This is a genomic window from Salinivibrio sp. ML290 (genome assembly GCF_001995695.1).
Classification (GTDB): Bacteria; Pseudomonadota; Gammaproteobacteria; order Enterobacterales; family Vibrionaceae; genus Salinivibrio; species Salinivibrio siamensis.
In genome coordinates this window covers 1-115,343 of sequence record NZ_MUEY01000011.1, presented here as the reverse complement: position 1 = coordinate 115,343, position 115,343 = coordinate 1, and the positions used below count along the sequence as shown (strand labels likewise).

The 115,343-nt window shown below is 47.9% G+C and carries 101 protein-coding genes, 1 tRNA gene, 1 pseudogene and 1 other annotated feature (1 of these 104 running past the window's edge); of the genes and pseudogenes, 27 read left to right on the top strand and 76 right to left on the bottom strand.

The genetic code is table 11. The features are described 5' to 3' along the window. Positions 1-2,389, top strand: the 3' portion of a protein-coding gene (locus BZG23_RS11435; protein ID WP_077607009.1) for a J domain-containing protein. 377 nt of this gene lie to the left of the window's left edge; the window shows 2,389 of its 2,766 coding nt (coding positions 378-2,766); its start codon lies off the left edge, out of view; its stop codon occupies positions 2,387-2,389. Between the two features lies 1 nt (position 2,390). On the opposite strand, the gene BZG23_RS11430 is transcribed toward BZG23_RS11435, so the two are convergent. Beyond that, positions 2,391-4,067, bottom strand: coding sequence for an Hsp70 family protein (locus BZG23_RS11430; protein WP_077607008.1), 1,677 nt, complete (start codon positions 4,065-4,067; stop codon positions 2,391-2,393). Positions 4,068-4,339: 272 nt separating this feature from the next. Here BZG23_RS11430 and BZG23_RS11425 point away from each other — a divergent pair, with 272 nt between their 5' ends. After that, a complete protein-coding gene (locus BZG23_RS11425; protein WP_158011379.1) occupies positions 4,340-4,894 on the top strand; it encodes an outer membrane beta-barrel protein in 555 nt (184 codons plus the stop codon). Between the two features lie 79 nt (positions 4,895-4,973). Here the strand turns inward: BZG23_RS11425 and BZG23_RS11420 are convergent, their stop codons facing one another. The 51 genes from BZG23_RS11420 to BZG23_RS11165 form a co-directional block, all read right to left on the bottom strand. Continuing rightward, positions 4,974-6,635: a methyl-accepting chemotaxis protein gene (locus BZG23_RS11420; RefSeq protein WP_198532150.1), complete on the bottom strand. Its 1,662-nt coding sequence runs from the start codon at positions 6,633-6,635 to the stop codon at positions 4,974-4,976. Positions 6,636-7,046: 411 nt separating this feature from the next. Further along, the gene (locus BZG23_RS11415) at positions 7,047-9,644 is read right to left on the bottom strand and encodes a hypothetical protein (RefSeq protein WP_077607005.1); all 2,598 of its coding nucleotides are present in this window, start codon (positions 9,642-9,644) and stop codon (positions 7,047-7,049) included. A gap of 213 nt (positions 9,645-9,857) precedes the next feature. Next, the gene (locus BZG23_RS11410) at positions 9,858-10,640 is read right to left on the bottom strand and encodes a glycosyltransferase family 2 protein (protein WP_077607004.1); all 783 of its coding nucleotides are present in this window, start codon (positions 10,638-10,640) and stop codon (positions 9,858-9,860) included. Beyond that, entirely contained in the window at positions 10,640-11,647 is a 1,008-nt protein-coding gene (locus tag BZG23_RS11405; RefSeq protein ID WP_077607003.1) for a glycosyltransferase, read from the bottom strand. Before BZG23_RS11405 ends, BZG23_RS11410 begins: the two co-directional genes overlap by 1 nt. Beyond that, positions 11,644-12,765, bottom strand: coding sequence for an FAD-dependent oxidoreductase (locus tag BZG23_RS11400; protein WP_077607002.1), 1,122 nt, complete (start codon positions 12,763-12,765; stop codon positions 11,644-11,646). The genes BZG23_RS11405 and BZG23_RS11400 overlap by 4 nt, the downstream gene beginning before the upstream one ends. Position 12,766: 1 nt before the next feature. Further along, entirely contained in the window at positions 12,767-13,117 is a 351-nt protein-coding gene (locus tag BZG23_RS11395) for a DMT family transporter (protein WP_074212355.1), read from the bottom strand. Positions 13,118-13,120: 3 nt separating this feature from the next. Continuing rightward, positions 13,121-13,939: a sugar phosphate isomerase/epimerase family protein gene (locus BZG23_RS11390; protein ID WP_074212354.1), complete on the bottom strand. Its 819-nt coding sequence runs from the start codon at positions 13,937-13,939 to the stop codon at positions 13,121-13,123. After that, positions 13,936-14,718 (bottom strand): NAD-dependent epimerase/dehydratase family protein, encoded by a 783-nt coding sequence (locus BZG23_RS11385; RefSeq protein WP_077607001.1) that lies wholly within the window; start codon positions 14,716-14,718, stop codon positions 13,936-13,938. Before BZG23_RS11385 ends, BZG23_RS11390 begins: the two co-directional genes overlap by 4 nt. Before the next feature lie 642 nt (positions 14,719-15,360). Further along, complete coding sequence (locus BZG23_RS11380) at positions 15,361-18,522, bottom strand: glycosyltransferase (RefSeq protein ID WP_077607000.1); 3,162 nt, start codon at positions 18,520-18,522, stop codon at positions 15,361-15,363. 18 nt (positions 18,523-18,540) lie between these two features. After that, on the bottom strand, positions 18,541-19,287 hold the full coding sequence (locus tag BZG23_RS11375; protein WP_077606999.1) for a sulfotransferase family protein: 747 nt from the start codon (positions 19,285-19,287) through the stop codon (positions 18,541-18,543). Beyond that, complete coding sequence (locus BZG23_RS11370; protein WP_241837212.1) at positions 19,277-20,602, bottom strand: ABC transporter ATP-binding protein; 1,326 nt, start codon at positions 20,600-20,602, stop codon at positions 19,277-19,279. Before BZG23_RS11370 ends, BZG23_RS11375 begins: the two co-directional genes overlap by 11 nt. 189 nt (positions 20,603-20,791) lie before the next feature. After that, positions 20,792-22,327 carry a VapA family S-layer protein gene (locus BZG23_RS11365; RefSeq protein WP_131825379.1) on the bottom strand — a complete coding sequence of 512 codons (1,536 nt, stop codon included), beginning with the start codon at positions 22,325-22,327 and terminating at the stop codon, positions 20,792-20,794. Further along, the gene (locus tag BZG23_RS11360; protein WP_077606996.1) at positions 22,248-22,670 is read right to left on the bottom strand and encodes a hypothetical protein; all 423 of its coding nucleotides are present in this window, start codon (positions 22,668-22,670) and stop codon (positions 22,248-22,250) included. The genes BZG23_RS11365 and BZG23_RS11360 overlap by 80 nt, the downstream gene beginning before the upstream one ends. Before the next feature lie 603 nt (positions 22,671-23,273). Next, on the bottom strand, positions 23,274-25,397 hold the full coding sequence (locus tag BZG23_RS11355; protein WP_077606995.1) for a secretin N-terminal domain-containing protein: 2,124 nt from the start codon (positions 25,395-25,397) through the stop codon (positions 23,274-23,276). After that, positions 25,394-25,903 carry a hypothetical protein gene (locus BZG23_RS11350; RefSeq protein ID WP_077606994.1) on the bottom strand — a complete coding sequence of 170 codons (510 nt, stop codon included), beginning with the start codon at positions 25,901-25,903 and terminating at the stop codon, positions 25,394-25,396. The genes BZG23_RS11355 and BZG23_RS11350 overlap by 4 nt, the downstream gene beginning before the upstream one ends. Beyond that, positions 25,900-26,526, bottom strand: a complete 627-nt coding sequence (locus BZG23_RS11345; protein ID WP_077606993.1) for a hypothetical protein — start codon at positions 26,524-26,526, stop codon at positions 25,900-25,902. The genes BZG23_RS11350 and BZG23_RS11345 overlap by 4 nt, the downstream gene beginning before the upstream one ends. Further along, the gene (locus tag BZG23_RS11340) at positions 26,526-27,653 is read right to left on the bottom strand and encodes a hypothetical protein (RefSeq protein ID WP_077606992.1); all 1,128 of its coding nucleotides are present in this window, start codon (positions 27,651-27,653) and stop codon (positions 26,526-26,528) included. The genes BZG23_RS11345 and BZG23_RS11340 overlap by 1 nt, the downstream gene beginning before the upstream one ends. Positions 27,654-27,663: 10 nt before the next feature. Further along, positions 27,664-28,563 carry a hypothetical protein gene (locus BZG23_RS11335; RefSeq protein WP_241837211.1) on the bottom strand — a complete coding sequence of 300 codons (900 nt, stop codon included), beginning with the start codon at positions 28,561-28,563 and terminating at the stop codon, positions 27,664-27,666. 29 nt (positions 28,564-28,592) lie between these two features. Then, on the bottom strand, positions 28,593-29,300 hold the full coding sequence (locus BZG23_RS11330) for a PulJ/GspJ family protein (RefSeq protein WP_077606990.1): 708 nt from the start codon (positions 29,298-29,300) through the stop codon (positions 28,593-28,595). A 16-nt stretch (positions 29,301-29,316) separates the two neighbouring features. Next, positions 29,317-29,739 (bottom strand): type II secretion system protein, encoded by a 423-nt coding sequence (locus BZG23_RS11325; RefSeq protein WP_077606989.1) that lies wholly within the window; start codon positions 29,737-29,739, stop codon positions 29,317-29,319. Then, positions 29,708-30,139, bottom strand: a complete 432-nt coding sequence (locus BZG23_RS11320) for a pilus assembly FimT family protein (RefSeq protein WP_077606988.1) — start codon at positions 30,137-30,139, stop codon at positions 29,708-29,710. Before BZG23_RS11320 ends, BZG23_RS11325 begins: the two co-directional genes overlap by 32 nt. Continuing rightward, positions 30,139-30,549 (bottom strand): type II secretion system major pseudopilin GspG, encoded by a 411-nt coding sequence (gspG, locus tag BZG23_RS11315; RefSeq protein WP_077606987.1) that lies wholly within the window; start codon positions 30,547-30,549, stop codon positions 30,139-30,141. Before gspG ends, BZG23_RS11320 begins: the two co-directional genes overlap by 1 nt. Before the next feature lie 75 nt (positions 30,550-30,624). After that, positions 30,625-31,806 (bottom strand): type II secretion system F family protein, encoded by a 1,182-nt coding sequence (locus tag BZG23_RS11310; RefSeq protein WP_077606986.1) that lies wholly within the window; start codon positions 31,804-31,806, stop codon positions 30,625-30,627. 29 nt (positions 31,807-31,835) lie between these two features. Next, positions 31,836-33,506, bottom strand: coding sequence for a GspE/PulE family protein (locus BZG23_RS11305; RefSeq protein WP_077606985.1), 1,671 nt, complete (start codon positions 33,504-33,506; stop codon positions 31,836-31,838). A 181-nt stretch (positions 33,507-33,687) separates the two neighbouring features. After that, complete coding sequence (locus BZG23_RS11300; protein WP_241837210.1) at positions 33,688-34,488, bottom strand: ABC transporter permease; 801 nt, start codon at positions 34,486-34,488, stop codon at positions 33,688-33,690. A 173-nt stretch (positions 34,489-34,661) separates the two neighbouring features. After that, positions 34,662-35,216, bottom strand: a complete 555-nt coding sequence (gene rfbC, locus BZG23_RS11295; RefSeq protein WP_077606983.1) for a dTDP-4-dehydrorhamnose 3,5-epimerase — start codon at positions 35,214-35,216, stop codon at positions 34,662-34,664. Between the two features lie 27 nt (positions 35,217-35,243). After that, positions 35,244-36,131 carry a glucose-1-phosphate thymidylyltransferase RfbA gene (gene rfbA, locus BZG23_RS11290; protein WP_077606982.1) on the bottom strand — a complete coding sequence of 296 codons (888 nt, stop codon included), beginning with the start codon at positions 36,129-36,131 and terminating at the stop codon, positions 35,244-35,246. A 4-nt stretch (positions 36,132-36,135) separates the two neighbouring features. Further along, complete coding sequence (rfbD, locus tag BZG23_RS11285; protein WP_077606981.1) at positions 36,136-37,041, bottom strand: dTDP-4-dehydrorhamnose reductase; 906 nt, start codon at positions 37,039-37,041, stop codon at positions 36,136-36,138. A 3-nt stretch (positions 37,042-37,044) separates the two neighbouring features. Further along, positions 37,045-38,124, bottom strand: a complete 1,080-nt coding sequence (gene rfbB / locus BZG23_RS11280; RefSeq protein WP_077606980.1) for a dTDP-glucose 4,6-dehydratase — start codon at positions 38,122-38,124, stop codon at positions 37,045-37,047. A 344-nt stretch (positions 38,125-38,468) separates the two neighbouring features. Further along, a complete protein-coding gene (locus BZG23_RS11270) occupies positions 38,469-40,055 on the bottom strand; it encodes a hypothetical protein (RefSeq protein WP_077606978.1) in 1,587 nt (528 codons plus the stop codon). Between the two features lie 48 nt (positions 40,056-40,103). After that, complete coding sequence (locus BZG23_RS11265; protein ID WP_158011378.1) at positions 40,104-41,078, bottom strand: glycosyltransferase family 2 protein; 975 nt, start codon at positions 41,076-41,078, stop codon at positions 40,104-40,106. Positions 41,079-41,155: 77 nt separating this feature from the next. Then, positions 41,156-41,920 carry a glycosyltransferase gene (locus BZG23_RS11260; protein WP_274532376.1) on the bottom strand — a complete coding sequence of 255 codons (765 nt, stop codon included), beginning with the start codon at positions 41,918-41,920 and terminating at the stop codon, positions 41,156-41,158. Positions 41,921-42,005: 85 nt separating this feature from the next. Further along, positions 42,006-42,791, bottom strand: coding sequence for a glycosyltransferase family 2 protein (locus tag BZG23_RS11255; RefSeq protein ID WP_074212329.1), 786 nt, complete (start codon positions 42,789-42,791; stop codon positions 42,006-42,008). An 82-nt stretch (positions 42,792-42,873) separates the two neighbouring features. Continuing rightward, entirely contained in the window at positions 42,874-44,001 is a 1,128-nt protein-coding gene (locus BZG23_RS11250) for a glycosyltransferase (protein WP_198532148.1), read from the bottom strand. Further along, positions 43,991-44,917, bottom strand: a complete 927-nt coding sequence (locus tag BZG23_RS11245; protein WP_131825378.1) for a hypothetical protein — start codon at positions 44,915-44,917, stop codon at positions 43,991-43,993. The genes BZG23_RS11250 and BZG23_RS11245 overlap by 11 nt, the downstream gene beginning before the upstream one ends. Positions 44,918-45,358: 441 nt before the next feature. Further along, positions 45,359-46,738, bottom strand: coding sequence for a polysaccharide deacetylase family protein (locus BZG23_RS11240; protein WP_077606973.1), 1,380 nt, complete (start codon positions 46,736-46,738; stop codon positions 45,359-45,361). Further along, the gene (locus BZG23_RS11235; RefSeq protein ID WP_077606972.1) at positions 46,735-47,580 is read right to left on the bottom strand and encodes a hypothetical protein; all 846 of its coding nucleotides are present in this window, start codon (positions 47,578-47,580) and stop codon (positions 46,735-46,737) included. Before BZG23_RS11235 ends, BZG23_RS11240 begins: the two co-directional genes overlap by 4 nt. Next, entirely contained in the window at positions 47,573-48,226 is a 654-nt protein-coding gene (locus BZG23_RS16865; RefSeq protein ID WP_077606971.1) for a CatB-related O-acetyltransferase, read from the bottom strand. The genes BZG23_RS11235 and BZG23_RS16865 overlap by 8 nt, the downstream gene beginning before the upstream one ends. Next, complete coding sequence (locus tag BZG23_RS11225) at positions 48,223-49,665, bottom strand: oligosaccharide flippase family protein (protein WP_077606970.1); 1,443 nt, start codon at positions 49,663-49,665, stop codon at positions 48,223-48,225. The genes BZG23_RS16865 and BZG23_RS11225 overlap by 4 nt, the downstream gene beginning before the upstream one ends. Continuing rightward, complete coding sequence (locus BZG23_RS11220; protein ID WP_077606969.1) at positions 49,662-50,741, bottom strand: DegT/DnrJ/EryC1/StrS family aminotransferase; 1,080 nt, start codon at positions 50,739-50,741, stop codon at positions 49,662-49,664. The genes BZG23_RS11225 and BZG23_RS11220 overlap by 4 nt, the downstream gene beginning before the upstream one ends. 2 nt (positions 50,742-50,743) lie before the next feature. Beyond that, positions 50,744-51,319, bottom strand: a complete 576-nt coding sequence (locus tag BZG23_RS11215) for an acyltransferase (RefSeq protein WP_077606968.1) — start codon at positions 51,317-51,319, stop codon at positions 50,744-50,746. A gap of 39 nt (positions 51,320-51,358) precedes the next feature. Continuing rightward, positions 51,359-52,633, bottom strand: coding sequence for a Vi polysaccharide biosynthesis UDP-N-acetylglucosamine C-6 dehydrogenase TviB (gene tviB, locus BZG23_RS11210; RefSeq protein WP_077606967.1), 1,275 nt, complete (start codon positions 52,631-52,633; stop codon positions 51,359-51,361). Positions 52,634-52,652: 19 nt separating this feature from the next. Continuing rightward, positions 52,653-53,702, bottom strand: coding sequence for a Gfo/Idh/MocA family protein (locus tag BZG23_RS11205; protein ID WP_077606966.1), 1,050 nt, complete (start codon positions 53,700-53,702; stop codon positions 52,653-52,655). Between the two features lie 43 nt (positions 53,703-53,745). Continuing rightward, positions 53,746-55,158, bottom strand: a complete 1,413-nt coding sequence (gene cysN, locus BZG23_RS11200) for a sulfate adenylyltransferase subunit CysN (protein WP_077606965.1) — start codon at positions 55,156-55,158, stop codon at positions 53,746-53,748. A 3-nt stretch (positions 55,159-55,161) separates the two neighbouring features. Then, positions 55,162-56,148 carry an acetyltransferase gene (locus tag BZG23_RS11195; protein WP_077606964.1) on the bottom strand — a complete coding sequence of 329 codons (987 nt, stop codon included), beginning with the start codon at positions 56,146-56,148 and terminating at the stop codon, positions 55,162-55,164. A gap of 3 nt (positions 56,149-56,151) precedes the next feature. Next, the gene (gene cysC, locus BZG23_RS11190; protein WP_077606963.1) at positions 56,152-56,784 is read right to left on the bottom strand and encodes an adenylyl-sulfate kinase; all 633 of its coding nucleotides are present in this window, start codon (positions 56,782-56,784) and stop codon (positions 56,152-56,154) included. 5 nt (positions 56,785-56,789) lie between these two features. Next, positions 56,790-58,511, bottom strand: coding sequence for an SLC13 family permease (locus BZG23_RS11185; RefSeq protein ID WP_077606962.1), 1,722 nt, complete (start codon positions 58,509-58,511; stop codon positions 56,790-56,792). 12 nt (positions 58,512-58,523) lie between these two features. Beyond that, on the bottom strand, positions 58,524-59,438 hold the full coding sequence (gene cysD / locus BZG23_RS11180; RefSeq protein ID WP_077606961.1) for a sulfate adenylyltransferase subunit CysD: 915 nt from the start codon (positions 59,436-59,438) through the stop codon (positions 58,524-58,526). A gap of 241 nt (positions 59,439-59,679) precedes the next feature. After that, on the bottom strand, positions 59,680-61,038 hold the full coding sequence (locus BZG23_RS11175) for an MBL fold metallo-hydrolase RNA specificity domain-containing protein (RefSeq protein WP_077606960.1): 1,359 nt from the start codon (positions 61,036-61,038) through the stop codon (positions 59,680-59,682). 52 nt (positions 61,039-61,090) lie between these two features. Further along, the gene (locus BZG23_RS11170) at positions 61,091-62,023 is read right to left on the bottom strand and encodes an alpha/beta hydrolase (RefSeq protein ID WP_077606959.1); all 933 of its coding nucleotides are present in this window, start codon (positions 62,021-62,023) and stop codon (positions 61,091-61,093) included. Positions 62,024-62,168: 145 nt separating this feature from the next. After that, positions 62,169-63,335, bottom strand: coding sequence for a nucleotide sugar dehydrogenase (locus tag BZG23_RS11165; RefSeq protein ID WP_077606958.1), 1,167 nt, complete (start codon positions 63,333-63,335; stop codon positions 62,169-62,171). 158 nt (positions 63,336-63,493) lie between these two features. Between BZG23_RS11165 and wecA the strand changes: the two genes are divergently transcribed. Continuing rightward, the gene (wecA, locus tag BZG23_RS11160) at positions 63,494-64,534 is read left to right on the top strand and encodes a UDP-N-acetylglucosamine--undecaprenyl-phosphate N-acetylglucosaminephosphotransferase (protein ID WP_077606957.1); all 1,041 of its coding nucleotides are present in this window, start codon (positions 63,494-63,496) and stop codon (positions 64,532-64,534) included. Positions 64,535-64,630: 96 nt separating this feature from the next. Here the strand turns inward: wecA and BZG23_RS11155 are convergent, their stop codons facing one another. The 3 genes from BZG23_RS11155 to BZG23_RS11145 form a co-directional block, all read right to left on the bottom strand. Continuing rightward, positions 64,631-65,134: a hypothetical protein gene (locus BZG23_RS11155; RefSeq protein WP_077606956.1), complete on the bottom strand. Its 504-nt coding sequence runs from the start codon at positions 65,132-65,134 to the stop codon at positions 64,631-64,633. 44 nt (positions 65,135-65,178) lie between these two features. Continuing rightward, entirely contained in the window at positions 65,179-67,539 is a 2,361-nt protein-coding gene (locus BZG23_RS11150) for a S8 family peptidase (RefSeq protein ID WP_077606955.1), read from the bottom strand. 583 nt (positions 67,540-68,122) lie between these two features. Beyond that, a tRNA-Ser gene (locus BZG23_RS11145) sits at positions 68,123-68,210 on the bottom strand. Positions 68,211-68,496: 286 nt separating this feature from the next. On the opposite strand from BZG23_RS11145, the gene BZG23_RS11140 reads away from it, so the two are divergent. Then, positions 68,497-69,075, top strand: coding sequence for a UPF0149 family protein (locus tag BZG23_RS11140; RefSeq protein WP_077606954.1), 579 nt, complete (start codon positions 68,497-68,499; stop codon positions 69,073-69,075). Positions 69,076-69,111: 36 nt separating this feature from the next. On the opposite strand, the gene nadA is transcribed toward BZG23_RS11140, so the two are convergent. The 19 genes from nadA to aspS form a co-directional block, all read right to left on the bottom strand. Further along, positions 69,112-70,155: a quinolinate synthase NadA gene (nadA, locus tag BZG23_RS11135; RefSeq protein ID WP_077606953.1), complete on the bottom strand. Its 1,044-nt coding sequence runs from the start codon at positions 70,153-70,155 to the stop codon at positions 69,112-69,114. Positions 70,156-70,546: 391 nt separating this feature from the next. Further along, positions 70,547-71,278, bottom strand: a complete 732-nt coding sequence (gene ybgF, locus BZG23_RS11130) for a tol-pal system protein YbgF (RefSeq protein ID WP_077578113.1) — start codon at positions 71,276-71,278, stop codon at positions 70,547-70,549. Positions 71,279-71,312: 34 nt separating this feature from the next. After that, positions 71,313-71,831, bottom strand: a complete 519-nt coding sequence (pal, locus tag BZG23_RS11125) for a peptidoglycan-associated lipoprotein Pal (RefSeq protein ID WP_069361240.1) — start codon at positions 71,829-71,831, stop codon at positions 71,313-71,315. Positions 71,832-71,881: 50 nt separating this feature from the next. Further along, on the bottom strand, positions 71,882-73,213 hold the full coding sequence (tolB, locus tag BZG23_RS11120) for a Tol-Pal system beta propeller repeat protein TolB (RefSeq protein WP_077578154.1): 1,332 nt from the start codon (positions 73,211-73,213) through the stop codon (positions 71,882-71,884). A gap of 107 nt (positions 73,214-73,320) precedes the next feature. Next, on the bottom strand, positions 73,321-74,376 hold the full coding sequence (gene tolA / locus BZG23_RS11115) for a cell envelope integrity protein TolA (protein ID WP_443216287.1): 1,056 nt from the start codon (positions 74,374-74,376) through the stop codon (positions 73,321-73,323). Positions 74,377-74,385: 9 nt separating this feature from the next. Continuing rightward, positions 74,386-74,832: a protein TolR gene (gene tolR / locus BZG23_RS11110; protein ID WP_077606952.1), complete on the bottom strand. Its 447-nt coding sequence runs from the start codon at positions 74,830-74,832 to the stop codon at positions 74,386-74,388. Positions 74,833-74,835: 3 nt separating this feature from the next. Continuing rightward, on the bottom strand, positions 74,836-75,522 hold the full coding sequence (tolQ, locus tag BZG23_RS11105; protein WP_077606951.1) for a protein TolQ: 687 nt from the start codon (positions 75,520-75,522) through the stop codon (positions 74,836-74,838). Beyond that, positions 75,519-75,926, bottom strand: a complete 408-nt coding sequence (ybgC, locus tag BZG23_RS11100) for a tol-pal system-associated acyl-CoA thioesterase (RefSeq protein ID WP_077607014.1) — start codon at positions 75,924-75,926, stop codon at positions 75,519-75,521. Before ybgC ends, tolQ begins: the two co-directional genes overlap by 4 nt. A 230-nt stretch (positions 75,927-76,156) precedes the next feature. After that, the gene (locus BZG23_RS11095; RefSeq protein ID WP_046075365.1) at positions 76,157-76,453 is read right to left on the bottom strand and encodes a cyd operon YbgE family protein; all 297 of its coding nucleotides are present in this window, start codon (positions 76,451-76,453) and stop codon (positions 76,157-76,159) included. Continuing rightward, positions 76,446-76,553 carry a cytochrome bd-I oxidase subunit CydX gene (cydX, locus tag BZG23_RS11090; protein ID WP_021024361.1) on the bottom strand — a complete coding sequence of 36 codons (108 nt, stop codon included), beginning with the start codon at positions 76,551-76,553 and terminating at the stop codon, positions 76,446-76,448. Before cydX ends, BZG23_RS11095 begins: the two co-directional genes overlap by 8 nt. A 15-nt stretch (positions 76,554-76,568) precedes the next feature. After that, positions 76,569-77,705 (bottom strand): cytochrome d ubiquinol oxidase subunit II, encoded by a 1,137-nt coding sequence (gene cydB / locus BZG23_RS11085; protein ID WP_046075364.1) that lies wholly within the window; start codon positions 77,703-77,705, stop codon positions 76,569-76,571. Positions 77,706-77,716: 11 nt separating this feature from the next. Then, positions 77,717-79,300, bottom strand: a complete 1,584-nt coding sequence (gene cydA / locus BZG23_RS11080; RefSeq protein ID WP_176719629.1) for a cytochrome ubiquinol oxidase subunit I — start codon at positions 79,298-79,300, stop codon at positions 77,717-77,719. 525 nt (positions 79,301-79,825) lie between these two features. Next, entirely contained in the window at positions 79,826-80,839 is a 1,014-nt protein-coding gene (gene ruvB / locus BZG23_RS11075; RefSeq protein WP_077606950.1) for a Holliday junction branch migration DNA helicase RuvB, read from the bottom strand. 3 nt (positions 80,840-80,842) lie between these two features. Then, a complete protein-coding gene (ruvA, locus tag BZG23_RS11070) occupies positions 80,843-81,472 on the bottom strand; it encodes a Holliday junction branch migration protein RuvA (RefSeq protein WP_077606949.1) in 630 nt (209 codons plus the stop codon). Positions 81,473-82,218: 746 nt separating this feature from the next. After that, positions 82,219-82,839 (bottom strand): hypothetical protein, encoded by a 621-nt coding sequence (locus BZG23_RS11065; RefSeq protein ID WP_077606948.1) that lies wholly within the window; start codon positions 82,837-82,839, stop codon positions 82,219-82,221. Further along, on the bottom strand, positions 82,832-85,729 hold the full coding sequence (locus BZG23_RS11060; protein WP_241837209.1) for a phospholipase effector Tle1 domain-containing protein: 2,898 nt from the start codon (positions 85,727-85,729) through the stop codon (positions 82,832-82,834). The genes BZG23_RS11065 and BZG23_RS11060 overlap by 8 nt, the downstream gene beginning before the upstream one ends. A 532-nt stretch (positions 85,730-86,261) precedes the next feature. After that, on the bottom strand, positions 86,262-86,783 hold the full coding sequence (gene ruvC / locus BZG23_RS11055) for a crossover junction endodeoxyribonuclease RuvC (protein ID WP_077606946.1): 522 nt from the start codon (positions 86,781-86,783) through the stop codon (positions 86,262-86,264). Beyond that, positions 86,784-87,530 (bottom strand): YebC/PmpR family DNA-binding transcriptional regulator, encoded by a 747-nt coding sequence (locus BZG23_RS11050; protein WP_046075359.1) that lies wholly within the window; start codon positions 87,528-87,530, stop codon positions 86,784-86,786. Between the two features lie 184 nt (positions 87,531-87,714). Next, on the bottom strand, positions 87,715-89,499 hold the full coding sequence (aspS, locus tag BZG23_RS11045; protein ID WP_077606945.1) for an aspartate--tRNA ligase: 1,785 nt from the start codon (positions 89,497-89,499) through the stop codon (positions 87,715-87,717). Between the two features lie 256 nt (positions 89,500-89,755). Between aspS and BZG23_RS11040 the strand changes: the two genes are divergently transcribed. From BZG23_RS11040 to BZG23_RS11005, 8 genes and pseudogenes are all read left to right on the top strand, one after another. Next, complete coding sequence (locus BZG23_RS11040) at positions 89,756-90,634, top strand: DUF72 domain-containing protein (protein WP_077606944.1); 879 nt, start codon at positions 89,756-89,758, stop codon at positions 90,632-90,634. Between the two features lie 133 nt (positions 90,635-90,767). Continuing rightward, complete coding sequence (cmoA, locus tag BZG23_RS11035) at positions 90,768-91,496, top strand: carboxy-S-adenosyl-L-methionine synthase CmoA (RefSeq protein WP_077578106.1); 729 nt, start codon at positions 90,768-90,770, stop codon at positions 91,494-91,496. 27 nt (positions 91,497-91,523) lie between these two features. After that, a complete protein-coding gene (gene cmoB, locus BZG23_RS11030) occupies positions 91,524-92,495 on the top strand; it encodes a tRNA 5-methoxyuridine(34)/uridine 5-oxyacetic acid(34) synthase CmoB (protein ID WP_077606943.1) in 972 nt (323 codons plus the stop codon). Positions 92,496-92,862: 367 nt separating this feature from the next. Continuing rightward, on the top strand, positions 92,863-93,651 hold the full coding sequence (locus tag BZG23_RS11025; protein ID WP_077578104.1) for an ATP-dependent zinc protease family protein: 789 nt from the start codon (positions 92,863-92,865) through the stop codon (positions 93,649-93,651). 9 nt (positions 93,652-93,660) lie between these two features. Then, a pseudogene (locus BZG23_RS11020) lies at positions 93,661-95,163 on the top strand (inactive transglutaminase family protein); the annotation flags it as partial. A 46-nt stretch (positions 95,164-95,209) separates the two neighbouring features. Beyond that, positions 95,210-96,217, top strand: coding sequence for an alpha-L-glutamate ligase-like protein (locus tag BZG23_RS11015; RefSeq protein ID WP_167369759.1), 1,008 nt, complete (start codon positions 95,210-95,212; stop codon positions 96,215-96,217). Between the two features lie 150 nt (positions 96,218-96,367). Then, positions 96,368-96,880 carry a VC2046/SO_2500 family protein gene (locus BZG23_RS11010; protein WP_077606941.1) on the top strand — a complete coding sequence of 171 codons (513 nt, stop codon included), beginning with the start codon at positions 96,368-96,370 and terminating at the stop codon, positions 96,878-96,880. 258 nt (positions 96,881-97,138) lie between these two features. Then, positions 97,139-97,786: an SDR family NAD(P)-dependent oxidoreductase gene (locus tag BZG23_RS11005; RefSeq protein WP_077606940.1), complete on the top strand. Its 648-nt coding sequence runs from the start codon at positions 97,139-97,141 to the stop codon at positions 97,784-97,786. Between the two features lie 72 nt (positions 97,787-97,858). Here the strand turns inward: BZG23_RS11005 and adhE are convergent, their stop codons facing one another. After that, entirely contained in the window at positions 97,859-100,588 is a 2,730-nt protein-coding gene (gene adhE / locus BZG23_RS11000) for a bifunctional acetaldehyde-CoA/alcohol dehydrogenase (RefSeq protein ID WP_274532375.1), read from the bottom strand. 562 nt (positions 100,589-101,150) lie between these two features. Between adhE and BZG23_RS10995 the strand changes: the two genes are divergently transcribed. Then, positions 101,151-101,789, top strand: coding sequence for a YchE family NAAT transporter (locus tag BZG23_RS10995; protein WP_046075349.1), 639 nt, complete (start codon positions 101,151-101,153; stop codon positions 101,787-101,789). A gap of 109 nt (positions 101,790-101,898) precedes the next feature. Further along, on the top strand, positions 101,899-102,747 hold the full coding sequence (locus BZG23_RS10990) for an ion transporter (RefSeq protein WP_046075348.1): 849 nt from the start codon (positions 101,899-101,901) through the stop codon (positions 102,745-102,747). 119 nt (positions 102,748-102,866) lie between these two features. On the opposite strand, the gene cysS is transcribed toward BZG23_RS10990, so the two are convergent. Beyond that, the gene (cysS, locus tag BZG23_RS10985; protein ID WP_077606938.1) at positions 102,867-104,267 is read right to left on the bottom strand and encodes a cysteine--tRNA ligase; all 1,401 of its coding nucleotides are present in this window, start codon (positions 104,265-104,267) and stop codon (positions 102,867-102,869) included. Between the two features lie 286 nt (positions 104,268-104,553). On the opposite strand from cysS, the gene BZG23_RS10980 reads away from it, so the two are divergent. The 13 genes from BZG23_RS10980 to hisIE all read left to right on the top strand — a co-directional run bounded on the left by BZG23_RS10980 (position 104,554) and on the right by hisIE (position 114,737). After that, positions 104,554-105,078, top strand: a complete 525-nt coding sequence (locus BZG23_RS10980) for a MarR family winged helix-turn-helix transcriptional regulator (RefSeq protein WP_077606937.1) — start codon at positions 104,554-104,556, stop codon at positions 105,076-105,078. 143 nt (positions 105,079-105,221) lie between these two features. Next, the gene (locus BZG23_RS10975; protein ID WP_046075345.1) at positions 105,222-105,719 is read left to right on the top strand and encodes a peptidylprolyl isomerase; all 498 of its coding nucleotides are present in this window, start codon (positions 105,222-105,224) and stop codon (positions 105,717-105,719) included. Positions 105,720-105,802: 83 nt separating this feature from the next. Beyond that, entirely contained in the window at positions 105,803-106,537 is a 735-nt protein-coding gene (lpxH, locus tag BZG23_RS10970) for a UDP-2,3-diacylglucosamine diphosphatase (protein ID WP_077606936.1), read from the top strand. A 29-nt stretch (positions 106,538-106,566) separates the two neighbouring features. Further along, entirely contained in the window at positions 106,567-107,043 is a 477-nt protein-coding gene (locus tag BZG23_RS10965; protein ID WP_046075343.1) for a YchJ family protein, read from the top strand. A 99-nt stretch (positions 107,044-107,142) separates the two neighbouring features. Next, positions 107,143-107,349 carry a hypothetical protein gene (locus BZG23_RS10960; protein WP_046075342.1) on the top strand — a complete coding sequence of 69 codons (207 nt, stop codon included), beginning with the start codon at positions 107,143-107,145 and terminating at the stop codon, positions 107,347-107,349. A 143-nt stretch (positions 107,350-107,492) separates the two neighbouring features. Continuing rightward, positions 107,493-107,631, top strand: a sequence feature (His leader region). A 34-nt stretch (positions 107,632-107,665) separates the two neighbouring features. After that, positions 107,666-108,562, top strand: a complete 897-nt coding sequence (gene hisG, locus BZG23_RS10955) for an ATP phosphoribosyltransferase (protein ID WP_077606935.1) — start codon at positions 107,666-107,668, stop codon at positions 108,560-108,562. Positions 108,563-108,568: 6 nt separating this feature from the next. Then, positions 108,569-109,885, top strand: coding sequence for a histidinol dehydrogenase (hisD, locus tag BZG23_RS10950; protein WP_077606934.1), 1,317 nt, complete (start codon positions 108,569-108,571; stop codon positions 109,883-109,885). A 2-nt stretch (positions 109,886-109,887) separates the two neighbouring features. Further along, positions 109,888-110,940, top strand: a complete 1,053-nt coding sequence (gene hisC, locus BZG23_RS10945; RefSeq protein ID WP_108743729.1) for a histidinol-phosphate transaminase — start codon at positions 109,888-109,890, stop codon at positions 110,938-110,940. Positions 110,941-110,951: 11 nt separating this feature from the next. Next, the gene (gene hisB / locus BZG23_RS10940) at positions 110,952-112,019 is read left to right on the top strand and encodes a bifunctional histidinol-phosphatase/imidazoleglycerol-phosphate dehydratase HisB (protein ID WP_077606932.1); all 1,068 of its coding nucleotides are present in this window, start codon (positions 110,952-110,954) and stop codon (positions 112,017-112,019) included. Continuing rightward, complete coding sequence (hisH, locus tag BZG23_RS10935; RefSeq protein WP_077480805.1) at positions 112,019-112,618, top strand: imidazole glycerol phosphate synthase subunit HisH; 600 nt, start codon at positions 112,019-112,021, stop codon at positions 112,616-112,618. Before hisB ends, hisH begins: the two co-directional genes overlap by 1 nt. Before the next feature lie 6 nt (positions 112,619-112,624). Continuing rightward, the gene (gene hisA, locus BZG23_RS10930; protein ID WP_077606931.1) at positions 112,625-113,362 is read left to right on the top strand and encodes a 1-(5-phosphoribosyl)-5-[(5-phosphoribosylamino)methylideneamino]imidazole-4-carboxamide isomerase; all 738 of its coding nucleotides are present in this window, start codon (positions 112,625-112,627) and stop codon (positions 113,360-113,362) included. Beyond that, positions 113,344-114,117, top strand: a complete 774-nt coding sequence (gene hisF, locus BZG23_RS10925; RefSeq protein WP_077606930.1) for an imidazole glycerol phosphate synthase subunit HisF — start codon at positions 113,344-113,346, stop codon at positions 114,115-114,117. The genes hisA and hisF overlap by 19 nt, the downstream gene beginning before the upstream one ends. Continuing rightward, on the top strand, positions 114,114-114,737 hold the full coding sequence (gene hisIE, locus BZG23_RS10920; RefSeq protein WP_077460403.1) for a bifunctional phosphoribosyl-AMP cyclohydrolase/phosphoribosyl-ATP diphosphatase HisIE: 624 nt from the start codon (positions 114,114-114,116) through the stop codon (positions 114,735-114,737). The genes hisF and hisIE overlap by 4 nt, the downstream gene beginning before the upstream one ends. The last annotated feature ends 606 nt before the right edge of the window (positions 114,738-115,343 follow it).

Below are 115,343 nucleotides of genomic sequence, written 5' to 3'. Positions count from 1 at the left end.
TGATAGATTATGGATCCCCTCTTTCGTAATTAGTGAATTATGGGATCTATTGAACTGGAGTGCACTTTATAACGGTGATCGTCATGATTACCAACTTGCATCACTTCTTGATAACTGGCGCTCTATCGATCACTTGCTAGACATTAGTACGATTTATAGCCTACCAAGTATTACCCAAAAAGCCATGCTGAGTTACTACCAGTCATTAGCTCTTGCATTGCATAACACCGACATCAACGCTCTCAACTATATTATTCATAAAGACACAGTGACTCAATTTGATAATTTCAATATTGTTTACTGGCTACTCAGAAGTATCAAAGCATTAAACTATAACCATGTCGCCTTCTCTATTGATACCCATGTGTGGTTGATCTCTAAAGCCTTACAAGAAAAGTCACTAAATACTGATCGACTTATGCTTCTTGCAGAGCATTGTATTTATTTGAAAAATGAAAAATACTTTTTAATCACGATAGAAAAACTGGCCTCATTAAAAGACAACAAAAAGTTAGTTATTAACCTTTTACAGCTCTTTTATCATAACACTGATCCTACCTTTACGTTATGGGCTATAGCGATTCAAAGGAAAAACGGTTGGATTAATCAGCAATACGCGTTGTCTCTAGCTTATCCAATTTATAATCTCATCCCGACCAATCCTACGATAGATATGTTATGGGACCAAATAGCAGATGAAGGGTTTGTGCCTAAAGTCGATATTATATTTGATCGGGTTACGGAGCAGGACCATCTAGCTTCTCTATGGTGGCATATCAACTACGGTGCTTGGCACGGCCTTGAAAAGGTTGTCACTAGCTTGCGCTCTAGAGAAATAGAGAGCTATCGTTGGAGTTTTCTTTCAACACTTCTTTTAGACCTAGCTGAAAAAGAGCTTGAATGTATTCCCACCCATAATATTTTCTCATTACTAAGAACCCACTACTACTCAGCCGAGTGGCTCACTTATAGTGAAATAAGTCAAGAGGATATATCAGCTCCCACAAGCAGTGAATGGGAAGGAGCACTTACTAGACATCCTGTTCTACCTAAAAAGTTGCTTGATTTGTTATTAGATAGAGAAGATACGAAGCTTTTTCTTTCAGATAAAAGTGACTATTTCGACGCGATCGCTCAACAAGAAATTTTTGAAGAAAAGCTTTCTGGGAAAATACAGACAACAGATAATAAGGATAAAACCAAGTGGGCAGAATTTTATCTTTTTTATCAATCATTCCCTAAGCGCTATTTTAAAAACATTCGAGAGGTCATGTCTAAATTCGCTTCACCGATAAGACAATCACCTCTAGGTATGATTTATGACATAGCGTTCAGCAACGATATGGATTTAGCCGAACGAGTATTGCGTGATTCTTCAGCGGACGTACTTTGCCAACGAGAAATTTACCACCAGTATACACGCTCGTACAATACCAGCTTTCTTGAGAATGACTTTAAATACATCTCTGACGAAAGATCGACTAGGCAGCTAATTCAAGCTTGTCACCACAATATCATATCTCGAAATATATTTGAAGCAGCCATCATATATAAGATGGTTGATATCATAACGAGAGACAATAAAAATTATATCGAGATTAATCGTATCCTCAAACAAGAATTGGCTAATATGCCAAAGTTCGATGAAGCCTCATCGTTATTAGGTGTTTTACATGTTTTAATTTACGGAAGCAAACCAGAGATTATTCAAGTTTGCGATGATATTCAACTGCATAGAACATCCAAAAAGTCTGTCGAACAGGACAACCAATACTTAGACTATGCATATGGTATGAGTTATCTACTCTGTTTTATGGAGACAAGCGCTGATGAAATCGGGTTTAATACTACACAGTTGGAAAAGATAAACAAAAACACCCATAAAAATAACAAGTTTATATTCTCACTTTTTTCACACTACGCAGAGAAAAAACTAAATCAGGAGTTACAAAAAAATAGAGATGTAAAGCCCCGAAAATTCAAATGGCCGGGTAACAAAACACTACGTTTTCAAGCCCTTATGGTGATTGTTTTTTCTTTCTTTGCATCATCAGGCGATGTTGGAATTTATGATAGTATAATTAAACCATTCATGAGTGCTAATACTATTGTGGTAAGTCCTATATTTGGCTTCTGTATGTTGCTAAACTTGCTGCTTATTCGGTTAATCGTTGGTACGAGTGTTGTCAATAAAAACAGAAAGATGCTTGGTAAATGGATCGGTTTTTGGTTTATCGTTTTCATCGCAACAGGCGCCTACTGGGTATGTACTCCGCTTTGGTTAACTTATCTGCTAGCTTCAGTCAAAGAAGGACCATCCATAACAGCTAAGGGCTGGCCCTATTCACTTAAAAAGAGTGGYTCAATAAGCTTTTCAGACTATATATAATCTATTCATATTGCTCCGCCAACATTTCACTAATATGTTGGCGAGCTTTATCGATATGTCTAGAATCTTGTGTACTCAATGCCTCTTCAAAGGAGATAATCAACATCTCAATAGACTTTCTTGCTTGACCAAGCGTTTCTTCATAAAGTTTATGTAACCTATTTAATAAAACAATATTGGGTATTTTTTCTCTCGGGTGAATTTTAAGTGCTTTTAACTTTTCTCGACTTTCTTTGATTTCTTCTTCACCGATCCCTGTGGGACTCGTATCTATTGTTTTCTCCACTTGTTGAGGTTTGTCTACAACATCTATATTAACATCAAGTAAACCATTAACATCATAACTAAAGCGTACATCAATCGGATGATTGGCGGCACAGGTGGAGACATCAATTGAAATATCTTCGATGTGAATATTATCTTTAGCCCAGAAAGATTCCCCCTGAAAAATAGAGATTACGATTTCGCTATCAGTGTCGTATTTTGTGCAATATCGCTGAACACGGGAGGCGGGAACTATAGTATTCCGCTCTAAAACGGGACTGAAAACTCCCGACTGGCCATTCACTTCAGCCGCAACACCTAAGCTGTATGGACAAACATCAGTGATAACAAGATCTTCAATCGCTTTGTGCCGAAGTCGATAAGCTGCTTGTATTGTTGCGCCTATACATACCACCGTCTCGGGATCTAAATCATGACGGCCAAATCTACTTAACAAGCGTGTTGCCATTTTTTGCACATGTGAAAGCCGACTAGCACCGCCAACAAAAATTACATCATCAATATCTCTCACATTCACATTAGCATCGCTGAGAGATTGTTCGAGTGGCTGTTTTAGCTTCTTCAGGCTATTGCGCCAAATAGTATCTAGCTCTACTTCAGAGAAGAATATTCCCTCTTCATATTGCCCATGCTGAYTCGTAAAGCCATATTCAATAAACATCGATTTACGATAATTTTTTTTTGCTTCTTCACAAGCGCTGTAAATTGCTTGCATCTCTCTGAGTGTTGTTGTTTCCCGCTCACCTCCTGTCCGCTCTAAAACAATGTCAACTAAATCCTCAGTAAAGTCTTCTCCCCCCAGGCGATTGTTGCCAGAAGAGGCATGAACTTCAATAATACCAGCCGTATACTCTACGATACTGACATCAAAAGTGCCGCCTCCCAGATCAAAAACAAGGTACTGACCATCTTTTTTCTGCTCAACATTATACGCCAACGCAGCAGCCGTAGGCTCATTTATTAAACGCACAGCGTTCAACCCTACCATGGTAGCTGCCAAGCCGACTTCTTTCCTCTGCTGATCATTAAAGTAGGCAGGTACTGACACGACCACTTCTGTTATTTCTTCGTCTAAATAGTTCTCTGCATCTTTTTTTAGCGAAGATAAAACGATAGAACACAACTCTCTCGCGTTAAAATTCTTATCCGCTAGTCTGTACTCTTTGCCACTGCCAATCGCTCTTTTGAATACACTTACTGTGTTTCTAGGGTGAGTGTATTTTCGGTAGTAAGCCGCTTTACCCACTAAGATATGCCCATCATCATAGCTGACAACGGAAGGCGTTAAATACTCACCTAAAGCATTAGGAATTAGTATAGGTTTCTCCCCTTGCCACACCGCAATACTACTATGCGTCGTTCCTAAATCGATACCAATTGCATACTTCTTCATTTAAGCTTTTTCATTGAAATGATAGATATCGACATACTACCCTTTCCAAGTCCAAAATTAAAAGATGAAATCACTGTACAATGCCCAGATTATCTCAATGAGTAATTTCATTTATAGTTAATTTTATCAATTAATGTTCGTCGCCGTTCAAACTCACAGATACTTAAAACTATTATTGATTTTTTCTCTCAGCCATATAGCATTTCCTGATAATCGAAGGAGAAGTTGATATGCGTTCATTTTTTACATTATCTTTTGTAGCATATTGCGTAATGACCCCCTACGCTTTAGCTAATACAGAAGACCATCCCAGACCGAAGCCAGTAGAAGATGTTTATATTGGCATTCAAGCCGGGCAATCGTCAGTCGATTGGGATGTCCTTAATCAATACCAATCACAAGGCGCCAATATTGATGAGACCGCCTTTGCCTACAAACTTTATACGGGCTATCGTTACAAGAATGCAGCGATTGAGTTTGGTTATTCGGATCTTGGCACAATTGATGGCAAGGTACCAGGCATTAACGCCGAAGCGGAAACCGATACCTATAGCTTATCCGCCATTGGCTTTATGCCCATCAATAACGAGCTGTCTTTTCATGCAAAGTTCGGCTTTCATGCCTGGGACTATACAGAACGTGCGCATTGGTCTAATACTTTTGCTGAAGGAAGTGCCCGCTATTCTGACAGTGGCAAAGATCCTGTCTATGGTATCGGTGCCATGTATGAGCTTGGGAAGTACCGGTTTCGTTTAGAGGCCGAGCGCTATGACATCGATAAAGCGGACATCGACTTTATCTCCGCAGGTTTTGCTTACAAATTCTAAGTCGTCAGTTCTTTGCGAAAACATAGACACACCAAATAGGGCGCATACAAATAGCGCCCTATTGACTAGTCAGGAGCCACTAGACCTTGAACTGTCCGACCAAATCATCAAGATCTCGTCCCAGAGTACTGAGTTCTGCAGCCACCTGTGATGAAGCCTCACTCGAGCTTAACAGGCTAGCCACAATATCGCGTATCGAAATCAAGTTGCGATGAATGTCTTCCGTCACTGTTGTCTGCTCCGATGCAGCACTAGCGATTTGCGATGTCATATCGTTCACTTGCGAAAATGCCGCACTTACCGAGGTAATACGCTCACCGATATCTGCCGACGTTTTTGCCATGGTTTGACATTCTTGATCACTTGCTGCAATGGTTTCCACCGCACTATCGACATGCACATGCAGGCCATCTAGCATCTCACGGATCTCATGCGTACTGGTTTGGGTGCGGCTGGCAAGCGTTCGTACCTCATCGGCCACCACCGCAAAGCCTCTGCCCTGCTCACCCGCGCGCGCCGCCTCAATGGCCGCATTTAATGCCAGCAAATTGGTTTGCTCCGCGATGCCACCAATCACCGACAACACCGATGTGATTTTGTCCGACTGCTCCTTGAGTTGGTCAACTTCTTTACTCGACTGACCCATTCGTTCAACAAGACGCTCAACCGCGGTGATAGAGTCATGCACTTGTGCTTGAGCATCTTTGGCATCTTGTGTGGCCGAAGTGGACGCATCCGCGACCTGGGTGGTATTTTGTGCGACTTCCTGGGCGGCGGAGCTCATTTCGGTCACCGCTGTCACCACTTGCTCGGTCTCGTTATCATGGATTTGTAACTTTTCCGCCACTTCAGAAGTTTGTTGTGCCATATCACTGGCCGTGCTCGTTACTTGCGTGGTAACTTGCGCGACCCGCTGAATCGTGTGCTGGAGTTTTTCAACAAACCGATTAAAAGCATGACCAAGTTGAGCTATTTCATCATGCCCGTGAATGCTCAAACGCTGAGTCAGATCGCCCTCACCACTGGCAATATCATTAAGTTTTTCCAGCATATTATTCACCGGCTGCCCCATGCGCTGCGCAAACCAGCCCACGATCAACCCTGTGACGATTACCGTCCCTAATCCGAGCAGCGTCAAGCGCCAAACTTGCTCCTCAAGCGCTGTTTCCGCTTCCAAGCGGTAGGTAGCGACTTCGCGCTCAATATCATCAATATAAGCGCCCGTCCCTAGCATCCACTGATTGTTATTCACCATGACGGCGTAGCCAATTTTATCAATGAGTTCATTGGTGCCAGGCTTTTCAAACATAAAGTTAAAATAGCCATCGCCACGCTGCGCCGTTTCTAATAGCCCTTTAATCACCTTGTTCCCTTTAGGATCGGTCAGGTCAATCAGATTTTTACCCTCTAAGCTCGGCTTCATCGGGTGAAAAACATTCACTCCTCTTTTGTCGTACATAAAAAAGTAACCTGAATCGCCAAACTGCACATCTCGGAGTGCGGTTTTCACCTCCGCTAAACGTGCCTGACTGTTACCAGGATTAATACGCTCAACCATATTTTCCGCGACTTGCGTTACTTCTTTCAGTTGATTTTTACGCTCATTGACTAGTTTAGCCCGAAATGTGGCGATGTTTTTCTCAATAAGTGCTTGCTCGTTATATGCAGTGACAATACTCGTCACCAAAATCGATACCACCAGTGGCACAATAGCCAGCAGCAACAACTTTGTTTTAAACATTAGCTTCATTATTTACAGCCTTACCGTTCATATTTGTAAACAAAGATTACTACTTTTTAAGGCATGAAAGAATGCGTTTGGACGTTTTGAACATAGAAAAAGTAAGAGTAATGTTGGAAGATGTGACCAAGGTGGAAATCGTATATTTATTGGCAATGTGATATCTGCTGTTTCTAACAGTCAGATCGTTCGGCTTTGCTTAACCATGGTGTCGTGTGTCCTGTTCTGGTGCTTTTATACGTATCAGAGCTAACTGCCTATAATATCTATCTTAGTGATGTAGAGTAGACAGTAAGGAATCTATTAACCACTTAAATCGAAACTGGACTTATGAACATCTAGCATTGATACAACCCAATGCTAAACATTCATTGTCATAATCACTCGTGTGCAGGCACCTGAGAACGCCATTTAGCGATATTTATAAAAATCAAAACTGTCAACAACAATCGATTTATTATCACACGAATCAAAATCCAATCTCAAAAATCTTGTTTTACTCGACGTCCATGCGCTATTCATGTGGATAGGGATAAGGTTTTTCCCTTTAGAAAAAGTAAATCTAACACTTCTGGCTTCAGAAAAGTCTTTATCGTTGGACCAAAAAATCTGTGCTCTGCATAAATTGTCAAACTTGCCAGATAGATTTACATTTAACAGATCAACTTCTTGTCCAGAAATCAACTCATTTAGCTTAAAGATGGCATAAGGGTCGTTGCCTAACCTTTTACCTGATTGGATAGAGTAGTTATTAACACCATACAAACCATAGGAAACCTTAAGTGCGTCTAGTAGATCTTTCTCATTTGAAAGGGCTCTGCCCCATTTGTATGGTAGCGAAGAAAACTCGCTAACAGACAAGGTTTCACGTAAATCACCCACTGGCTTCAAATTCAATGAGCTCGGTAAGCGTTCAGCATAGTCTTCACTGATTAAGTATACTCTCTCATTATATGTAAACGCAGAAAACCCTTCTAATGACAATAGATATTTATGGAATAAATGATAGCGTAACAGACCATCACTCAATCTCACTAGCTTAAGGTTTCGAGAAGACACTTGCTCTAGTTCTATCTTTTGGGCTCGAATACTGGGTATATTTAATATCGAATGTGATTTTGTAGGTATACGAAGATCATACAATGAATAGCGAGCGCTTTGCACCGTATAAGAATCTACAATCAGAAAACTTTCATCTTCATGTAGGTATTTGACCAACTCGAATTCTGACGTTAAGTCATCTAGACGCTCTTTCCCTATAAAGCCCTTACCAAGTTTTGGGATTAGGTTATCATCAGACAAGGTCATGCTGGATGGAATTACCTTAGTTGCAAAGCCTCGGAGATCATTGTGAATATTATACGTATTGTGACGGTCTAGCATACATATGCTAAGGAATAGCACCGTTGCTACAAAAAATCGTTTCTTTCCTTTTAGATAGAGAAGCACAAAGGCAAGTGCAACTATCAAATAAAAAACACTGAATTTATACGCACGGGGGAAGTTCCCGTCAGCTCTTGCAACAAGATAGCTCACCATTAACACTGGAGAGATTAACAAGTAGGATAGCCATAGTAGCTTCTCTTTAGTAAAAGCTTTTCTGTTAAATAAGAATATTGAGAATATAACGGAAAATGCAATAATCCAGAAGTTAGCCTTAACTAGATTAGAAAGTGAACCAGAATTCCCCCAGTAAAGCATATTAGTCGACGCATTGGTCAATATATATTTAATTGACTCATATATGTATGAGTAGTTTGCGATACAAACAATCACTAATAGTAATATAGAAAGCAAACTTAAAAGATTGGTTCTATCTCGAACACTTCCTATTTCAAGGTATTTAAGTGAATAAATTAAAGCGGGAATTACAGATACCGCAAAGACAACAGCAAATGCATTATAATAAAGAAAATAAAGGAAAAAAATCCAACTACACGCCAACATCGTAGGAATTAAGTAGCCACTTTTGATAACTCTCGAAATAATTAGTAAAGACGGAATGATAAGGGCATTATAGCCAATAAGCGGCAGACCAGCCAACAAGATAATTAATACACTAACATTACTATAAAACGCTTTTAGTAAAGAGATAATTAACACTGCTAACAAGAAAGTAGATATAAAAATAGAGGGATACAAGGTTATATAGGACCCATTAAAGATAACCTGGTTAATGTACCCTATCATTATATGCATAAACCCCTTAGTAGGTATATACTCAGAATAAGCTTTTGACCCTATATCATATAATTGATGAAAAGCAGTAAACAATTCTCCATTATGATATTCATCATTTAAATATATATAGTTTAGATGCCCTGACAACAACACTGAAACAAAAATCAAAGAAGATACATAAACATATGTTGACTTGTTTTTCCTATACTCAATCACTGAAAAAACAATTGAAAGCGCAGCGATGAAATACAATATAGCTTGAAAAAAAGACGGCAACACAAAGGAAACCAGTTCAGAGTTATATTCATATTCCGTATTAATGTAAAGTAACGGTGCAAAACCAAGCAAAACTTGTGAGAATAGCACTCGAAACCTGCCAGAGAATATGACAAACACTAGGAAAACGAGATAAAAAATCCTTTTATATTGGCTGTATGGCTCAATGAACGATATTAATCTAAACAGCAAATCAACGGAAAAATAAACACCCAGCAATATAAAAAACAGACTAAAAAGAGAGTTGCAAAGCTTATTGTTTCCCACGCAGTAAGTAGTATAAAGTGATGAACCAAAATTTTTTGTTTTTTCTAACGTAATGCTGGACTTATAAAATAGGACTTGAAAAAAAACAAATGCCACAACGAAAAGATAGATAAAATTAAGGTCGGATTTTTTGTTGAAATTAGAGCCGATAAGATCGCCATATACGAAATAATCATAATCAAATGAAGTGTTATCAGATGCTAAAACATGATAAAAAATGGCGAGACCAAGCGCTAGAACAAAAGCTATTATGCTAAACGAAACATTGTCTTTATTAGTCTTCATTTACTAACCTTCAAGATAATTACTACTTATTGCCTTTGTGCTACAGGCAATAAATCAATACATGCAGTCAAGTGGCTAATCAGCGCCAGGGTTTGTGAAACAGACAAACGACTGTTTGCGCCGCAATCACGGGATTGAGCTTCTGAACCACGATATAATCATCAAAGTTAGTACCTTGATGCGATTACATACTCGCGCATGACGTTAAATAGCTTATACATCGAACTTCCCCATACACGTATCTACAAGGGTTTTAATCACCGATAAATTCCCTTTTAAGGGAGATATTTTAGTGGGTACTTTTCCTTTCGGATAAGCTCTCATAACCGGGATTTCAACGCATTTATACCCATTTTTAGCCGCGTTAATTGCTAAATAATAATGATACTCATAGCTCTTAAAAACATCTCTAAACACAGCCATATTGTCTGCAAGAAGTAATTTTCGACTATACGCTCTAAATCCATTCGTCGTATCTGTATAGTTAAAGCCAGACGTCCACCTTATCAAAGGTGCATGCAAGAGCTTTAACCCGGCGAGCCTAGATATTGGCGTATTGATTGCCTTTCCACCCGGGATAAATCGCGATCCTTGAACATGATCATATCCTTTTTCCAAACAATCGATAAAGTCGTCAATATTCTCAACACTGTCTTTATTGTTACCATCAATAACAACAACCCCTTTATAACCACGCTCCATCGCCCAAGAGAATGCAATTCGCATCTGTGTGCCGAGTTTACCTGCTTCTTGTTTAACGAGTAACGTATTGACACCTTTTGCTTTCAAAGCTTGCTCTGCAGTAGAACCGTCTGTACTACCACCATCAGATATAACAATGTCCGCATTAAGACTCAGTTTACTCATTCTATCAAGTTGTTTATGAAGCTTCTCACCTTCATTAATAACAAACACTGCAACACAGTAATCGTGAAGTTTCTCTGTACTAAATAGAACTTCATAATTTGGCACTTCATAATACTTAGGCTTAATCATTATTTATCTCTTCCCGTTTGAGATAAGTTAGTGTTTGTTTGAATAGAGTCATCAATGACATTCTGTCTATTTTCATTAATCATCACTGAGCTATTCTTCTCAAATACGATGTTGTACTCCTTGTGATCACTTCTATCGTCTAGCAAACGAGCCAAATATTCACCAAAGAAAGATAACATGGTAAATAAAAGCATAAATAAAAGCGACATAAATACAACAATTGTCGTCCAACCTTCAGCCACTTGGTCATTAAACAAATTCACAAGTAATGAATAGAGTGAGAACACTAATGCTAATGCACTTCCCATAATACCTAATGAGCTCATCCATCTAAGAGGTTTCGTCGAGTTAAAAACCATATGATGGAATGTCTCAGCGATACCTTGTGTCACCGTTCTTTTTGTTACTTTCTCTTTAGGAATATCGTAATTTAGTGCACCAATAGAGTATCCGGTATTCGCCATTCTCATATGGAGCTTACAATAAAATCGCCCTGATTCAGTAATGGCATTTACTGCGCGGCGACTTAAACAAAAAGACCCCGTCGAATTACTTGGCAACGTATAACCGATAGATTTAATCAGACGGTTACTTAAAAACCTTAGATAACGGTAAGATGCAGATGTTATTTTTTTTGAAGTCCCGATTACGATATCGGTCCCCATCCTTCCTCTTTCTACAAATTCAGTAATTATCTCTTTGCTGTCCGTATCGACATTGAGCACGACGACAAAATCACCAATCGCGTTCTCGATGCCAGCGGCCAAGGCTACGTCACTTGCAACTTTTTGAGCAAGTCTTATGTATCGAATAGATTGATAGACAGACAGGAGTCTTTCCATTTCCTGTTCCGTCGTATCGCTAGACTTTTGGTCTATTACTACAATTTCATAGTCCGAATAGCTTTTATTCAAATATGGAGAAACGTCTTCTACCAATTTTCTTAATTTTTCTACGCAGTTATCTGCTACAAGAACAACAGATACAAATAATTCACTTTTGGTCATTTGTCTAATCCAAGTTCTATTATTTTTTGAATCGCATCATATACATTGTCTATTTTTCCGCCCAGAACACAATGTAAGCCGGGCATCAAGTAATTTTCTTTAAATAAAATCGGCCTAGAATCATCAGTATCGCTCCTTGGAAGAATGGTTTTTACCTCCCAAAGAGATTCTTTGTATTTTAGCTCGCTGAGTATCGGGATGTATCTTTGCGCATCTAACTGCATTTTACGCCAAGCCGTTTCTTTTTTCACTCTAGCAAAATGATCATAAGCATTAATATACGAATCGTCTTTATCATTCCATTCATAATGAGGCGTATAACGGACATGACTAAAGGAATAGGCGTTTTTAGAGGGGAACGGCATAGTAGAAAAGAAAGGGCCACACATTACCGTAATAGCAATATCTTTAATTTCATCGGGCACATCAACAATACACATTTCCGTCATTTCGTGTCGAAGTGGGATAACGGAAAGCTCAGAGTTGCGCAGCACAGAATTTAACATCGCGTATGTGCAGTTGAACACTTGCTTTGCTGACAAGTGAGATTGTTCGCCATCGCTCTCTAATGTGAGATTAATTCTAGATTCATCGTTGCAATATTTAATAGACTTAGCTTCATGATTTAATAATATATCAACACTTTTATCTTTTAACCTATATTGCATTTTCTCTTTTAGTGTTTGCGAGTTAAATACAAACTCTTTCGTTTTAAAGACGCCTTGAATAAGGTTTGGGTTAGTTAACGCTCTAATATGATTTGGGGCGGGATCACAAGGTGCGCCAATTCTTTCACAAAATTTTTGAAACTGATGTGGCGTTACTTTTCCTAGTTGATTAGAAATCATATAGTACTTATCAAAGTCACTATCTATACAATCTTCGAATTCGTCTACAAACCGGGGGAAAGATATACGTGATCTCAGTGCCGTTAGAATACTCCTAGGATAGTGGTAACCATTATGAACGCGCGCTTGGTTCACGTAAGACGCTCTTTGCATCAAGTCACTGTCTTTTTCAATAACAGCCACTGACTTCCCTAACTTGGCAAAAAACTCTGAGATGTATAAACCGAAGAAGCCTCCGCCAATGATTGCAATATCTACGTTTCTTTCCATCTTACTTCATTGTCAGAACGACAACGCCTATTAGTATAAGTCCGATCCCCAGCATACTGGATAAAGCTAGTTTTTCTCCGAATGCCACTACAGATATCAATGAAACTAAAGCAATGGACCCACTCGTTAATATTGGATGTGCAATATTTAAAGGAAGATAATGTAGGGCCACTGCGTATAAAACAAACGCTAAGCCATATAAAGCAACCCCGGCGAGTAAAGGTAAATTGGTCAGTATCGACAAAGGATCATTGAGACTTAACTTGCGCAACGGGGGTGATACGGCTAGTTTAATCAACGCACTCGCCGAGGCATTTGAAGTGACCCCCAGAATTAAAATCAACCATTTCATAGTTTAACCTTGATAGAGTTCGGTAACGTAACGGATGCTTTCCTCTATATCATCTAGCACCAAATCGCTCTTTTTGGTTAACATTTCAATCGTGATAGGCATATTGGGAAAATGCTTTTTAATCAAGGGGGCAAGGCGCTCTTGATAGTCATTATTTTGACAAACCGGGACTAAGTCAGGTTCGCTTATGTGTATATGGCCGATATAATCCTTTACTCTTTCTAACGTTGACGCCTGATCTTCACTATTGATACACATAGCACCCGTGTCTAATTGCATCTTAATATTCTCGTGATTGACCGCCTGGACAACATTGGCGGTTTCAGTGCTCGTTGTCATAAAATTTGCATTGTAACGCGTGGGATTAGGCTCTAAGCATACAGTCACATCGTGCTTTCTCGCTATATCTCCTAGCCGTCTAAAGAAACTGACTGCAGTGTCGTGAATGTCTTTTTTCTCTAAACCAGAGCAATCTCTGTTTCTGGGAGAGCCAAAGACGAGTAAACGAGCACCTAGCGCATCGCCAATAGCACAAATACGATCCAAATGTGAAAGCATCCGATCTTGCGTCGCGGTATCACCGAACACGTTTAAGCCTTCGGTTCCAAACAATAGCGACTGCATCCCTAGCGGACATATACCGCTCGATAACCAAAAGTCTTTTACTCGCTGTACGTCTGACATATTGAGAGGACGCTTAGTATCAACATATTTTGAGGGCGCAAGATCGACATATGACACATCATACTTGGACAGCAAGTCTCTCACTTGGGCATCATGCTGAACTTGCCACGCGATGTTTGATATTGATATTTTGGTCATGATTTAGTTACCTTCTCAGATTGCGCGTAAGCTCGGATAGCCAGCAACACTTCTTTCTTAGTGTATTGATAATTCCCTTTCGATAGATAAATATCGCCATAACGGGTCTGAAAATCATATTTAGCAGGTTGAGATAAGACTTCATTATCAAATGTCAGATTAAACGCTTCTTGGGCGACTTCTTTGACTGAGATAGGTTCAGAAGTGAGATGAACGAGACGCAAGTTGGCGTTGAGGGCGGCTTTAATATCACTCCAAAGGTTAACCATTGGATAAAACTGGAAAACACCGCGGCTGTCAATCGCATCAAGGTTGTTGTTATTTAAGAAGTCGTAAACAACATTCTTTTTTAAGTCCGGTCCAACTAAGCCTGGTAGCCTTATTATCAAGTAGTCATCAAAGTTGTCTCTTACATAGTTTTCTAGCCGATAACGATTTAAACCATATGGATGTAGATCTTGGGTTTCAACCTGGGTATTTTCATCGACGCCATTCGCATCGCCAAAAACATCTACGGTACTGATCAGCACGAACTTTTTACACCTGACGTCTTTCAAGCAATCGATGAGCAAATCAATGGATTGGCTGTCTTTCTCTGGTTCTTTATTTGCTAGCCATTTTACTGCAGGTGCGCCGGAGCAAACGATAGTATCAAAACGTCTACCCTTGATGTCACTGATATTTGTCGAACGGTAAAAGTCTGTGAATGCTGTTTGTTTGATGAGTGTCTGTCCAACAAACCCTGTGTAGCCAATTAAAGCGCGCGTTTCGTTTGCCATAATGAATCCTTTGCTCGTAAATAAAATTGTCATGTCGCCATGCCAAATCTACGTTCTATATGGAATCAGCGTTAAGTCGAACGGTCTCAGTCAACAAGGCGCCGCACAAGTCGTTATTAAAGACAAAGTCAAGGATGGAAGACCCGCTTAAAACGGTTGAAAAATACGACGAGGCCCGCTTGAATAAGATATGACCAGTATAAATGCCAAGTACACACAGAAAAATGATGCTGACGTTAGAAAAGCTCATGGTGACTCAATGATAATCCCCCGAAAACATCGTGATTGTACGCGATATAGGGCGGCAAAATCGAGTGGATTCTGGCATAGGTGGATGAAAGCGGGTTATCCTCCAAAAATCAACCACAACGAGACGATCAACATCGCGGTTAGAACCGTCGCCTCGAACCTGTAACGTTTTAATATTTTTTCCATTGCCATCCCTCCAGGTTTGAAGGGTGAAGTGTATCAATAATAAGGCTGGCTGACTTGTTATATACACAAAATAAGTGGGAGTAATATAACAAAATTAGGCAGGAGCCAGCGTCATCGCCGCCCATAGTATCCTGGGGGATATCCCCCCTAAGGCCGATCGACTGAGCACCTCTGTCGCCAGGCGCTCAGTCGATGCAGTGCTATACGCTATACCCTTGGTTCTTCGGCGAGAGAAAAATCCTCTCGGGCCATGGTTAAATTGGGGTTATAACAAGGGTCATTGAGCAAAATATCCTGCCATTTGGCCTGCATATACGTCACTTCTTTATTGAAACGCGCTTGTTTTTCCGGAGTGTCTTCAAAGCCACGGGTTTTTGACTCGTAGTGATAGAGCTCGGCAAAGGGCGTCCACACGTTGTCATAGCCAGCATGCTTTAGCTTTAGGCAAAAGTCGATGTCGTTAAACGCGACGGTTAAATCATCCTCGTTTAAGCCCCCTACTTGCTCAAATAGGGATTTACGTACCACAAGGCATGCCGCGGTTACCGCCGAATAGTTTTGCGCGACAATAGCACGGCAGGCATAGCCTGGCTGACCTTTCGGCAAGTGTTTATGGGCATGACCTGCAACACCACCCACCATGATCACCCCGCCATGTTGCAAAGTGTTATCGGGGTACCATAAGCGCGCGCCAACGGCACCGACGTTCGGCTGAATCGCATGGCTCACCAGCTCGGTGAGCCACTCTGGCGTGATCACTTCCACATCGTTGTTCACTAGGGCAACCAGCTCGCCCTTGGCTTCGGCCACCGCTTTATTATTGAGCGCCGAGTAGTTAAACGGGCTATCGTCACGCAACACGCGTACATTGCTGTGCTGGGCTTGTAAGTCTGCGAGATAGCTTAACGTGTGCTGACAATCCGATCCGTTATCAACAATAATAATGTCGTAGTTCGGGTAGGTGGTTTTTTCTAAAATAGAATCAATACACACCTTCAGTACCTCTAACCCATTCCGGGTTGGGATCACCAGGCTGACCAAAGGACAGGGTGTTGGCAGATGGTAACGTACCCGTGCGTAATCACGTTCAGGGTGTTGCTCAACCGTCGCTTCAACGCTTTGACGCGCAAGGTGCTCCTCAACGGCTTTGATGCCTGCGAGCAAGGCATAAGGTTTTTCATCGCCACCAGTGGCTGTGCTGCCCTCAATAGCACGCCAGTGATAGAGAATACGTGGAATATGAATGATTTGATCGCGATTGACCTGCTCAGAAAATCGCAAGACAAAGTCCCAGTCTTGGGCGCCTTCAAAGCCCTCGCGAAAACCGCCGATCTCGTCTGCGATCGCTTTACGATACACGCCCAAGTGCGACACACAATTCATGGAACGAATAAGCTCAGGATTCCATTGCGGCTTAAAGTTAGGGTCATAGCGCGTATTTCCATCAGCGGTTAGCTTGTCTTCATCGCTATAGATTAATGCCACATCTGGGTTAGCGAGAATCGTTTCAGCGACCCAGTACAACGCATCAATCGCGAGTGTATCGTCTTGATCCATCAGCGCGACAAAGTCCCCACTTGCGATAGCCAGTGCACTGTTGCTCGCCGCCGAAATATGGCCATTTTGCTGACGATGTACCACTTTGATACGCGCATCTTGTTGCGCATAGGCTTGCAGCACCTCGCTTACCTCTGGATTGGTCGAGCAGTCATCGGCAATGCAAAGCTCCCAATGCGGATACAGTTGCGCTTGTACCGAGGCAATGGCTTGCTCTAAATGGCTCACATCTGGGTTATACACCGGCATTAACACAGAAATGTGTGGACGGTATTCAAAACTGTCCACCCGTGCCGTGATCGCTTGCTGAGCCTCGGCGCTCGGGGTGCCATAATGGGCTAACCAGTGACCGTATTCGTGGGTGGCTAATTGGTATTTTGTGCCAGCAATTAATTGATCAATGCCCTGAGTACGATACAAGGTCCAGGCCCGTTTAAGTAGATTCGTTGTGCCACCGTGTTGTTGGCGCAATTGGTTGACTAAACGGGCTTTCGCGGTCAGCCAGCTAAGCCACTGCTTAGGCTGACGTATCGCGCTCCCCACGCCGCGTATCGGTGCCGTTAAACGCCATGAGGTTGAGTGACGGATCTCCGCCATGGCTTGCTCTATGGCCTGGCTGTGTTGTTGGGCCAGGGCCAGCTCTGCTTGCACCGCGTGAATCGTTTGTTCCGCGTCACGTTGCTGACGCTGAGCTTGGCTAAGCTGTTGCTGTATGGCACTTAAATCGGCATCACGTTCAGCCACGGCGGCCGTTTGCTCATCTAATGCGGCGCGCAGTTCATGAATGCCGTTTTGCAGTTCTGCTTGACGGTTGCGGGCATCGTCTTGATGCTGCGTGACACTGAGTTTTAGATGGTGGATTTGCGCCAGTTGCTCGTAATAAGCTCGGCTGACGGTGTCAAACAGTTGGTTTTGGCTGTGCTGGCATGCCGCGGGGTAGCTGGCGGCTAAGGATTGAAACTCAGGATCTTGGGTAAGCATGCTGGGGTTTTCCTGCGACGCGCTTAACCGTTGCACACATTTAAACAATGCTATTACCCAAGGGGCGGCGTGCTCTGCGCGATAAAGATCAGTGAGGGTCGAGGCGCTATGGCACAGCGTGGGGTCAATATAGTCTTGGCAAAACGCCTCAAGCGCTTTCTCGGGGGCCGGCGGCAAGGCAATAAATTTGGTTAATTCGGCCATGACCTTACGTGGAGACTGCAATAAGGCTTCAAACGGCACCCAGTAAACCGGCTGATCACTTAACAGGGTAAGGTTATCAAAGGTGTGATGTGCCCAGAGTAAATAGCCATGTAACTCAGCAAATTGGTCGCGTTTTTGGAGCGATTTAACAATGTCAAGTGGATTCCGCAGTGCATACACATATTTGGGACTGACGGCTGCGCGCGCAAACACGGCTTGCCAAAAGGCCAATAAACGCGAGGTACGCGGATCTTTAAAGCCGTAGTAGCCCAAGGTTTCAATCCGGGTCAGCAATAAGGCCACCGCTTCGTCAATCAGCGCATCAACAAAAGGATCATCTAAGTCAAGTTCAGGCTGATAGGGGCTAAACCACACACAACCATAATAGGCTAGCAGTTTGTCGTTAATGGCGACAATGTCTAAATCTTCCCAGTGGCCTTTGGGGTTAAACTCCCCTTCTGGCATCAGGTTTTCACTGAGCGACACACCTAAAACCTCTAACGCTTTGGTTAAGGCACTGGTGCCGCTACGGTGCATGCCCAATACCACAACAACTTGGGGATTGGTGTGATGTGATGTGTTGGTTTCGTTTGTACTTGAAGATTGAACCGCGGGGTTAATGGTCATGATAAATGCTCGTGAGTGTTATTGTTCGCGGTGTTTAAACTGCGCAATTAAATCGGATTCTAAGGTTAGGCGCGCTTTGGCGTACCAACGTGCCAGGGTTTGGTTCCAACAAGGCGGTGGATAATGGCCTGAAAACACCGGCTCTTTGGCGATAGGATGATCAGGCAAATCTAAAAAACCAAAAATACGCGCGAGCGTCGCTTGGTGATGCTGGCGCAAGTCATCGTTGTGCACCACAATGTATTGGTACGACCCAAACGCTTGATCAATCGCTTGCAATTGGGTTAAAAAGCGCCCCCGGTCAAGGTAAGAGTGGCAACGCCTTGGGGCATTAAACGCCAAGTTATCGGCGTGGCGACGCAACCGAAATGGCTCGGCCAAAAACGCGCCTAACATACTACGGTGCTCGTTACCGCGCCCCTTTTCCATGTGGTATTGCGAGATCGCCCGATCAACGGGCTCCCGTACCATCATGATCACCCGCGCCCCCGGTGAGTAACTGGCAATGCGAGGTAACAGCTCAGTAAAATAGCTATAAATGGGCGTGGCATCGCAGTAATACCGCGTCGGGGCAGTGACATGTTCAAACGCCTGTTGATACGCCCTATCCCATTGAGTGGCACCTTGATGATACATTTCTGGTTCATCAAATACATGGGCTTCTTTATTGTGCGCCAGGGAAATGTCCGGGTGTTGGGCCAGAAAGTGCGCCAAGGCCGACGTACCGCATTTTTGCCCGCCAATGATATACAGATTAGGACGCACCGCGTTTGTCCTCCGGTGAAGCCGTTACCTCACTCTCGTCTAACAGTGTGGGCACAATACGCGATACCAAATCCACCGCGCCGGTGACGTGCTGGCTTTGTTCTACCACAGTAAACATGGCCGCATCGACGCCTCGGTGTAAAAAGCGGCGCTCTCCGTCAACCAGCGCCGAACAGCCACAGTTAAGAAAGTAGCTGCCATTAGGTAGGTTGCACTGAAATCGAAAACGCATTTCTAACGTTTGTCCGGCGGCCACATAAGGAATACGCAAGGTGTGATCGCGGGTCGAGGTCGCCCCTGCCAGCTCAAAGCCCGACACGGTTTTAATCATCATGCCACCGCCCACCTCAAAGGCTTCGCGCTCAAAGGCCACCTGATAGACATAATCATAGCTCTCACCGCCATTGAGCATATTCACGGTCTCACCGTGTTGATTCTCAATGTGCGGATGATGAATATGGGCACCGTCGCTAGCGTACCACATGGTGGAGGCCGGCTTCACACCGGGATCATAATCGCCCGTACTCGGGGCCTCTGTTTTGGTCTTTGCCGGTTTGGTATCCGTCTCGCGCAGGCCGTCGATAATGGCTTGACGGTAAGTTTGTCGCTCCTCACCCTCCATGTGCAGCAGTTTGTGGTATTGCTGTACCACTTGCTTGGGTTTGCCTTCCATTAACAGCTCACCTTGATCGAGCAACACGGCGCGGTCGCACAGCTCAATCACTTGCCCCGCAGAATGAGACACAAACAACAAGGTCACGCCCTTCGCTTGCAGCTGTTTTAGTTTGGCATGGCATTTGCGGCGAAAGGCATCATCGCCTACCGCCAAGGCTTCATCAATGATGAGCACATCTGGGTCAATGTGCATCACCACCGCAAACACCAAACGCAGCATCATGCCACTGGAGTAGTTTTTGACCGGTTGATCGATAAACCGGCCGATATTGGCAAAGTCGGTGATTGCCTCGAACCGCGCTTCGACCTCTTGGCGCGTCAGGCCCAATAGCTGGGCATTAAAATAGACATTTTGGCGGCCGGTGAACTCGGGGTTAAACCCAGAGCCTAACTCCAATAGCGCCGCAACACGGCCTTGTAAATGGATGCTACCTTGATCGGGCTGCATCACGCCACAAATCAACTGCAGTAAGGTGGATTTACCACTGCCGTTATGGCCAACAATGCCGACGGTTTCGCCTTTCTCTGCATGAAAGTCAATGTTGCGCAAGGCATAAAAGCGCTCGTCGTTTGGACGTGGCCACAATGCTTGGCGTAGACGTTGCCAAGGGCCACGGGCTAAGGCAAAACTTTTAGTCACCTTTGAGACAGAAACAACCATGATGCTTATTAGTTAGCGGCTAAGGGCGGTTATTATGGGGAAAAGCGAGGCGGTTTGCAAAGAGGTGTTAGCGGTTAACCGCGCACGTAAAGACACCAATAAAAAAAGCGCCCCGTGAGGGGCGCTTTGTTTGATTTTCAGTCTCTTTATTACCTAATGGGTAATCACTTACAGAGTGAAATCTACGATGTCACGTTCTTCAGCTTGTGAACCAGTTTGGATATCAGTGCCGCTAGCGTCTTTCTTCTTAACAGCGACTTCACCTACGTTGGTTTCAACTTCGAACAGCATACGTGCTTGACGGTTTTGCGCCACTTCGATGCCTAGCTGGTCTGCGATAGTTGCAGGGTCAACCGTTACAGCACCGTTAGATGGTAGACGTACAGTCAGCTCTTCGCGGTCAGCCAGTACGTTACGCTCGCCAGATTCGCCACGTGCGTGTGCGTCGTATTCCCAAACGGTCACGTAAATCTTACCGCCTTCTTCTGGAAGGATGCCAGATACGTCACGGATGTGAACAGAGTTAGAAGACGTGGTACCCGTTAGGATAGTGTCGAACTTCAGACCGTCACGCGTGATTAGGAACAGCTCAGACAGTGTGTCTTCAAAATCATTGTAAGTATCTTGATCCACACCTTCAATTTTAGCTGTAACTGAGATGCTCTGTGCTTCAACCGGTGTTGTGTTGTCGGCTTCTACGTACAAGTTTTGCAGATTGCTCCAAGTACCAACAACTGAAGAAGCTTTCGCGTCTTCATCGATATTACCTTGTAGAACTGCATCACCTGCGTCTGTCGTTGCAGACATGCCATCGCTTGACAGTTTCCAACCAGAGGCTGTGCCGTCTTTCAGTAATAGGTTACCTGCATCATCTGCGCGGAATGCGTTCAAGTCACCATTTAGCGTTAATTCAACTTTGTTCAGCTGAATGTTTTGGTTAGAGGTACGGTTGTACAATTCAAAACCAGTTGCCGTGATGTCTTCGTCGTTCGCGATACCATCACTTGGGTTGTCTGTATCAACACCTAAGAATCCTGTTGAAACCAACGCTGTACCCTTGCCTACGGTATCTACTTCTAACTCGAACAAATCGCCAAGCTCGAACAAAGTACCTGACTGCTCTGGGTCTGCAGAGTAAGAGGCGTTTTTCAGCGCACCAATCTTAACCGATACGTCGTTGTTTTGGCCAGACTCCAGGTTGAAGATTTGGTTTGCATTGGCGAAGTCAAAGTTGATCGCCGTACCAGCACCAACCAGCTGTTGATCAAATCCAGCTAGGCCTTCTAGATAAAGCTCACCTGAGTCGTTCAGGCTACGAATATAGGCAACTTTTTCTTCGTCAGTGGTAGCGTCTGTTCCGTCGTTTTCATAACCAGGCGTACCCGAGGTATCACCTGCGACCGCAGTGCCGTCACCGGTGTTAATCGCTTCAAGTGCAGCGTTCAAAGCTGTAGTGTCCGCCGCGAGACCAGCTGCAATTGCTGCTTCATCAACGGCACTGTCACTGTCCAATTCAATCATGTCATCGAAAGAGCCTTCTGTTTGAGCTAAAGCCAAACGAAGACGCTTGCCGTTGAGGTCGATTGCATAATCAATTTGCTTATCGCCAGCAACATCAATGAACTTAAAAACTTTGCTCAGATCTGAGTCTAAAACTGGAGATCCTGCTGTGCCAAGGGCTGCCAGTACCGGTTGTATCCGCATTCACAGTGGCCAGTTTCATATCGATGTTGATATCATTAGAAGTCGCTGTTTCGCCTGTTAGCCACTGGCGTACTTCGTTCTCGTTAAACGTTGCATTACCTACTAACTCAATGGTAATGAAACCATTTTGTTTTAGGTCGCCGTTGACTTCAAATTTCGCTGCAACCTGTTCTTCTGCGGTTGAAAAACTTAAAACCGGCTGTTTTGTAACTGCAGCGAGTACGGTTGTATTCACATCTTCAGATGGTGAACTAAAGCCATTATAGTCAAGGTCAATGTCCGCCATTGCTGGGCCAGCAAACACTGATGCTACTGCTGCTGCTAGAAAGGTTTTCTTTAACATGTTAGTTATATCCTTTAGTTGGATCCATTTTATAAATCTGACTCTCTACCGAGAGCCATTTGATCAACTCCGGTGCACTTTCCGTCGCACCTACCGCTTGCTAGTTCAAGCCTTGCACACAGTTAAGCATACTGCGCGACTTTTTCAAGCCTTGGTTAGCGTTACGTTACGTTTTAGTCCGCGCTCCGAAGTGCGCGACTTAATTCTTATTAATAATCGCTGTTAAGTCAATGACAAATAGCGGTGCACAAACCGAAAGCTTAGACATCTGTCACACTCAAAATGAGACACTGCTCACAATTAAAGAGTAAACACTGTGGTCTTCGTTTTAAATTGCACTCTGCCATAACACCTACAAGCCACTGATTTAAAAGCAATTTATTTTATTATTAAGCCTTTTTAAGGTATTTTCTCGTGATAAACATCGCGTTTTGAAACGAAATTGAGCCCAAAAGTTTAAGTGACGTGATTTTGTACACTTTTACTTATTAAACATCAGGGAATTGTTATCAAAAAACGATAAGTGTCACACAATTGTCAGATTTAATTGGATAAAAAAACGCCACCTAAGGGTATTAGGTGGCGCGATATGCAGAGAAGTGCTTATTGCGGTAAGCTTTGCGCTAATTCCCAGCCCGTGAGTGATTTAAACTCTTTGGTATAAAATTGCGCTTCATCACGATTACTGATGACATAAGGGGTAATTAACAATACTAACTCCGTCGAGTTTTGTGATTCTTCGGTATAGCTAAATAAGCCACCTAGCAATGGAATGTCACCTAATAACGGGACTTTCTTTTTAGAGCTGTTGTTGTCTTTGGAGATCAACCCGCCCATGTAGACAGTGTCACCACTGTCTGCGAGTAAACGCGTTTGCAGCGAACGTCGGTTAATGGGAATACTGTCACCCGATTTGACCCCCTGAGAGCTGACCTCTTGGCTGAGTATCAGCTCTACAAGGCCATTCTGATTGATGGTTGGAGTAATATCTAAGGTGATCCCCACGTCAACATACTGATAGGTAATGGTGGCGGTGGAGTCATCTCCCCCCCCTGACACTTCACCGGTTTTAACTTGAATTTGCTCACCGATATTGATTCGCGCGGGCTCTTGGTCCATCGCGATAATACGTGGGCTTGATAATACTTGTGCCTTACCGGAGTCTAATGCCGCAGAAAACTTAGCGGTAAAGTCACCAAACACGCCGTTCAGGGTAAGGTTACCCGCGGTTTGGATCAGGCCATTGGTACCGCCGGTGACATCACCTTGATCGGTGTTGAATTCGGTGCCGAATGAATAACCGTCTTCTACTTTTACTTCCGCAACGGTTGCCTGTAGCAACACTTGGCGAGGGCGCTGATCCACAAACTTGAGTCGCTCAATCAGGCGCTGATAGTCCGCATACTGTCCTTGAAAAATAATCGCATTGCGCTTGTTGTCGATCACGACTCGGAAGTTTTTATCCACCACGCTCATGGCGCCAGCGGTATTGCTCCCTAAACGCTGAAACCCGACATTGCCTGGTGTCACGCCGTTGCCCTTGGCTGATTCCACAATGTTTTGTTGTGCCGCTTTTTGGGTATTCCCGTTTTTCGCCTCTTTTCCGCCAAATATAGTAGAAACGACATTCCACGCATCTGACGCCTTGGTGTTTTTCATGTAATAGGCATAGACACCGTTTTTGCCCTCTATTTTTTCTGGAATATCCAGCCGCTTGAGCCATTCTTGAGTCGTGCGTAACCACGCTTTTGTGCTTGACGAAATGAGCAGCTGTTCACTGTTTACTGGCGTCAAGATCACGCCGTGCGTTCCTCGTCCTATCGACGTCGGGATCGAGGCTGCGTCTAGCGCCGCTTTCAGAGATTTCGACAGCTCCGAGGCGGTTTTGTATCTGGGCGTTGCTAATGCCATATGACTGGCTGACTTGCTTGGCACATCAAGTTTAGCGAGTAAATCCTCTACGCGTTTGATCTCTTTTTGTTGCGCCACCACCATCAAGGAGTTGAGGTGCGTTTGCACCAACACAGTACCACCGCTGCCCTCTCTGAGGAGTTTTGATACCATTGATGAGGCTTGGTTGATGGATAGGTAGTAAACAGGAATGATTTGCGCGACTTTGCCGTATCGCAGCATTGGCTTAACCGATTGGCTCAACAACTCTGGGGTTTGGTTGTTGGTTTTCGACGCGGGAATCACTTTAATCAGATCATCTTCACGCACCAATGCAATGCCGTTAACTTGGAGCACCTCCTCGACAAGCCCTAACATTCTCGACGCACTCACCGCTTTATTCACGCGGAGTGTAATCGGGGATGTTTGCTCTGACAGATCATTATCGACGATATAGTTAACACCCAGCACATCTCCTAATGCCAAATTAATAAAGTGGTTAACCGGCAGTGCGTCGGCATTGAGTTTTACCGGTTGCTCGGGCAAGCCCAGCGCTTTATCGATGCCACTGCTTTTTTTTCCCGCGTGCAACAGGGGGGCGCTACGAATGCTGTCGTCAAATTGTACATATTGACCGGGCTTGAGCGATTCACCATTTTCATCTACACCGTTTTCGCCAACAATCGTTTCGGTGTCCCCTTGCGTGCTGCTTGGAGGGGTTGGGTAGTTATTAGGTGGCAATGGTTTAAAGTTTGCACACCCCGCCAGCATAGATGTGAGCATTAACACTGCGGCTAATGAACGGTATTTATTTATTGTCTGTTTTACACCACTCATGATGATGGGGTTTCCTCTTTACTAGATTTGCCTGGGTTGGTAACCGGAAATAGCTGCCATTGTTTGGTGTTGCCATCAGGCAGACGCGTTGTCGCTTGGTTTCCATCCACTTGAGTTAGTTGGCCGATAATAGGGTCTTGTTGCCCCGGTGACAAACTGATGCGCTTGTCATCGGCAACGAATACAGCAAAAACCGTGCTGCCTTGTTCTATGATGCCAGCTAATACAAAGTCATTCACGCCTGACTTTTCCGGGGGAGGCGTATTGGTTTCACCCTCTTGTTGATCGCGCGATACAATTTGCCGCCCTTCGGTAAATAGGTTTCCGGGCGGCGGTGCCACCTCAATAAACGTATATTCTTTCGGTAGGCTAAGAGCCACTTTGTTTGCTTCCAGCGCTGATGAAGGCTGTGTCTGCCAATAAGTCAATACCAGCCCTAACATCGCGGCGCCCCCTATTACTGCAAGCAGCTTATACTCACTACGCCATGCTTTACCCAGTATCATTGCGACCTCGCTTTTAGCTGGGGCAAGCTTAGTTTTCTGTAGCCGCGTAAATTAATCGCAATCTCGTAGGTCTCCTCTTTATTACGACGCGAGGCATTCACTTGTTTAATCTCGACAAATGCTGGTTCCATGATCTTTTGTTGATTCGCTAATCGTGTTAGAAGATAGAGGATGTCATCGCTGCTTCCTTGAAGCCGCCAGTTTGACTGCACATTTTCGCCTAACCAAGGGGTCATGACCGGTTCAGCGAAACGCCGCCCAGTGAACTTTAGCCCCAAAGGCCGATAAACATCCTCGAACGCATTCACTTGATTAGATATCGCGCGCCCATTGGTACGTTCATCAATCAGTCCTTGCTGTGCCTGAGTAAATGCTGTGTCCACTTTTTTAATCCATTGTTGGATCGCACTTTCATTGCCTTTGAGTGCTTGCAACTTACCAAGTTGAAGCTGCTTTTGCTCAAGACGTTGTTCAACGTCTGAACGCCACTGCAAATAAGGGTCTACGATAGCAAGGCCTATAATAACAAGCACACAAAGCAAGCTTACCCATTGCACCAGCGGACTTGAAAGTTCGTCTTTTAGCGATGATCCCCGCCATGTTTGTCGAATGGTTTCAATCATCAACCCGCCTCCTTCACTTGCAGTTCCGCCTGAAACTCCTGACGACCGGATTCCGTTTGGGTTACTTCACCCAATAACCGCGCATTGGTCACTTCTTCGATATTTGATATCGAGTCTAACAAGCCAAGCGTGTCCTCAATCGAGCCTCGTAATACTATCTTTTGGTTTTGGTATGTGAAGCGCTCAATAATCACATCTTTACTCAGGTTACGCGCAAGTTTGTTCATAATACGTGCGACAATTTGCTGCTTTTCACGAGCCTGCTGATACTTCTGCAGCACTTTTTCTTGCTCCAACGCCTTTGCACGTCGACTTTGAAGTTGCGCCGTATCGCGCGCTAACTGACTCACTGAGTGACCCGCTTGATCGAGTCGATAGTTAATAAGCGCCCCATCAGCAACTAGATAGGTTACGAGTAAGGCAAAGAGCATAACCATTGTTTTCCAGTAACGCCATGGATTATCAATATCGAACTGGTTACTGCATTTCCCTTGGGACAATACCGTCGATCGCGGCGTTTGACTAAATGGCTCGAGCGACTTGTTTTTTATGAGCGTGCAGCTCTCTGGATCTGCGTTACTAAACACCGGCTCGTGGTGCATCGCCAATTGCGCTTCAATTTTCTTGTAATGAAGCGGTGAGCTAAGTGGGTTGAGTTGCTCAATACATTGCAGCGCTTGCCATGTAACCGCCCAAGAAACCAGGCCATTTGAATTCTTATTATCGATGGCACGCTCTTGGTATATTAAGGTGCCTTTGTCGGCCGGCGAGCACGCCAAGTAGTACGTAAGCGCAGGAACAATGTGTGTTACACTCTCCCTGAAGACAACGTCCTCGGGATCCCAGAACCATACCGACACTAACCACTGTTCATCCCGCTTGGTTGTCCAAAAGTGTAGTGAGACCTGTTTCCAGTCAACGAGTTGCTCTATTTCATTTTTCACACAATCTTTTAACTCGTTGTGAGCAACAAGATCGCATTGATAGTAGAATGTTTTGAAGAGACAAAGTTGCTGGGGAACGAGCCCAATCACTTTGTCGAATCGCCCAGCCTTTTTTAAACTTGGATTGTCTTCACGATAACATGCTGGCCATACTAGCCACTGCTTTTGTAGTTGCTTAATCACTTGTTACTGCCTATTCATCTCGAGAGTCAAAATAGCGATACTGATCGGGAAAGTACCACGTCATGCGCTTGGGCGGAAACTGATAAGGCAGAATTTCATAACGACCTCTCGCCCGGATATCGCCAGACTGATATCTAACAATGTATTCTTTACCTGGATACTGGCTGTCAGAAGTAAACGGCACACCCATATTGTTTAATGATGAGGCCACTCCTCGCCAGTTTGCATCACGTTTTAGGCGCGATAACCGCTCAAGCGAAGCATCATTAAGACCATACAAAATCTTTAGTAACGCATGTGGCATCGCGATTAAGTTCGGGCTAGTGCGAGCACGAATTGACACCAGATCTCTCAGGCCAAATTGACAGCAGTTGGTTAGTTGGTTCTCACCTTTCATTGTCCATGAACCATTGAAGTCTTCTGGTTTAATGCCGGGTATTAACATCAGCTCGTCAAGGCTTCGAAACAGGTCATAACGGGGTTGTGGCCCCTCGGTCGCTGGTCGTGTTGTCCCAGAAGTGCTTTGCCAAGTAATGATCCGTCTAACGATATTGCTCGCCTGTGGCTCTGAATAAAAATGTCTAATGACTTTCGATAGCCGCTCTTTGTTTAAGAAAGTAAGACCGACTAACCCATCGGCATCTTGCAATGAGACCCAAACGTTGTTTGACAACCTCGTTGGTTCACTATCCGTGCGTAAAAGTGTCTCACCTAGCTGGAAACCACCAGAGTGACTTTCTCCACCATACATAGCAAAGAACAGTCGCTGCTCCGCGTTGTGAATTTCGAGGCGAGCACGCCACTTATCCCGAACATAGGTGACTTTTTCAATACTACGATCACTGCGCAAGATAACGACACTCGCCATGGCAGTGAGGACGGCAAGAATAATCAGTGTCAGGGGTAACACTACGCCTTTCTGTTTATTGCACGTAATCCTCATTTTACCTCTAGGCTATCACCCTGGTTGTATGCTTCTGACTTCATTGGCAAATAAAACTGCCATTGATAGGCGCGACCCTGCCTACGAAAGCTCAAACGAACCATAGGCGGTATAACTTGTTCATAATCAGCATCATACGGTTTATCACTCCAAAACCCTTCTGGCCGAGCCCTAAAACCACCAAATCGAATTTCCATCGATGTTGGTTCGGTACGGGCTGGAAGATAATATTGCCACTGAACATCACTGATATTATCTAAAAGGACCAGTGTTTCAGATGTTTGTGTTTGCGCTGTTTGCGTGAGATACGGATCAGTGTAAGACCATTGCTGAAACAATAATGCCTGTTGGTTATCGCGATCCTGAACCGTTAGTTCTACCGTCGCATAAGAGCCTGGACCATCAATAATGGGAGCATTGCTTAGAAACTTGAGCTTTTTTTGATCGCCATAAAAGAATGCTGTTTCACTGCCATAGCCTTGCTTAAACATACTCCCGTTTGCTTGATTAAATAGCTGGCTCAGCCATTGCTTTCGTAATTGCAATTCTTGGTAGGTGTTAGCGCGCTCCGTCGATTTTGACCATTGTAATCGACCTTGATCCAGCCCAAACATCACAAGGGAAATCACCGATGAAAAAACAGCCAGCGCGACAAGTACTTCAATCAGGGTAAATCCGAGGGCCGCATTGTTATTTGTTTTCATCGAGTTACTACTCTCATTATTCACTCCAACCAAGTTGCTCAAAAGAAAACGAGCTCGTTTGGTTGTTAAGTTGATACTCTACCGTGACTTTATACAACTGCACATAGTAAGGGCTTGTACCGTCACTGCTTCTTGTTTGTAGTAATGGTGAGATAGGGTTTGCTTGCCATTGATAGCTGACATCGCCCGCTTGATCGCGCCCACTGCTAGTTTCGGCCGGGTTGATGGCTTTAAGTGCACTGAATACCGATTGCTCTGCATTGACTTGCTGCTGGGTAGCGACCACTCGGGTGGCAGTGATCCCCGACTGCTGAAACAGCTTAAATATCACACTGAATCCGGCAGTGAGAATGGCGAGCGCTACCACCACTTCAATTAATGTAAACCCGCGGGATTGATGCGTTTTGTTAGCGGCGAGGTACAATGTTAACGTCTCCATCGGGGGTACTGACACCTAGTGTCCATTTATCTTTTTGGTCGTTTTGAATGGTTAGGTTTAGCTCACCACCTTTTATAAAACCATCACTACGGATAATGATGCGATCACTGGGAGCAAAAGCCAGTTGATGATCAGCGGCTAACGCTTGCCATTGCAATTGTTCGGCATCAATAATGAGTGTTTTACCCTGCTTTCTTACTTCGCTAGCGCGCTGGTTAATAGCCTGCCAAAAGCGCTCGATTTGCTCGGTTTGCTGAAAGCGCTGATATTGTCCCCACATATTCGGCACCACCATGGTCGATACTGCCGCCATCAAGGCAATGACGACCAACATTTCTATCATGGTAAAACCGCGCGATAATCGCGCGGTATGTCGAGGGCGAATCACGCGGAGGGACATTACTTCACGCCTACGTCTTGGTCTTCGCCCTCGCCGCCTTCTTGGTTGTCTCGGCCAAGCGTGTACAGCGCAAACTCATAGTTAGGCTTAAGCTTGTAATGATAAGGTTGGTTCCACGGGTCAAGTGGTAAGTCTTTGGCTAAGTAAGGGCCATTCCACATGGCGCTGTCGCCTGGATTTTCCATTAACGCGTTTAGACCTTGCTCGGTAGAAGGGTACTGCCCCATGTCAAGGCGATAGGTTTTCAATGCCGACGACAATAGTTCAATCTGCGCCCCTGCTACTTTGGTTTTGGATGAACCGACTTGATTAAACAATTTGGGGCCCACAAGCCCGGCCAGCAAGGAAATCAGTACGAGCACGACAAGTAACTCGATAAGGGTAAAGCCCTGTTGTTTGCGTTTGTTCATGGTGTCCTCTTACTCTTTTATAACCATTTATTCTTGCCCATGTGTCGCATCGTCGGTCTGTCAGTGCGCGCAAGGCTATAAACTAATGTTGTTGACTGAAATAATCCCCGAGATCAGCACAATCATGATGCTGCCGACAATGCCGCCCATGATCACAATCACTAAGGGCTCGAGTATGGTTAGAATTTGTTTTAAGCCTTTGGAGAGGCGGCGCTCGTAGAGGGCGTTAATTTCTTTAAAGCAAGGCACAAGCGATGCCCCTGCCTCACCGGTTTGTATCAGCCGGATCACCATGGGGGAAAAGAGCCCGTATTCGGCCAACGATTCTGCGAGGCCACGCCCTTCTCGCACTCGCAGGACCACATGCTGTAGCCGTTTGCGAAGACGTACATCAGAGAGGCTATTTAAGGTGATCTCAACTGACTCCACTAACTCAACACCTGCTTGCAAAAGCTTTTGCATGCTACTGGAAAACTGGACGATGTTCCATGCGTCTACGAGGTTACCAAATAACGGAATCGTCGATAACGCTTGCAAGGCGGTGTCTTTTAAATTGCCATACACGGCGCCGTAATAGAGCCCTCCCACCGCTGCTGCCACACCGGCACTAATCAGCATGAGGTTATCGTTAAAAAAGGCCGAAATATTGAGCAAGGTGCCAAGTGCACCAGCATCACCATTGCCTTGCACCATGGTCTCAAAGTTGGGGATCACGTAGAGAAACATGAAGAAAATCACCACCACACACACCACCAGCAAAAAAGCCGGGTAAGTGAGCGCTGACTTTATTTCGCTGACCAGTTGTTCTTCGCGCTCGATACGCTCTGAGACACTGAATAGCGCTTCACCCAATTGGCCACTGGCTTCGCCTAGGCGCAACATGGAGGCAACATAAAAGGGAAAGACATCAGGCTGAGCTGCAATGGCTTCTGACAGACTGGCGCCTGATTCAATGTCGTAATACAGGCGCTTTAGCGCCGCGCCCATGTGTTTATCACTGACGTTTTCTTGTAACGATTGCATGCATTGGTCAAGCGGCATCCCACTTTGGCGTAACGTCGCCAGTTCGCGCAGCGTCGTGATCAGCGTTTCTCGACTAATACGCTTGCTTTTCACATCGCGCTGCTCGTTCAGCATGACAACTTGTCGTTGCTGTTGTTGCAACTGACGCTTAGCTTGCACATCGTTTTCTGCGCGGATCCATCCGTCTATCAGCGTGCCATCTTTACGCCGAGCCACATATTTAAACTGCTTCATTCTTGTTCTCGCGTTTTCGCCTTAACAATTTAGCCAACTACACGCAGGACTTCTTCAAGCGTGGTTTCACCTCGCGCGGCTCGCATCAGGGCGTCTTGGCGTAATGAGCGCATATTTTGCTCGCGTGCTACCGCTTGTAACTGCGCCATTTCAAGCTCCGCGGTTTCGGCATCCGACCAACCTAATAGTTCAAAAATCGCTAATCGACCATGATAGCCGGTGCCATTGCAGTGATCACACCCTTCTGAGTTGGCTTTGTACCACTGAATATCAGTCGGGAGTAGTGCTCCCCAATTGCGTTCAACCTCAGAAAATCCCACCTGGTTCGCTGCATGACTGCCGTTTGGATCGGGCCGTTTGCAATGCGGGCAAAGTTTACGCACCAGGCGCTGTGCCATCACCCCTACAATCGTGGATTTAATCAGGTAGTCTGGAATGCCAATGTCTTTTAGACGAATGAAGCTGCTGGGTGCGTCATTCGTGTGCAACGTAGAGAGCACAAAGTGACCTGTCAGTGCCGATTGCACCGCAATTTGGGCGGTTTCTTTGTCTCGCATTTCACCAATCAGCATAATGTCGGGGTCTTGACGCAGCGCCGAGCGCAACACACTGGCAAAGGTTAAGCCAATATCGGCATTGACTTGAATCTGGGTCAAGCCTTTCATTTGGTATTCGACAGGGTCTTCAACGGTGATGATTTTGGTTTTGTCATCATTCACACACCCTAGCAAGGTATAGAGCGAGGTGGTTTTACCGCTACCCGTTGGGCCAGTGACCAAGAATATCCCGGTCTTTTTATGCAAGATCTCTTCGATAATGGCCTTTTGGTCAGGCAACATGTCGAGGTCTTTTTGTTGCTCTTCAGGCTTGTGGGTGTTCTCGTTGGCAAGCAAACGCAGTACGGCGTTTTCGCCATAAACCGTGGGGGTTGTAGCGACACGAATGTCTACTTGCTGGCCTGATAACCTGACGCGAATACGGCCATCCTGCGGGAGGCGTTTTTCTGAAATATCGAGCCCTGCCATCAGCTTAATGCGCGAGAGAATCGCCGCATGTTGAGCCATGCCAGGTTGGTCAACGGTGCGTAGTACGCCATCGACGCGGTAGCGCACAAAAAACTGCTGTTTGTTCACTTCAAAGTGAATATCTGAGGCGTTTTCTTTGATCGCGCGCTGGATACATTCGTTAACAAATTTAACCACGGGGGCGGCGCTACTTTCTTGTTCAACCAAGGCGTTACCCGCTTGGTGATCAGCATCAAATCCGGAAATAAGCTGACGCAACTCGTAGTTTGAGCACAGTACGGGGGTGGCGTGCAGTTGGTGTTGGTGCAGCAGTGCTTCAAAGACAAAGTCGTCCCAAATATCGGCTTGGGCAACCAGAATTTGGTCGCCGTCTCGGTGGAGGGGGAACGCTTGCCGTTGCTGCCACCATTGGGCAGGGAACAGTGATAATGCCAATTCGTTGCCGGGTAAATCATCACCAAAGTACTGGCTGAGTACGTCTGCCATCATGGGTAAGTCAAGTTGTTCGTGCAAGGCGATCAGTACGTCTTGCTCTGAGCAAAGACCGTGAGAAATACACAATTCCCCAAACCGTTGACGCTGACCCATGGATGACTGTTGTTGAATGGCGAGGATTTGCTCTATGTCGTCATCCGTGATGAGTTGTTTTTGTTTTAATCGCTCACCTAAAAACATGGTGTCCCCGTATTGATCTTGGTGTTAATGCAGCGTCGCAGCTTACACTATGTGGCTGCGTTTCTGTACTGCTTTGATTGATAAAATGCGTCCGTCTACCGCTTGTGTTGAACGATGAACATGAGCTCTAATTCACTCACCGTTGCCAAGGTCCGCCAAAGATAATGTCGCTATTTCGTTGCTATAATACATCGGCAAAGTTGGGCCGTAGGCGGCGAAATAAGCCGTAACTTGCCACAAACACACCACAGCTGATCGCCAATAAGATGGCGAGCTGGCCAAATTGCGGTGGCTTACCGTACACGATATCACGGATGGCATCAGCAATTGGACTAATAGGATTGAGATACAATATCTTGGCAAGCATGTCGGGTGCCGATTGAGCCGAAAAGAAGACGGTACTGGTAAACAACAACGCGGTGATCAATACCGGCATCATTTGGACAATATCGCGAATGTATAACCCCAATGAGGCCACTAAGTAGGCAATTGCTGTCAACGTCGTTAAATAAACCATCAAAACGATCGGAAGGTAGAGGATCATCAGAGGGTTTTGCAGATAGTGGTTGACCCCCGCATAGGCAAACGCAAGCAGTAAGCCAAAGAGATAATTAACGCCGGCACTACACACGGAAATCACCGGTAGCATGGCAACAGGAAAACGCACTTTCTTTACTAAGTTGCTGTTGTTACGAATAATACCGCTGGAAGCGGTCAGCACCTCAGCCATAAAGCCGTGCGTTAAAATACCAATGAACAGCATGAGGCCGTAGTCAGCGGTTTGGGCACCTTCTAAGTGCCATTTAGCTTCAAATACGACCAAAAAAACCGTCGAGTAGATGGCGAGCATCAATAGCGGCGTCACTAGGTTCCAAAAAAAACCGAGTAAGGTGCCTTGATAACGCGATTTTACTTCGCGTCTTACCATGGTTTTGAATAGCTGTATGTTTTCTCGTGACGGTAGCATGATAATAACTGCCATGATGCTCGACGGACGTCGATAATGAGATTAAACGGTGGGCTGGTTTTACCCTATTGTTGCGCGGCTGGCAACCCGTTAGCGCACGCCTTCCTGCCTATTGGTGCTTTTTTATGCGCCGCACCCACCGCGCCCATGCGACGACGGTGGGTGTATATTCACGTGATAAGACGTGATTAGCCTCGCCCGATCTGCGCTTTGAACTCGGCAAAGCTGATGGCTTGTTGGTCTTTGGCGGACAGCTTTGCCTCACCTTGTAGACGCCAGTCAATGTTGAGCTCGGGGTCATCCCAACGGATAGCGGCTTCGTATTGCGGTGCGTAGTAGTCGGTGGTTTTGTATAAAAACTCTGCCACGTCGGAGAGTACACTAAAGCCGTGCGCCAACCCGGCAGGCACCCAGAGTTGGCGCTTGTTGTCGGCACTGAGCTCGACGGTCACCACTTCACCAAATGTCGGTGAGTCGGGGCGAATGTCTACCGCAACATCCAACACCCTGCCAAGCGCACACCGAACCAGCTTACCTTGGGCTTGTTGGGTTTGAAAATGCAGGCCACGTACGACATTTTGGGTCGATCGAGAATGGTTGTCTTGCACAAAGTTGACCGACTGACCAATCGCTTGCTCGAATTGTTGCTGGTTAAAGCTTTCGAAAAAAAAGCCGCGTTCGTCGCCAAATACCTTAGGCTCGATGATATAGACGTCTGCGATCTGTGTGGGTAATACGTTCATGATGGCTCCAAGTTGTACACAACGACGTTATTCGCCTTCCAGCAATTTGAGTAAATATTGACCATAGCCATTTTTTGCCAACGGCTTCGCACACTGTTCGAGCTGCTCGGCATTGATAAAGCCTTTGCGATAGGCAATTTCTTCTGGGCATGCGACTTTTAAACCTTGGCGGTGCTCAATGGTCTCAATAAAGTTAGACGCTTCAATCAAGCTTTCGTGAGTACCTGTGTCTAGCCAAGCGTAACCACGCCCCATGCGCGCCACTGAGAGCTCATCACTCTCAAGATAAATGCGGTTTAGGTCGGTAATTTCGAGCTCGCCGCGGTGTGACGGTGTCAGCTGTTTGGCACGCTCTACCGCTTTCTCGTCATAGAAGTACAAGCCAGTCACCGCATAATTACTTTGCGGTGTTGCTGGTTTTTCTTCTAGTGAGCGGGCGGTACCGGCTTGATCAAACGCGACCACGCCATAACGCTCGGGATCGTGCACGTGGTAAGCAAAGACCGTTGCGCCGTCGGTTTTCTGGTTGGCCGCGTCTAGCAAGGTTTGTAGCGAGTGACCATAGAAAATGTTATCACCTAAGATCAGCGCACTGGGCGCGCCGTCGAGAAAATCTTCGGCTATAATCAACGCTTGCGCTAAGCCGTCGGGAGATTCTTGTACCGCGTATTCAAGCTTAATACCCCACTGGCTACCATCGCCAAGTAGCTGTTCAAATCGTGGCGTGTCTTGTGGGGTGCTAATCACTAATATTTCATCAATCCCCGCCAGCATTAAGGTGCTTAACGGATAATAAATCATCGGCTTGTCGTAAATGGGAAGCAGTTGCTTGCTGACGGCTAAAGTCACTGGATAAAGGCGAGTGCCTGACCCACCCGCAAGGATAATACCTCGACGTTTTTTTTGTGCATTCATACGCTTATTCAGTCAGTTCTTTTATCATTCGCTCAACCCCGCACTGCCATGTGGGCAAGGTTAAGCCAAAACTTTTTTCAAATTTCGACACATCCAGTCGAGAATTACGAGGACGCGCAGCTGGCGTCGGGTAATGGGTGCTCGGCACGGGCTCGACGGTTTCAACCGCCAGATCAATACCTTGTTTGCGCGCAACGTCAAAGACGAAGTTGGCGTAGTGGTACCAACTGGTAAACGCTTTCGCTACCAGGTGATAGATCCCCACTATCCATTGTTCACTGCCCGATTGCGATAAGCTGTACGCTTTTTTGATAGCATGGGCGGTGCAATCGGCGAGCAGTTCTGCACTGGTTGGCGCGCCAATTTGGTCATCGACGATGCTCAATTCTCGGCGCGATTTGGCTAACGTTAGCATGGTTTTAGCAAAGTTGTTACCGCGGTTGGCATACACCCAGCTGGTACGGAAAATAAGATATCGTGAGCAGTAGCGTTGGATCACCTGCTCTGACATTTGTTTACTTTCACCATAAACATTGATCGGCGATGTGGGCGTGGTTTCGTCACGCGCTGTGTCACCGGCGCCGTCATAGACATAGTCGGTGGAGTAGTGAATCAACCATGCTCGGTGCCGCTCGGCCGCTTTGGCTAAAGCCAGCACGCTGTGGGTGTTAATTTGAAACGCAGTTTCTAGATCGGTTTCGGCTTTATCCACCGCGGTATAAGCGGCTGCGTTAACAATCACATCCGGCTTAATCGCTTCAACAGTGCGCACGAGGCCGTTCGGATCAAGAAAATCCCCTTCATATTCAGGGTGGTCACGCCCTACGCAGAATAGATCGCCTAAGTAGCTGAGTGAACGCTGTAACTCCCACCCGACTTGTCCATCGGTTCCAAAGAGCAATATCCGCATGGTTTACTGCTCTCCGTAATGCTTTTCAACCCATTGACGATACTCACCCGATTGAATCGCTTCAACCCAATCTTGGTTGTTAAGATACCAGCGCACTGTTTTTTCGATGCCGGATTGGAAGGTTTCTTGCGGGCGCCAGCCGAGCTCTTTTTCTATTTTGCTGGCATCAATCGCGTAGCGGCGATCGTGGCCTGGCCGATCTTTAACAAAGGTAATTTGCTCGCGATATGGCGTGTTGTGGGGGCGCAAGCTGTCAAGCAAGTCACAAATGGTTTCAACGACTTCAAGATTGGTTTTTTCGTTGTGCCCACCAATGTTGTAGGTTTCTCCGGGTTCACCGCTTTCAACGACATTGAGCAGGGCTCTGGCGTGATCTTTAACGTAAAGCCAATCGCGAATTTGATCACCCAAGCCGTAAACGGGGATTGGCTTGCCGTTGATGGCGTTGAGTATCACCAGTGGGATCAGTTTTTCTGGGAAATGATACGGCCCGTAATTGTTCGAGCAGTTGGTAATCAGTGTCGGCAAACCATAGGTTCTTGCCCACGCGGTAACCAGGTGATCGCTGGATGCCTTAGACGCAGAGTAAGGGCTGCTTGGCTTGTAGGCTGTTTTTTCAGTGAACATGGGTAGCTTACCCTGACGATGCTCGCTCGGATGCGGCAAATCGCCATATACTTCATCAGTAGAAATATGGTGAAACCTAAATGCCTGTTGACGCTCCGCTGGCAGACCTTGCCAATAGTCTTTTACCACATCTAGGAGGGTGTAGGTGCCAATGATGTTGGTTTCGATAAAAGCCGAGGGGCCGTCGATTGAGCGATCAACATGGCTTTCAGCCGCGAGATGCATCACCGCGTCGGGCTGATGTTCGTTAAATACGCGTTTTAACTCTGCACGATCACAAATATCGACTTTTTCAAAGCGGTAACGTGACGAGGAGGCAACCTCTTCAACCGAGGCCAAGTTACCCGCATAGGTTAATTTATCAAGGTTCACAACCTCATGATTTGTTTCCGCGATAATGTGGCGGATCAGTGCTGAGCCGATAAAGCCCGCCCCACCGGTAATCAATATTTTCACAGTGTTTCCTTGCTTATTTTCACGTTCGCAGTCTGGCTGTCGATGTCATCAGGCGCTGAGTCTTAAAAACAACGTTGATTGATGCAACTGCGTTTTTTGCTGTGTGGTCGCCATGCGGCGATCGCTGTGTTTTGATGGCAACGATAATACCGAGTCATGGTGATGAAATCGAGCAGTGCGCGTTAAATTGCCTGACTTTGCCCGCGGATTAACGGTATTAAGGCGATCATTACTGGTATCAACGCGATCGTTAACTGTAGTCACTAAGGCCATTATCTTATCAAAAAAGCGCCCCTCCCCGCGTCATTCACGGGGAGGGGCAGCTTATCAACGCAGAAAGGGGATTAGTTGGTCGCGCTAATCACTTTGTGCGGCTGTACTCTTAGCTGTGTCTGCGCTTGTTTGCGCTCGTATTCGGTATTAAGCAATGCCATGCCGTCGTTGTCGGGGTTGCTCAGCGCCTCTGACGGTTCTGTCGCGACGCCTCTTACATCAATGTTGTTGTTGATGATCGACTCCAATGTATCTTCTTTATCGGCTGATAATAATGAGATCTTAGCTTTGCTCAGGTTGCTATTCACGTAGAGATCATTAAAGCCGGTAAAGGACAATAGTGGTAACATCGCTTGAGGTTTGGAATAAATGACTTGGCGAATTTCCCGACCCGCACTGTCTTCAAGCCAGACAAAGCTACGTTGCGTGTCCCAATCTTGCTCACCTCCACTGAGGTATCCTTGCAAGCATGCGCCTGTCTCACTGGTGCTGCAGCTTACCACCTGTGTGGCAGCCAGGCGGTTGGGTGTATCGATATTCAGTAACGCGGTGGCATAGTCAATGCCCGTGTCTACATCTTCCGGCTGCTCGGTAAAGGTCAATCCCCAGTTATTGAGAGTGCCTTGTCCATTTAGATAGTAGTTACGGCTGCCGATATCGTGGGCATATCCATATTCTCCATCACTGTTGTTCGGTAGTGCCTGCCAAAAGAGTGGTTCTCCGCCCTTCTTAACGTATAGTTTAGTATTTTCTAGTGAACCCGTTCCCGCTAATGGTGGATACCAAAAGTTATAGTCATCGCGGGAATCATCACCAATTTCATTCATTTCAAGCGGCTTATTGCTAATACTGCCACGCTTAAACAGTTTGAAGGCATTGATTTGGCGATATTTGTTTTGCTGGATAGTCTCATTGACGTTTTCTTTGGTATCCGAGGCTAAACGTTCATAACGGACTGCCATAATCTGTTCGCTGTCAAGCTCCGCTTCAACATTGATAGGTGACGTCGCCCAAAAATTCTGGTCGCGGGTGTTGATGCCAAAGATTTGTCCACTCGAGTCGCCACCGTCTTCTAGCGTTTGATCTTTATCTTTCAACGTCGGGCCGTTAGAGCCAGATTTGATGCAGCTTCTTCCAACGCTGTTATTGGGCTTAAAGTCACTAAAGCGCATGTTGGTCGATAGTAGCGACTTCTGATAGGAGATACTGTTGATATACTCGCCTTGTCCATCAAACTCGTAGATAGTCAAATATCCATCACTTGGAACCTGACTCTTTTTGATTTTAAGGGTTCCTTTGCTTGACCACTCGTCATCAACAGTAGTGTAGGTTTTGAGCGCTGTGCCATCTGCCCCGTGAATCGTCACACGAAGCGACGTATTGCGCACACTATTCGCGAGCACCCATTCACGAGACTTAATCTCAGGCTCAGCATCCGGGTCATAGTTAGGATCAGACGGATCGACGTCTTTGTAATAAATCTTTTCATCATAGATAGCGCAACTGGTACTACTTTTGTCGGTTTCTTGTACGTAAAAGCTAGCAAAGTCGATATTGTATTTTGGGGTGGGCTTAGAGCCACCACCACTATCGCTGCCGCCTCCACATCCTGTGAGGGCTAACGGTAAGAGTAAAGAAAGGTATAGTCGTTTATCCATGATGATCTCAATTGCTTGGTTTCTTGATCGCTTAGCGCAAAATGTGACTTACTTACAAGTGAATAGCAAGTAGGCAAGTAACACAATGCGAGCTTTAACGTGACTGCGGTTCAATTTTTTACTGATCCATGCTTTTAATCGCTGTTTACGCGACAGGTGCTTTAGGTCGCTGAGTAGCGTTAACTGGTTAAGGGCATTGGGGTCGACCTGATGACTAAAGTAGGCTTTAAATGCATTGGCTTGCGCCACAATTTTGTCCATGCTGAGACAAAAGTCTTGATAATGTTGGCGAACTTTTACTAAGCGATGAGGTTTGGCCCCAATGCTGTTATTGGTGTGTTGACGATATTGCATCAAGGGGCGCTCAATTAATTTGAGGGTGCCGAATTGTTTGGCAACCAGCGCTAGCCACCAGTCGTGCATGTAAGCCGCTTCTGGAATCGGTAAGGCTTTGTCGAGTAAAGGCCGGTTAAAAATCGCGGTACATCCTGAGACGGTATTTTGCTGCAATAACTGACTAAATGTATTCCCCCAGTTTAAAGGGATTTTCTTGTAGACAAAGTAGGAGTCGTTGATTACGTTGAGCTGTGAGTCCACGATCGAGAGGTCAGAGTATACAAGGAGTGGCTGTGCCGGATTGAGTGCCTTAATGTGTTGGTAGCTGGTCACGACTTTATCAGGCAGCCAAATGTCGTCTTGGTCACTCAGCATCACAAATGGAGCCGATGTTAAGGCTAACCCTCGGGCAAAATTTTTGCTGGGTCCGACCTTTTTCTGGGCCGGTTGATGAAGCTCAATTTTATTATCATTGGCGGCTAAGGTTTGAATGATTGCGAGCGTGTGATCGCTTGAGCCATCATCCACAACGATCAACTTCCGAACGAGGTGACTGTAGCCATGATTACGCTGAATGGATTGAATTTGCGCCTGAATGTAGTCTTGTCCGTTATAGGCGGCTAAGACAATATCAATCGGTTTATCGGGAACGTTTAAAGCGGGCTTTTTATCGTTAGTGTTGTTCACGTTCTTTACTACACGTTGGCTGAGGGGGCGGAAAATCATTTGGAATATCGTCGTTTTAGGCGATCGCTACCGTCACATTAAGTCAGGTTTAGGCTATCCGCTTGGTACAATTGCGATTGCTTGGAGCGTATTTTTTTGCGTGCTAGGCAAAAACGCAGCGCACTGAATGCATGCCAAAAAAAGTAGCGGCTGAGTAGTTTTCTACTGGCACGCTGACGCCAGTGAATGGCTTTGGTCTGTTCGGAAAATGCAATTTTATAGCCCGCCTGGTAAGCGCGATAGCAGAAGTCGATATCTTCACAATACATGTAATATTTTTCATCTAACCCTCCGAGTTGCTGGTACACCGCGGCTTTAACAGCAATCAAGGCTCCGCTTGCCCACAATGGCGATTGAACGTTGGGAATATCTGCTTTACGGATAACGGTGGACCGATCATTCAACGCATACGCAGAGATGAAAGACCATAGTTTGGGGAAGCGACGGATGTTGTCATCTTCTACATGTTCTTCTGCATCAAGGTATAGGTTACCCGCGACCATCTCGTTACCACTGGCAATAATAAACTGACGCAGGTTTTCTAACGCTTCTGTGGTGATTTGTACATCAGGATTGAGCAATAAAAAGTAGTCATCCGGTTGTGGCTCTAACGTACTCATATAATGGAGATAATTTAAGTTATTGTTGGCTGCAAAGCCTTTTTTGTCGCTATTGACAATGTAGGTGATGCCGCTTTGTTGACAGTATTGGTTAAGCGTTTTCTGACCGACATTATCCCGACAGATAACAAGAACATTGTCCATCTGGCTTGCTTGGCGTAATGAATCTATCGCGATAATCATATCACTGTGATTGTGGGATACTGTCGAGATAATGAGTCTCATTGTTAACCTTGTTGTGGTAGTTAGGCTTGTGGATGCAACACTGTTAATGCAAAACATTTAATGATCGTGCGAGCCGCGGAAACTTTGTTCGCAATACGCCTCTGCATGCGTAGTGTATAAAATAGTACACACTTTTTATCAGACTGAGCTGTTCGACGTGACGAAAAAGATGCCAGGTGTACTGCGCCGCTTTTAGCTTGTTGGCGGAGATAGAATCTCGTCTTACCCGGTATTGGGCCAGTGGCTCTGAGATGCCGTATGCTATATCAATTTTTTTGAGAATGCTTAACCATAAGCCGAAATCTTGGCGTTTTCTGATCAGAGGCATATACACTTTGCCGATTTTTTGGCTATCGTACATGGCCGTTAAACAGCCAATAACACAGGTTTTGAGTAACTCCTGATGTGAGACTGTCTCGGGGACCCCCACTACACCCAAGTCTTTCCCGCGTTCATCAATTTTTTGATACGCAGAGAAGCTGAGTGCACAGTTTTTTTGGTGCATAAAGTCGAGCTGCTTCTCAAGTTTATGGGGGAGCCATAGATCATCGCTGTCTAAAAACGCGATAAACTGCCCTTCCGCTTCTTTTATGGCAGCGTTACGCGCCACCGCCGCACCACTGTTCGTGGTCATTCTAATCACTCGTATTCGCGGATCATCGTTAGCATACTGCAGGGCGATCGTTAACGAGCTATCCGTTGAGCAATCATCAACGAGTAACAGTTCCCAGTGTGGGTAGGTTTGTTTGATGACAGATAGCACGGTGTCATGGATGTGCGACTCACAGTTATAGAGTGGCGTAATGATAGATACCAAAGGATAAGTCATAGTTCGTCGCAGTTTTTTGCTGGGTGTCTAGTATATATAATCATGAAAGTTTCTACATCCATCAGAGCCTCCATTCTCTGAACTACGCTTTTGCGCTGTCAATGGTATTGTGGTACACCTCTTCCATATCTTTGATGGATTGCAGCCAAGCGTAGTGTTTGTGTACATGGGCTCTTCCTTGCACTCCCATTTTCTTTCTCAGACTTGGATTTAGTACCAGTCTTTCCATCGCGTTTGTTGCAGCTTCTGTATCTTCAGTTCCAACAATGATACCCGTGTGGTCATTCTCTACCACCTCTGGCAACCCGCCTGAATCGGACACTATCACAGGTCGTCCCGCAGCTCCCGCTTCTAAAACCGCGACACCAAAGCTTTCTCTACGTGAGAGTGCAATAAAAATATCAATCAGAGCAAGCTGTGACGGAACCTCACTGTGGGAAACTCTTCCCACAAATTCTACACTTTGACCGATACCAAGTTTATTCGCCATCTGTTTCAATTCGGAAGATTGAGGACCATCACCGACTATTCGCAGTTTTACTGTGGGAACAACGCAATCATTAACTATCTTTAATCGTTTTACTAAACCAGAAAATGCCCTTAATAAAATATCTATTCCATATTTGGAGTCTAGCCCTTTGATTGTACCAATTGTTATTTCGTCCGCATATTCATCTTTAAGTTCAGGTATGCTTTCATAATCTTCGATATCAACGCCAAAAGGTGTAATTGCAACAGAATCACTATTACGTTTATTTTTTTTTACATATTTATATGTTTCAGTGGCCATGGCGTAACTGGTCGATGCGATTTTGTCTGCGCTACGAAGATTAGCCTGGACAAGCCATTTATGTAGTATAGATTTTGTTGGAAAGTCATATATATCACTACCCCAAACTGATAATAGCCAAGGCCTGAATCCAACCATCGCTGCTGTGGTTGCATAACCACTCGCGTAGTGGGCGTTAACAATATCGGGTTGAATGTGTTTCAGCAGTCTTTTTACTGCAGGCACCATGGTGAAGTAGCCTAATGTCCCACGAAACGGTAATTTATGTAATATAATTCCGTCGTCTAGGGGATCACAAGGGGCATGCTGAGAAATAACATGCACTTCATGGCCAGCATTACTCAACCCGTTCGCCCAGCGTATAGTATGGATAGAACTAGCACCGGAAAGAAGCACGACTTTCATTCTTTTAAAAATCAATGTCTTTTAATCCTTGTTCAATAAGTAAATCTCTTCTTATTTCAGGTACAATATTATTACGACCAAAACCAATATCTAAGCAAGCATCGAAATAATCGGTGAAATTATTTGGCTTATCAAAATAATTTACAACGGGAAGACCAAGTGCTATATAGTCATAGATTTTAGTTCCAAATTCATATGATGGGTCACGTAAAATAGTCATGCCATAGTCGGCTCTCGCCATAACCTCATAGAGTGACTCACGGCTTTTTCTAGGCACAATATCCAGATAAGCCTGACCACCTGACTTTTCCCTCAAAAAACGATCTAACCAAATGTTTTTTTCTTCATTAGAGCCTATTAGTTGTATTTTAATTTTTTTGCTTGAATAGCGCTTCATAATCGTCAGGCATAATTTTTCCACTTTATCTGGCCCATACTCGGAAAACTTCCCTGCACAGCAAAAAACAAGCTCATCGCCTTCATTAATTTTTTTTTCCGCTTTCAGACTTTGTGCTCGCTTATAATCTTCGCCGGAAATCCCATTAGGTATCAAGATAACATTTCTACTTGAAATCTCTTCTAGGTATTTATGCAAACCATTCGTACAAGTTATTGTTAAAAATGCACGTCGAATCAAAAACCTCTCTACCTGCCGAGTGAATATTGATTTAAGAGGCTTGCATTTAACATTTCCGCCATAACCTGTAGCTTGTGCAATAGACCAGCCATCCCTTATATCTAAAATCACACTCCTCCTAGGGTTTAAAAAAAACTTAAAATTATGGAATGGTGGCATGGATAAAAAAACGTACTTTTTTTTCTCTACTTCATCCTTATAAACCATATTATAAAAGTATTCTTTGAAAGACCTTAGACGTGAATGAACAGGCGTTCCACATATTGTTTTTGAGGGAATAAAAATAATATCCATGTTTTAATTGAAACCTAATTACCAAGTTCACTGAAATAGATACGGAAAACGCATAAACATCCGCGCTAAGGAAGGTTTGCTAGGTACTTTTGGTCCATCGCGCACATCATTCGCTTACGCTGAATGCCGGCTTTGAAGCTCTTCTCTTGGTTTAATGAATTTAAAGTCATTTTCCCTATTCATGCAAAAACTTCCGCTCCACCATCTACCTAATTCGTCGTACATCTTATTAACCAATATCGAGTTGCCAGTGCAAGCGAGTGGCATCAAGTAACCCTTTCGCTGTCAGAGCTTTTCCAATCATATAATATCACACAGTGACACCTAACTTCTCAAGCACTTTTACTTTCTTCTAAAAACTCACCATGACACTCATTGAGTTTTAATTCCGGCCAATGATAAGCCAAACACCTAACGCGCCCAAATTAGGGCTGTCTATTATTAATTCCTATTTATTAAACTAATATATATTTCAAAATCTTTCTCACAACTGAAAAAAGAGTTATGCCATAACAAAGTGAATACACCGCCAACTTGCTTGCATCGATATTTCAATTCATTGAACTTAGCATAAGCAGCATCCGTCGAGCCAAGCCCGAGATAGCGGTCTGCGATAACCGTGCAGTCCATTGCTATGAGTGGCCTGATTCGTAGTGACAATTGTTGATTACTCGCAATATCGAAGGCTGGATATTCAAAACAAGTGCCACAACGAAAGCCTGGCCTATCGGCGTAGCTTAGGGTGCTATCATAAGTCATTCCTGCGTCGGCCCAGGCTTTTTGAGTGATGGCCTGATCCCAGCGAAGGAAGTGCATTCGGCCACCCCATTCGCGCTGCTGTATCCCTTCTTCTTTACAAATCTGCCGCAGTCTATCTGCTTCTTTCGCTATTTCTTTTGGGTTACTGCACGTGTTATAACTGGGATGAAGCCCAATCTCATGACCACGCTGGTGAATTTCGCGCATCAGTGCACGTATTTGTGGCATTTCTGGATCATACTTGGCATCTTTGCTGGCATCTGTGCGACCACAAATAAAGTAGAAGGCACTTGTTAAATCATTCTCTTCCGACTTTTTCATTAACCAATCAAAAGTATTCGCAGGATCGGCTGGATGTATCGAATGCTGACTGTTTAGTTTTATCCAGGGGGCTTTAAGCGCAGATATAAAATCCTTTCGTAATAGTACATCGCCACCTATCGTTCTAATGAGGCCCTTTAGGTTCTGAAATGCATACCGAGACGGGATATCTACATCATGCGAAACCTTGATGCTAAATTCGTGTTGCTTCAACTCAATACTTGGCCACACGCGCTGAATAACCTGACCTAAAACGTTCAGCCACTCATCCACAATGGGACGCTCAAGATAACCATGTCGATAAGCATGTGAGGACGTAGCCGGGAAGCGTTGGTGGCTATCTAGATCCGTACGCCTCACCTCTTCTAGACGCGTTAACATCCAGTAGGTTAAACCTAGGATATCGTAGTGAATAGTCGCCCCTTTTTCGTTTAGCTCTATGAGAGGCTCGGGTAAATCAATTTCTGAAGGCGCAGGAATAACATCTTCTACGGGACCAAAGTAACCCTCACTGCTGGCTTGCCATTGCTTGCATGAAAAGTCAGACCGAGCTTGATGAAAAACCTTTTGTAATTTATCAAATACAATTATTTTATCACTTTCAGTATGTGATAAAATAAATTTGTGGCCATCATGTTCTAAGTGCCAGCCGTATCCAAACCGTTCACAAAGTATCGAGACTAACCATTGAAGAGACGACTTTGTGTAGTTATTGAAAACTGGTATATTAAGTATAGTCATAAGTCAAAAAGCTCTGGGTATAAGTTTTTTGCAGAGGGGCAACGCTCTTTGACTTTATCCATAATAAATTCCCGATCAAACTGTTGACTTTTTTTGTTTTTATTTAATCTCGGTAGTACTCCGCTATTTTTATTAGCAATATCTATGCCCATAACACTTAAAGCATCATCAATATATCTGCTATCACTTAAGAAATCCTCCGCTCGGAGTGTAATAAAACGCTCTTCTCCTACTAGGTCTCTTGTTTCCTTTGCTAAAGTATTCCCGATCTCCCAAAAGTCGGCTATCATTTCCACTTGCTCCTCAAAGTTTAGTGCCCAAGAGTGTCTATTATTTAGTTTTAAGTGCCCCCAAAAAACAGGATCTTTATTTTTAAAATAACCTCGATTTAAGCCACTAACTATAAAAGAAACAGGATTCCTTGTGATATGTAAAAATTTAGACCTTGGGAAAAACTCAGATAAAGATGGAAGTAAAGGCAGGTTTTTACAGTCTCCATCCACGAAAGGAATGTTTTTTTTGTAAGAGTCTATTAAATATTTCTCTCTAGCTGAAAAATAGCACCATTGAGCACATTTTTCATCAACTTCAGAGTCCCATATCAAGCTTCCTAAGGTCGCAAGACAAGGTTTTGGAGCATGATAAGCATTTAGCTCACTATACTTCTGTAGGTAGTCAATAAAACTCTTTGTTCCACTTCTTCCAACGGTCACTAGGAATATAATATCAATCGATTTTAAATCTGAAACACCGAATGTTTTATTCACGATCGGTTTATGATCAGTTCTTGGAATATCACCTCGTAAAAACTCTTTAATTGATCTCTTGATTCTATTAATCATTACCACCTCTCAGAACACCAATTCTATTAATTTCTTCTAGCAATTCTTCAGAGTTTATACTGGATAAGTCTATTTCAAAAAACCGACGATAATCATTCATCTTTTTATAACTCCATGACCACCATTCAATATCTTTAATGATGCTTATAACATCAGATGAGAATCGGTATTTTATAACTCGAGCAGGATTACCAACTGCTATGCTAAAAGGAGGAATAGATTTCGTAACAACACTACCAGCACCGATTACCGCACCATTACCTACATTAGCGCCAGGTAAAATTATGACAGAATCACCTATCCAGACGCCATTACCTATAGTAACTCGTCCCTTCTTATAGCCAGCGACTTTCACATCACTTCCAATAATTTTTCTTTGTGCCCAGTCTTGCATATTTATTGTATTTGTAGAGTGATTACTCCCGCGAACTACTAGACGCCCACCAATTGCGCAGAAAGCTCCTATATCACATTCAGAGATGTAAGATGGATTATTTATTCTCGTACACCTTCCTATATTTACATCTCTAGAGATAAAAGAACCTCTAGCAACTTTTATGTTTCGACGATAAAAGTCTATAAACCTTAAAAGTTGAGATAGCCTTATAGCAAAAAGCATTTTTTTGAATAGTTTTATAAAATTCATATATTTTCATTCTTAAAATTAGATAAGTTAAACATCAGCACTATTAAAGAAAGGAGAAAATAAACCAGAATTCCTGACACGTTAAACAACTCAAAAATATAAAAAACACTTCCAATCACTGTAAGTGCTATAGCACCAAAAATATTAGACAATAGACATCCAACAATATCAATAACTCTAATCCCCACATAAGACGAGATTGCCAACATATAAGAAAAGTATCCTAATACACTCGCAAAGCTAAACACTATTACTGATTGAATTAAGCTAAAATTCATTACATATGCTAAGGTTAAACCAGAAAACCGTGACGTAAGGAGTAACGTTTGAAACAGTAATGCAAGATCCTGCCTTTCTATAGTAATAAATATACGAGACACAGGATTTACTAAAAATTGAATTGCTAACATAGGCGCTAACCAACTCACGATTTCACCCGCAACTCTCCAGTCTTTACCGAAAATAACTTGAAATAAGTCGGGAGCAGTAAAAAAAAGTAGAATTGCGCTAGGAAAAATTAGACTTGCCAATGCAGAGAAAAGTTGTTGCACTTGACTTGCTAGTCTATTATCACGATTAGCAGCAATTGAAGATGGTAAGAAAACATCTGATACTGCAGATCCAATTACTGTAAGTGGCATATTAATTATACGCTGTGCAAGCATATAGCCTCCCGCCGCTGCTGGACCATATACTGCAGCGAAGAACAAAGATGGTATCTGAGCGCCACTCGCATTTAATAACCCGGCCCATGATGAGAATAGTGGAAACTGCTTATACTCTTTAGCTACAGACCAAATATTTTTAGCACTAACATTTGCTTTGATTGAGCTAATAGTGTGTCTAGGGCCTCGGAGCATCATTACAAACGAAAGTAATTGACCAATAACACGCCCTCCGATAAGTGCTAGAGGCCCTAAGACTGATCCCGCCATTTGTAGGACTGTAGTTGAAGTAGATTGAAGTATTTTCGTCTTAGCAATCAATCCAAAATCTTTATATCGCAGCGACCAATATTGAAGGATCTGGTACCCTCCCATCAGGGCAAAAGCGGCAGGGAGTAACCACAAATATGATCCTAATTCAGCCGAGTTTATCAAAACTAGGAAGTCATTTCCGAATAACCAGATAATAATGGATAACAAAGTAGTTAACAGTATCAAACTGATCACGCTTAAAACCAAAACGTTTATTGCTCTGTCGTCATTACGAGGTAACGGTATTGCTAACTCATAACGTAGACTCGCTATAACTCCTAAGATTCCTATGATGGAAACAAAAACAGCCAAAATACCAAAATCACTTGGAGTGTAGAGTCTTGTAAGTATTGGAGAAGTCGCTATTAAGACTACTTGCGACCCTGCGGTACCTCCAACCAAGACTGATACCGCACGAAGAAAACCGCCTTTAGGCATTTTCTTGTCTATTAGCTTTTTCACGCTCGCAGAGACTCCAAAACTGCTTGTAAGTCCGTTTCTTTTAGATAAGGATGCATCGGCAAGCTTATCACCTGCTCGGCCACTTTATCTCCCACGGGTAACTGAACATGATGGTCAGCTACTGCTGGCTGTTTATTCAGCGGGATTGGATAGTGCACGGCAGTCGGAATACCCGCCTCCTTGAGTTTGGCCTGCACGGCTTCTCGGTTATCAACACGAATAGTGTATTGCGCCCAGGTCGAGATATTATGCTCTTCTACGTAAGGTGTGGTTTGAACCCCGGCTTCGCTGAGTAACTGGTTATAGCGGTTAGCGACTTGATTTCTTAGTTCAATTTCTTTGGCAAAGATCTCAAGCTTTGGCAGTAATATTGCTGCTTGTAGCGTATCTAAACGGCTGTTTACACCTACTCGAATATGGTGATAACGGCGATCCTGGCCGTGACGAGCAATTTGGCGCATAATCAGCGCAAGCTGATCATCGTTGGTGAAAATCGCGCCGCCATCGCCATAGCAACCAAGTGGCTTACTAGGGAAGAAGCTAGTACAAGCAATGGTGGTTAAATTGCATGAACGTTTGTCTTTATAGCTAGCACCAAAGCTTTGGGCCGCGTCTTCAATCACAGGGATATTATACGTTTCAGCAACGCTATTGATCGCATCATAGTCCGCACATTGACCATAAAGCGACACTGCCATAATGGCTTTCGTTTTGCTGGTGATTGCTGGCTCAATCAAAGCTGGATTGATGTTGTAGGTGCGCTCGTCAATATCGACGTAGACAGGTTTTGCGCCCAATAACGCGACTGTCTCTGCCGTGGCAATGTAGGTAAAGCCAGGAATTATCACTTCATCGCCAGGGCCTACTTCTAGCGCCATGAGCGCAATTTGCAGGGCGTCGGTGCCGTTTGCCGCACTAATGCAATGATGTGCGCCACAAAACTCACTGAGCTTTTTTTCGAGCTCCGCCACCTCTGGCCCAAGAATATATTTGCCATGTGATAATACAGTTTGAATCGCCGTATCGATTTTGTCTTTTATTTGTGCCTGCTGTGCAGCTAAATCAATAAATTGCATGATTAAATTTTCTCTAGCACTGAGTCAGTCAGTTGGTAAATGTCGCCCGTATGAGGACAGGTAGTTTGCGCATTGCCAGTCAGCGGCAAGTCAAGTTGCTCACCATATTCACTCATCCAACCGATTTTCTTGGCGGGTACACCCACCATTAACGCATAAGCCTGCACGTCTTTATTGATCACCGCACCGGCGCCAATAAACGCAAATTTACCCACATTCACGCCACACACAATGGTGCAGTTAGCGCCCAGTGTGGCGCCTTTTCTTACCCAGGTATCTTTGTATTGATCTTTGCGCTCAATAAGCGAACGAGGGTTATAGACATTGGTGAACACCATGCTCGGGCCACAAAACACACCCTCTTCTAAATGCACATTGTCATACACAGACACATTGTTTTGTACTTTGCAGTTGTCCGCGATAGTGACTTTGTTGCCGACAAAGACATTTTGACCCAGCGAGACACCTTTGCCTATCTTGGCACCACTGCAAACGTGAGCAAAATGCCACACGCGTGAGCCACTTCCAATTTGGGCGCCCTCATCAACAATGGCGCTTTCATGCTTAAAATAATCCATGGTGCTATCTACCTTAATTGGCGTCTCACTGGTTAAGAATTAAAGACGTAAATCTGATTCACCGAGAGGCAGTACGTGTTTAACATCGTAAAGCACATGATCCGGTTTCCCTAAAGCGCGCAATTTAGCCTCACCCATCAGTTTCATTTCAGCGTGATCGACGGCTAAAATAATTGCGTCATAGGTACCTGGAGATAGATGGCTAATAAGCTCAATGCCGTACTCGTCTTTCACCTCGGTTGGATTGGCCCAGCTGTCGTAGACATCAACGCCCATATTGAAATCTTTGAGCTCACTGATGATGTCGACAATCTTGGTATTACGCACATCGGGACAATTGCCTTTGAAGGTGATCCCCATGACTAACACACGTGCTTCATCGATATGGATTTTGCGACGTGATAAGGCTTTAACTAACTGGGTCGCTACATATTCTCCCATGCCATCGTTAATCCGACGCCCAGCGAGAATAACTTCTGGCCTATAGCCTGTTTCTTGCGCTTTGTATGTGAGGTAGTAAGGGTCAACACTGATACAATGGCCGCCGACTAGGCCCGGCTTAAACGGTAGGAAGTTCCACTTAGTTCCTGCTGCTTTTAATACTTCTTCAGTATCGATCTTCAATTTATTAAAAATCTTGGCAAATTCGTTGATCACGGCAATATTCAAATCACGCTGCGTGTTTTCAATCACTTTGGCCGCTTCAGCCACTTTTATCGACGAGGCTTGATGGGTGCCGGCAGTAATAATTTGACGATACACCGTGTCGATAAACTCAGCGACTTCAGGGGTAGAGCCTGAGGTTATCTTGACAATCGTCGGCAGGCGATTCACTTTGTCACCTGGGTTAATGCGCTCAGGGCTGTAACCTGCAAAAAAGTCTTGATTAAATACCAGCCCTGAGTGTTTCTCTATGATTGGGATACACACTTCTTCTGTGGCCCCAGGATAAACTGTCGATTCAAAGACGACGGTATCACCCTTGCTGATCACATTCGCTAACGCTTTTGAGGCTTTTTTTAGTGGCGTGAGGTCCGGCGTTTTCTCTTCTGTAATGGGCGTGGGGACAGTGACGATATAAAAGTTGCAGCTAGCGATATCTGTTAGCTGGCTTGTGTAAGTAAGAGATTTTGCTTGTACCAACTCCTCATCGGTACATTCTTTTGTCGAATCATGTCCGGCCAATAGCTCTTTTACGCGCTCTTCTTTTACATCGTAGCCAATGGTTGGGAAGCACTTACCGAATTCAACGGCCAACGGCAAACCAACATATCCTAGCCCTATGATGCCAAACTTCACATCTTGTAGGTTCATCTTTTTAACCTTAGTACTATTATAAATTCAGTGGTAGGCCAACGGTCGACTTATCACGGCCAGAGCGATAAATGGCAGTCAATAGCTCAAGCGATTTGAGCCCTTCTCGGCCATCAGTTTCTGCTTCAGCACGGCCTTTTAAGGTATCAGCGACGTTTTGAAAATAAGGTGGATGGCCAAAGCCATATACAGAGCTGGTTTGGTAGTTCGCTTGCTCAATTTCGGCATCGTAGTCTTTAGCCTCTTCAAACTGCCATTCTTGAATGTCGTTAATCGCAACACCACCAATGCGCACCGTGCCTTTTTCGCCCAATATCGTGATTGAACCTTCTAGATTTTTAGGAAAGGTGCACATAGTTACGGCCATTGAGCCGAGCGCGCCGTTACGCCACTTGATGTTAACTACGCCCGTGTCTTCTACTTCGATATCTCGGTGCGTTGAGAGCATTGCATGCACTTCTTCCACCGAACCGACTAACCAATGCAATAAGTCAACGTAATGTGTCGCTTGGTTCATAAAGGCCCCGCCGTCCATATGCCAGGTGCCTGACCACTTGGCGCGATCGTAGTATTCTTGCGGGCGTGTCCAGAAGACGTTGAGATGCACCATATGAATGGGGCCAAAACGTTTCTCGTCGATAGCACGTTTTAGTAGCTGCAACGTCGAATTACGACGGTTCTGCTTCACCACAAAAAGCTGCACGCCAGCCTCTTCACAAGCTTTTGTCATGGCCAGACCGTCTTCCCATTTGGTTGCCATGGGCTTTTCGGTTACCACGTTTATACCTGCTTTTGCAGCCTTAATAGTGTGTGCTGCGTGAATACCCGATGGTGTACAAAGCGTAACAAGATCAAGGCTTTCATTTTCAAGCAGTTCATCAAACGACAAATAACCGGGCACTTGGTATTTCTCTTGGTGTTCAGCCAAAACACTCGAATTGTTATCACATATCGCCACTAGCTCGTATTCGTCGCTTAGGCGCTCAATCGAGCCAAAATGATTTTTCGAAATTCGGCCACAGCCAACAACGGCAATGCGGATTTTTTTGTCTGCGGGTATCTTATCCATTATTCTTCCCTAAAAAATAATATTCGTTTAGACGATAGCTTACTCACTGACACGGTAAACACCCCCACTCCGGATAGTGCTGGCGGATATACGCATTCAAGGCTTTTTCTGCTTCGGTGTATGTGCGTGTGGTCTGCTCGTCATTTTGATTGACGCTTTTGACCATGCCGGCGCCGACAGTAAGATTGCTGTGGCGATCAATTAATACAAAGGCACCGGTTTTGGGTAAGAACTGATAGCTGTCTAGCGGCGTGCTCTCAGTGAGTGTAAAGTCCGCAACGCAGATTTCGTTTAACGCGAGGCTTTCGCTATTTGGCGCTTGGGTTTCGAGCGTATTCACATCAATCTTGTGCTGAATGTCGGTGATCTTGCCTGTGGCCATATGGGTGGCAAACTTTACCCATACATCCTTATGGGTACGCAGCGGCGCTTCGTCCATCCATACTACATGCGCGCTAAACTGGTTAGTCACTGTGGGTTCGTGGCCGGTATGTACCAACATATCGCCGCGTGAGATATCAATCTCATCCTCAAGCGTTAAGGTAATGGCGTTATCGGGGTAAGCGCAGTCTAATTCACCATCGTAGGTATAAATAGAGGCAACCACCGATTGTTTGCCGGATGGCAGCACGGTTACATTGTCGCCAACACGCACAGTGCCTGAGGTTAAGGTACCACAGTAACCACGGAAGTTAAGGTTAGGCCGGTTAACATATTGCACCGGAAAGCGCATATGTTCGGTATCCTTGTCTTGCGCGACTTTCACTGTCTCCAGCAACTTCATCAAGGTGGCACCGGGGTACCAGTCCATTTGCTCACTGGGGGTCACCACGTTGTCGCCTTTCAAGGCGGAAATGGGCACAAAGCGAATGTCATCAATCGCAAAGTGTTTCGCCATATCACGGTAATCGGCTTTAATTTGCTGATACACGGCTTGGTCGTAATCCACCAGGTCCATTTTATTCACCGCGACAATGATGTGCTTGATACCCAGCAAGCTACAGATATAACTGTGGCGTCGGGTCTGGGTTTGAATGCCATGGCGGGCATCGACCATGACAATCGCTAATTCACACGTCGACGCGCCAGTGACCATGTTGCGGGTATACTGCTCGTGCCCTGGCGTATCAGCAATGATGAACTTGCGTTTGTCCGTTGAAAAGTAGCGGTAGGCAACATCAATGGTAATGCCCTGCTCTCGCTCTGATTGCAAACCATCAACCAGCAAGGCCAAGTCAAACGCTTCATCGGTGGTGTTGAACTTTTGCGAGTCTTTTTCAATCGCCGCCATCTGATCTTCATAAATCAGCTTGCTGTCATACAGCAACCGACCAATCAGAGTAGATTTACCATCATCGACGCTGCCGCAGGTTAAAAAGCGCAGTAAATCCTTGTTTTCATGCACCTGCAAATAGGCTTCAATATCTTTGGCGATTAAATCTGAAGAGTGTGACATGGGTTATTGCTTCCTGTAATACTGATTCAGCGTGTCGATGAAAAGGGTTAACTCTGATTTGGATAACTGATTAATCCCGGCCGCGGCTTTGCGGCCACCGCCGGTGGGGAATTGCCCACAAACCTCATCGGCACCATGGCGCTGATTGAGCGGGGCGCGCACGCTTACTGTGTAATCTTGTTCGTTCGAGTTAAGTGTTAATACCGCATGAGCTTTTTCGGGCGCTTGATTGGCCAATTGATTGCCGAACACGCCACTGATGCGTCTCGCCCACGCCGCATTCGGTAAACAGTAAATGGTGCTTTCTGTCGATGTGTGCTCGGGGGCCACCGCCTGAGCCTTGGCCATATCATCGGCGTACCCGCGTTGTAGTTGATAATAAGGCGACGTGCGATCGGCTTGTAACGCAAACGGTGAGTTATAAGCCATTAACGCATGATACAAATCCGCGGGCGCAAAGTGTAAATCATCGACGCTGGCGCCGTACCCATTGTAATTAATCAATACCCCCAGCTCATTTAAAAATGCTTGTTGGTCGGCCGCGATACCGTGTTTCTCACATAAGGCATCGGCTGCAGCAACCATGTTATCGCCATACGCCGCTGCTATCGCCCAAGCCACATAGCGCTCACCAAGGTGCTGGTTAATCAACAAACTGGTACAAGTGTTGGCATCGGTATTGATAAGTGCAGTGAAGTTATCGGCGACGAGCACTTCTCCGGTACGATGGTGATCGCAATAGAAAACGGGGATATCACGCTTAATTAACGTTTCAAGGGCGGTTTTATTCTTATCCATCGAGATATCAAGCACAGTGACACTCGAGACATCAGTTTGTTGCGCGACCTGATCAAGCAATTGTATATCGCGTTTAACACCCGTGACGAGCGTACTTGCCTGCGGTGCGGTCTTTTGTAATTGCGACGCCTTTCGCAACTGCAACAACGCTAGAATGCCGTCGGCATCACCATTAAACACATCGTAATGCATGGCTTAGTTGGCTCCCTGTGGTGCTCGAATAAACCCATGAGTGTCGAGATAGCTCACCACCTGCTGGGCACAGGTTTCAATATCGGCTTGGTCGGTGTGCAAATGTATCTCAGGCGCGTTGGGCGGCTCATAGGCCGAATCAATACCGGTAAAATCAGGAATGTCTCCTGCACGTGCTTTTTTATACAAGCCTTTCGGATCTCGGGCTTCACACACGGCAAGCGGCGTGTCGACAAACACTTCAATAAAAGCGGCCTCCCCAATACGAGCGCGCACTTTTTCCCTATCGGCCCGAAACGGCGAGATAAAGGCAGTGAGCACAATCACCCCGGCATCAACAAATAAGTTAGCGACTTCGCCAATACGACGGATGTTTTCTTCTCGGTCTGCAGCGCTAAAACCTAAGTCTTGGTTGAGGCCATGGCGCATGTTGTCGCCATCCAGCAGATAGCTGTGCGCACCTGCGGTCAATAATTGATGCTCAACGGCATTGGCGATAGTGGATTTCCCCGAACCACTGAGCCCGGTAAACCAAAGCACTACAGGGGTTTGTTGTTTTTGTTTCGCCCGCGCTTGTGCGGTCACACTGCTGTTATGCCAGGTTATATTGGTAGCTGGCGTCGACGTTGTTGTCATAGCACTCACACAGAATCAAAAGGAAATACAATCGGAATTAATACGGTCACGATCGCGATATACACAAGCGTAACTGGCCAACCCACACGGATAAAGTCGGCGGGTCGATACTCTCCCGCGCTCATCACCATTAAGTTGGTTTGATAGCCAAAGGGGCTGATAAAACACGCACTCGCGCCATACGCAACTGCCATCACCCAAGGCATGGCATTCAGTTGCAACCCATCGGCAATACTGAGCGCAATAGGCACCATCAAAGCGGCCGCGGCGGTGTTGGTCATGGTCTCGGTGAGCAGTACCGTTAACAGTATTAAGCCCAATAACACCGCGACTGTCGGCACACCGTTAATATGAGACAAAAAGGATTGTGTCACAGACTGTGCCAAGCCGCTGCTTTGTACCGCCGAGGCAAGCGATAAGGCACTGACTAAAATCGTTAATAGCTCAAACGGAAAGCGGCGGCGTAACTGACTACTATCGGCAACTTTGCTCCCTACCATCAATACCAGGTATAACGTCAGGCTTTCTATTAGGCTCATGATGCCCAACGCACCTAACGCAATCGCCGCGAGAAAGCCAGCGATGGCGGCTGTGTTTTGCATCACAGAGAGTGGCTGAAAGGTTTTGTAGTCTGATAACAAAAAGAAGTTGCGGCTGATGTTCTGTCGCCGCTCAAAGTCGGGCCCGACCGCCAGCATCAGCTTGTCGCCACTTTGAATCGGGTTATTACCCAACTTACCACTGACGGTTTTCCCTTCTCGTGATAAACCAATCACCGCCGCATCAAACCGAGCACGAAAACCGACTTGTTTGAGTGTTTTGCCGATTAATATTGATTCAGGACTGACTAAAACTTCACGCAGGTTAGTGGCGGGCAAGTCGCCCTTGTTAAAGGTGTTTAGCCCTGATAACGCGGTAATTTGATGCACACGGCGTACATCTCCACAAAAAAGTAATTTGTCATCAGCTTGGATAACATCATTGGGTTTAACCGGGGAAATTAAGCTATCCCCTCTCACGATTTCAGCGAGAAACAAACCATCAAGTGCACGTAACCCGTTTTTGATGACTGTTTTCCCAATCAACGGGCTGCTGGGCGCCACAGCCGCCTCGATAAAATACTGACTCTCGAGTGACTCGTCAGTGGTTTGTTGTGGCAACCAACGGCTTACTATCATTACAACAGCGCCACAGCCCGCGACAAGTGCCGCACCAATCGGTAGAAAATCCAACATCGCGATAGCTGGGCCACCTTGGGCGGTGATTAAGCCGCTGACCACCAAGTTGGTACTGGTGCCTATCAAGGTTAAGGTGCCGCCTAAAATGGAAAAATACGATAGCGGGATCAATAAACGCTGTGGCGCATGCAGTTGCGACTTCATTACCGCCCGCATCATGGTGGCTACCACCGCCGTGTTATTCAGCATCGACGAAGCAATCGCGCTTAACGCGCCYATTTTCAATAAACTCGGCAGATACTTGGTGTGGGATATATGTTTTGCCAAAAAACTCAGCAACACGGTGCGCTCTAACACGATGGCGGCGAGCAGCAACAAAATCAGGGTAACAATCCCCGAGTTAGTCACATGGCTCAGTACCGTCTGGGTGTCGATCTCGCCGCCGACTAACAAGACAGCAGTCGCGGCGACAAAAATATGGCTTACTCGTTGCTTGGTGGCCACCAGCGCCGTAATCAGCCCCACCAATACGGTGGCTGTTAATAACATCAACTGGGCCTTTTAGAAGTAGCCTTCGCGCTTCTTTTTCTCCATCGAGCCGGCGCTGTCATGGTCAATGGTCCGCCCTTGGCGCTCAGACGTGGTAGTAAGCAGCATTTCTTGGATCACTTCGGTCAAGGTGGTTGCTTCTGACTCCACAGCACCAGTCAATGGATAACAACCTAGCGTTCTAAACCGTACCATTTTGTGCTCAGGCACTTCCCCCTCTTCAAGTGGCATCCGCTCATCATCGACCATAATCAACGTGCCGTCTCGTTCTACGACAGGGCGCGGCTTGGACAAATACAAACCTGGGATCTCGATGTTTTCCAGGTAGATATATTGCCAGATATCAAGCTCCGTCCAATTTGATAACGGGAAGACTCGAATGCTCTCGCCCTTTTTCACTTTGCCGTTATAAATAGTCCAAAGCTCGGGGCGCTGATTTTTTGGGTCCCAGCGGTGATGCTCATCACGGAAGGAATAAACACGCTCTTTGGCTCGTGACTTTTCTTCATCGCGGCGAGCGCCACCAAACGCTGCATCGAAGCCATGTTGATCAAGTGCCTGCTTTAACCCCTGGGTTTTCATAATATCGGTGTGCACTGAGCTGCCATGCGTGAACGGGCTGATGTTCATCGCCAGTCCTTCTGGATTTTGGTGCACAATCAACCTCATGCCCGCTTGCTCAGCCATTTTATCGCGAAACTGATACATCTCTTGGAATTTCCAAGTGGTATCTACATGCATTAAAGGAAAAGGGGGCACCCCTGGCGCAAAGGCTTTTTTCGCCAAGTGCAACATTACAGAAGAATCTTTGCCCACGGAATACAGCATCACTGGGTTATCAAACTCCGCCGCTACTTCGCGCATAATATGAATGGCTTCGGCTTCAAGTTGTTTAAGATGCGTCATTTTTTCTGGTGATACAGGCATGGTGTTTCCTTAACCCTATATAATACAGCTGCTCATGGCGAACACTTTTTATACCGCATTTACCCACGCTACCGCCATGAGGTGTCGCTCCCCCTGTGCGCATAGCTAACCTTTAAAACTCACTACGCGTTGCGTGATAAGTCAATACTTCGCGATTGAGTTTACTTGCTTACGCAATTCTGCAAAAGGGTTAGTCACTAAAAGTCGACGTCGCACAAGCGGTATGGTCGGTTTTTAGACATTAATTTAATTCCTTGAGCTTAGCACCTAGTGCCTGTTGTGTTTCCGGCTCCCCGTGAACTAACTGGATCTGATTTGGCGGTGGTTGGATGCCTTGCACAAAGCTCACTAAATCGTTTTGGTCAGCGTGGGCGGAGTAACCGGAAATTGTGTGGATTTGCGCGTTAACCGTGACTGGCGTGTTCTCTATCCACACCTGTTGGTTGCCTTGCTGAATATCGCGGCCAAGGGTGTGTTGGGCTTGGTAGCCAGCAAAAATCACATCAGTGCGTTTGTCTTCAAGTAACGCGGCAAGGTAGTTCATGATACGCCCACCTTGGCACATGCCGGAGGCGGCGACCACTATGGCCGGCTCGCCGGTTTGTTTTAGGCGATTGACCAGCGCCATGTGCTGGCTATGTTCATCAATGGTAATACATTGCTCAAACGCTAACGGATGACGGTGTTGGTTCAGCTTGGTTTTGGCCTCTTTGCTCCACAGCTTTTTAAACTGGCGATAGTGACGCGTCACCTTTTGCGCCATGGGAGAGTCGAGAATGATAGGGAGCGTATCATCAAGCTGCTTTTGGTGAATCAGCTGCTCAATATCAAACAATAGCTCTTGGGTGCGACCGACACTGAACGCGGGGATCAATATCGCGCCACCGTCTTCGAGTGACCGTTGAATAATCGCCTCGAGCCGCTGGGCGCGCGTGGCGACGGACTCATGGGTTTTATCGCCGTAGGTGGATTCTAAAAACAAGATATCGGCACGGCTTGGCGGAGCTGGATCGGGCAACAATGGCGTATTACTAGGCCCTAAATCCCCCGAGAACACTACGCGCTGCTCGTCGGGCAGTTTTAATTCAACATAGGCTGAGCCCAAAATATGCCCGGCGGGTTGCAAGCGCAAGTAGGTCGCTGGCTGCCCTTTTTGCTTGGGCTTTAGCCGGTGCCAGCTGTTGTAAGGCAATGTCACTGTTAACTGGCGGATACGTTCGAGTACCCGCTGACGATGAGCATAATCCATATTAAGTTGCAATTTTAAGGTGTCATCAATCAATAGCGGCACCAATGCAGCGGTGGCTTCGGTGCAATAAATGGGGCCATTAAAGCCAGCCGCCAATAGCCAAGGCAGCAAACCGCAGTGGTCGATATGGGCATGCGTGAGGACCAGCGCGTCAATGCGTTTGCCGTTAAAGTTTACCCTCGCCTCTCGCGTTTCATCTCCTTGGTATTGGCCGCAATCAATCAGCAAGCGTAAGTCGCTTGGTTTTATATCCACTTGGTGACACGAGCCAGTCACGGTTTGATAGCCACCATGGTGGATGACGGTGAGGGTGTCGGTATTGATTGAAGTTTTTAGTGAAGTGTTGGGCATGGTAGCGTCCTAGGGAAAAGATTACGGAATACGGGAAAAGAGCAGACTGTCTTTAATCTCTTATCATCTTATTCATCATCTGTTCTATCAACGGGCTTGGGTGGCCATTGTCGTCGGTGAGAAAATAGGTATGACCCCAGTGGGGATCGAAGTGATCGTTAAAGGCATCGCAGTCGGTTACCGTCACTTTGTTGGCGGGAAGCGCGTCAAGAATTTCAGGGCCGGTCATGCCTAATCGCCGGGTGACGGTGCGGTGACGTACGTTCACCACTTTTGAGGCGGCCATGGCTAAATCGTCGGCGGCATAGTAAATATGCACTTGTTTGGCGGCATCGAGGACGGCTCTCCCTGGCTGGTGCGGCTCTAGCGCTTGGTTATCAACATCGGCGGCCATCATAAAGATATGCCGAAACCATTGTGGCATGGTGTCGAGTCCAGCATGTTGGTGCCAATGGTGAAAGGTGCTGATGAGCGTGCGGTTACCCATGGAGTGCGCGAGTAGGTTCATGCGCCGTTTGCACGGTTCAGTTTGTTGCTCAGGGGCGCGACGCCAGTCATCAAACATCGCGAGTAAACGACTAAACGCCAAGCCTGACGCGGTGGCAGCAAGTTGATCATCCCAGTAATCATCAATAACACCGAGCTGGCCATCTTCATCACAAGGCCAGATAATCGGTACCACCAGTATGGCGTTGGGTGACAGGCGATCACATTGATGTTGTAAGGTCTGTGCCATCGGGAAAATATGGCTTTCCATTTGGTTGTTATAACCATGGAGCAAAAAGAGTATCTGGGTATGCGTGGGCAAGGCTTTCAGTTTGGCCATAAACGGCGCTGCGGTGATCTCTTGGTATTCACCCTGCCCGGCGCGTTGGCAAAAATACACCCACTTTGAGATATCAGTATTTTGGTTATCGAAGCTTAGCCAGCGGCCAGCCTCACTGTGCGAGCCTTGTTCGGGTATACGACTAGTAATAAATAACATGGCATCATCCAGCAGTTATGAATATGCGGGTGAGGATAAGCGAGGTAGATAGTTGCGTTGTATGGTGTTAAGAGGATTTTGCGAGGGAGAAGACGAAAAGCAAGAGAGTTCCTAGGGCCTAGGATCCTAGGCCCTCGCTCTTCTCTCAATCCGCGCCAAACAAGTCGCGGGTGTAGACTTTGCTTTCTACATCGCGGATCTCGTCAACCATACGGTTGGCGACAATCACATCGGCGCGCTGTTTAAAGGTATCCAAGTCTTTGATCACGTCTGAGTTAAAGAAGGTGTCTTCTTCAAGCACGGGCTCGTACACTACCACTTCAATGCCTTTGGCTTTAATCCGCTTCATGATCCCTTGGATGGCTGAGGCGCGGAAGTTATCGGATCCGGCTTTCATCACCAAGCGGTAGACGCCCACCACTTTGGGTTTGCGTTTGATGATCGCATTAGCAATAAAGTCTTTGCGGGTGGTGTTGGCATCAACAATGGCTTGAATAATGTTGTTGGGCACATCTTGATAGTTGGCCAACAATTGACGGGTGTCTTTCGGTAGGCAATAACCGCCATAACCGAACGAGGGATTATTGTAGTGGTCGCCAATGCGTGGGTCCAATCCTACTCCCTCAATAATCTGGCGCGAATCCAAACCATGAGATTCAGCGTAGCTATCCAGCTCATTAAAGTATGCCACGCGCATTGCCAGGTAGGTGTTGGAGAACAGCTTTACCGCTTCAGCTTCGGTGGAGTGGGTAAACAAGACCGAGATGCCCGATTTCACTGCGCCTTGTTGCAACAAGGTGGCAAATTGGCGCGCGCGCTCGGATTGCTCGCCGACAATAATGCGTGACGGGTACAAGTTATCGTAAAGCGCTTTACCTTCGCGCAAAAACTCAGGCGAGAAGAGGATATTCTCACAGCCCATTTGCTGCTTGATTTTTTCCGTGTAACCCACAGGCACCGTCGATTTGATCACCATCACCGCCTCTGGGTTAATCGCCATCACATCTTTAATCACCGCCTCGACTGAACGGGTATTAAAGTAGTTGGTCTCGGGATCGTAATCGGTGGGGGTGGCAATCACCACAAAATCCGCGCCTTGGTAGGCCTGCTCTTTGTCTAGAGTAGCGATAAAGTTCAGTGATTTTTCGCCGAGAAATTGCTCTATTTCAGCATCGACAATCGGTGATTGCTGATTGTTAAGCAAGTGAACCTTTTCTTCCACAATGTCGAGTGCAACCACTTCGTTATGTTGCGCCAGTAGCATGGCATTCGACAGACCTACGTAACCTGTACCGACAACTGCGATTTTCATCGTTTTTCCCTTGTTGATAATGCTGGTAAGATACTACAGAACATGAGTACACGTGTATATCCAAAACCAGTACTGACGGGTCTCTGCCTTTGAAAACGTTAGGCCTGTTTTGGATGACCTCTGTACTCAATAAATACAGACAGCGAGTGTGAATAAACGTGCTTCTTCCTATCGTAGATTTGTTTTTTCTTTTCTTCTTTGCTTTTTGCTCACTTTTCATTGTTCGGAAAGGAGCAAAACTAGTGGGACTTGTCGATCATCCCTTAGGGCGAAAGCAGCATCAAGATGTTACTCCGTTAGCAGGAGGTATAGCCTTATGCATCACCCTACTCTACTTGCTTTTTCACAACCCAAACCTTCTCGACAACAGCTCTTTGTATGCCATATGTATTGTTCTCTTAACAACCGTTGGCGCAATTGATGATAAGTACGATGTTCACTACACTGTTCGTTTCGCGATACAAGCAATTTTATCTATCGCCATGATGACACTGGGGAACATTGAGCTTAGTAACCTCGGCAATATTTTTGGGTGGGGTGATATTCACCTTGGGGGCTGGGGATACGTCATTACCACTATTGCGGTTATAGCTGCTATAAATGCTTTTAATATGGTGGATGGTATTGATGGGTTACTGGGTTGCTTGTCTATTGTAACATTCGGAAGTTTGGCCTGGATTTTGAATAGTGACGGGCAACAAACACTGGCTTATTTCTGTTTAGCCTTAGTTGTCGCAATTCTTCCTTACATTTTGCTTAATTTAGGCGTTTTAGGGCGAAAGAGAAAGGTGTTTATGGGGGATGCAGGCAGTATGCTAGTGGGGTTTACCGTTGTTTGGGTACTATTACTCTCTAGTCAGAACGGTAAAACACCTCCCTTACAGCCAGTCACAGCACTATGGCTTATTGCTATCCCCCTAATGGATATGGTCACATTGACCATTAGACGTATTCAACGTGGTGACTCGCCATTCAAACCAGATAGAGAGCACCTACATCATTTATTTCAAAATCTAGGGTTATCTCCGAGACAAACACTAATTGCTATAATCGCAATCGCTGTATGCTTTGCTGGAGTAGGGATTTATGCGGAACTAAAAGGTGTTCCAGATTATCTGATGCTTTATGTTTACATTGCACTCTTTATTGCTTATTACTTATTGGTTTGTTTAATCAATAAAAAGACGATACCGCGATAATACCAGCATAGATTCAATAGACTAATTTAATAGCCAAATTATTAGCACTAAAAAGACAGGCTCTTAAAATCCTGTCTTTTTATTCATGCGCACTCATTATTGCGGCTGATTTTTCTCTTCAAGAATATCAATTCTCGCTGACTTCACTGCCGGTTTTGATTTAATTTCTGCCAATATCGTCACTATATCGGCTTGTCCACTGGCATTTAGTTGTCCAAGCTTGGTGGTCTCATCAAAGTAGGTCACATTCAAGTTAAGCGACTCAGCCAACTCATAGATGGTGCCTTTCTCTAGTAGTACGGTAATGTTTCCTGTCACTTTACCTAGTGTGCGAGTCACCTCATTGTAAACCTGGTCACCTGCTTTCAATGCATTACTGTCTAGGTTTACGCCTTTATAACCATGGAGTTCAGAGATTTCAGTTAAGGTCACAGGCCCATCGACTTGCGCAGCTAAAGCTTGTTCAGCATTGAACTCTTTAGTATCTACTTCTATGGGCTTTGAGCTATTGCTGTCTACCATCGTTGTGCTACTCCCAGCTAAGGCGACTTGAGTCAATAACGTACCAGCAACAAAGGCTACTATCATCTTGTTTTCCATTTAAAACTCCTTTTTAACTCTACTTTTAACTTTCGCTTTGTTGCTTAATGCCCATAAACGCGGACTTGAGCCTTAGTCAGTTGACTTTCCACTTGGTTGTTTAGTATCTCACCAAAGTCAGCACGGTTGGTGTCAACAATATTCACTGTCCACTCCCCTTGCACTTTTTCACCAAGAAATGCATTGACCAACATGGGTCCACTTACGTGATACGCATAGCCTGGCGCTGAATCATTGCCCAATCCTTGATACACACCTAGTGATGTCCTCGAGGTAGCAAGAACAGCCTCGGTTCCTTCAGGCGAGATAACTTTAATAGCGAGATCGGAGGCAGCAGTGCTTCCAGTTAAGTCACCGCTACCAACCTTAAATAAATCACTATTTTCGATGTTGAAGCCAAATTGCATCCCTTCAAGAGTCAAGTTACTGTCAATCTCATGGCCTAGCTTAAAGCTAAATGCTGCGCCTTGCGCATCAGCATCTGGGATCACTACAGGGGTGTTGGTTGGCGTAATGTCAATCCAATCGGTTTTGATCAGTGGCGGTAGTGTTAACCCCTGCTGTGCCAACGCAACAGCTTTACCGGCATTCACGCGACCAAATCCATATTTATTGTTAAACGAATAGCCCGCTACATTTTCAACCCAGCCTAAATGCGTGGTCACGCCATTGCTCTGTTTGTCGATACTGTTCTGACTTTCAATATTATTTGTTAAGTGACTACCTACTAACAGCGTAACAGGCTCGTCATTAGGATCGACTTTATCAGCCGTTTTAGCAAGAATATAACGAATTTCACGCCAGCTTAGATTTGGGTTTGCCTCAGCGATAAGCGCCGTCACACCAGTGACATTGGGAGCTGCGGATGAGGTGCCATTAAAGGTATTGGTGTAGTTACAATTTGGGTTTGCGTCTTGATTCAGGTCTGTGCCTGGCGTGTTAAATGGCCAAACCCGTTGATAAAAGTCTTCTACACCTAACATTGCCAAAAAAATCCCCGTTGTGGCTTCAAATTGATCCACTGCCGCTTGGCTGGCATAGCCTCTCTCGCATGACATCTGATCGGTAGTTACCATGGCAGGGTTTTCAGTTCCATCTTCGCCTGCGGGCGCTGATACCCAAAGGCTTGATCCTGCAGTGGAGTAGCTAGACCTGTGCCCATCAGTATTAACTGCACCGATGGTTAGGGTATAAAAACTGGCATTGGCCGGGTCCCAGTTACTGTCATAACAGCTGAATACACGCGACTGGCTGGGGTTAATGCCAGCTTGGGCTAGGTCGCATAACGTATTTCCCTCTTGCCAACTCCTGCTAGAAATAAAAGAGTTACCCGCAGACTTTATATTGAGTGCTCCTAGTCCCCGTCGCAAGTTTTCTGTCGGGTATTGGAATAGCACCTCATCCACATCGGTCGTAGCAACAAAAATCGGCGCGGAAATCCCATAACTACGATTGAAGGCAACGAGGTTTTCACTAGGATTAATGCCCGATCCTTCCAAGCCATAACTCGCAAATAGTGACTGTTGATCCTGGGACTCAAGATAGTTCAAACCAATCAACCCAGCGTCAGACGCCACTCCACGCCCACCTAACCCATTCCATCCTGTGGCCGCAATGAGCCCAGCTACCGAGGTACCATGATCGCCCCCAGTACCAGTTAATGTTGGATCACTCGAACCATCTACAAAGTTAATTGAGCGGTTAGGGAGTACATTGTCTACGAGGTCTTCGTGATGAATCGCCATGCCTGAGTCAACCACGACCGTGATGGTGCCTTCACCAGTAATGCCGTGTTTATAAGCGCCCAGCACATTCATATCTTCTCCTGGGACAAGGATACTTTCATCACGTTGATGTTGCAGCTTCGCTGCTTCCTCACTCATACCTTGTGCAACGCGAAGATCGACCAAAGCCTGATAAGTTTGCTCGTTCATCGCGTAACCCGTTTGACCGGTGTTGCTCAAGTGCCACTGCTCGGCAGCCAAAGGATCAGACTCAAGCACGCCTGTTACCGTGATAGCTCCCGACGTACGTGAGACACCATCAGATACTATGTATTCGAAGCTGCGATTAGCTCCAGCGCGAGTCGGTATATAATACACAGCACGATTTGCAAGATCACTGACGACTAGACCATGAGACAGTAAGAATTCATTTGATTTAGGTTTAGGAACCTCAACACCCTTTTCCCTAATAGAAAGCTGAAGATCCTGAGTAGAAAAATGATCATCAATAATATTGACCGACTCGCCCAAAAACTGTCTGTTAGCCATTATAACAGTATTCTTTTTATCGACAATTTCGACCGAGCTACTCCCATCATTACTAGAGCCATCATTACACCCTGCGAGTGCTGCCGACACGAACACCGCGGTCATCGTTCGCTTTAAACTTGAAGCTAACATTGTTCAATCCTTTGACTAAATGAATATTCTATGAGGGAGAGAACAAATTACCCACCTAGCATTCCATATGCAACACAAATATCACAAGCCACAGCGCGAGTAGGAACTATGGTAATCCCCTATTTTGACAGAACATATCAAATGGGAGTGCTTTATATGTATTAGAATACGCTGTTCGAAGCTAGAGAAATCATCAAGAGCTAGGTTAAGAAATACAACAATGACAGACCAAACGAGCCTCTATAAATCAACGCTTTCGGAGAGTGTTGCTAAGCATGAGAGCAAACAAAGATGTTTAACCTAGACGGATGTTAGAATAGGAGGGATGACATAAAGCTTTCGCCGCTACGGGTAAGCTTTATTTCCATAATGGGACTTTGGTAGCTTAAGAATGAACCATTTTTCGTGACACTTCGCTAGACTGCACTTGGAAAAGCCATATGTGACACGAGATAGAAAAGCGATGTATCCTTAAGCGCAATCAACGACATGACTTAAGAACAATTCATATAACTAGAACTTGCCATACGACCTCGAAAAGCACTTGGGGTAATCTTTGAGCCTTCGAGCTTTTTTTGAATAATGGCGGTGAGAGAGGGATTCGAACCCTCGATACGTTGCCGTATACACGCTTTCCAGGCGTGCTCCTTCAGCCACTCGGACACCTCACCATATTGTGTGTTACGCGAGCTATTTATTGTGGGTGATTGACTTACCCGCTGTCGCGTTAACGGGGCGTACTATAGAGAGTTGCCGCTTTGCGGTCAAGCGGTTGGTGATGGCTTTAGGTTTAAATGGCTATTCCATCACCAAAAGCATCACTATGTCTGGAAAAACTGAGTTAAACACCCCAACTGAGTCGTCAACGTGTTGAGCTGCGATTGGTGTGCGATGGAAGCAACCACACCTGAAAGCTGTTAAACTCTTGCCATAGACCAAAATGTAGATAAGAGTGTTATGACATTATCAGATTTTCTCTCCCAACATACCGATAGCAGCCAGCTACTTAATGACATGCAAACCCGTGGTGTGGTCACCGCGATGGCGGCCGCTCCTCATGTTATTAGCCCTAGCGAGTGGCTTCCTGTGATGTGGGGTGGCGAGGAACAAGCGCCGTTTGAGAGCCATGAGCAGTTTGAGCAGTACGCCAATCTGATTGTGGATATTTGGAATGAACAGCGCCAACAGTTGTTGGAGAAAACTTGGCAATGGCCGGAAGGCTGTTTGCTGGATGACGCTGAAATTGTCAACCAAGCGACGCGCGATTTCGCCGAGGGGTTGTTACAAGGCTGGAGCCTAACCCGTGATGACTGGGAAACGCTGATGCCGGAAAACACTGATGGTAATGCCCTACTCGGTGGCGTAGTGCTGTCTATTAGCTTGCTTTACGACCCAGAAACCGCGCTTTCCACCATGGAAGCGCAAGGCGCGGAAGAGCTGGCACAGTTTGAGGAAATCTTTAACGCCATGCCTACCATGTTGTGTGGTTTAAGCCTCCACGGCGCGGCGTTGGCGGAAGATCAGGAAGGGGCATAAAAGCAGGGGCCTAGGTCCTAGGCCCTATGAACTTCTTTACCCCTTCATTTCAGCGGCAAAGTTAAGCATGCGGTTGAGCGGGATTAACGCTTTTTCGCGCACCTTGTCGTCAACGTGGATTTCATGCTCTTCACCGCCGTTTTCAAGTGCGCTCTCTATCGCTTTGAGGCCATTCATCGCCATCCATGGGCAGTGGGCGCAGCTGCGACAGGTCGCGCCCGCGCCGGCGGTTGGGGCTTCGACAAGCTCTTTTTCCGGCACCATTTGCTGCATCTTATAAAAAATGCCTTTATCGGTAGCGACAATCAGCTTTTCGTTCGGCAGCGTTTGTGCCGCTTTAATCAGCTGGCTGGTTGAGCCGACGGCATCCGCCATTTTGACCACACTGGCTGGCGATTCTGGGTGAACGAGAATCGCGGCATCAGGATAAAGATGCTTCATTTTCTCCAGCGCTTGGGCTGAAAACTCATCATGCACCACGCATTCACCTTGCCATAGCAGCATATCCGCGCCGGTTTCTTTCTCAATATAGGCACCAAGGTGGCGATCGGGGCCCCAGATAATCGGCTTATCTTGGCTGTCTAGGTGCTCGACAATCTCCAGCGCAATGCTCGACGTCACCACCCAATCAGCACGCGCTTTGACGGCGGCTGAGGTGTTGGCGTATACCACCACGGTATGATCCGGATAGGCATCACAAAACGCGGTAAATTCGTCCGCTGGGCAGCCTAAGTCTAACGAGCACTCCGCGTTTAGTGTCGGCATTAGCACGGTTTTTTCTGGGGTGAGAATTTTGGCGGTTTCCCCCATAAAGCGTACACCAGCGACAATCAAGGTACTTGCTGAGTGTTGGTTGCCAAAGCGAGCCATTTCCAACGAATCAGCGACACATCCGCCGGTTTCTTCGGCAAGGGCTTGGATCTCTGGATCCGTGTAATAGTGAGCAACAAGTACCGCGTCTTTTTCTTCTAACAATTGTTTGATGCGCGCAACGTGTTGTTTTTTCTCAGTGTCAGTCAATGCCACAGGTTTCGGCGGAAAGGGGTAGACCCTTTGCGACGTTTCAATCACTTGGCTCATGGGATTACTCATGCTTACTTCCAGTCCGGAACTTCCATTCCGAGTAGTATAACGTGAGTGGGGGGAGAAACAAATTAGCACGAGGATCAGATAAGCGCCATGGCACGGGATCAATACCTCACCGGCGTTAAAGTACGCGTAGGTCGGACAAGCGCCGGGACGATGTCAACCTTAAGCCTCGGTGTAACTCGCGCGCCCGTTGCACGGCGCCTCCGACATCAAAGCGAAAAATTAACGCCAATCGTGATAGGCGCCCATTGGCAATGTGCGCCTATCCAACATCTCGCAGGGGCTTGTGTCACCTACGCCAATGGCATCATCGAAATTAAGTTTTAACGCGCCGTGTGTCATCGTCGCCAATGGAACCACCGTCGCCGATGGCACCATCGTCCTACATCGCATTTTTGGCTTGTTTGGCGCTGGTTGAGTCTGGGTAGGTATCAATCACTTGTTGGAAGTATTGATTGGCTTGGTCGCCGTTACCTTGTTTTTGTGCAATCAGACCCAGTTTAAGCAAGGCATCAGGACGTTTATTGGAGTCTTCAAACTCACTCACTGCCGTGAATTCTTGGCTAGCTTGTTCAAACTTACGTTTGGAAAAATAGAGCTGGCCGAGCCAATAGTGGGCATTAGCGGTGTATACCGATTCTGGGTATGTTGAAAGGAACGCTTTAAATGCCTTGGTTGCGCCTTGGTAATCTTTCTCTTTTAAGATCAGGTTGACTGCGGCTTCATAGGCTGCATTCTCGGTTTGATCGGCAGTGAAGTTAACCGCTGGCTTATCTTCTGGCGCTTTCTCTGGCTCTGCGGGGGCCGATTGCTTGGCTGTTCTTAGGGTGTCGATTTCTCGATATAGGTCACGTTGACGTTCAACCATTTGTTGAATGTCATAGCTGTTACGCTCAACGTTGCCGCGTAAATTGCTCAGCTCTTGCGCCATTTGGTCAAGCTGGCGCTGCATATCCAGCTGCATTTGGTTACGTGCTTGGAGCATGCGCTCTAAACGATCGACGGCGGTGCCGCCCGCCCCTACTTCTGTCACCGGAGCAGGTGTGGCAGCCACGGGGGCTGCCACACTCACCAGTAACGCCAGCGCGAGGGTTCGCACAGAGTTACTGTTCATTGTCATATCCTTTATCCATTACCAAAAGGCTGGATTAGTATACCAATACCGCACGACGGTTTTTGGCGTAAGCTTCTTCGCTTTGGCCAAGCACCAACGGTTTTTCTTCACCGTAGCTCACGATAGAGATCTGGCTCGCCGGTACGCCCAGCGCTTGTAGGTACTTAGAAACCGCTTCGGCACGACGCTCGCCCAGTGCGATGTTGTACTCAGGGGTACCGCGCTCGTCAGCGTGACCTTCTACGACCACTTCCATCGCTGGGTTAGCACGCAGGTAAGTGGCGTGGGCATCCAGCATGTCTTCGTATTGTGGCAGTACTGATGAGTCGTCAAAGTTGAAGTAAACGGTTTGCGACTGACGCAGTTCTTGGTTACGAATTTGTTGCTCTGTCATTGAGCCTTGGCCGTCAACAGGAGAAACAACCGTGGTGCCGTTTTGGTTGGTTGATTGGCCAGAACCACTGCCTGTTGAGCTATCGTGTGAGCTACACGCAGCCAGAGTAAACATCGGCAGTGCCACCGCCAGACCTTTCAGTACTTTATTGATTTGCATTCTATTTTCCTTTTCTAGAAAGTTAGCGCACGTTGTTTAAAATTAAAAAACTACAGGTAAGGTGACCAGGCTGGTGCACGCACGCGCCCGTTGGTTGCCGGTAACCGCGCTTTAAAGCGGCCGTCTACAGAGACGAGTGACAACACATTCTTACGTCCATATACCGAGCTGTAAATCACCATGCTGCCATTTGGCGCAATGCTTGGCGACTCATCCAACAAGGTTTTGGTTAGGATTTGCACCGCCCCGCTGTTTAAGTCTTGCTTTGCAATGTTATAGCCAGACGATGATTGATTTACCATAATCAAGTGACGGCCATCCGGTGTCAGTTGCCCACCCATGTTCTGATTGCCTTGCCACGTGATCCGTCGGCTAGTTCCGTCGTCTAAATTTACGCGATAAATCTGTGGTTTGCCACCCCGGTCAGAGGTATAGATGAGCGAGTTACCATCAGGATCCCAAAATGGCTCGGTGCTATTGGCACGGCCGTGGGTAATTTGCGTCAATTTTTTGCTGTTCAAATCGAAGGTATACACCTGCAAGCTACCGGTTTTGGAGAGTACCAAGGCTAACTTGCTGCCATCAGGAGAAAACTGTGGCGATCCATTGTGACGAGGATATGACGCAATTTTCTCGCGCTGGCCGGTATAAATGTTCATGATGAAGATTTCTGCCTGACCATTTTCGAAGCTGACATAGGCGAGCTGTCGGCCATCCGGTGACCAAGACGGCGACATCAATGGCTGTTTGGAACGCAGGATCAAGCGCTCGTTATAGCCGTCATAGTCTGACAAACGCAGCTGGTAGGGGTAGTCGTTTTCTTTATCAATCACCACATAAGCGATACGCGTTAAGAACGCGCCCTTTTCGCCGGTGAGCTGCTCATAAACAATATTGGAAATACGGTGCGCATAGCGGCGCAAGTCGCTCTCTTTGACCGTGGCGCGGTTATTCACGAGTAAGTGATCATCGGTTTGTACCAACTCACCATCGGCGCCTAGGCCTTTGCTGTCTCCGCCGGTGAGTTGCCCTCGAACGATATCAATCAGCTGATAGTCAATTTGATAGCGGCCGTCCGAAGTCGGAGTAATGGTGCCTGTGACCACCGCATCCACCCCCAGCGAGGTCCAAGCGTTGTAATCTACATCCGCATCACTATATGGGGTTTGCGGCATGTCACTGACCGCCAGCGGGTTGAACTTACCGCTGCGGCGTAAATCGGAGCCGACTACGCCGGAAATATCTTCCGGCAATTCGCCTTGTCCCTTCCATTGAAACGGGATCACGCCAATCGGGCGCGCGGTATTCACCCCTTCGGTGATCACCAATTTCAGCGCGGCATGTGCCGGTTGAGTCAGTATCGACAGACAGGCTAAAAGCATCACAACCGCGGCGATACGCCATGTTCGCAAACGATCCTGACTCTTGCTTGTCACACTGCTTGTGCCACCGCAGGGGCTCACTTCCATCATGTTTGGTATCCTGTCGTTTAGTTAGGTCTAACGGTCAACTCAATATCACGTAGTTTGGCAATAATGTCGCCATCTTCCGGCATTGGAAACTGAGACACAGACGCCACCGCGGTTTTTGTCGCGCGACACAGCCGCGTATTGCCTGCCTTTTCTTCCACATTAAGCAACAGGCCGGTCGGTGACAAGCGCATATTCACCACGCACTCTTGGCCACTTAAGCCATCATCGACGATGAGCCGTTGCTGGATCATTTGTGTAAAAATGGCGCCGTACCGCGCCACTTCATCTTGAATAAATTGCCCGCGCGCGGTTTGCCGTTGGCTGGCTTCCGACTCGAGGCCCGAGAACAAATCGTTCAGCGCCGCCTCTTGCTCTTGTTGTCGTCGCTTCGCCTCCTGGGCTTTTCGCTCTGCCTCTTGGCGCGCTTGTTCGGCTTTACGTGCCTCTTCTTCTGCTTTTTTACGCTCGGCAAGCTTGCGCTGTCGCTCGGCTTCGGCTTTTTTCGCTTCCTCCTCGGCTTTACGTTGCGCGGCAAGCTTTTCTTGCCGTGCTTTTTCCGCTTTCTCCGCCGCGAGTTCCGCTTTGCGCTTCTCTTCTAATTTACGCTGACGTTCGCGTTCGGCCTGTTCGGCCTGTTGCTTAGCAATACGCGCTTGCTCTTGCGCTTTGGCCTTTTGCTCGGCAATTCGCTTTTGCTCTTCACGTGCTTGGCGCTCGGCTTCTAGCTTTTGTCGTTTTACCTCGCGAAGGCGCTGCTCCTCTTGCTCACGTTGTTGCTCAAGGCGTTTCGCTTGCTGCTCTAACCGTTTGAGTCGCTCCGCTTCTTCGCGTTTAGCCTGATCGCGTTGCTCGCGAATTTTCTTCGCCTGCGCATTCACTACCGCCGGATCAATGACAGTGGCATCAATCGCGCGACCCGCTTTAGGGGTTGGCGTTGAGTCAGAACTAAAGTCTGCCCCCCATAACAGCACAATCACTAAGACCAGGTGCAACACGGCAGATATTGCCAGCGCGGGCATCAGCGAGTCTTTGCCCTGCGTTTTGTGGGTTGGTTTATCGCTTGGCTCGTTCATCACCCTCACCTACGACTCGTAAGGCTCTGTCATTAAGCCCACCGACGACACGCCAGCTTGGTTTAATGCATCAAGCGTCAGGATGATGTCTGAATAAGGCACCCGGCCATCGCCGCCCACCAGCACCGGTGATTTGGGGTTCAGCTGCAGCTCAGCTTTGACGCGTACTAGAATTTCTTCCAAGCTCAAACCGCGGGTCATATCGCCATTATTGACACTGAGCCCTAATTGCCCGTCTTTATCCACTTCCACAATGATAAAGGCGCCGCTGTCTTCCTCTTCTGCCAGCTCTGCGGCGGTTTTCGCTTGTGCCGTTTGTGGCAGATCGACATCCACTCCCTGGGTCACAAATGGGGCGGTCACCATAAAGATAATCAGCAGTACCAGCATCACATCAATGTACGGGACAACATTGATTTCCGCCGTCATCTTGCGCCGTTTAGGTTGATACGCCATGGATCACTCCTGGGTTGCCGCAAACGCTTGACGATGAAGAATGCTAGAGAACTCTTCCATAAAGTTCATGTAGTTATGCTCGAGCTTACTGACTTTGGCGGTCAAGCGGTTGTACGCCATGACCGCTGGGATCGCAGCGAACAGACCCATGGCTGTCGCCACCAAGGCTTCAGCAATCCCGGGGGCGACCATGGCCAACGTCGCCTGCTTTACCGCGCCTAGGGCGATAAAGGCATGCATGATCCCCCATACGGTACCAAACAGGCCAATGTAAGGGCTGATCGACCCCACCGTCGCCAAAAATGGCAGATGGGTTTCCAGCTCTTCCACTTGTTTTGATAACGACACGCGCATCGCCCGCGAAGTCCCTTCCATCACGGCGTCGGGCACTTTGTCGTTGCTGCGATGCAAACGCGCGAATTCTTTAAAGCCGGCGTAAAAAATCTTCTCGCTACCCGTCAAATTGTCTTTGCGCGCTTGCACTTCTTGGAATAGTTGAGAGAGATCGATCCCAGACCAAAATCTGTCTTCAAACCGTTCAGCTTTGCTAAACGCGTGCTGCATGACCTTGGAGCGCTTGATGATCATCGCCCAAGATACCACTGACATACCCAGTAATATCAGCATCACTACCTTGACAAGCAAGCTTGCTTGCAAAAACAGGTCGAGAATGGAAAGTTCAGCGGTCACGTCATCATCTCCGATTTAATCTGTGTTGGAATCGATTTGGGTTTCATGGTTGTTGGGTCGACACAGGCTATCTTAACCGTCGCCGCACACAATGCTTTTTGATCAAAATTCACCAAGCTTTGACAAAAGGTCATGCTGGCGCGCCCCATGGCTGACACTGTGGTGACAACCTCCAGTGCATCATCAAGCCGTGCACCGCGGTGAAAGTCAATATCCATATGGCGCACAACAAAGGCGGTGCGATCGGCAAAGAGCGCTTGTTGATTGACACCGATCTCACGCAACAGTTCAGTGCGTGCCCGCTCAAAGTAATTGAGATAATTGGCGTGGTAAACCACTCCCCCGGCGTCTGTGTCTTCATAGTACACACGAATCGGCCAGCGAAACGGCGTTGATTCTGTCATGTCTTTACCCATGATCGGTTTACGATAGGCAATTACTATACCTAAGTTGTGGATGTATAGAAATGCTGAGACAGCGCGGCTGGCGCATTGGTCGCCCATCAAGCCGTCGAGAAGTGATGTGCTGCAAAAAACACGCAATTACTCACGCTAGAGTGATGAAAAAAGCACCACTCGGGTGCCTTTGTCATTCGTTTGTCACTTTGCGCTTACTCACCGAGCGCCTGGCTCAACTAGCGCAGCCACATCAAGGCGAGCAACAGAAGAGATACGCCCCACCCGAATGGCGGCCAAGTGAGCCATCGACTCCATTTGCCTTGCGCCGTGAAACCGACGGCATGGATCACCCCGACACAGGTCGCGTAGAGCAGCCCCACGCCCATCGGAAACGTGACACCGCCCATGCGCTGAGCAAAGGCTTCTGGCGCCCACATTACTTGGCCGCCCCAGCACAGGGCACTGGCCAATGAGAGCAGCCGCCAAAGGCCAGAAAAGTGCTGGCCTACGGGAGCAGGTTGGCGCTCACTCATTGTCGTGATCCATCGCTTCGGTGTGCTCCAACCATAAGGCGTTGATAATGCCAAAGGCGCATGCCAGCAGCACACCAAGAATCCACGTGAAATACCACATATGCAAGCTCCTTAATCAGTACAGTGAATGGGTGTTGTCTTCAATATATTGCGCGTCTAAGCGACCAAACATTTTAATATAGCACCACAGGGTGTAAGCCAAGATAATCGGCACAAACACCGCCGCGACGATGGTCATGATCGACAAGGTTAGCTCGCTGGAGGTGGCATCCCACATGGTCAAGCTGTGACCCGGGAAAGTGCTCGATGGCATCACAAAGGGGAACATTGCGATACCCGCGGTCAAAATCACGCCCGCCACGGCTAAACTCGAGAACAAGAAAGCCCAACCTCCGCGCTCAAGACGTGACGCCAGCAGTGCCAACAATGGCATGACGGCGCCGACCAGTGGTGCTAACCAGAGGATTGGCATCGCTTGATAATTACGCATCCAAGCGCCGCTTTGTACCGCGACCTCTTTCGCCAGTGGGTTAGAGGCTGCTTGGTTCGCCGCCTCACTGACCACCACAAAGCCATCTATATTTTGTACCCAGAAGCCTGCTGCCACAAAGAGTACAGTGGTCAATAATGCACACAGTTGCGCGACATTACGTGCGCGTACATGCAGCGCATCGGTAGTTTTTAGTTGCAACCAGGTTGCGCCTTGCAACACCACCATAAACAGGCTCACCAATCCACACACCAGTGCGAAGGGATTAAGCAGTGCAAAAAAGCCACCGGTGTAGGTTGGGATCAAGAGATCGCTAAGCTGGAACGGCACCCCTTGTAAGAGGTTACCAAAGGCGACCCCGAAAATGACCGGTGGTACAAAGCCCCCCAGCACCAAGCCCCAATCCCATGCGGTGCGCCAGCGTGGGTCATCGATTTTTGAGCGATAGTCAAAGCCCATGGGACGGAAGAAAAGCGCCGCCAGTGTGACCACCATCGCGATATAAAAACCAGAAAAGGAAACCGCATACACCAACGGCCAAGCGGCGAATAATGCCCCGCCTGCGGTCACTAACCAGACTTGGTTTCCTTCCCAGTGGGGCGCGACAGCGTTAATCATTACCCGACGTTCACTGTCGGTTTTGCCGATCAGGGTGAGCAAGGCGCCCACCCCCATGTCAAAGCCATCAGTGACGGTAAAGCCGATCAGTAACACACCGATCAGTACCCACCAGATCAGGCGTAACATTTCATAATCAAACATGCTCTCTCTCCTTATGCTTCAATCTGGCGGCTGAAATCCGCTTCTGGATTGCCTTTTTGTTCAAAATGGTAGCGGCCGGTTTTGAGGCTGCTGGGCCCAAGGCGGGCAAACTTGAACATCAGATAAAGCTCAGCGACGAGGAAAACGGTGTAGAGCGAGCAAATCGCCACCATCGAGAAAATAATATCGCCAGCGGCCAGATTCGATGCGGCCACGTGCACGGGGAGGATTTCCCCCACCGCCCAAGGCTGGCGACCGTATTCGGCAACAAACCAACCCGCTTCGCAGGCGATCCATGGCAGAGGAATACCAATCAGCGCAAGCTTCAGTAGCCATGGTTTTTCATCGATACGCTGGCGACAGGTTTGCCAGAACGCCATGCCAAAAATAAACAGCATCGCAAAGCCGCACGCTACCATGATCCTAAAGCTCCAGAACAAAGGCGCCACTTGCGGGATAGAGTCTTGCGCGGCTTGCTGAATTTGCCCTTCAGTCGCATCCACCACCTTGTCGGTGTACGGCTTAAGGAGCAAGCCATAACCGAGGTCGTTTTTCACTTCATTGAACGCGGCTTTGGTTTCTGGTGATTTCTCGCCGGCACGCAGTTTTTCCAGCAATGCGTACGCCTGCATACCATTGCGGATGCGGGTTTCATGCTCAGCAATCAAATCGGTTAAGCCTGTCACTTCTTTATCCAGTGAGCGCGTGGCAATGATCCCCATCGCATAAGGGATTTTGATCGCATAATCGGTCTGCATGGTCTCTTGATTCGGCAGCCCCACCACGGTGAACGCCGCTGGCGCTTCTTCGGTGTGCCACTCGGCCTCAATCGCTGCCAGTTTGACCTTTTGTACATCACCCAGCTCGTACCCGGACTCATCACCTAAGATGATTACCGATAAAATGGCCGCCATGCCAAACGAGGCAGCAATCGCAAACGAGCGGCGGGCAAAGGCAATATCACGGCCTTTGAGCAGGTAGTAAGCACTGATACCAAGGATGAACATCGCCCCTGTGGTATAGCCAGCGGCAACGGTGTGAACAAACTTCACCTGTGCGACGGGGTTAAAGACCACGTCGGCAAAGCTCACCATCTCCATGCGCATGGTTTCAAAGTTAAACTCTGAGCCCACGGGGTTTTGCATCCAGCCGTTGGCCACCAAAATCCATAGCGCAGAAAAGTTAGAGCCTAATGCCACCAGCCAGGTAGTGACCAAGTGTTGGCGCTTACTGAGACGATCCCAACCAAAGAAGAACAGGCCCACAAAAGTGGATTCAAGGAAGAAGGCCATCAGCCCTTCAATGGCAAGCGGGGCGCCAAAAATGTCCCCGACATAGTGGGAATAGTAGGCCCAGTTGGTTCCGAACTGGAACTCCATGGTGAGGCCGGTTGCTACACCGAGCGCAAAGTTAATCCCAAAGAGTTTGCCCCAAAACTTGGTCATGTCTTTATAGATTTGCTTATCGGTCATCACGTATAACGATTCCATGATGGCCAGCAAAAATGCCATGCCTAACGTTAAGGGAACAAATAGGAAGTGATACATCGCGGTCAGCGCAAACTGCAGCCGCGATAAATCGACGATATCGGTAATCATGGTCACTCCTTTACACCGCTTTCGGTGCCGATACTGGCGTATCGCTCGTTTTACTTTCTCACCCTGCACGGCAGTCAAAACAGCTGGCTGGCGCGGGGAAAGCTACACACTTCTTAATTGACTGCTTGCATGTTACACAGTTGAAACACCAAGGTTATTCTATAGTTAAATTTTATCTAATTAAGGTATAACTAATATTATAGGCGCAACAATTGGGTGTTAATCGTGTTTTGCTCGGTTTGTCGACTCGGCTGCAAAAACAGCAAGACGAACCAACCGAGAGACAAAACTGTGATTAACCACGAAGAAACTAGGCGAGACGGCGGCATTAACGGAAGCCATCTCTCATTGCCTTGTCACCGGCAACCGCCAGCAGATGGGGTTACGATAAGGGCTCACGTGCTACATAACCTTAATCTAGATCAAAAAACCCCATTGGTTGTCGGCCAATGGGGCAGTTTTAGCAAAAAACGTCTTGATCTTGATTAAGGTTTGCGAGGATTTTCAGCGCAGTCTATCTGATTAGGTTTTCGGCAAATCAAAGCCAAAATGCAGATACGCACGCTGGCTGGCAATTCGGCCACGTGGTGTGCGTTGCAGGTAGCCCTGTTGAATCAAATAAGGCTCAATCACATCTTCGATGGTGTCTTTTTCTTCACCAATCGCCGCCGCCAAGTTATCGAGCCCCACCGGCCCGCCATCAAACTTCTCAATAATGGCATTGAGTAGTTTGCGATCCATGTAGTCAAACCCTTGGCTGTCAACATCAAGCATATCGAGCGCGCGCTGAGCAATGTCAGCACCGATGTCACCCGTGCCTTTTACTTCAGCATAATCACGCACACGACGGAGTAAGCGGTTAGCAATACGTGGCGTACCGCGAGAACGGCGCGCCACTTCCATCGCCCCTTCCTCATCAGTTGATAACGCCAAACAATGTGCACTGCGTTTCACGATACCGGTTAGATCCCCCACGCTGTAATACTCTAAGCGCTGGGTAATGCCAAAACGGTCACGCAAGGGCGATGTCAGCGAGCCGGCGCGGGTGGTGGCACCAATCAGGGTAAACGGGGGTAAATCGATTTTGATTGACCGCGCGGCAGGCCCTTCACCAATCATGATATCCAGCTGATAGTCTTCCATCGCGGGGTACAAGACTTCTTCTACCACTGGGCTTAAGCGATGGATTTCATCAATAAACAGCACATCATGAGGCTCAAGGTTGGTGAGCAAGGCGGCCAGATCGCCGGCTTTTTCTAATACAGGGCCTGACGTGGTGCGAATATTGACGTCCATTTCATTGGCAACAATATTGGCCAAGGTGGTTTTACCCAGACCTGGCGGGCCAAAAATCAATAGATGATCGAGCGCTTCTTGGCGTTTGCGCGCGGCATGGATAAAGATTTCCATCTGATCACGGACGTGATTTTGGCCTTGGTAGTCTTCCAATAACTTAGGACGAATCGCGCGGTCGATCACCTCTTCTTCCCGGTCAGGGGTGGTTTGCGCCGAGATTAAACGATCAGCTTCTATCATGGGTTACACCATTGAGCGCAGCGCGTGACGAATGACGTCTTCGCTGCTCATGTCATCAGTTGCAATTTGTTTAACCACTTTTTCAGCCTGTGCCGCTTTATAACCCAGCGCGACCAAGGCGCTCACCGCCTCATCCGCGGCAGACGAAATCGTGGTTGGCGCTGCGCGTAGGGCTGCGCCCTCAGCCGTCACGGCATCCGTGTGCGGGGTAAAGAGATCGAACGCTTCCCAGTTTTTAAGCCGGTCGCGCATTTCAATCACCAAACGTTCCGCGGTTTTCTTACCCACCCCGGGGATTTTCACCAGGGTCGAGACATCATTATGCTCGACACTGTCGACAAAGTGGTTAGCCGTCATCCCCGATAAAATCGCTAACCCCAGTTTAGGTCCCACGCCATTGGCCTTGATCACTTCCCGAAACAGCGCTCGCTCACGTTTACCGCTAAAACCATAGAGAAGTTGCGCATCTTCACGCACTACAAAATGCGTGTAAACGGTAGCGGTTTCACCCACCTCCGGCAATTGATACAAACAGTTCATCGGCATACTCACTTCATAGCCGACGCCGTTCACATCGATCAAAATCTCAGGAGGTTGCTTTTCTATCAGGGTTCCCTGTAATCGGCCTATCACAATCGCGTCTCTGTTTGTTACTTTGCCCCAAGGATAAAGAATAACTGGATCTATATCCAGTCGGATTGACGACGGGCGGAATACGGAATACGGATTACGGATTACGGATTACGGATTACGGATTACGGATTACGGATTACGGATTACGGAAAAGCGTAACGTGCCTGTCCCTGTATAAAAAGTGCCTAGTGCCTAGGTTCCTAGGACCTAGGCACTACTTCCTGCTCTTCCCGTATTCTGTAAGCGAAGCGCTCTGTATTCAAAAATCCTAAATATCGCGTAGGTCGGACAAGCGCCAGTGCGATGTTAATCCTGAATACCCAAGCCGACGCGCGCCTCCGACATCGGGGTTAAATTTGGCATCGAACGTGACAGGCGCCCGTTGGCAATTTACACATACCCAACACTATGCCTGGGGCTTGTGTCACCTACACCAATGGCACCAGCGATGTATAACTAGGCGTCGGAAGTGCGGCTCGATGGTTTTGTCACGCCCTCTGATCATGGCTCAAATTCCGTCTGCATTCCCACGCAGGAGCGTGGGAACGAGTAATCGTAGCCGATGACACCACCGATATATCAATCAGGCGTAGGTCGGACAAGCGCCCTCTCGATCGCGCAAGCTTGGTGTGATTTCCGCCGCGCGCCTCCGACATCGTGGATAAAATTGGCATCGAACGTGACAGGCGCCCGTTGGCAATGTGTACCTATCCATCGTTGTGCCGGGGCTTGTGTCGCCCCTCATCCTACTCAGATAAACTCGCTTTTTTACGCTTTTCCAAATCGGCAAAAAAGGTGTTTGGAAAAGGAGTCGAAGAAGATTCGCCTTTGCCATCAAAGAGAACGACCACATCAGTCTGATTTTTAGGTGAACGAACGACCCATCCGTTTGGGTCTGCTCCCTGTTTAGGCGTACAGTCATCGTACATATCAATGCACGATTTTGAGTAGAAGACCCGTACTCTAGGGCCATCAACAATCACCTCCATCGAACCATAGTCACGGTCGAAATTTTGGTAGTAATTATCCATTGTTTTCATTTTGGCTTCGGCATTATCTGGAATGGGTGCAGATATGCGGTGATATGACTTGAAAGGATACTCCCATCCTTTAGCCCAGTGACCCTCAATGTAAGCGGGCGCATCCATACGTCCACCAGACGAATGAGCTCCTGGATAGCCACTGACGGCCCCCATTGCAAAATTAGCCTTTCCGCCTGATTGGGTGGTGATTACCATTTTTTTTACACCATGTTCTCCGGAGGTGCTGCCATTAGTAAATCCGACCTCAGCGGTATAAGGTTCAGGCTCACACCCGCTTAAGGGAATCAATAGTAAACAAGATAAAAGGGCTGCCCATTTAATCATTACTGAATACCTGACGTTTGGGTTGGTTATTACTGTCGAGGCTCAATGCGTTAACGAACCTCTCGATTGCACTTYCGTACCCCGGGTTTATAAGTGCATCATGTGGACGATGAACGTAGCCACTCAAAAGAGCGTCTTGATATTGTTGCCAGTGAGACATAGAGATGCACCCGATAGGTTTTTGTTTGATATTTGTATATATGCCCTTAGTTAGTTTGTCGGTTAAGTAGTCTTCAGGGAGTTCAATCAAATCCTCTCTCCATCGAACTCCTTGCTTTTCGGCTTGCTGTTTCATCCGCTCAAAAGTGAGCCCTGCCAGTGCATTGCTGGTTGGGATAAAATGGTAGTAATGTAGCTCACCGTTGACGAGCTTAACTTCACCATGAATACTGTGCTCTTCTCGTGTCTGTTGTTGCCAAGTTAGATTCTCTTGCGCAAGCTTCCGTTGGGCATAGGCGGCAAGTTCATGGGCTGATTTAAATTTTTGAATATCAGATTGATACTTATCATAAAGTGATGTTTTGTGGGTAAGCTTTCTATGATAAGTGGAGTCTACAGGTTGATTGAGGCGTGCTGGTAGGTCTGTCCTGCCATATTGTTTTTTGGATGGGTAGCCACCGCCAATATCAGTGTGACAGCCGGGGAACACTTCTTGACAGAAAATACCGTCACTGAAGGCAACCGCCTCGGTGTGGCCTTTCCCTAACGAGGTTAATGGAAAGTTCTCACGGTACTCATGCTGTGCACAAATCTGGAATACTTTTTCTGCCGCATTTGGTTTGAGGCCAAGCTTATATTCCCCTTCGTCATTGTTACCGGGCATATAAAATGAGCCTACGGTATCAAAAAGGCCCACAAAACGAACAGAAATACGGCGCTGTGTATCTGCCGCATAAAATTCATCGGATAGGGAATCAAACCGCTTATAGCTCTCATTGCCTAGTAAGTTTGGATAAATCTCGCTAGGATTTTTGCTTCTTTCGGGATTGCTATAGTCAGGAAAACCGGCCTCTAGTGCATTGACAAAATGCCTTGCCAATGCGGCACCGCGGCTGAACCCAAACACATCAAACTGAATGTGATTGATTTTATGATATTCGGTTCCAAGTCGGCGAATAATGCCGTTAACTTCTTTTAACAGTGTTTGCCACTTCCACAATCCACCAGTGTCATCAAACACGCCAAAAGCTTGTCCAGGGAAGAGTTTTTCATCACCACCCGCATCAATGGTTGGGTTACGCTCTCCGGGAATAATCGGAATATCATCCACTGTGCCGACCCCAGATACATAAATTTTAGCTGATTGGCCATCTTGTTCTGGGTACGCTTCAAATAGGCGAGCAATATTGGTACGCGACTTATTGCCGTACGTCTCTTTGTATTCATCATTAGGGCTATTTTGCCCCGTACCATCAAAGAAAACCCCAATACGCAGTGTCCGTTCGCGTTTTAGGTTGACGACTGGAAGCTCTTTTTCGACTGTTTTTTCATCGCTGATTGCTTTAACAGCAGAATTAAGTAAACAACGCTCGCTGTAGTCGTAAAACGTATTTAATGGATGATTGAACCAATCTGGAGATATGGGTGGAAAGCCGTAAGAAGCGGTTTGAGTTTGCTTTTTCTCCGTCGGCTGACTAACCGTTAGGCTATCACCCACCGCTAACGACATCGGTTCAGCGTCATAATGTGGGTTCAATTCCAACAGCTGCTTAGCGGACAAGCCATATTGTTCGGCAATAGCAGGCCATGATTCACGTTGGCGGGTAGTCGGATCAAACTTTACGGTATGGGTTAATGGTTGCGCTGAGTCACCAGTTTTATCGCTATCCGCATTTGCCGGAGAGTCGTCTCGATTAGCAACGGTTTGCTTAGGGGCGGCGAGTAAATCGCTGATAGATAGCTTTACGCCGTTTTCTGCTAGCCATTCTTCGTCTAGATTATCAAGCAAGTCACGCGTGATAGGTTCTTCGAGATAGACAAGATGTTGGTCTTCGACTTCTTTCCCGCCAATCTTCCAGTACACCAAGAGCGCGCTTTGATAACGATTAAAACCTTGCTCCTGGTTGAGTCTGTCATGTTTAGAGCGCGTGGCGAAAAACTGCCATTTGCCATCACCCAGCAGCTTGTACTCCTGCACTAAGCGCTTTTGATAAAAGTGGTAGTAATAGCCTTCGGTGGGTAAGCCTAGTCGCTCGCCGAGTTGAACGGAGGGGGTTACAGGAATAAAGGCTTCTTGGATTACTCCAGAGCCAATCGGCTTCATCTGCACGGGCTCGGGCACGCTGATGCCCATTGACGCTGATGCTATTTTGGCAACAAGCTTTTTGGGCTCATTGAATGCGGTATACGTAGTGTACTTAGTGCCGTGTTCAGTGCGCGCGGTTTGCCAATCACCCTTCACGCCTTCTTGTTGTGTTTTGGCTAACTCAAATTTACCCCCGACTGTCTTGCTAAAGACCTTGTCCGAGCTGGCAATCTCAAAACAGTACTCGTACTTAAGTGGCGGTGGCGCATCTGAACGGTCAGGTTTTACCGGTTCCGGCACATAGGTGTCTTCGATATTGGTTGCGGCATGCGAACTGTGACTCGCACCGCCGGAGCCACTCGCGCCACCGACCGCACTGCCAGACTGATTGGCTCGGGCGGCAAGTGCTGAACGGGCTTGTGGTGAGAGGGTCGTTTCAGTGTCTGGCGAGAGGGACCAAACCTTATTCGTATTATCATGCACCATCGCGGGCCGCGTTGGGGGGTCAGCCAACAGGGCAAATTCACCGCTATCAAGCTTTTCTTTGAATTGTGAAAAGCTCACCCCATCGGGCATCACTCCATCAAGGTCTCGCTCATTCAGCGCCTCAGTATCGCCCTCTACTTGCCCAAACTCATAAGCCATAAGTTCAGTCAATCGAACTAGTTTGTAACCCACCGCATTGTCCGCCTGCCAAGAATCATGGCGGATCATTCTACGCAACGGGCCAGATTTTTGGATAGGTTTGTTGTCATCGTTAGGTTAGCACTGGCTAAACTGTGAAATGCGTGCAAGATCGGATAACAGGAGGGATCATACGTGCGGATAGCCGTTGCGCCCGTTGCACGGCGCCATCGGACATCGTGGTCAACATTGGCGCCAAACGTGACAGGCGCCCAGGTAGCATAGTGCATTATTGTTGACATAGTACCGGGGCTTGTGTCACCTACGCCAATGGGATCATCGAAATTAAATATGACCACCGATATATAAATCGGGCGTAGGTCGGAAAAGCGCCAGTGCGATGTTAATCCTGAATACCCAAGCCGACGCGCGCCCGTTGCACGGCGCCTCCGACATTGTGGTCAAATTTGGCATCGAACGTGACAGGCGACCGTTGGCAATTTGCACATACCCAACACTATGCCTGGGGCTTGTCTCACCTACGCCAATGGTATCATCGATACCGGCCGCGGCGGGCGGCGTTGGCTTTGCCGGCCATGGCGATGAGGGTGTGATTGGTGTGGGCATGGCAAATGGCAACCGCGAGGGCATCGGCGGCATCGGCTTGCGGGGTGGCGCTGAGCTTTAACATGTGGGTGACCATATGCTGGACTTGCTTTTTATCCGCACTGCCTTTCCCCACCACTGCTTGCTTGATAAGCCTCGCGGCATATTCAGACACCGGTAAATCGGCGTTTACCGCCGCAACAATGGCGCTGCCGCGCGATTGCCCCAGTTTAAGCGCTGAATCCGCGTTGCGGGCCATAAACACTTGCTCAATGGCAAAATTATCCGGTTGAAACTGGGTGATGACTTCGCTCACCCCTGCATAGATATGTTTCAGTCGACCGGGTAAGTCGTCTGTCTCGGTGCGAATACAGCCACTACCGAGATATTCAAGATGCCGACCATGTTGGCGGATCACCCCATAACCGGTGATCCGCGAACCTGGGTCAATCCCCAGTATCACTGCCATTTAGCTTAAACTCGCTGCCACTTCGTCCGAGATATCACCGTTATGGTAGACTTCTTGCACATCGTCAAGGTCTTCTAACATATCGATCAAGCGCAGCAGCTTCGGTGCCGTGTCTGCATCTAACTCCGCTTTGGTGGATGGCACCTGAGTCACCTCCGCTCGCTCAGCTTCAAACCCAGCTTTATCTAAGGCATCTTTCACATAGCCAAAGTCATTGGGGGTGGTGTACACATCCATTGAACCGTCGTCATAGGTGACCACATCGTCCGCGCCGCCTTCGAGTGCCGCTTCCATCACCGCATCTTCTTCAAGGCCGGATGGGTAGGTGATCACCCCTTTTTTATCGAATAAGAAGCTGACTGAGCCATCGGTACCCAGGTTACCACCGGATTTTGAAAACGCATGGCGCACACCTGACACAGTACGGTTGCGGTTATCGGTCATGCACTCCACCATCACCGCCGTGCCCGCAGGGCCATAACCTTCATAGATGACGGTTTCCATGTTCTCGTCACCTTCGCCGCCCGCACCGCGTGAAATCGCACGGTTGATGGTATCGCGTGTCATGTTATTTGACAGCGCTTTATCCACCGCGGCACGCAGGCGTGGATTGGTTTCCGCCTCGGGGCCACCCTCTTTGGTTGACACCACAATTTCTCGGATAAGCTTGGTGAAAATCTTACCGCGCTTCGCGTCTTGAGCGGCTTTACGGTGTTTAATGTTCGACCACTTACTGTGACCTGCCATATCGACTCTCCGTTTTTTGCGCTCCCCTCACGTGAAAGGAGTAATAAGAAAAAACGCGCCTTGGCTTTTCAGTCTGAGGCGCGTTGAGACATTGACCTTGCGCCTTGATACGACCGCCTGGTGACGGCAGCTATCAGTCGCAAGGATAAGACGGGCAAGGCTGCTTGCCCGTCATCAGGCGAATCTATTCGCTGTGTTCGTTTTGCTCTGCCGCTGCGGTAATGCTCAGCGCCAGTTCTTCAAGCGCCGCGTCATTAGCAAGGCTTGGCGCGTCAGTCATCAAGCATGCTGCTGCGGTGGTTTTCGGGAAGGCAATCACGTCACGAATGTTCTCGGTGCCGGATAGCAACATCACCAGGCGATCCATACCAAACGCCAGACCTGCGTGTGGTGGGGTACCGTATTTCAATGCATCCAGCAAGAAGCCAAATTTCTTGCGCTGCTCTTGCTCATCAATGCCCAATGTTTCAAACACCGCGGCTTGCATTTCTGGGTTATGGATACGTACCGAGCCACCGCCCACTTCGTAACCATTTATCACCATGTCATACGCGTTAGAGTTCGCCGCCGCCGGGTTTGCCACCAGCTCTTCAGGTGTCACGTCGGTCGGCGCAGTGAACGGGTGGTGCATCGCATGCAAGTTACCCTCGTCGTCTTCCTCAAACATTGGGAAGTCAACCACCCACAATGGTGCCCATGCTTGGGTGTCGGTAAGCTCAAGATCTAGGCCTAGCTTCACACGCAATGCGCCCAGCGCTTCCGTCACGACCGACTTTTTGTCTGCGCCGAATAGGATAATGTCACCGGTTTGCGCCTCAGTGCGTGACAGAATGCTTTCTACCACTTCCGCATTGAGGAACTTGGCCACCGGCGATTGAATGCCATCAAAACCGGCGTCGCGGTCGTTGACTTTCATCCACGCCAAGCCTTTGGCGCCGTAGATGCCAACAAAGTTGGTATATTCATCAATCTGCTTGCGCGACAAGCTGGCACCGCCTGGCACACGAATCACAGCCACGCGGCCTTTCTCATCGTTTGCCGGGCCAGAGAACACTTTAAACTCTACGCCTTTGACGATGTCTGCTACATCGACGATTTCGAGCGGGTTACGCAAATCTGGCTTATCGGAGCCAAAACGGCGCATCGCTTCTTCATACTTCATGGTGGGGAACGCGCCCAAGTCCACATTGAGCAGCGATTGCCACATTTCACGGATCAATTGCTCGGTCACCTCGCGCACTTGGTCGGCGCTCATGAATGAGGTTTCGATATCAATCTGTGTAAATTCTGGCTGGCGATCGGCGCGCAAGTCTTCATCACGGAAGCACTTCACGATTTGGTAATAGCGATCAAACCCGGACATCATCAGCAACTGTTTAAACAGCTGTGGTGATTGCGGCAACGCATAAAAATTACCTTTGTGGACACGGCTGGGCACCAAGTAGTCACGTGCGCCTTCTGGGGTCGCTTTGGTGAGTACCGGGGTTTCGATGTCTAAAAAGTCATTGTCATCAAGAAAACGACGGACAAAGCTGGTGGCTTTAGCACGCAGTTTAATTCGATCGCTCATTTCAGGGCGGCGCAAGTCAAGGTAGCGATACTTCAGGCGCTGCTCTTCGGAAATAAACTGGTTAAAGTCAATCGGCATCGGCGCACTTCGGTTGATGATCTCCAACCCTTTCGCCACCACTTCGACTTCGCCTGTGGCCATATCACTGTTGATCTGGCTCTCTGGACGCGCACGCACTTCACCACGGATGGTCAGGCAAAATTCGTTACGCAATTTGTTTGCTTGCTCGTAAACATCACCCATATCAGGGTCAATCACAACTTGCACCAGACCCTCACGGTCGCGCATGTCGATAAAAATCAAGCCGCCCAAATCACGGCGGCGGTTAACCCAACCACAAAGACTTACTTCTTGCCCGACGTGGGCTTTATTCAGGTGACCACAATATTGGGTGCGCATAGATTATTCCTGATCTGTTCTGATGATTCCGCTTGCCCCCTGGGGCACAAGCCTGCCAAATACTGAGGGGAATTCGGGTAACAGCGTCTGTCGTACCTGACGGTACGCCCCCATGAGTGCCGTTACTGTCAAAGACCTGCCATTATAAAGGAAAAGCCCCGCTCTTGGTAAAGCGATCGCACTTAAAACCGATAGTTTTTTTATCCAAATCCTTTTAGGCTATTACTTTATTGGTTCGCAACGCATCAGCACGGGCATGACCTCCTTATTACACCAACTCCCCTCTCCACCCCTGCGGTTGGGGCTGACGCAATGGTCTCATCCCAGTTGGCAGCATCACTTTTATCCGCCAGGCACCAAGTCGGGCGAGCGCTTAGCCCGTTATGCCGAGGTGTTTAATACCGTCGAGGGCAACACGACCTTTTACGCCTCCCCCTCGCCGCAAACGGTGAATAATTGGGCGGCCGCCATTCCAGACGGTTTTCAATTTACCTTTAAGCTGCCGAAAACCATTACCCATCAATGCCAGCTGCGTCATGCGCAAGACTTAACCGCGGACTTTATTAAGCTGATGGCCCCGCTCCATGACCATATTGGCCAGTGGACGATTCAACTGCCAGCGCGCTTTGGTCCAGACGGGTTGCCCAGCTTAGACGCGTTTCTTACAACGCTGCCGCGCGATTTGGCCATCGGTGTCGAAGTGCGTCACCCGGCCTTTTTTGCCAAAGGCGACGCAGAAAAAGCGCTCAACCGACTGTTGATCGATCATAACGCCAACCGTGTAATTATGGACAGTCGCCCGGTATTTGCGGCCAAACCCGACACCCCTGCCATTATTGATGCGCAAAAGAAAAAGCCCCGGGTGCCCGTGCATGCCATCGCCACCAGCGCAGCGCCCATGGTGCGTTTTATTGGCCATCCTGATTTGCCCGAAAACACCGCGTTTTTTGACCCTTGGATCTCACGCTTATCTCAATGGATAGCCGCGGGCAAAACGCCCTATTTAATGATTCATACCTCAGATAACGATCAGGCCCCTGCGTTGGCCGCCCAGTTATATCAACGTCTTGATTTATCAACGCCACTGGCTTCCGTCACGCGCGCCGCACAAAGTCAACAGGGCGCGTTGTTTTAATCTCGCCGCTAGCACGCGTTCTCACCGTGCAGACAGACGCAGAAAAATTCACTACAATACGCCGCTTTTGTGGCAAGCTTTGGGTGCAAAACGCACGAAAGCCTGCCAGCTTGGCTGATTTGTAGGGGCTTACATGGCTAATCAGGATAAAATTTTCGCAGCGCCTATCGAAAAAATGGGCGATTTCACCTTCGATGAAAATGTCGCTGAGGTGTTCCCGGATATGATCCAGCGCTCGGTACCGGGTTACAGCAATATTATTTCGGCCATCGGCATGCTGGCCAAGCGTTTTGCTGCGCCTGATAGTCATATTTACGATCTTGGCTGTTCGCTGGGTGCTGCCACTTTATCGATGCGTCGCCATATTCCTCATGACAGCTGCAAAATCATCGCGGTGGATAACTCACAAGCCATGGTTGAGCGTTGTCGCTTGCATGTTAACGCGTATCGCGGCGCCGCCGATGTTGAGGTTCGCGAAGCCGATATTCGCGATGTCGAGATAACCAATGCCTCGATGGTGGTGCTCAATTTTACCCTACAATTTTTAAGCCCTGACGATCGCCAAGCCCTACTCACTCGCATTTATCAAGGCTTGAAGCCAGGTGGGATCCTGATTCTGTCCGAAAAGTACCGCTTTGAAGACGAAACCGCCAATGAATTGCTGATCGATTTACACCACGATTTCAAGCGTGCCAATGGCTATAGCGAGCTTGAGATCAGCCAAAAGCGCAGTGCACTGGAGAATGTCATGCGCCCGGACAGTATTGCCACCCACCAAGCGCGGCTCCATGCCATTGGCTTTAGCAGCGTCGCCATGTGGTTCCAGTGTTTTAACTTTGGTTCGATGCTCGCGATTAAGTAAGACGAGCCTGACAGTACGAGTAATCTGATGTTTGATTTTTCCGATTTTTATCAGCTGATCGCCAAAAACCGTCTAAGCCATTGGCTCGAGGTGTTGCCAGCACAATTAGCCGAGTGGCAAAACCAGCCGCATGGCGATATGCCCAAGTGGATAAAAGTGCTCAACAAGATACCAACCACCGCGCCCGAGACGGTTGAGCTGAAAGACGCAGTGCGTATTGGTGATGACAGTAGCTTACCTAATGGCGAGCGCAAAAAATTAGAAAACTTATTGCGTACCTTGCACCCTTGGCGCAAAGGCCCGTACCAGGTACACGGCATTGATATTGATACAGAGTGGCGCTCAGATTGGAAATGGGATCGCGTACTCCCGCATATCTCGCCGCTAAAAGGGCGGTATGTGCTTGATGTCGGTTGCGGCAATGGCTACCACATGTGGCGCATGTTGGGTGAAGAGGCCGCACTGACAGTGGGCATCGACCCCTCCGAGCTCTTTTTGATGCAATTCGACGCCATTCGTCGCTTGATGGGTAACGATCAGCGTGCGCACCTGCTGCCTTTAGGGATTGAAAAACTGCCTGCGCTACGCGCGTTCGACACCGTGTTCAGTATGGGTGTGTTGTATCACCGCCGCTCCCCTCTCGATCATCTGATGCAACTCAAAGATCAATTGCGTAAAGATGGCGAGCTGGTGCTGGAAACCTTGGTTATCGATGGCGATGAAAACGCGGTATTGGTGCCTGCCGGTCGTTATGCTCAAATGCGTAACGTCTACTTTTTCCCGTCTGCCCGTGCGTTAAAAGTGTGGCTGGAGAAAGTCGGGTTTGTCGATGTGCGTATTGTCGACGAGTGCATCACCACCACGGATGAGCAGCGCAGTACCGAGTGGATGACCCATAACTCGCTGCCTGAGTACCTCAACCCAGATGATCCGGCGCAAACCATCGAAGGGTATCCGGCCCCCAAACGCGCGATCTTAGTGGCTCGCAACCCGGATTAAACAACAGCCCGGACACCGCTCCCCCATACCACCGCCCTTACTCGCCGCCTCACTGGGCGGTGATAAGGGTGAACATGGCGGTGAACGCCGCTTACCGACCTCACACCTGACGCTGACACCACGCTCGCAATCGCGACGCATGTATTGACGGCTGTGTTTTATTTCACCGCCTGAGTGCTTGTTTGCTAACGACTTTGCTTTATTACCGTCGATTAAATCAGCGTTTAGTCAATTCTGACTAACATTTGACAGAATCCCCCTACCCATCTTTGTCGCATCCTTTAGAATTTGCCCTCGCCGTCGCGATCAGCGCTTTACTGCCTGTGACATGGCTAGCCGCAACCCTTCTTACGCTGTGGAGATTTAGATGCTATTTCGTTGCTCACTGATCAGTGCGCTTTTACTTACGGTGTCCGGCTGCACATTAACCTCGCAGCACCAACACCAGGAAACGCTCAGTAAATTTGATAACCTGGCTGCCCAACACCAGCAGCAACAACAAACTTTCACCGAGACATTCGCTCAACATGGCACAGCGTTAAATCAGTTGGCCGACAAAGTGAGTGCGCTCGAAAGCCAACTGACCGTGATTCAGCGTACCCAAGCCAAGCTTTACGCCAATGTGGCGACCGACACCGCTGACGTCAAAGTGAAAGAAAAGGTGGTGCGGGTGCCGGTTAACGACGGCAAGATTATTCTCGGTGGACGCGAATTTGTCTGGTTTGATGCGGTCGAAAACACCTTCCAATCCCGTGTGGATACCGGTGCCGAAACGTCTTCACTCAACGCGGTGGATATCCAAGAGTTTGAGCGTGACGGCGATACCTGGGTCAAGTTCAACGTCAATCATAGTGAAAACAGCGATCAGCCAGTGATCATGGAAATGCCGGTGAAGCGCTGGGTGCGTATCCGTCAATCGTCTAGCGATAGCACTGAGCGCCGCCCAGTGGTCGAAGCCTGGATTCGTGTCGGTAACATCCATGAAAAAACCGAATTCACCCTCGCCGATCGCACCAACATGGAATACCCAGTGCTGCTCGGCCGCGAATTTTTTAAAGACTTGGCGGTGGTTGATGTCAGCCAAGTCCATATTCATCCGCAATATCAGCCGGACACGCCATCGGAACCAGGCGATGACACCCCCCAAAACAAGTAGGTAATCGATATGGTTTCACGGGTTCCTTTTTATTTTTTAATTGGCTTTTTAGTTGTCGCAGGTATTGCACTCAGCGCGTACCGTCATTTTGTCTATGGCGTGCCATGGCTGGCTGACGAAACGCGTCAAGTGTGGCAAATCGAGGCGAGAATCAATTTCGATGCCAACGACGGGCCGGTCAAAATCAGTTTGGCGGCGCCAGACAGCCAGCCGGGTTTGACCCTGATTGATGAAAGCACCTCATCGGCCGGGTACGGTTTTTCCTTGCTAGATACCGAGCATGGCCGCCAAGCACAGTGGTCGGCTCGACAAGCGAGTGGTGAGCAAACGCTTTATTTTAAGAACCAGATGCTGGTTGATGACAGCGCGCGCTACACCATGACCCCGCCCGAGGATGACGTGGTCGCCACGCCTGTCATGGATAATGCTGCGAAAAACGCCGCACTCGCGCTGCTTGACCGTGCTCGTGCCCGCTCTGCCGATAACATCACCCTGACCCGTGAGCTCATCAAACAGCTAAATAGTCCTGATAGCCAAAACGCGGCGCTGCTACTCAACACGCTTGATAAACCCGATGCGCTGCGCAAAACCTTGGCTCTTGAAGGCATTCATGCGCGCGTGGTGGGCGGTTTAGAGCTTGAAGATGGCCGGCGCCGCCAAAGCATTTCCCCCATGTTGCAAGTGTGGCAAGACAGTCGCTGGCACTTGTTTGATTTAGTTAGCGGACAAAATGGCCATCACGATAACACGCTGTTATGGAACCAGCATGGCGGGCCGCTGCTAGAAGTGATAGGCGGTGAGCACAGCCAGGTGCACTTCTCCATTATTTCGCAAGACATCAGTCCGCAGCAGGCCACCTCGGCCAAGGTGTCGGCCGACGACTTGCTCAACTTCTCCATCCATAGTTTGCCCATTGAAGAGCAGGCGATGTTCAAAACCATCATGCTGATCCCAATCGGTGCGCTCATTGTGGTGTTCTTGCGGGTGATTGTGGGGCTCAAAACCTCTGGTACTTTTATGCCAGTGCTCATTGCCGTCGCCTTTGTCCAAACCCAGCTCATCACCGGTATCGTGGGCTTTGTGTTGATTGTGGGCACGGGGCTGGTGATCAGAAGCTACTTATCGCGGCTCAATTTACTCTTGGTAGCACGAATATCGGCAGTGATTATTACCGTGATCCTGATTATTTCCGTCTTTAGCGTGATTGCCTTCCATATTGGTTTAATGGAGGGGCTCACCATTACCTTCTTCCCGATGATCATTCTGTCATGGACGATTGAACGGATGTCGATTTTGTGGGAAGAAGAAGGCGCCAAAGAAGTGGTGATTCAAGGTGGCGGCTCACTGCTCACTGCCGTACTGGTATATTTAGCGATGACCAATGATTTGATTCGCCATCTCACCTTTAACTTTATTGGCCTGCAGCTGGTTATCCTTGCACTTATCTTGCTACTGGGTAATTACACGGGCTATCGCTTGTCTGAACTCAAGCGCTTCCGCCCCTTAGCGGAGCCGAGTAATAAGCCACTTGGATTAGCTACCACCTCAGGAGGCGATGATGCGCAAACTCCTCGATAAGTTAGCCTCTCCGTTTCGCCTTAACCACGCAGGGATCATGGGCATGAACCAGCGCAACATTCGCTATATTGGTCGCTACAATGACAGGCGTTTGTATCCATTGGTTGATGACAAGCTACAAACCAAACTCATCGCCCAACAAGCGGGGGCCACGGTGCCTGAACTGATTGGGGTGATTGACAGCCAAGCGGATGTCAAACGCATCCACGCCATGGTCGCCAATTGGCCCGGCTTTGTGATTAAGCCTGCACAGGGCTCTGGCGGAAAAGGTATTTTAGTGGTGACAAAAAACCACCAAGGAGTCTATACCAAAGCCTCGGGGAAAGCGGTCAGCCATAATGATGTGGAGCGCCATATCACCAATACCTTGGCAGGCCTTTTCTCGCTGGGAGGCAAAGCCGATGTCGCCGTGGTCGAAAATTTAATTGCGTTTGATGATAGCTTTCAAGGATTTAGCTATGAGGGCGTGCCCGATATCCGCGTGATTGTTTTTCAAGGCTACCCAGTGATGGCAATGATGCGTCTATCGACCTCGGCGTCTGATGGCAAAGCTAACTTACACCAAGGTGCCGTTGGCGTCGGCTTAGATATGGCGACGGGCAAAGCACTAAAAGCGGTGCAGTTTAATCGCCCTATCACGCATCATCCAGATACCCATCAAGATCTCTATACCCTGCAAGTGCCTCACTGGCAGCAGCTTCTTACCCTCGCCGCCAGTGCATGGGAAATGACGGACTTGGGTTACATGGGCACCGACATGGTGCTGGACAAAGAAAAAGGTCCGATGGTATTGGAGCTCAATGCACGACCAGGCCTCGCCATTCAAATTGCGAATGGATGTGGCCTGCTTCCGCGCCTTGCTCTGATTGAATCTCTGCCGCCTTGTCGCTATCCGCCTCTACCGGAAGACCGAGTGGCGTTTTCAATGCAACATTTTGCTGGTCAGAGTACGCAACCCTTGCAACCCAGGCTTGCGGAGGCAGGATGAGTTGGTACAGCGCTCACTCGACGTTACAGGAGACGTGGTCACCAGCCAAAGATATTTAAGCCAAACCAAAGAAAAGCGTTAAAGTTTCTCGTCTGCTGCCGATAGCCTAGTTATTACCGTATCGACCACGTCATAACTAGGGTAACCACAGTGACTATCCATACCATCGACAAAGCGCAGCTGATTAGCGACGTTCAGTTTGGGGACAACCTAAACCATGCGGTGGTACAAGGGCGTCGTTCCGACTTTGCGCTGATGATGGCGCTATTATCTGGTGATGCCAACGAGTCGACCCCGCTGACGCCGATTGATGCGCCCGTCAGCAATGATCAGATGCTCCGTCAGCAGTTCCAACTGCCCGACCCACAACCTCTTGCAGCCAGTAATGAAGAAGACTATCAACGCGCCAGTGCGCAAGCCGATGCCTTTCATCGAGGCGGCATTGCCAGCGCCAACCTGCGCTTTCAGCTTGCCCCCGCGGCCATGCATTATCCCCCTCAAGGTACACACGGTTTTGACGAAGCGGTCTATCATAATTTATCTGGCCACGAACGTCGTCACTTGACCGATACCGAGCCCAAGCGCCCTGCGTATAACCCCGCCACTTTGTATGAAAAGCTCACCACCTCACATTGCTTTGATAAAATGCGCGTGAGCGCATAATGCGTCAGATCGCAAGTCGATCTTGATGACATTGGTGGATCCTTTATCAAATTGTGATCCTCTATAGATTCCCGATATTCTTTTTGCCATTCCACCTGACGTTTTTAGTCTTTTTTTCGCAGTCCTCGTATTTATGGTCCAGTATTACACTCCCATGCTTGAATAAGGTGTGATTAAGCTGTCACTTTCTCGTGACTTGCTTGGGTAAATAAATGCATCAGGTTGTTTTAATAGACTGATAATTATGAGGAAACTCTCATGAAGATCGATAGCGCAGTGGTCGTCATTACCGCAGGTGGTTCACCGTCTGGACGCGCCATGGCTGAGCATTTTTGCTCGCTTGGCGCCAACGTGGTGCTGCTCGATACCGAGTGGCCAGCGCTGCGCTTAAGTGCCGATCAATGCCGCAACTATCCGGGGCGCGTTCAGCCTATTTGTTTAGCTGACCATGAGCCTGACTCTATTCACGATGCGTTCAGCCAAGTTACTCGGCTTTTTGGTGGCATTGATGTGCTCATTAATCATTGGCAAGGGGATATCCTGCCTAAGCTTTTTGACAGTGACAATCAATGGGACACACCCAAAACACTCAGTGATACCACGTCACAATACTTTTTGGTCGTCCAACGTGCAGCAGAATGCATGCAGCAACGCGGTCGGCCAGGCGTGATCATTAATGTCGCGGGCACTCATCTCACGCCCGATACGGTTGCCAACGCCATGATTGGCGGTTTGACCCAGCGGTGGGCCAAAGAGCTTTCCGCGCTGAAAATTCGTGTCGGCGGTATTGTCCCGCGTCACCGAAGCCAGCCGAGTCGCGGTGTCGATGATGAGTTTATCCGCAATGCCGAGTACATCGTCTCCAACGATTCTTTTAACGGCCGGTTGTTAGAGGCAAGTGGGTAGAAGATCGCTCTCTCAAATACAAAAAGACCCGCCGAAGCGGGTCTTTGTCGTTAAGCGGTTACCTAGGTTAAATTAGGCGTCTGCTTTTTCGTCTTTTTTTGCTGCTTTCGCGGCTTTAGTCGGCGCGGCGGCTGGCTGGTCATCTTTTTTCTTGATAACCGTGGTGCCTTCGAAGGTTTCACCTTCCACGTAAGGCTTACCGTAGTATGACGCAACCAACACTTCTTTCAGCTCTTTGATGAGTGGGTAGCGTGGGTTAGCGCCTGTACATTGGTCATCAAACGCTTCTTCCGCTAGCTCATCCAGTTTGGCCATAAAGTCCGCTTCTGGTACACCGGCTGCCTGAATTGAGACTGGGATATCCAATTTCAGCTTCATTTCTTCAAGCCATGCTAGCAGGCGCTCGATTTTCTGTGCGGTACGGTCGCCGTCTTGTGCCAGGCCAAGATGGTCAGCGATTTCTGCATAACGACGACGTGCTTGTGGACGGTCGTACTGCGAGAATGCCGTTTGCTTGGTTGGGTTGTCATTGGCGTTGAAACGTACCACGTTGGAAATCAGCAGCGCGTTCGCCAAACCGTGTGGCAAGTGGAACTCAGCACCGATTTTGTGCGCCATTGAGTGACACACACCCAAGAAGGCGTTAGCAAATGCGACACCGGCAATGGTGGCACCATTGTGCACTTTCTCACGTGCAATTGGGTCGTTTGCGCCGTGCGCATAGCTTGCTGGCAGATAGTCTTTCAGCAGTTTCAGCGCTTGCAGTGCTTGCCCTTCTGAATATTCGTTAGAAAGGATAGACACATAGGCTTCCAGTGCGTGGGTAATCGCATCGTAACCACCAAAGGCTGTCAGTGACTTCGGCATGTTCATCACCAGGTTGGCATCAACAATCGCCATTTGTGGTGTCAGCTCGTAGTCGGCCAGTGGGTATTTCGCCCCAGTTTCATCGTCCGTTACTACCGCAAACGGAGTCACTTCTGAACCGGTGCCTGATGTGGTTGTCACACAAACCAGCTCGGCTTTTTTACCCATTTTCGGGAATTTGTAGATACGTTTACGGATATCCATAAAGCGCATCGCTAGCTCTTCAAAAGCTGTCTGTGGGTGCTCATACATAACCCACATGATTTTCGCCGCGTCCATCGGTGAACCACCACCTAGGGCAATAATCACGTCTGGCTGGAAGCTCTTCATTGCTTCCGCACCTTTGCGCACCACGCTTAAGGTTGGATCCGCTTCTACTTCGAAGAAAGTACTCACGTCCATGCCTTGCGCTTTAAGCATTGACTCGATTTGCTCTGAATAACCGTTGTTAAACAGGAAGCGGTCAGTCACGATCATCGCGCGTTTCTTGTCTTCTAGGTCACTCAGTGCGATTGGCAAGCTGCCGCGACGGAAGTAGATAGATTTTGGTAGTTTGTGCCACAGCATATTCTCAGCTCGCTTCGCTACGGTTTTCTTGTTCATCAGGTGTTTAGGCCCAACGTTCTCAGAAATTGAGTTACCACCCCATGAGCCACAGCCCAATGTCAGTGACGGTGCAACGTTGAAGTTATACAAGTCACCGATACCACCGTGCGTGGTTGGAATATTGACCAGGATACGAGCCGTTTTCAGGCGGTCACCGAAGTACTTGATGCGGTCTTGGTTAACGTCTTGGTTGGTGTATAGGCCTGAGGTGTGGCCGATACCACCCATTTCCACCATTTTGCAAGCCATGTCGACCGCGTGCTCGAAGCTCTTGGCACGGAACATACCCAAGGTTGGAGACAGTTTCTCGTGAGCAAACTCTTCTTCGATGCTGATTTCCAGACCTTCACCAATCAAGATTTTCGTGTCTGATGGCACGCTTACACCGGCCATGTCGGCAATCTTAGTGGCAGGTTGACCCACGATATCCGCGTTAAGGTTACCGTTGATAAGTAGTACCTTACGCACTTTATCGGCGTCTGCTTTGCTCAATACGTGGCCTTTGTGCGACGCAAAGCGTTCTTTCACTTCATCGTACACTTCGTCCATCACGATAACCGCTTGCTCTGACGCACACACCACGCCGTTATCGAAGGTTTTTGACATCAGTACAGACGCGACAGCACGTTTAATGTCCGCGGTTTCATCGATAACCACAGGCACGTTACCCGCACCCACGCCAATCGCAGGTTTACCTGATGAGTATGCCGCTTTCACCATGCCTGGGCCACCGGTCGCCAGGATCAGGTTAATGTCGTCGTGCTTCATCAGTGCGTTAGAAAGCTCAACTGATGGTTGGTCAATCCAGCCGATGATGTCTTTAGGCGCGCCCGCAGCCACGGCTGCATCAAGAACCAGCTTCGCAGCATCATTGGTCGAGTTTTTCGCACGTGGGTGTGGCGAGAAGATGATGCCGTTACGCGTTTTCAATGAGATCAGTGATTTGAAGATCGCAGTAGAGGTTGGGTTAGTGGTTGGCACGATACCGCAGATAAGGCCAACGGGCTCGGCGATAGTTATGGTGCCGAATTCGTCATTCTCTTCGAGAATCCCGCAGGTTTTGTCGTCTTTGTATTTGTTGTAGATGAACTCAGAGGCGAAGTGGTTTTTGATAACCTTGTCTTCGAGGATACCCATGCCTGACTCTTCAACCGCTTGTTTCGCCAGTGGGATACGCGCGTTGTTTGCAGCCAGAGATGCGGCACGGAAGATCTTATCTACTTGCTCCTGTGAATAGGTCGCAAATTCTTGTTGTGCCTTTTTGACACGCTCAACCATCGCGTTGAGTTCAGCAATATTAGTGACAGGCATAGTCGTCTCCTGGTTCATATTTGAAAATCATTTAGTAATTGCTTAACGCCGCGTCTTTGCTTACTAAGCCATGTTTATCTTTGGTTAGTGTTGCCATTCGGTGCGTGGCATTTAGTAAATAACTTTCAAAACTGAGTATAAGTTTTCACAGCATGAGTAACTTGATCTCGATCAGTTGTTATCAAATCAACCACAATAAATTTTACGCTTAACCCCCACAGTTACTGGGTTTAATATTTTTGTAGCACAGAATGTATGTGTCTAAAATTTTCATCACAGTAACATATTTTTTACATAATGAGACAAGTCTATATGTCGATACTGTATGTAAATTTCAACAAAACGCCTGAAGACGGTTGTTTATACCCACGACACCGACCCTCAGTATAGTTTGCCGTGCGAAAGTTGCATGACGACAAATCGTTTGAGTGAGCCATCTTAAGTTGGTTCAAAACGTGCAATCATTGCATGCAGAAAATACATGGCTGAGTGGTTGGTTTTTAAACTGATATCGCTATACTGGCGCCATTGATTAAACCCGAGAGAAACTGGACTTCCTCACAGCATTACGAGAGTCACCATGGCCGCTTTCGACACCATGATTTTTGTGCAGTTTTTTGTCGGGCTTTTTGCCGCTGTTAACCCTATCGGTATCATGCCCGTTTTTGTCACCCTCACCGTACATCTTGATAAACAAGAACGAAACCGCACGGCATACACCGCAGCCATCGCGGTGGCGATCATATTGATTGTTTCTCTGCTTGCCGGTCAGATGTTGCTGGATTTGTTTAGTATCTCCCTCGACTCATTCCGGGTGGCCGGTGGCATGTTGCTGCTCAGTATCGCTTTTACCATGATGAACGGTAAGTTGGGTGAGGGTAAGCAAAACAAGCAGGAGCAATCCGAAACCATTAGCCGTGAACAAGTGGGCGTCGTGCCGCTGGCAATGCCGCTGCTCGCCGGGCCAGGTGCGATCAGCTCAACCATTGTGTATGGCTCTCAATACCCCGATACCTGGAGTACGATTACATTAATCACCACCCTCGTGCTGTTCTCTGCAGGAATCTGGGGATTATTTAAAGTCGGCCCTGCAGTAGTGAAATTTTTAGGCCAAACGGGTATCAACGTTATTACGCGGATCATGGGTCTTATTCTGGGCTCATTAGGCATCGAGTTTATCGCCTCTGGCATGCGCGCTCTGTTTCCTGGCCTCAACTAAACGCGCGGTCATCCCGTGCAGCGCGTAGTACTAGCAAGCCGGCACGGAGGCAGTTGCCGTGCCGGTTTTTTGCGGCTCAATCATGGAAGGTTTATAGCAAGGTAAGCGAATGAATAAGTCACAAAGCCGTCTTCAACATTATCTCTACACCACCATCTTTGGCACCGAGACGAAGCACGGGAAGGCATTTGATTTGGTGCTGATTGTGATGATCTTGGCCTCAATGGTGGTGTTGATGCTGGAATCCATCGCTAGCTTTCACGCTCAATGGTCGCAATGGCTCTATTGGATTGAATGGGGCTTTACCGGCATCTTTACCATCGAGTATTTACTGCGCCTTTATTGCTCTCCGCGCCCGTCTGCTTATGCGCGAAGCTTTTACGGCGTGGTGGATTTACTGGCGATTCTGCCCACCTATATCGCGATTTTTGTCCCAGGCACCACTTACCTGATGGTGGTACGCCTGTTGCGGGTATTGCGCATTTTCCGTGTTTTGAGGCTGATGCGCTTTTTGGAAGACTCTAATATCTTGTTACGATCGATGATGCTGTCATCGCGCAAGGTGATGATTTTCTTCTTCTCCGTGGCGATCCTGGTCACCGTCTTCGGCGCACTCATGTACGTGATTGAAGGGCCAGAGAATGGCTTTACCAGTATTCCCTATGCCATCTATTGGGCGATCGTCACCCTCACCACCGTCGGCTATGGCGATATTGTGCCGCAAACCGATATTGGCAAGGCACTCGCGTCTTTCACCATGTTGATGGGCTATTCGATTATTGCCGTGCCTACAGGGATCATCACCGCCGAAATCGGTCAGCAGATGTCACTGCATCGCAACTTGGTAAAATGCCCTAACTGCTCAAAAAGCGGCCATGAGTCCGACGCCTCATTTTGTAAGCATTGTGGCAGTGAGCTGCCGGAAGCCGATAAACGCGTGGTCACACCTGGGCTGTAACACTGGCTTCACGTTGATTGGTACGGCAGTCGCTGCGAGTAAAAGCACGAGATACCGATAATAAAAAAACGGAGCAGGTCGGCTCCGTTTTTAGTGGCTCAATGGCAAATAACAGTCGCTTACTTACGACGCCAAGTGGTGCCTTGTGGGCCGTCTTCCAGCACAATACCCATCGCGGTGAGCGCATCACGCGCGGCATCGGCGCTGGCAAAGTCTTTGGCTTTACGGGCATCGTTCCGTTTTTGAATGAGCGCCTCGATTTCAGCCACTTCATCATCAGCCCCTGCATCGCCTTGCAAGAAGCTATCGGCATCTTGCTCGAGCAAACCAAGAATCGACGCTAACTTGCGCATTTGCGCGCCCAGCGCGGATGCCGCCGCCTGATCATCGCCGCGCAGTCGATTAACCTCTCGAGCCATATCGAATAGCACCGAATAGGCCTCTGGGGTATTGAAGTCATCGTTCATCGCCGCTTCAAAGCGTGCCACGTATTCATCGCCACCGGCAGGTTCGGCCTGAGTGTCTAAACCGCGAAGCGAGGTGTACAGACGCTCAAGTGCTGAACGGGCTTGATTGAGGTTTTCATCGCTGTAGTTCAACTGGCTGCGATAGTGACCGGACAGCAAGAAATAACGCACGGTTTCGGCATCATAATGTGCCAATACATCACGGATGGTGAAAAAATTCCCCAAGGATTTGGACATCTTTTCACGATCAACCATCACCATGCCGCTGTGCATCCAGGTGTTGACATATGGGGTGTCATGGGCGCAGCAAGATTGGGCAATTTCATTCTCATGGTGCGGGAACTGCAAATCAGAGCCGCCACCATGAATATCAAAATGTTCGCCCAAGATCGCAGAGTTCATTGCCGAGCACTCAATGTGCCAACCTGGACGGCCTGGCCCCCACGGGGATTCCCATGTCGGCTCGCCAGGTTTGGACATTTTCCACACCACAAAATCGAGAGGACTGCGCTTGGCTGTTTCAACATCCACACGGGCGCCCGCTTGTAGCTGATCGAGGTCTTGCTTTGACAGCTTGCCGTAAGCATCAAACTTGGCCACTTCAAACATCACGTCGCCATTATCTGCGACATAGGCGAAGCCACGCTCAATCAGCTTTTCTACCAGTGCGATGATTTCATCGATGTAGTCCGTCGCACGTGGCTCGATATCAGGACGCGCCATGTTTAAAGCATCAAAGTCTTGGTACATTTCACCGATCAAGCGCTCGGTCAATGCGTCACAGCTCTCGCCATTTTCCGCCGCACGCTTAATGATTTTGTCATCGATATCCGTGATATTACGGACAAAGGTCAAATCAAAGCCCAAGTAGCGCAAGTAGCGCGCAATCATGTCAAACGAAACAAAAGTACGCCCGTGACCAATATGACAGAGATCGTAAATCGTCACCCCACACACATACATGCCAATTTTTCCCGGCGTGATGGGTTGAAAGACAGCTTTATCTCGCGTCAGTGAGTTGTAGATCTTTAACGGGGGGGTTTGCGTCGACATAATAATTTGATGACTCGTTACAATAGTGACAATGAGTAAGGTGAAGCAGCTATTACACCTTTTCTACTGGCATGACGCAAGCCTCTCACGCCGGCCAAGGCCTGTGAAACATTAAGACTGGGCTCACAAGTTACTACTAAAACCGAGATTATCGCTTGAGCTTTTTARGCCTATTCATTTATTTTTCAATAAAGAATCTTTATCGATAAGTATTTATTGGGCAAACTGGCCCATTGACTGATTGGCACTCACCGATCTTATTGAGACTAACCGATGTGGCAGAATCATGACTGATAACGCAACCCCTTCCGCTCTACAAGAGGACAAAGTTGACCTCATCTTACGCCAATGGCACGACGAGCGCCCAGATATCGACCCCAGCCCGATGGCGATCACGGGCCGTCTCGCGCGGGTTTTGGGCAATATCAATCCCAAACTGCAACAAGTATTTGGCCAATATAACCTCAACCCTGGGGAGTTTGATGTGTTGGCCTCCCTACGTCGTGCAGGCTCGCCCTATACATTAACACCCAACCAGCTGCTCGATGCCTTGATGCTTACTTCGGGCGCGATGACCAACCGTATCGATCGCCTCGAGCAAAAAGGCTTGGTGTCTCGCAGCCCTGATCCCAACGATCGCCGTGGCGTCTATGTCTCACTGACAGACGCGGGTATGGGATTAATCGATAAAGCGGTGACGGATCATACCGACAATTTACACCAGCTATTGGCAGGTCTCACCGCCGATGAGCAAGCCGAACTCGCCGTGTTGCTTAAAAAATTACTCGCACATGTTGAGCCCGTGTCTTAATCGCTTTTCCCCAGCTCGCCTGAGATAAGGACGACTCAGGAATGATGATTAATTCCACATCCAGGGGATCTTTGCTTGATCAGCGAGTACTTTCGGCTAAAATCTGTGATCCTTTTTAGCCAAGCCAATGACAGGATTACATCATGGTGACTCTTCATACCACGTTCGGTGACATCAAACTTCGCATGTTTGCAGACGAAGCACCGGCTACGGTCGAGAACTTTTTACAATACTGCCGTGACGGCTTTTACGACGGAACCCTGTTCCACCGCGTGATTGACGGCTTTATGGTCCAAGGCGGTGGCATGGCCTCTGGCATGGAAGAAAAAGCAACCCGTGCGCCAATTAAAAACGAAGCTGATAACGGCCTCAGCAACTTGACGGGGCGCTTGTCGATGGCTCGCACCATGGAGCCGCACTCAGCAAGCTCGCAATTCTTTATCAACGTCAATGACAACCTGTTCTTGGATCACAAAGCTAAGACGCCAGATGGCTGGGGCTACTGTGTGTTTGCCGAAGTGGTTGAAGGCATGGATGTGGTCAACAAGATCAAAGGTGTTGCCACCGGTAACTGGGGTTATGTTCACCAGGACGTCCCGGTCGAAGAAGTGTTGATCAATAGCGTGACTATTGAAGACTGAAGTGACACTATCGAGCAAGGGTAGCCAAGGCTACCCTTTCTTTTTCGTCGCGACCCGCTTTCTATTGATGATAAAACCAACGCATGTCTCATACCCTCTTCATCGCTGATTTACACTTAAGCCCGACGCGGCAAGATATTACTGACTGCTTCGAACGATTTATGAAGCAAGAGGCGATAAATGCCGACGCCCTGTATGTTCTGGGGGATTTATTCGAGGTTTGGATTGGTGATGACGACAACAGCCCGTTTCATCGACAGATTAAAGCGGCGTTTTCCGCGGTGACTGAGCAAGGCGTGCCAGTGTACTTTATTCATGGCAATCGTGATTTTTTAATTGGCCAACGCTTTGCTAGAGAAACCGGCGTAACCCTGTTAAGCGAGCTTGAGTGCATCGATTTATATGGCACCCCCACCCTGATCCTGCACGGAGATACCTTGTGCCTCGAGGATGTTGATTATCAGGCATTTCGACGCAAAGTCCACCAGCGCTGGTTGCAGCGACTATTTCTGAGCCTACCACTGACGTGGCGCCGCAAGATTGCGGCCAAAATGCGCGCGGGCAGTGCCAATGCCAACCAACAAAAGTCAACGTCCATCATGGATGTCACGCCGAAAGAGGTACAGCGCCAGTTGGATAACGCCAATGTACGCCATATGATTCACGGCCACACCCATCGCCCTCATATCCACCAGTGGCACCAACACGGCACCGCGTACCGACGTATTGTGCTAGGCGATTGGTATCAACACGGCTCTGTGTTGGTGTGCAATGAACAAGATTGTGACTTGCAAACCCGCGACTTTACCCATTTTTAAACCGTTCAGCGACTGGTTAAGAGATAGTTATGCAAACTGATTTATGCCCTTGTTGCAGCAATAAACCCTATCAAGATTGCTGCGCGCCGATTCATCAGAACCCCGCCAATGCTATCCATCCGGAGCAATTGATGCGTGCACGTTACAGCGCACACCCCAAAGGCTTGGTGGATTTTATTGTTAAGACCTACCACAGTGAATGCGGCGCCGAATCGTTTCGTGATGACATCACCACCATGACCCAGCACCAGTGGCAGTCGCTCGAGGTCGTAGATAGCGAGGTGTTGCAACAAGGTGAACTTGGCTTTGTCACCTTTAAAGCCCACTTTATCGCGCACGGCCAGCCCCAATCTCTGCATGAGCGCTCTCGTTTTGTTAAAGAGACGATCGATGGACAGCTTCAGTGGCGATATATCGATGGCGTGTTTCCCGGCCATGTCAAAGCGGGGCGCAACGATCCCTGCCCGTGTGGCAGCGGACGTAAGTTTAAAAAGTGTTGCAGTTAGTCTCTACCCTCACCCTCCTCTGAGAAGGCCTGGTTAAAAATCAATCAAGAATTCTTTTCCTTGGTCGATACTGATAGTAAGACCAGAGGAGGATGAATCATGAATTGGCTCGGCAATCTCAGTCCCGTGTATCGCACACCACATGCACCGCCAACCAAAGTATGGGCAATTCGAAAGCAAGCCCATATTGAGGAGCGCAAGCAGCGTCGCTTAGATGATCCATCGGATCACCATGCGTCGCCGCAGGCTGAAAAAGAGAGCGCGCCACGAAAAAAAGATGATGGCTCGCTGGATGTTTATGTCTAGGCGTCACCGCTTGTCATGCTAGGCGGTGAAAAAATCTCCATGTTTGTAGTTGCAATCTAAGCTGACTTTGATATTGTCAAAAAAGAAATGAGATTGACCAACGTAAATGGACATCAAAAAATGACTTCATCGCTAATGACAATGCATCACCACCATCATCCTGACTAGTCTTTCGGGAGGAATGGTTTCGACTGGAAGACGAGTAAAAAGCGCTTCCGTCGGTCATTAGCCAGCTAACAGATTCAGACCCTCGGGAGCACCGTCTTCCGAGGGTTTTTTCTTTTTTAGCTTTTCATTTTTAGACAAGGAAGCACACATGCAAACACAACGCTTACGTATCGCCATCCAAAAAAAGGGCCGCCTCGCCAAGGAGTGCCAAGAGCTGCTTAAACGCTGCGGGGTAAAAATCAATTACACCGGTGAGCGTTTAGTGGTTCACGCCGAAAACATGCCCATCGATCTGCTGCTGGTGCGCGATGATGATATCCCAGGCCTTATCATGGACGGCGTGGTTGATTTAGGGGTGATTGGCGAAAACGAATTAGAAGAAGTACGCCTTGAGCGCATCAAGCTGGGCGAGCCGAGCCAATATCAACTGCTGCGCCGACTCGATTTCGGCGGCTGCCGTCTCTCTATCGCCCTCGATAAAGACCAAAGCTATAACGGTCCACAAGATCTGGCCAGCCAACGGATTGCCACCACCTACCCCAATATTCTCAAAGCCTATATGGACAAACAGGGGGTAAACTTTAGCACCTGTATGCTCAATGGCTCCGTCGAAGTCGCGCCGCGTGCGGGACTAGCCGATGCGATTTGTGACTTAGTCTCAACCGGTGCCACCTTAGAAGCCAATGGCTTGAAAGAAGCCGAAGTCATATTCCGCTCAAAAGCGGTATTGATCCAGCGTGAAGGCAGCTTCAGTGAAGAGAAAACCGCATTGATTGAACGCTTGCTCACCCGCATGCAAGGTGTCATCCAAGCCAAAGAGTCCAAATACATCATGCTCCACGCGCCCAGCGAAACCTTAGAGCAAGTGGTCGAGCTACTCCCCGGCGCGGAAGATCCCACCATCTTGCCATTAGCCCACGAAAAGAGCCGTGTCGCGGTGCACTTGGTCAGTACCGAAAATCTGTTCTGGGAAACCATGGAAAAATTGAAGCAGTTGGGTGCGAGCTCAATTTTGGTCCTGCCGATTGAAAAGATGATGGAGTAAATAGTCATGCGTACTGTGGTCTGGAAATCACTCGGAGAGTCACAAAAAGAAGGCTTAATGCGCCGCCCTGCAATCACAACCGGCGCCCAAACCCAAGCGAGCGTCGCCGATATTATCGCCGATGTCCGAGAGCGGGGAGATGAGAGCTTAAAGGCATTGACCCAAAAATTTGATGGGGTCGAACTGGATAGCATCAAACTCGACAAAGCAACCTTGGCCGAGGCTGAAGCGCGCTTGGGAGAAGATATCAAGCTATCCCTACGCCAAGCCTACGATAACATCAGCACCTTTCACCGTGCGCAAAAAGCGCAGCCGTTGAAAGTCGAAACCATGCCAGGGGTGGTGTGCGAATCCATTACCCGCCCGATTAACCGCGTGGGGCTGTATATTCCCGGCGGCAGCGCGCCCTTGCCTTCTACTGTCTTGATGTTGGGCGTACCCGCACAAATTGCTGGCTGCCGCAAAGTGGTACTGTGCACGCCACCACCAGTGGCCGACGAAATTTTATACTGTGCCAAACTGTGTGAGATTGATGAAATTTATACCCTGGGCGGCGCACAGGCGGTGGCGGCGATGGCCTTTGGCACTCAAAGCGTGACCAAGGTGGATAAGATCTTTGGCCCGGGTAATGCCTATGTCACCGAGGCCAAACGTCAAGTGAGCCTTGCCGCCAATGGCGCGGCCATGGATATGCCTGCCGGCCCCTCGGAAGTGTTAGTGATTGCCGATGCCGGCGCGGATCCAGACTTTGTTGCCGCCGATTTACTCAGCCAAGCGGAGCACGGCCCCGATTCGCAAGTGGTGCTGGTGACCCCTGCCCCAGAGATGGCAGAGAAAGTGGCGGATGCGGTGCAGCAGCAATTAACCACACTCAGTCGTGCAGAGATTGCCAAGCAAGCGCTGGGCAGCAGTGTGATTATTATTGCCGATACCCTCACCCAATGCGTATCTATTTCTAACCGTTATGGGCCGGAGCACTTGATTGTGCAAACCCAACAACCAAGGGATTTGTTGCCCCTGTTGGATAACGCTGGCTCGATTTTCTTGGGCGCATACTCGCCCGAGTCCGTGGGTGATTACGCCTCTGGCACCAATCACGTGCTCCCCACTTATGGTTATACGCGCACCTACAGCAGCCTTGGGCTGGCCGACTTTACCAAGCGAATGACGGTGCAAGAGCTTAGCGACACCGGTTTGCAAACACTGGGCCCGACAGTGATGCGTATTGCCGAAGCAGAAGGCTTGGATGCACACCGCCAAGCAGTCGAGATTCGTCTCACTAAGCTGCAACAAGCTCAAGCTTCGGAGGATCCATTAGTATGAGCATCGAAAAACTCGCCCGTGAGCAAGTACAAGGGCTTACTCCCTATCAGTCAGCCCGCCGTATCGGCGGTAGCGGGGATGTCTGGCTCAATGCTAACGAGTCACCCTTTGACAACGCTTACACCGTAAGCGGTCAGGGACTCAATCGCTACTCCAGCTGTCAGCCCAATGCATTGATCAATGCCTATGCGGATTATGCAGGCGTCGAAACGAACCAAGTCATCACCACTCGTGGCGCCGATGAAGGGATTGATTTGTTGCTGCGTGCCTTTTGCGAGTCAAACCAAGATAGCGTGCTGATTTGTCCACCTACCTATGGCATGTATGCGGTCAGTGCGGAAAACCAAGGTATCGCCACCACCCAAGTGCCGCTCACCGCCGACTGGCAGTTGGACATGGCAGGGATTGATAGCGCATTGGAGGCAGATGCCGGTATCAAGCTTATCTTCGTGTGTAGTCCCAATAATCCGACCGGCAATCTGATTAACCGCGACGACATTGAGGCGCTACTCACCCGCACTCAAGATCGCGCGATTGTGGTACTGGATGAGGCCTATATTGAATTTAGTCCAGAAGCGACCTGCACCGACTTGCTCACACGCTTTGAGAATCTGGCTATTCTGCGCACCCTATCCAAAGCGTTCGCTCTGGCGGGACTGCGTTGCGGCTTTACCCTCGCCAGCCCCGCTATTATTAACTTGATGCTTAAGGTGATCCCGCCGTATCCCGTGCCGGTCCCCGTGGCAGAGATTGCCGAGCAAGCGCTGTCCGAGGCCGGTTTGGCGCGGATGAAATATCAGGTTTTGGACTTGACCGCCAACCGTGCCTATTTGCAAGCCGGTCTCAGTATGCTGCCGGGCGTTGAGGTGCATCCAGGTTTTGGCAATTATCTGCTCATCACACTAGATGACGCTGACGCGGTGTTCGCACGTTTAGGACGTGCAGGCATGATTGTGCGTCAGACCGCCGTTGCCAACAGCTTGCGCATCAGTATTGGTAACCGTGACGAATGTGAAAAAGTGCTGGCCTTTATCCGCCAGCAACTCAGTGAATAAGGACAACCACTGTGAAAGACAAGATTTTATTTATTGACCGTGATGGCACCTTAATTGTGGAGCCGCCTGAAGATTATCAAGTGGATCGTCTGGATAAATTGGCCCTTGAGCCGGACGTGATCCCCGCGTTGCTGAGCCTGCAAGCGGCGGGTTACACCTTGGTGATGGTGAGCAATCAAGATGGTCTGGGAACCGAGAGCTTCCCGCAAGCGGACTTTGATGCGCCACACAACATGATGATGGCCCTGTTTCGCTCACAAGGGATCCATTTTGAAGACGTACTGATTTGCCCGCACTTTGATAGCGATGACTGTAGCTGTCGCAAACCCAAACTAGGCTTGGTGAAAGACTATCTACAGCAAGGCCGAATTGATTTCGCCCAATCGGCGGTGATTGGCGATCGCGACACCGATATCACCTTAGCGAACAATATGGCGCTACAAGGCATCAAATACCAACGTGACGTGATGGGCTGGCCACAGATTGTCGAGCGTCTCACCCAGCAGCCGCGACTGGCCAGCGTCACCCGCACTACCAAAGAAACTGACATTCAGGTGGATGTTAACCTGGATAAGAGTGGCGGTAGCCGCATTGAAACCGGACTGGGCTTTTTTGACCACATGTTGGATCAAATTGCCACCCACGGCGGTTTTCAGCTCAATGTTCGCGTTAAAGGCGATTTGCACATCGACGACCATCACACCATTGAAGATACCGCCCTCGCATTAGGAGACGCACTCAAACGGGCGCTGGGTGACAAGCGCGGCATTGGCCGTTTTGGCTTTAGCCTGCCGATGGATGAGTGCTTGGCGCAATGTGCGTTGGATTTATCCGGACGCCCCTATTTGAAATTTGAGGCCAGCTTCCCGCAGCCACAAGTGGGCGATATGTCGACCGAAATGGTGGGACACTTCTTCCGCTCATTGACCGACACCTTGGCCTGTACCCTGCACCTAACCGTGTCGGGCGAAAATACCCACCACTTGGTGGAAAGTTTGTTCAAAGCCTTTGGCCGCACCTTGCGTCAAGCCATCAAGGTCGAGGGCGATGCCTTGCCAAGCAGTAAAGGAGTGCTGTAATGCGCAAACAGACTGTCATTATCGATACCGGCTGCGCCAATGTGGCCTCAGTGCGCTTTGCTGTTGAGCGTTTGGGGTATCAAGCCACACTAAGCCGCGATCCGGACGTGGTGCTAGGGGCAGATAAACTCTTTTTGCCCGGCGTCGGCACGGCCAGCGAAGCGATGAAAAACCTCACCGAACGCGGCTTGGTAGATTTGGTTAAGCAAGTAGAGCAACCGCTGCTGGGAATATGTCTTGGTATGCAAATGTTGGGGACGCACTCCGATGAAGGCGATAGCCCCGTTGAGTGCCTCGGCCACATCCCCGCGCCCACCAAACTGATGGATACCGCTGGGCAGCCTCTGCCTCATATGGGTTGGAACCGAGTCGCCACCGTCAATGACCATCCCTTATTTGATGGCATTCCCGCAGGCAGCCACTTTTACTTTGTCCACAGTTACGCGATGCCGGTCGGCGATTACACCTTGGCACAATGTCATTATGGCCATGCGTTCAGTGCGGCCATCAATCAAGGTAACTACTTCGGGGTTCAGTTTCACCCCGAGCGTTCGGGCAAAGTAGGCGCGCGTTTGATTCAGAATTTTTTGGAGATGTAAGCAAGGATGATTATACCAGCACTCGATTTGATAGATGGCCAAGTGGTGCGCCTTTATCAAGGGGATTATCAGCTAAAAACCGACTACAGTTTTGACCCGCGTGAGCAGTTTGCGCGTTATCATCAAGCGGGGGCAGGTTGGCTGCACCTCGTGGATTTAACCGGTGCCAAAGATCCCACCGCACGTCAGGTCGATTTAATCACCGAGATTTTGCAATCAACGCCTGCCAACATCCAAATTGGCGGTGGTGTGCGCACCGAAATGGACGTGATTGAGCTGCTAAACACCGGTGCGCAGCGCGTAGTGATCGGCTCCACCGCGGTCAAATCGCCCGATTTAGTCAAAGGCTGGATGCAAACCTACGGCCCTGACCGCATTGTATTGGCACTCGACATTCATATCGACAGCGACGGGACGCGACGCGTGGCGGTGTCCGGCTGGCAACAAGACTCCGGCGTCACCATTGAAGCGCTCCTCGACGATTATTTGTCCGTCGGGCTCAAGCATGTGCTGTGCACCGATATCTCCCGCGATGGCACCTTGCAAGGTAGCAATGTGGCGCTCTATCGCGACTTGTGTCAGCGCTATCCGAGCATTGCGTTTCAATCATCAGGCGGCATTGGCAGTCTCGAAGACATTCGCGCCTTACGCAACACTGGCGTCGCAGGCGTGATCGTCGGCCGCGCCCTACTGGAAGGCAACTTTAGCGCAGAGGAGGCGATCGCATGCTGGCAAAACGGATAATTCCTTGTTTGGACGTCCGCGACGGACAAGTGGTCAAAGGCGTGCAATTTCGTAATCACGAAATCATCGGCGATATCGTCCCGCTCGCCAAACGCTACGCCGAAGAAGGCGCTGACGAGCTGGTGTTTTATGACATCACCGCCTCCAGTGACAGCCGGGTGGTCGATAAAAGTTGGGTCAGTCGCGTCGCGGAAGTAATTGATATCCCCTTTTGCGTCGCCGGTGGGATTAAATCCGAAGCCGATGCCCAACAAATCTTGGAATTCGGCGCGGATAAGATATCGATTAATTCACCCGCCTTGGCCGACCCAAGTTTGATCACACGGCTGGCCAATAAGTTTGGCGTGCAGTGCGTGGTGGTCGGGATTGATTCCTTCTTTGATGAAGTCACCGGGTACTATCAGGTCTATCAATTTACTGGCGATGAAAGCCGCACTCAGGCCACGCCTTGGCAAACCGCCGCCTGGGTTGAGGAAGTCCAACAGCGAGGCGCAGGCGAAATCGTACTCAATATGATGAACCGCGACGGCGTGCGCCAAGGCTATGACTTAACCCAACTCAACATGGTGAGAGAGCGCTGTCAGGTGCCTCTGATTGCCTCCGGCGGTGCCGGTGAAATGTCGCATTTCGCCGACGCCTTTTTACAAGCGAATGTCGATGGCGCGTTGGCCGCTTCGGTGTTTCACAAGCAAATCATCGCGATAAGCGAATTAAAACAAACATTAAAACAACAAGGGATCGAGGTAAGAGTATGACGGCAGCATGGGTAGAACGTATCGATTGGGAGAAAAACGCCGGCTTGGTGCCTGCGATTATCCAACACAGCGATAGCGGCCAAGTGTTGATGCTGGGCTACATGAATGCCGATGCACTGAACGCGACGCTCGAAACCGGTCGCGTCACCTTTTGGTCGCGCAGCAAGTCGCGTCTTTGGGTAAAAGGCGAAAGCTCCGGCCATGTGTTAAGCCTTGAGCACATTGCACTCGATTGCGATCAAGACACCTTGTTGGTCACGGCCACGCCGCATGGGCCCACCTGTCACCTCGGCACGACCACCTGCTTTGACAGTGACAATAAACCGCCACACACGGGGCCCGGCTTTTTGTCGAGCCTAGAGCAAGTGCTTGCCAGCCGCAAAGACGCCGCGCCTGATGAATCTTACACCGCAAGTCTATTTGCCAAAGGCACCAAGCGTATCGCGCAAAAAGTGGGGGAAGAAGGCGTCGAAGTCGCCCTCGCTGCCACGGCAGGCGATAAGGCCGAGCTATTAAACGAAAGTGCCGACTTGCTTTATCACCTGTTGGTATTACTGCAAGACCAAGAGCTTAGCCTCCATCAAGTGACCGAAGTCCTCGCCTCTCGCCATCAAGGCTAACGCCCACGCGCGTGTTAACCTAAACATGGTCCCTCCAAAGCGCCGCCCACATGCGGCGCTTTTTGAGTTGTACTAAGTCGCTTAAAACGGCGCTGTTTCCTAAATAATTAAACTTGTCACTCCCGCAGTGATCAGATCGTCAGAGCCTACAAACGAGGTTGAGGCTTTACGTTTATCGGTAGAGTCGGTGTATTTATCAGTTACCGAGTTGAATAACCGAAATAATTCTCTTTACCTCAGTGCGTTAGGCGACTGATTTGATCAACAACGCCCGTTAAAAGTGCTCGGAGAGGGGGGAAAAAGAAGCGGCTTACATTAGAAAGTCTGTTCACTGCCTTGATATATACCGCTATTTGGATTAGCGCATTATGTACCTGCGGTAGTGTTCAAAAGTCTGTGTCACTCCTATAGTTAACCCTCAACAGGGAGTGATACATCAATGTCCGACAAATACGAAATTGATATTCAAGCTTTTGCTAAGGCACTGCAATCTGGACAAGACCTCAACGGGAAAGATGGACTGCTAACGCCGTTGATTAAACAGATCACCGAAGCCTAACGCCGTTGATTAAACAGATCACCGAAGCTGCTTTGGCTGCTGAGATG

Bases quoted from the DNA above. Each gene is read 5' to 3' on its own strand.
- BZG23_RS10980 (WP_077606937.1), top strand. From the start codon at position 104,554: ATGACTGATAACGCAACCCCTTCCGCTCTACAAGAGGACAAAGTTGAC.
- hisD (WP_077606934.1), top strand. From the start codon at position 108,569: ATGCGTACTGTGGTCTGGAAATCACTCGGAGAGTCACAAAAAGAAGGC.
- BZG23_RS11005 (WP_077606940.1), top strand. From the start codon at position 97,139: ATGAAGATCGATAGCGCAGTGGTCGTCATTACCGCAGGTGGTTCACCG.
- BZG23_RS11140 (WP_077606954.1), top strand. From the start codon at position 68,497: ATGACATTATCAGATTTTCTCTCCCAACATACCGATAGCAGCCAGCTA.
- BZG23_RS11245 (WP_131825378.1), bottom strand. From the start codon at position 44,917: ATGGATATTATTTTTATTCCCTCAAAAACAATATGTGGAACGCCTGTT.
- cmoA (WP_077578106.1), top strand. From the start codon at position 90,768: ATGGCTAATCAGGATAAAATTTTCGCAGCGCCTATCGAAAAAATGGGC.
- BZG23_RS11410 (WP_077607004.1), bottom strand. From the start codon at position 10,640: ATGATTAAGCCTAAGTATTATGAAGTGCCAAATTATGAAGTTCTATTT.
- ybgC (WP_077607014.1), bottom strand. From the start codon at position 75,926: ATGACAGAATCAACGCCGTTTCGCTGGCCGATTCGTGTGTACTATGAA.
- BZG23_RS11390 (WP_074212354.1), bottom strand. From the start codon at position 13,939: ATGACCAAAATATCAATATCAAACATCGCGTGGCAAGTTCAGCATGAT.
- BZG23_RS11215 (WP_077606968.1), bottom strand. From the start codon at position 51,319: ATGGATTATTTTAAGCATGAAAGCGCCATTGTTGATGAGGGCGCCCAA.
- BZG23_RS11270 (WP_077606978.1), bottom strand. From the start codon at position 40,055: ATGGATAAACGACTATACCTTTCTTTACTCTTACCGTTAGCCCTCACA.
- BZG23_RS11305 (WP_077606985.1), bottom strand. From the start codon at position 33,506: ATGTTTTTAGGTGAGCGATTAAAACAAAAACAACTCATCACGGATGAC.
- cysD (WP_077606961.1), bottom strand. From the start codon at position 59,438: ATGCCTGTATCACCAGAAAAAATGACGCATCTTAAACAACTTGAAGCC.
- BZG23_RS11325 (WP_077606989.1), bottom strand. From the start codon at position 29,739: ATGGAGACGTTAACATTGTACCTCGCCGCTAACAAAACGCATCAATCC.
- BZG23_RS10990 (WP_046075348.1), top strand. From the start codon at position 101,899: ATGAATAAGTCACAAAGCCGTCTTCAACATTATCTCTACACCACCATC.
- BZG23_RS11015 (WP_167369759.1), top strand. From the start codon at position 95,210: ATGCGCAAACTCCTCGATAAGTTAGCCTCTCCGTTTCGCCTTAACCAC.
- adhE (WP_274532375.1), bottom strand. From the start codon at position 100,588: ATGAACCAGGAGACGACTATGCCTGTCACTAATATTGCTGAACTCAAC.
- tviB (WP_077606967.1), bottom strand. From the start codon at position 52,633: ATGAACCTACAAGATGTGAAGTTTGGCATCATAGGGCTAGGATATGTT.
- BZG23_RS11360 (WP_077606996.1), bottom strand. From the start codon at position 22,670: ATGTTAAAGAAAACCTTTCTAGCAGCAGCAGTAGCATCAGTGTTTGCT.
- ybgF (WP_077578113.1), bottom strand. From the start codon at position 71,278: ATGAACAGTAACTCTGTGCGAACCCTCGCGCTGGCGTTACTGGTGAGT.
- BZG23_RS11175 (WP_077606960.1), bottom strand. From the start codon at position 61,038: ATGCCCAACACTTCACTAAAAACTTCAATCAATACCGACACCCTCACC.
- pal (WP_069361240.1), bottom strand. From the start codon at position 71,831: ATGCAAATCAATAAAGTACTGAAAGGTCTGGCGGTGGCACTGCCGATG.
- cysS (WP_077606938.1), bottom strand. From the start codon at position 104,267: ATGTCGACGCAAACCCCCCCGTTAAAGATCTACAACTCACTGACGCGA.
- hisF (WP_077606930.1), top strand. From the start codon at position 113,344: ATGCTGGCAAAACGGATAATTCCTTGTTTGGACGTCCGCGACGGACAA.
- BZG23_RS11400 (WP_077607002.1), bottom strand. From the start codon at position 12,765: ATGGAAAGAAACGTAGATATTGCAATCATTGGCGGAGGCTTCTTCGGT.
- BZG23_RS10960 (WP_046075342.1), top strand. From the start codon at position 107,143: ATGAATTGGCTCGGCAATCTCAGTCCCGTGTATCGCACACCACATGCA.
- BZG23_RS11025 (WP_077578104.1), top strand. From the start codon at position 92,863: ATGCTATTTCGTTGCTCACTGATCAGTGCGCTTTTACTTACGGTGTCC.
- BZG23_RS11150 (WP_077606955.1), bottom strand. From the start codon at position 67,539: ATGTTAGCTTCAAGTTTAAAGCGAACGATGACCGCGGTGTTCGTGTCG.
- ruvC (WP_077606946.1), bottom strand. From the start codon at position 86,783: ATGGCAGTGATACTGGGGATTGACCCAGGTTCGCGGATCACCGGTTAT.
- BZG23_RS11385 (WP_077607001.1), bottom strand. From the start codon at position 14,718: ATGGCAAACGAAACGCGCGCTTTAATTGGCTACACAGGGTTTGTTGGA.
- hisIE (WP_077460403.1), top strand. From the start codon at position 114,114: ATGACGGCAGCATGGGTAGAACGTATCGATTGGGAGAAAAACGCCGGC.
- BZG23_RS11255 (WP_074212329.1), bottom strand. From the start codon at position 42,791: ATGACTTATCCTTTGGTATCTATCATTACGCCACTCTATAACTGTGAG.
- hisH (WP_077480805.1), top strand. From the start codon at position 112,019: ATGCGCAAACAGACTGTCATTATCGATACCGGCTGCGCCAATGTGGCC.
- BZG23_RS11205 (WP_077606966.1), bottom strand. From the start codon at position 53,702: ATGGATAAGATACCCGCAGACAAAAAAATCCGCATTGCCGTTGTTGGC.
- BZG23_RS11365 (WP_131825379.1), bottom strand. From the start codon at position 22,327: ATGCGGATACAACCGGTACTGGCAGCCCTTGGCACAGCAGGATCTCCA.
- BZG23_RS11040 (WP_077606944.1), top strand. From the start codon at position 89,756: ATGACCTCCTTATTACACCAACTCCCCTCTCCACCCCTGCGGTTGGGG.
- BZG23_RS16865 (WP_077606971.1), bottom strand. From the start codon at position 48,226: ATGAATTTTATAAAACTATTCAAAAAAATGCTTTTTGCTATAAGGCTA.
- BZG23_RS11415 (WP_077607005.1), bottom strand. From the start codon at position 9,644: ATGAAGACTAATAAAGACAATGTTTCGTTTAGCATAATAGCTTTTGTT.
- BZG23_RS11095 (WP_046075365.1), bottom strand. From the start codon at position 76,453: ATGAGTGAGCGCCAACCTGCTCCCGTAGGCCAGCACTTTTCTGGCCTT.
- BZG23_RS11330 (WP_077606990.1), bottom strand. From the start codon at position 29,300: ATGAAAACAAATAACAATGCGGCCCTCGGATTTACCCTGATTGAAGTA.
- BZG23_RS11050 (WP_046075359.1), bottom strand. From the start codon at position 87,530: ATGGCAGGTCACAGTAAGTGGTCGAACATTAAACACCGTAAAGCCGCT.
- BZG23_RS10995 (WP_046075349.1), top strand. From the start codon at position 101,151: ATGGCCGCTTTCGACACCATGATTTTTGTGCAGTTTTTTGTCGGGCTT.
- BZG23_RS11425 (WP_158011379.1), top strand. From the start codon at position 4,340: ATGACCCCCTACGCTTTAGCTAATACAGAAGACCATCCCAGACCGAAG.
- cmoB (WP_077606943.1), top strand. From the start codon at position 91,524: ATGTTTGATTTTTCCGATTTTTATCAGCTGATCGCCAAAAACCGTCTA.
- BZG23_RS11320 (WP_077606988.1), bottom strand. From the start codon at position 30,139: ATGTCCCTCCGCGTGATTCGCCCTCGACATACCGCGCGATTATCGCGC.
- tolB (WP_077578154.1), bottom strand. From the start codon at position 73,213: ATGCTTTTAGCCTGTCTGTCGATACTGACTCAACCGGCACATGCCGCG.
- gspG (WP_077606987.1), bottom strand. From the start codon at position 30,549: ATGAACAAACGCAAACAACAGGGCTTTACCCTTATCGAGTTACTTGTC.
- tolA (WP_443216287.1), bottom strand. From the start codon at position 74,376: ATGAACGAGCCAAGCGATAAACCAACCCACAAAACGCAGGGCAAAGAC.
- rfbC (WP_077606983.1), bottom strand. From the start codon at position 35,216: ATGAACGTATTACCCACACAGATCGCAGACGTCTATATCATCGAGCCT.
- BZG23_RS11065 (WP_077606948.1), bottom strand. From the start codon at position 82,839: ATGATTAAATGGGCAGCCCTTTTATCTTGTTTACTATTGATTCCCTTA.
- BZG23_RS11350 (WP_077606994.1), bottom strand. From the start codon at position 25,903: ATGATACTGGGTAAAGCATGGCGTAGTGAGTATAAGCTGCTTGCAGTA.
- BZG23_RS11345 (WP_077606993.1), bottom strand. From the start codon at position 26,526: ATGATTGAAACCATTCGACAAACATGGCGGGGATCATCGCTAAAAGAC.
- aspS (WP_077606945.1), bottom strand. From the start codon at position 89,499: ATGCGCACCCAATATTGTGGTCACCTGAATAAAGCCCACGTCGGGCAA.
- BZG23_RS11240 (WP_077606973.1), bottom strand. From the start codon at position 46,738: ATGACTATACTTAATATACCAGTTTTCAATAACTACACAAAGTCGTCT.
- BZG23_RS11405 (WP_077607003.1), bottom strand. From the start codon at position 11,647: ATGACCAAAAGTGAATTATTTGTATCTGTTGTTCTTGTAGCAGATAAC.
- BZG23_RS11170 (WP_077606959.1), bottom strand. From the start codon at position 62,023: ATGTTATTTATTACTAGTCGTATACCCGAACAAGGCTCGCACAGTGAG.
- rfbD (WP_077606981.1), bottom strand. From the start codon at position 37,041: ATGCGGATATTGCTCTTTGGAACCGATGGACAAGTCGGGTGGGAGTTA.
- BZG23_RS11195 (WP_077606964.1), bottom strand. From the start codon at position 56,148: ATGCATTACGATGTGTTTAATGGTGATGCCGACGGCATTCTAGCGTTG.
- BZG23_RS11300 (WP_241837210.1), bottom strand. From the start codon at position 34,488: ATGGCAGTTATTATCATGCTACCGTCACGAGAAAACATACAGCTATTC.
- hisA (WP_077606931.1), top strand. From the start codon at position 112,625: ATGATTATACCAGCACTCGATTTGATAGATGGCCAAGTGGTGCGCCTT.
- BZG23_RS11380 (WP_077607000.1), bottom strand. From the start codon at position 18,522: ATGACCATTAACCCCGCGGTTCAATCTTCAAGTACAAACGAAACCAAC.
- rfbA (WP_077606982.1), bottom strand. From the start codon at position 36,131: ATGAATGCACAAAAAAAACGTCGAGGTATTATCCTTGCGGGTGGGTCA.
- lpxH (WP_077606936.1), top strand. From the start codon at position 105,803: ATGTCTCATACCCTCTTCATCGCTGATTTACACTTAAGCCCGACGCGG.
- BZG23_RS11395 (WP_074212355.1), bottom strand. From the start codon at position 13,117: ATGAAATGGTTGATTTTAATTCTGGGGGTCACTTCAAATGCCTCGGCG.
- BZG23_RS10975 (WP_046075345.1), top strand. From the start codon at position 105,222: ATGGTGACTCTTCATACCACGTTCGGTGACATCAAACTTCGCATGTTT.
- nadA (WP_077606953.1), bottom strand. From the start codon at position 70,155: ATGAGCCAAGTGATTGAAACGTCGCAAAGGGTCTACCCCTTTCCGCCG.
- BZG23_RS11355 (WP_077606995.1), bottom strand. From the start codon at position 25,397: ATGAGTGGTGTAAAACAGACAATAAATAAATACCGTTCATTAGCCGCA.
- BZG23_RS10965 (WP_046075343.1), top strand. From the start codon at position 106,567: ATGCAAACTGATTTATGCCCTTGTTGCAGCAATAAACCCTATCAAGAT.
- BZG23_RS11260 (WP_274532376.1), bottom strand. From the start codon at position 41,920: ATGATTATCGCGATAGATTCATTACGCCAAGCAAGCCAGATGGACAAT.
- BZG23_RS11420 (WP_198532150.1), bottom strand. From the start codon at position 6,635: ATGTTTAAAACAAAGTTGTTGCTGCTGGCTATTGTGCCACTGGTGGTA.
- cydX (WP_021024361.1), bottom strand. From the start codon at position 76,553: ATGTGGTATTTCACGTGGATTCTTGGTGTGCTGCTGGCATGCGCCTTT.
- BZG23_RS11235 (WP_077606972.1), bottom strand. From the start codon at position 47,580: ATGATTAATAGAATCAAGAGATCAATTAAAGAGTTTTTACGAGGTGAT.
- tolR (WP_077606952.1), bottom strand. From the start codon at position 74,832: ATGGCGTATCAACCTAAACGGCGCAAGATGACGGCGGAAATCAATGTT.
- BZG23_RS11155 (WP_077606956.1), bottom strand. From the start codon at position 65,134: ATGGAAAACAAGATGATAGTAGCCTTTGTTGCTGGTACGTTATTGACT.
- BZG23_RS11220 (WP_077606969.1), bottom strand. From the start codon at position 50,741: ATGCAATTTATTGATTTAGCTGCACAGCAGGCACAAATAAAAGACAAA.
- cydB (WP_046075364.1), bottom strand. From the start codon at position 77,705: ATGTTTGATTATGAAATGTTACGCCTGATCTGGTGGGTACTGATCGGT.
- cysN (WP_077606965.1), bottom strand. From the start codon at position 55,158: ATGTCACACTCTTCAGATTTAATCGCCAAAGATATTGAAGCCTATTTG.
- BZG23_RS11310 (WP_077606986.1), bottom strand. From the start codon at position 31,806: ATGAAGCAGTTTAAATATGTGGCTCGGCGTAAAGATGGCACGCTGATA.
- ruvB (WP_077606950.1), bottom strand. From the start codon at position 80,839: ATGATAGAAGCTGATCGTTTAATCTCGGCGCAAACCACCCCTGACCGG.
- BZG23_RS11165 (WP_077606958.1), bottom strand. From the start codon at position 63,335: ATGAAAATCGCAGTTGTCGGTACAGGTTACGTAGGTCTGTCGAATGCC.
- cysC (WP_077606963.1), bottom strand. From the start codon at position 56,784: ATGACAACAACGTCGACGCCAGCTACCAATATAACCTGGCATAACAGC.
- hisG (WP_077606935.1), top strand. From the start codon at position 107,666: ATGCAAACACAACGCTTACGTATCGCCATCCAAAAAAAGGGCCGCCTC.